The 110,290-nt window shown below is 62.4% G+C and carries 116 protein-coding genes, 1 tRNA gene and 1 pseudogene (1 of these 118 cut by a window edge); 62 read left to right on the top strand and 56 right to left on the bottom strand.

The features are described from left to right. A partial coding sequence (locus YH62_RS11435; RefSeq protein ID WP_046794364.1) for an extensin family protein occupies window positions 1-589 on the top strand: 589 nt, incomplete at its 5' end. Window positions 590-670: 81 nt separating this feature from the next. Here YH62_RS11435 and YH62_RS11440 read toward each other — a convergent pair. Beyond that, window positions 671-2,350, bottom strand: a complete 1,680-nt coding sequence (locus YH62_RS11440) for a formate--tetrahydrofolate ligase (RefSeq protein WP_046794365.1) — start codon at window positions 2,348-2,350, stop codon at window positions 671-673. A gap of 253 nt (window positions 2,351-2,603) precedes the next feature. Between YH62_RS11440 and YH62_RS11445 the strand changes: the two genes are divergently transcribed. From YH62_RS11445 to YH62_RS11460, 4 genes are all read left to right on the top strand, one after another. Further along, window positions 2,604-4,895, top strand: a complete 2,292-nt coding sequence (locus tag YH62_RS11445; RefSeq protein ID WP_046794366.1) for a TonB-dependent hemoglobin/transferrin/lactoferrin family receptor — start codon at window positions 2,604-2,606, stop codon at window positions 4,893-4,895. A gap of 148 nt (window positions 4,896-5,043) precedes the next feature. Further along, the gene (locus YH62_RS11450; protein WP_082118359.1) at window positions 5,044-5,565 is read left to right on the top strand and encodes a TIGR00645 family protein; all 522 of its coding nucleotides are present in this window, start codon (window positions 5,044-5,046) and stop codon (window positions 5,563-5,565) included. A gap of 246 nt (window positions 5,566-5,811) precedes the next feature. Further along, a complete protein-coding gene (locus tag YH62_RS11455; RefSeq protein ID WP_046794367.1) occupies window positions 5,812-6,531 on the top strand; it encodes a LuxR family transcriptional regulator in 720 nt (239 codons plus the stop codon). 40 nt (window positions 6,532-6,571) lie between these two features. Continuing rightward, on the top strand, window positions 6,572-7,039 hold the full coding sequence (locus YH62_RS11460; protein WP_245282086.1) for a PAS domain-containing protein: 468 nt from the start codon (window positions 6,572-6,574) through the stop codon (window positions 7,037-7,039). Between the two features lie 51 nt (window positions 7,040-7,090). On the opposite strand, the gene YH62_RS11465 is transcribed toward YH62_RS11460, so the two are convergent. The 3 genes from YH62_RS11465 to YH62_RS11475 all read right to left on the bottom strand — a co-directional run bounded on the left by YH62_RS11465 (window position 7,091) and on the right by YH62_RS11475 (window position 9,823). Beyond that, window positions 7,091-8,242: a DUF2333 family protein gene (locus YH62_RS11465; RefSeq protein WP_046794369.1), complete on the bottom strand. Its 1,152-nt coding sequence runs from the start codon at window positions 8,240-8,242 to the stop codon at window positions 7,091-7,093. A gap of 27 nt (window positions 8,243-8,269) precedes the next feature. Continuing rightward, window positions 8,270-9,169 carry a hypothetical protein gene (locus YH62_RS11470; protein ID WP_046794370.1) on the bottom strand — a complete coding sequence of 300 codons (900 nt, stop codon included), beginning with the start codon at window positions 9,167-9,169 and terminating at the stop codon, window positions 8,270-8,272. Between the two features lie 72 nt (window positions 9,170-9,241). Then, window positions 9,242-9,823, bottom strand: a complete 582-nt coding sequence (locus tag YH62_RS11475) for a thymidine kinase (protein ID WP_046794371.1) — start codon at window positions 9,821-9,823, stop codon at window positions 9,242-9,244. Between the two features lie 201 nt (window positions 9,824-10,024). On the opposite strand from YH62_RS11475, the gene YH62_RS11480 reads away from it, so the two are divergent. The 7 genes from YH62_RS11480 to YH62_RS11510 all read left to right on the top strand — a co-directional run bounded on the left by YH62_RS11480 (window position 10,025) and on the right by YH62_RS11510 (window position 17,162). Continuing rightward, complete coding sequence (locus tag YH62_RS11480) at window positions 10,025-10,978, top strand: choline ABC transporter substrate-binding protein (RefSeq protein ID WP_046794372.1); 954 nt, start codon at window positions 10,025-10,027, stop codon at window positions 10,976-10,978. Between the two features lie 76 nt (window positions 10,979-11,054). After that, the gene (gene choW / locus YH62_RS11485) at window positions 11,055-11,897 is read left to right on the top strand and encodes a choline ABC transporter permease subunit (RefSeq protein ID WP_046794373.1); all 843 of its coding nucleotides are present in this window, start codon (window positions 11,055-11,057) and stop codon (window positions 11,895-11,897) included. After that, the gene (gene choV, locus YH62_RS11490) at window positions 11,894-12,940 is read left to right on the top strand and encodes a choline ABC transporter ATP-binding protein (protein WP_046794374.1); all 1,047 of its coding nucleotides are present in this window, start codon (window positions 11,894-11,896) and stop codon (window positions 12,938-12,940) included. Before choW ends, choV begins: the two co-directional genes overlap by 4 nt. Window positions 12,941-13,040: 100 nt before the next feature. After that, the gene (locus YH62_RS11495) at window positions 13,041-13,790 is read left to right on the top strand and encodes a pyridoxamine 5'-phosphate oxidase family protein (protein WP_046794375.1); all 750 of its coding nucleotides are present in this window, start codon (window positions 13,041-13,043) and stop codon (window positions 13,788-13,790) included. Between the two features lie 97 nt (window positions 13,791-13,887). Then, a complete protein-coding gene (locus YH62_RS11500; protein ID WP_046794376.1) occupies window positions 13,888-14,208 on the top strand; it encodes a metalloregulator ArsR/SmtB family transcription factor in 321 nt (106 codons plus the stop codon). Window positions 14,209-14,464: 256 nt separating this feature from the next. Continuing rightward, window positions 14,465-15,793, top strand: a complete 1,329-nt coding sequence (locus YH62_RS11505; RefSeq protein WP_046794377.1) for an aspartate aminotransferase family protein — start codon at window positions 14,465-14,467, stop codon at window positions 15,791-15,793. A 262-nt stretch (window positions 15,794-16,055) separates the two neighbouring features. Beyond that, window positions 16,056-17,162, top strand: a complete 1,107-nt coding sequence (locus tag YH62_RS11510; protein ID WP_046794378.1) for an ABC transporter substrate-binding protein — start codon at window positions 16,056-16,058, stop codon at window positions 17,160-17,162. Between the two features lie 62 nt (window positions 17,163-17,224). Here the strand turns inward: YH62_RS11510 and YH62_RS11515 are convergent, their stop codons facing one another. Then, window positions 17,225-17,494, bottom strand: a complete 270-nt coding sequence (locus tag YH62_RS11515; RefSeq protein WP_046794379.1) for a TonB C-terminal domain-containing protein — start codon at window positions 17,492-17,494, stop codon at window positions 17,225-17,227. A 188-nt stretch (window positions 17,495-17,682) separates the two neighbouring features. On the opposite strand from YH62_RS11515, the gene ade reads away from it, so the two are divergent. The 5 genes from ade to YH62_RS11540 all read left to right on the top strand — a co-directional run bounded on the left by ade (window position 17,683) and on the right by YH62_RS11540 (window position 22,383). Then, entirely contained in the window at window positions 17,683-19,377 is a 1,695-nt protein-coding gene (gene ade / locus YH62_RS11520) for an adenine deaminase (RefSeq protein ID WP_046794380.1), read from the top strand. After that, a complete protein-coding gene (locus YH62_RS11525) occupies window positions 19,374-19,658 on the top strand; it encodes a DUF4160 domain-containing protein (protein WP_245282087.1) in 285 nt (94 codons plus the stop codon). The genes ade and YH62_RS11525 overlap by 4 nt, the downstream gene beginning before the upstream one ends. Then, window positions 19,639-19,884: a DUF2442 domain-containing protein gene (locus YH62_RS11530; protein ID WP_046794381.1), complete on the top strand. Its 246-nt coding sequence runs from the start codon at window positions 19,639-19,641 to the stop codon at window positions 19,882-19,884. Before YH62_RS11525 ends, YH62_RS11530 begins: the two co-directional genes overlap by 20 nt. A gap of 118 nt (window positions 19,885-20,002) precedes the next feature. Beyond that, window positions 20,003-21,100 carry a carboxynorspermidine decarboxylase gene (gene nspC / locus YH62_RS11535; RefSeq protein WP_046795048.1) on the top strand — a complete coding sequence of 366 codons (1,098 nt, stop codon included), beginning with the start codon at window positions 20,003-20,005 and terminating at the stop codon, window positions 21,098-21,100. 41 nt (window positions 21,101-21,141) lie between these two features. Further along, complete coding sequence (locus YH62_RS11540; RefSeq protein WP_046794382.1) at window positions 21,142-22,383, top strand: saccharopine dehydrogenase family protein; 1,242 nt, start codon at window positions 21,142-21,144, stop codon at window positions 22,381-22,383. Between the two features lie 56 nt (window positions 22,384-22,439). On the opposite strand, the gene YH62_RS11545 is transcribed toward YH62_RS11540, so the two are convergent. Then, window positions 22,440-23,849 (bottom strand): PLP-dependent aminotransferase family protein, encoded by a 1,410-nt coding sequence (locus YH62_RS11545; protein WP_046794383.1) that lies wholly within the window; start codon window positions 23,847-23,849, stop codon window positions 22,440-22,442. 86 nt (window positions 23,850-23,935) lie between these two features. On the opposite strand from YH62_RS11545, the gene YH62_RS11550 reads away from it, so the two are divergent. Next, complete coding sequence (locus YH62_RS11550; protein ID WP_046794384.1) at window positions 23,936-24,799, top strand: DMT family transporter; 864 nt, start codon at window positions 23,936-23,938, stop codon at window positions 24,797-24,799. Window positions 24,800-24,805: 6 nt separating this feature from the next. Here the strand turns inward: YH62_RS11550 and YH62_RS11555 are convergent, their stop codons facing one another. Together YH62_RS11555 and ampC are read right to left on the bottom strand one after the other, a co-directional pair. Then, window positions 24,806-25,207: a nuclear transport factor 2 family protein gene (locus YH62_RS11555; protein WP_046794385.1), complete on the bottom strand. Its 402-nt coding sequence runs from the start codon at window positions 25,205-25,207 to the stop codon at window positions 24,806-24,808. Window positions 25,208-25,312: 105 nt separating this feature from the next. After that, entirely contained in the window at window positions 25,313-26,503 is a 1,191-nt protein-coding gene (gene ampC, locus YH62_RS11560) for a class C beta-lactamase (protein ID WP_082118328.1), read from the bottom strand. A gap of 213 nt (window positions 26,504-26,716) precedes the next feature. Between ampC and YH62_RS11565 the strand changes: the two genes are divergently transcribed. Together YH62_RS11565 and YH62_RS11570 are read left to right on the top strand one after the other, a co-directional pair. Beyond that, window positions 26,717-27,097 carry a DUF4087 domain-containing protein gene (locus tag YH62_RS11565; RefSeq protein WP_046794386.1) on the top strand — a complete coding sequence of 127 codons (381 nt, stop codon included), beginning with the start codon at window positions 26,717-26,719 and terminating at the stop codon, window positions 27,095-27,097. Window positions 27,098-27,110: 13 nt separating this feature from the next. Then, a complete protein-coding gene (locus YH62_RS11570) occupies window positions 27,111-27,845 on the top strand; it encodes a GNAT family N-acetyltransferase (RefSeq protein ID WP_046794387.1) in 735 nt (244 codons plus the stop codon). Here the strand turns inward: YH62_RS11570 and YH62_RS11575 are convergent. Both YH62_RS11575 and YH62_RS11580 read right to left on the bottom strand, forming a co-directional pair. Further along, on the bottom strand, window positions 27,839-28,681 hold the full coding sequence (locus YH62_RS11575) for an APH(6)-I family aminoglycoside O-phosphotransferase (protein ID WP_046794388.1): 843 nt from the start codon (window positions 28,679-28,681) through the stop codon (window positions 27,839-27,841). The two genes, YH62_RS11570 and YH62_RS11575, sit on opposite strands and share 7 nt — an antisense overlap. Window positions 28,682-28,769: 88 nt before the next feature. Further along, window positions 28,770-30,422 carry an alpha-glucosidase family protein gene (locus YH62_RS11580; RefSeq protein ID WP_046794389.1) on the bottom strand — a complete coding sequence of 551 codons (1,653 nt, stop codon included), beginning with the start codon at window positions 30,420-30,422 and terminating at the stop codon, window positions 28,770-28,772. A 145-nt stretch (window positions 30,423-30,567) separates the two neighbouring features. Between YH62_RS11580 and YH62_RS11585 the strand changes: the two genes are divergently transcribed. Next, window positions 30,568-31,479 carry a sugar kinase gene (locus YH62_RS11585; protein WP_046794390.1) on the top strand — a complete coding sequence of 304 codons (912 nt, stop codon included), beginning with the start codon at window positions 30,568-30,570 and terminating at the stop codon, window positions 31,477-31,479. Window positions 31,480-31,495: 16 nt separating this feature from the next. Here YH62_RS11585 and YH62_RS11590 read toward each other — a convergent pair whose 3' ends face one another. Together YH62_RS11590 and YH62_RS11595 are read right to left on the bottom strand one after the other, a co-directional pair. Next, the gene (locus YH62_RS11590) at window positions 31,496-31,909 is read right to left on the bottom strand and encodes a VOC family protein (protein ID WP_046794391.1); all 414 of its coding nucleotides are present in this window, start codon (window positions 31,907-31,909) and stop codon (window positions 31,496-31,498) included. A gap of 42 nt (window positions 31,910-31,951) precedes the next feature. Beyond that, complete coding sequence (locus YH62_RS11595; RefSeq protein ID WP_046794392.1) at window positions 31,952-32,287, bottom strand: cupin domain-containing protein; 336 nt, start codon at window positions 32,285-32,287, stop codon at window positions 31,952-31,954. A 158-nt stretch (window positions 32,288-32,445) separates the two neighbouring features. Here YH62_RS11595 and YH62_RS11600 point away from each other — a divergent pair, with 158 nt between their 5' ends. Next, window positions 32,446-33,018: a MarR family transcriptional regulator gene (locus YH62_RS11600; protein ID WP_137326824.1), complete on the top strand. Its 573-nt coding sequence runs from the start codon at window positions 32,446-32,448 to the stop codon at window positions 33,016-33,018. Here YH62_RS11600 and YH62_RS11605 read toward each other — a convergent pair. Beyond that, window positions 32,999-33,403, bottom strand: a complete 405-nt coding sequence (locus tag YH62_RS11605) for an OsmC family protein (protein ID WP_046794394.1) — start codon at window positions 33,401-33,403, stop codon at window positions 32,999-33,001. The genes YH62_RS11600 and YH62_RS11605 overlap by 20 nt on opposite strands. 167 nt (window positions 33,404-33,570) lie before the next feature. Here YH62_RS11605 and YH62_RS11610 point away from each other — a divergent pair, with 167 nt between their 5' ends. Together YH62_RS11610 and YH62_RS11615 are read left to right on the top strand one after the other, a co-directional pair. Next, entirely contained in the window at window positions 33,571-34,635 is a 1,065-nt protein-coding gene (locus YH62_RS11610; RefSeq protein ID WP_046794395.1) for a glycosyltransferase family 1 protein, read from the top strand. 452 nt (window positions 34,636-35,087) lie between these two features. Continuing rightward, a complete protein-coding gene (locus YH62_RS11615; RefSeq protein WP_046794396.1) occupies window positions 35,088-35,603 on the top strand; it encodes a carbohydrate binding domain-containing protein in 516 nt (171 codons plus the stop codon). Window positions 35,604-35,646: 43 nt separating this feature from the next. On the opposite strand, the gene der is transcribed toward YH62_RS11615, so the two are convergent. Continuing rightward, window positions 35,647-37,074, bottom strand: coding sequence for a ribosome biogenesis GTPase Der (gene der / locus YH62_RS11620; RefSeq protein ID WP_046794397.1), 1,428 nt, complete (start codon window positions 37,072-37,074; stop codon window positions 35,647-35,649). A 31-nt stretch (window positions 37,075-37,105) separates the two neighbouring features. Beyond that, window positions 37,106-37,777, bottom strand: a complete 672-nt coding sequence (locus YH62_RS11625; protein ID WP_046794398.1) for a tetratricopeptide repeat protein — start codon at window positions 37,775-37,777, stop codon at window positions 37,106-37,108. 219 nt (window positions 37,778-37,996) lie between these two features. On the opposite strand from YH62_RS11625, the gene YH62_RS11630 reads away from it, so the two are divergent. Beyond that, complete coding sequence (locus YH62_RS11630) at window positions 37,997-38,986, top strand: polysaccharide deacetylase (RefSeq protein WP_046795050.1); 990 nt, start codon at window positions 37,997-37,999, stop codon at window positions 38,984-38,986. 632 nt (window positions 38,987-39,618) lie between these two features. Here the strand turns inward: YH62_RS11630 and sbmA are convergent. Further along, complete coding sequence (gene sbmA / locus YH62_RS11635; RefSeq protein WP_046794399.1) at window positions 39,619-40,899, bottom strand: peptide antibiotic transporter SbmA; 1,281 nt, start codon at window positions 40,897-40,899, stop codon at window positions 39,619-39,621. 133 nt (window positions 40,900-41,032) lie between these two features. Then, complete coding sequence (locus YH62_RS11640) at window positions 41,033-42,205, bottom strand: YbfB/YjiJ family MFS transporter (protein WP_046794400.1); 1,173 nt, start codon at window positions 42,203-42,205, stop codon at window positions 41,033-41,035. A 244-nt stretch (window positions 42,206-42,449) separates the two neighbouring features. On the opposite strand from YH62_RS11640, the gene YH62_RS11645 reads away from it, so the two are divergent. Continuing rightward, complete coding sequence (locus YH62_RS11645) at window positions 42,450-42,689, top strand: hypothetical protein (RefSeq protein ID WP_046794401.1); 240 nt, start codon at window positions 42,450-42,452, stop codon at window positions 42,687-42,689. Here YH62_RS11645 and map read toward each other — a convergent pair. From map to YH62_RS11660, 3 genes are all read right to left on the bottom strand, one after another. Further along, a complete protein-coding gene (gene map, locus YH62_RS11650; RefSeq protein ID WP_046794402.1) occupies window positions 42,667-43,422 on the bottom strand; it encodes a type I methionyl aminopeptidase in 756 nt (251 codons plus the stop codon). The genes YH62_RS11645 and map overlap by 23 nt on opposite strands. A gap of 27 nt (window positions 43,423-43,449) precedes the next feature. Further along, window positions 43,450-44,511: an LLM class flavin-dependent oxidoreductase gene (locus YH62_RS11655; protein WP_046794403.1), complete on the bottom strand. Its 1,062-nt coding sequence runs from the start codon at window positions 44,509-44,511 to the stop codon at window positions 43,450-43,452. A 206-nt stretch (window positions 44,512-44,717) separates the two neighbouring features. Then, window positions 44,718-45,188: an SRPBCC family protein gene (locus tag YH62_RS11660; protein ID WP_046794404.1), complete on the bottom strand. Its 471-nt coding sequence runs from the start codon at window positions 45,186-45,188 to the stop codon at window positions 44,718-44,720. Window positions 45,189-45,425: 237 nt separating this feature from the next. Here YH62_RS11660 and YH62_RS11665 point away from each other — a divergent pair, with 237 nt between their 5' ends. Both YH62_RS11665 and sugE read left to right on the top strand, forming a co-directional pair. Beyond that, on the top strand, window positions 45,426-46,175 hold the full coding sequence (locus YH62_RS11665; RefSeq protein WP_046794405.1) for a F0F1 ATP synthase subunit A: 750 nt from the start codon (window positions 45,426-45,428) through the stop codon (window positions 46,173-46,175). A gap of 117 nt (window positions 46,176-46,292) precedes the next feature. Continuing rightward, window positions 46,293-46,613, top strand: coding sequence for a quaternary ammonium compound efflux SMR transporter SugE (gene sugE, locus YH62_RS11670; RefSeq protein WP_046794406.1), 321 nt, complete (start codon window positions 46,293-46,295; stop codon window positions 46,611-46,613). A 28-nt stretch (window positions 46,614-46,641) separates the two neighbouring features. On the opposite strand, the gene YH62_RS11675 is transcribed toward sugE, so the two are convergent. Further along, complete coding sequence (locus YH62_RS11675) at window positions 46,642-47,892, bottom strand: RNA polymerase sigma factor (RefSeq protein WP_046794407.1); 1,251 nt, start codon at window positions 47,890-47,892, stop codon at window positions 46,642-46,644. Beyond that, window positions 47,889-48,263 carry a YciI family protein gene (locus YH62_RS11680; protein ID WP_046794408.1) on the bottom strand — a complete coding sequence of 125 codons (375 nt, stop codon included), beginning with the start codon at window positions 48,261-48,263 and terminating at the stop codon, window positions 47,889-47,891. Before YH62_RS11680 ends, YH62_RS11675 begins: the two co-directional genes overlap by 4 nt. Here YH62_RS11680 and YH62_RS30075 point away from each other — a divergent pair. The 5 genes and pseudogenes from YH62_RS30075 (at window position 48,262) to YH62_RS11700 (ending at window position 51,231) form a co-directional block, all read left to right on the top strand. Further along, window positions 48,262-48,558 carry a hypothetical protein gene (locus YH62_RS30075; RefSeq protein WP_137326821.1) on the top strand — a complete coding sequence of 99 codons (297 nt, stop codon included), beginning with the start codon at window positions 48,262-48,264 and terminating at the stop codon, window positions 48,556-48,558. The genes YH62_RS11680 and YH62_RS30075 overlap by 2 nt on opposite strands. A 266-nt stretch (window positions 48,559-48,824) precedes the next feature. Continuing rightward, a complete protein-coding gene (locus tag YH62_RS11685) occupies window positions 48,825-49,529 on the top strand; it encodes a glutathione S-transferase N-terminal domain-containing protein (protein WP_046794409.1) in 705 nt (234 codons plus the stop codon). Window positions 49,530-49,567: 38 nt separating this feature from the next. Further along, window positions 49,568-50,022, top strand: a pseudogene (locus YH62_RS11690) (GFA family protein). Between the two features lie 99 nt (window positions 50,023-50,121). Continuing rightward, the gene (locus tag YH62_RS11695) at window positions 50,122-50,556 is read left to right on the top strand and encodes a glyoxalase/bleomycin resistance/extradiol dioxygenase family protein (RefSeq protein ID WP_046794410.1); all 435 of its coding nucleotides are present in this window, start codon (window positions 50,122-50,124) and stop codon (window positions 50,554-50,556) included. Window positions 50,557-50,679: 123 nt separating this feature from the next. Further along, window positions 50,680-51,231 carry an SH3 domain-containing protein gene (locus tag YH62_RS11700; protein ID WP_082118329.1) on the top strand — a complete coding sequence of 184 codons (552 nt, stop codon included), beginning with the start codon at window positions 50,680-50,682 and terminating at the stop codon, window positions 51,229-51,231. Between the two features lie 13 nt (window positions 51,232-51,244). Here the strand turns inward: YH62_RS11700 and glpK are convergent, their stop codons facing one another. The 3 genes from glpK to YH62_RS29445 all read right to left on the bottom strand — a co-directional run bounded on the left by glpK (window position 51,245) and on the right by YH62_RS29445 (window position 53,411). Further along, a complete protein-coding gene (glpK, locus tag YH62_RS11705) occupies window positions 51,245-52,738 on the bottom strand; it encodes a glycerol kinase GlpK (protein WP_046794411.1) in 1,494 nt (497 codons plus the stop codon). Between the two features lie 80 nt (window positions 52,739-52,818). After that, on the bottom strand, window positions 52,819-53,205 hold the full coding sequence (locus tag YH62_RS11710) for a type II toxin-antitoxin system HicB family antitoxin (protein ID WP_046794412.1): 387 nt from the start codon (window positions 53,203-53,205) through the stop codon (window positions 52,819-52,821). Between the two features lie 17 nt (window positions 53,206-53,222). Next, window positions 53,223-53,411 (bottom strand): type II toxin-antitoxin system HicA family toxin, encoded by a 189-nt coding sequence (locus YH62_RS29445; protein ID WP_137326889.1) that lies wholly within the window; start codon window positions 53,409-53,411, stop codon window positions 53,223-53,225. A 138-nt stretch (window positions 53,412-53,549) separates the two neighbouring features. Between YH62_RS29445 and YH62_RS11715 the strand changes: the two genes are divergently transcribed. From YH62_RS11715 to xdhB, 3 genes are all read left to right on the top strand, one after another. Next, a complete protein-coding gene (locus YH62_RS11715) occupies window positions 53,550-54,326 on the top strand; it encodes a 3-hydroxybutyrate dehydrogenase (protein WP_046794413.1) in 777 nt (258 codons plus the stop codon). 30 nt (window positions 54,327-54,356) lie between these two features. Beyond that, window positions 54,357-55,868 carry a xanthine dehydrogenase small subunit gene (gene xdhA / locus YH62_RS11720; RefSeq protein WP_046794414.1) on the top strand — a complete coding sequence of 504 codons (1,512 nt, stop codon included), beginning with the start codon at window positions 54,357-54,359 and terminating at the stop codon, window positions 55,866-55,868. Between the two features lie 181 nt (window positions 55,869-56,049). Next, a complete protein-coding gene (gene xdhB, locus YH62_RS11730; RefSeq protein WP_046794416.1) occupies window positions 56,050-58,389 on the top strand; it encodes a xanthine dehydrogenase molybdopterin binding subunit in 2,340 nt (779 codons plus the stop codon). 232 nt (window positions 58,390-58,621) lie between these two features. On the opposite strand, the gene YH62_RS11735 is transcribed toward xdhB, so the two are convergent. After that, window positions 58,622-58,855 carry a hypothetical protein gene (locus tag YH62_RS11735; protein ID WP_137326887.1) on the bottom strand — a complete coding sequence of 78 codons (234 nt, stop codon included), beginning with the start codon at window positions 58,853-58,855 and terminating at the stop codon, window positions 58,622-58,624. 110 nt (window positions 58,856-58,965) lie between these two features. On the opposite strand from YH62_RS11735, the gene YH62_RS11740 reads away from it, so the two are divergent. Beyond that, on the top strand, window positions 58,966-59,895 hold the full coding sequence (locus YH62_RS11740) for a LysR substrate-binding domain-containing protein (RefSeq protein ID WP_046795052.1): 930 nt from the start codon (window positions 58,966-58,968) through the stop codon (window positions 59,893-59,895). On the opposite strand, the gene YH62_RS11745 is transcribed toward YH62_RS11740, so the two are convergent. Then, complete coding sequence (locus YH62_RS11745) at window positions 59,892-60,119, bottom strand: hypothetical protein (RefSeq protein WP_046794418.1); 228 nt, start codon at window positions 60,117-60,119, stop codon at window positions 59,892-59,894. The two genes, YH62_RS11740 and YH62_RS11745, sit on opposite strands and share 4 nt — an antisense overlap. 119 nt (window positions 60,120-60,238) lie before the next feature. Here YH62_RS11745 and YH62_RS11750 point away from each other — a divergent pair, with 119 nt between their 5' ends. Further along, the gene (locus YH62_RS11750; RefSeq protein ID WP_137326886.1) at window positions 60,239-61,135 is read left to right on the top strand and encodes a LysR substrate-binding domain-containing protein; all 897 of its coding nucleotides are present in this window, start codon (window positions 60,239-60,241) and stop codon (window positions 61,133-61,135) included. Between the two features lie 3 nt (window positions 61,136-61,138). Here YH62_RS11750 and YH62_RS11755 read toward each other — a convergent pair whose 3' ends face one another. After that, window positions 61,139-61,480: a hypothetical protein gene (locus YH62_RS11755; RefSeq protein WP_046794420.1), complete on the bottom strand. Its 342-nt coding sequence runs from the start codon at window positions 61,478-61,480 to the stop codon at window positions 61,139-61,141. A 268-nt stretch (window positions 61,481-61,748) separates the two neighbouring features. Between YH62_RS11755 and puuD the strand changes: the two genes are divergently transcribed. The 3 genes from puuD to YH62_RS11770 all read left to right on the top strand — a co-directional run bounded on the left by puuD (window position 61,749) and on the right by YH62_RS11770 (window position 64,874). Further along, on the top strand, window positions 61,749-62,978 hold the full coding sequence (gene puuD / locus YH62_RS11760) for a urate hydroxylase PuuD (RefSeq protein WP_046794421.1): 1,230 nt from the start codon (window positions 61,749-61,751) through the stop codon (window positions 62,976-62,978). Beyond that, window positions 62,975-64,288: a guanine deaminase gene (guaD, locus tag YH62_RS11765; RefSeq protein WP_046794422.1), complete on the top strand. Its 1,314-nt coding sequence runs from the start codon at window positions 62,975-62,977 to the stop codon at window positions 64,286-64,288. Before puuD ends, guaD begins: the two co-directional genes overlap by 4 nt. A gap of 94 nt (window positions 64,289-64,382) precedes the next feature. Continuing rightward, window positions 64,383-64,874 (top strand): anthrone oxygenase family protein, encoded by a 492-nt coding sequence (locus tag YH62_RS11770; RefSeq protein WP_046794423.1) that lies wholly within the window; start codon window positions 64,383-64,385, stop codon window positions 64,872-64,874. A 21-nt stretch (window positions 64,875-64,895) separates the two neighbouring features. Here the strand turns inward: YH62_RS11770 and YH62_RS11775 are convergent, their stop codons facing one another. Next, the gene (locus YH62_RS11775; protein ID WP_245282088.1) at window positions 64,896-65,750 is read right to left on the bottom strand and encodes a LysR family transcriptional regulator; all 855 of its coding nucleotides are present in this window, start codon (window positions 65,748-65,750) and stop codon (window positions 64,896-64,898) included. 74 nt (window positions 65,751-65,824) lie between these two features. Here YH62_RS11775 and YH62_RS11780 point away from each other — a divergent pair, with 74 nt between their 5' ends. The 4 genes from YH62_RS11780 (at window position 65,825) to YH62_RS11795 (ending at window position 68,735) form a co-directional block, all read left to right on the top strand. Continuing rightward, complete coding sequence (locus YH62_RS11780; protein ID WP_046794425.1) at window positions 65,825-66,796, top strand: quinone oxidoreductase; 972 nt, start codon at window positions 65,825-65,827, stop codon at window positions 66,794-66,796. Window positions 66,797-66,948: 152 nt separating this feature from the next. After that, the gene (locus YH62_RS11785; protein WP_046794426.1) at window positions 66,949-68,094 is read left to right on the top strand and encodes an alpha-hydroxy acid oxidase; all 1,146 of its coding nucleotides are present in this window, start codon (window positions 66,949-66,951) and stop codon (window positions 68,092-68,094) included. Between the two features lie 51 nt (window positions 68,095-68,145). Next, a complete protein-coding gene (locus YH62_RS11790) occupies window positions 68,146-68,334 on the top strand; it encodes a type II toxin-antitoxin system HicA family toxin (RefSeq protein WP_046794427.1) in 189 nt (62 codons plus the stop codon). After that, on the top strand, window positions 68,331-68,735 hold the full coding sequence (locus tag YH62_RS11795; protein ID WP_046794428.1) for a type II toxin-antitoxin system HicB family antitoxin: 405 nt from the start codon (window positions 68,331-68,333) through the stop codon (window positions 68,733-68,735). The genes YH62_RS11790 and YH62_RS11795 overlap by 4 nt, the downstream gene beginning before the upstream one ends. Window positions 68,736-68,749: 14 nt before the next feature. Here the strand turns inward: YH62_RS11795 and YH62_RS29095 are convergent, their stop codons facing one another. The 13 genes from YH62_RS29095 to YH62_RS11860 all read right to left on the bottom strand — a co-directional run bounded on the left by YH62_RS29095 (window position 68,750) and on the right by YH62_RS11860 (window position 77,633). Further along, window positions 68,750-69,535, bottom strand: coding sequence for a hypothetical protein (locus YH62_RS29095; protein ID WP_052760393.1), 786 nt, complete (start codon window positions 69,533-69,535; stop codon window positions 68,750-68,752). 89 nt (window positions 69,536-69,624) lie between these two features. Then, entirely contained in the window at window positions 69,625-70,365 is a 741-nt protein-coding gene (locus YH62_RS11805) for a metallophosphoesterase family protein (protein ID WP_046794429.1), read from the bottom strand. After that, window positions 70,365-70,721, bottom strand: a complete 357-nt coding sequence (gene uraH / locus YH62_RS11810; RefSeq protein ID WP_046794430.1) for a hydroxyisourate hydrolase — start codon at window positions 70,719-70,721, stop codon at window positions 70,365-70,367. The genes YH62_RS11805 and uraH overlap by 1 nt, the downstream gene beginning before the upstream one ends. Then, window positions 70,718-71,218 (bottom strand): ureidoglycolate lyase, encoded by a 501-nt coding sequence (locus YH62_RS11815; protein ID WP_046794431.1) that lies wholly within the window; start codon window positions 71,216-71,218, stop codon window positions 70,718-70,720. The genes uraH and YH62_RS11815 overlap by 4 nt, the downstream gene beginning before the upstream one ends. A 1-nt stretch (window position 71,219) precedes the next feature. Beyond that, entirely contained in the window at window positions 71,220-71,582 is a 363-nt protein-coding gene (locus YH62_RS11820) for a DUF86 domain-containing protein (protein WP_046794432.1), read from the bottom strand. After that, window positions 71,579-71,869 carry a nucleotidyltransferase family protein gene (locus YH62_RS11825; RefSeq protein WP_046794433.1) on the bottom strand — a complete coding sequence of 97 codons (291 nt, stop codon included), beginning with the start codon at window positions 71,867-71,869 and terminating at the stop codon, window positions 71,579-71,581. The genes YH62_RS11820 and YH62_RS11825 overlap by 4 nt, the downstream gene beginning before the upstream one ends. 93 nt (window positions 71,870-71,962) lie before the next feature. Next, window positions 71,963-72,460: a 2-oxo-4-hydroxy-4-carboxy-5-ureidoimidazoline decarboxylase gene (gene uraD, locus YH62_RS11830; RefSeq protein ID WP_046794434.1), complete on the bottom strand. Its 498-nt coding sequence runs from the start codon at window positions 72,458-72,460 to the stop codon at window positions 71,963-71,965. Then, complete coding sequence (gene puuE, locus YH62_RS11835; RefSeq protein WP_046794435.1) at window positions 72,457-73,383, bottom strand: allantoinase PuuE; 927 nt, start codon at window positions 73,381-73,383, stop codon at window positions 72,457-72,459. The genes uraD and puuE overlap by 4 nt, the downstream gene beginning before the upstream one ends. Window positions 73,384-73,450: 67 nt before the next feature. After that, window positions 73,451-73,753 carry an AzlD domain-containing protein gene (locus YH62_RS11840; RefSeq protein ID WP_046794436.1) on the bottom strand — a complete coding sequence of 101 codons (303 nt, stop codon included), beginning with the start codon at window positions 73,751-73,753 and terminating at the stop codon, window positions 73,451-73,453. Continuing rightward, a complete protein-coding gene (locus tag YH62_RS11845) occupies window positions 73,750-74,415 on the bottom strand; it encodes an AzlC family ABC transporter permease (protein WP_046794437.1) in 666 nt (221 codons plus the stop codon). Before YH62_RS11845 ends, YH62_RS11840 begins: the two co-directional genes overlap by 4 nt. Before the next feature lie 281 nt (window positions 74,416-74,696). Beyond that, window positions 74,697-75,554 carry an AraC family transcriptional regulator gene (locus YH62_RS11850; RefSeq protein ID WP_046794438.1) on the bottom strand — a complete coding sequence of 286 codons (858 nt, stop codon included), beginning with the start codon at window positions 75,552-75,554 and terminating at the stop codon, window positions 74,697-74,699. A 60-nt stretch (window positions 75,555-75,614) separates the two neighbouring features. Next, the gene (locus tag YH62_RS11855; protein WP_046794439.1) at window positions 75,615-76,322 is read right to left on the bottom strand and encodes a DUF1045 domain-containing protein; all 708 of its coding nucleotides are present in this window, start codon (window positions 76,320-76,322) and stop codon (window positions 75,615-75,617) included. A gap of 120 nt (window positions 76,323-76,442) precedes the next feature. Continuing rightward, window positions 76,443-77,633 carry an FAD-binding oxidoreductase gene (locus YH62_RS11860; RefSeq protein WP_046794440.1) on the bottom strand — a complete coding sequence of 397 codons (1,191 nt, stop codon included), beginning with the start codon at window positions 77,631-77,633 and terminating at the stop codon, window positions 76,443-76,445. Between YH62_RS11860 and mnmD the strand changes: the two genes are divergently transcribed. Continuing rightward, on the top strand, window positions 77,632-78,378 hold the full coding sequence (mnmD, locus tag YH62_RS11865) for a tRNA (5-methylaminomethyl-2-thiouridine)(34)-methyltransferase MnmD (RefSeq protein WP_046794441.1): 747 nt from the start codon (window positions 77,632-77,634) through the stop codon (window positions 78,376-78,378). The genes YH62_RS11860 and mnmD overlap by 2 nt on opposite strands. 49 nt (window positions 78,379-78,427) lie before the next feature. Here the strand turns inward: mnmD and YH62_RS11870 are convergent, their stop codons facing one another. The 3 genes from YH62_RS11870 to YH62_RS11880 form a co-directional block, all read right to left on the bottom strand. Then, a complete protein-coding gene (locus YH62_RS11870) occupies window positions 78,428-78,856 on the bottom strand; it encodes a hypothetical protein (protein WP_046794442.1) in 429 nt (142 codons plus the stop codon). A gap of 200 nt (window positions 78,857-79,056) precedes the next feature. Next, on the bottom strand, window positions 79,057-80,121 hold the full coding sequence (locus YH62_RS11875; protein WP_046794443.1) for a GSU2403 family nucleotidyltransferase fold protein: 1,065 nt from the start codon (window positions 80,119-80,121) through the stop codon (window positions 79,057-79,059). 93 nt (window positions 80,122-80,214) lie between these two features. Further along, window positions 80,215-83,847 carry a response regulator gene (locus YH62_RS11880; protein WP_046794444.1) on the bottom strand — a complete coding sequence of 1,211 codons (3,633 nt, stop codon included), beginning with the start codon at window positions 83,845-83,847 and terminating at the stop codon, window positions 80,215-80,217. A 422-nt stretch (window positions 83,848-84,269) separates the two neighbouring features. Here YH62_RS11880 and YH62_RS11885 point away from each other — a divergent pair, with 422 nt between their 5' ends. Next, window positions 84,270-85,991 carry a DEAD/DEAH box helicase gene (locus YH62_RS11885; protein WP_046794445.1) on the top strand — a complete coding sequence of 574 codons (1,722 nt, stop codon included), beginning with the start codon at window positions 84,270-84,272 and terminating at the stop codon, window positions 85,989-85,991. A 176-nt stretch (window positions 85,992-86,167) separates the two neighbouring features. Here the strand turns inward: YH62_RS11885 and YH62_RS11890 are convergent, their stop codons facing one another. The 5 genes from YH62_RS11890 to YH62_RS11910 all read right to left on the bottom strand — a co-directional run bounded on the left by YH62_RS11890 (window position 86,168) and on the right by YH62_RS11910 (window position 91,602). Further along, a complete protein-coding gene (locus tag YH62_RS11890) occupies window positions 86,168-87,379 on the bottom strand; it encodes a c-type cytochrome (RefSeq protein WP_046794446.1) in 1,212 nt (403 codons plus the stop codon). Next, entirely contained in the window at window positions 87,376-89,142 is a 1,767-nt protein-coding gene (locus YH62_RS11895) for a GMC family oxidoreductase (protein ID WP_046794447.1), read from the bottom strand. Before YH62_RS11895 ends, YH62_RS11890 begins: the two co-directional genes overlap by 4 nt. A gap of 10 nt (window positions 89,143-89,152) precedes the next feature. Continuing rightward, complete coding sequence (locus YH62_RS11900; RefSeq protein WP_046794448.1) at window positions 89,153-89,905, bottom strand: gluconate 2-dehydrogenase subunit 3 family protein; 753 nt, start codon at window positions 89,903-89,905, stop codon at window positions 89,153-89,155. A 198-nt stretch (window positions 89,906-90,103) separates the two neighbouring features. Continuing rightward, complete coding sequence (locus tag YH62_RS11905) at window positions 90,104-90,712, bottom strand: hypothetical protein (protein ID WP_046794449.1); 609 nt, start codon at window positions 90,710-90,712, stop codon at window positions 90,104-90,106. Beyond that, window positions 90,709-91,602, bottom strand: a complete 894-nt coding sequence (locus tag YH62_RS11910) for a DMT family transporter (RefSeq protein WP_046795054.1) — start codon at window positions 91,600-91,602, stop codon at window positions 90,709-90,711. The genes YH62_RS11905 and YH62_RS11910 overlap by 4 nt, the downstream gene beginning before the upstream one ends. Window positions 91,603-91,912: 310 nt before the next feature. Here YH62_RS11910 and YH62_RS11915 point away from each other — a divergent pair, with 310 nt between their 5' ends. From YH62_RS11915 to YH62_RS11930, 4 genes are all read left to right on the top strand, one after another. Further along, window positions 91,913-93,322, top strand: coding sequence for a circularly permuted type 2 ATP-grasp protein (locus tag YH62_RS11915; protein ID WP_046794450.1), 1,410 nt, complete (start codon window positions 91,913-91,915; stop codon window positions 93,320-93,322). Between the two features lie 12 nt (window positions 93,323-93,334). Next, the gene (locus YH62_RS11920; protein WP_046794451.1) at window positions 93,335-94,276 is read left to right on the top strand and encodes an alpha-E domain-containing protein; all 942 of its coding nucleotides are present in this window, start codon (window positions 93,335-93,337) and stop codon (window positions 94,274-94,276) included. A 16-nt stretch (window positions 94,277-94,292) separates the two neighbouring features. Next, window positions 94,293-95,114, top strand: coding sequence for a transglutaminase family protein (locus YH62_RS11925; protein WP_046794452.1), 822 nt, complete (start codon window positions 94,293-94,295; stop codon window positions 95,112-95,114). Between the two features lie 455 nt (window positions 95,115-95,569). Then, window positions 95,570-96,037 carry a hypothetical protein gene (locus YH62_RS11930; RefSeq protein WP_046794453.1) on the top strand — a complete coding sequence of 156 codons (468 nt, stop codon included), beginning with the start codon at window positions 95,570-95,572 and terminating at the stop codon, window positions 96,035-96,037. A 68-nt stretch (window positions 96,038-96,105) separates the two neighbouring features. Here YH62_RS11930 and YH62_RS11935 read toward each other — a convergent pair whose 3' ends face one another. Both YH62_RS11935 and YH62_RS11940 read right to left on the bottom strand, forming a co-directional pair. Further along, the gene (locus YH62_RS11935; RefSeq protein ID WP_046794454.1) at window positions 96,106-96,318 is read right to left on the bottom strand and encodes a hypothetical protein; all 213 of its coding nucleotides are present in this window, start codon (window positions 96,316-96,318) and stop codon (window positions 96,106-96,108) included. A gap of 4 nt (window positions 96,319-96,322) precedes the next feature. Further along, entirely contained in the window at window positions 96,323-97,546 is a 1,224-nt protein-coding gene (locus tag YH62_RS11940; protein WP_046795055.1) for an ROK family transcriptional regulator, read from the bottom strand. A gap of 204 nt (window positions 97,547-97,750) precedes the next feature. Between YH62_RS11940 and xylF the strand changes: the two genes are divergently transcribed. From xylF to YH62_RS30485, 8 genes are all read left to right on the top strand, one after another. Continuing rightward, the gene (xylF, locus tag YH62_RS11945) at window positions 97,751-98,791 is read left to right on the top strand and encodes a D-xylose ABC transporter substrate-binding protein (RefSeq protein WP_046794455.1); all 1,041 of its coding nucleotides are present in this window, start codon (window positions 97,751-97,753) and stop codon (window positions 98,789-98,791) included. Window positions 98,792-98,940: 149 nt separating this feature from the next. Continuing rightward, window positions 98,941-100,254 (top strand): sugar ABC transporter permease, encoded by a 1,314-nt coding sequence (locus YH62_RS11950; RefSeq protein ID WP_046794456.1) that lies wholly within the window; start codon window positions 98,941-98,943, stop codon window positions 100,252-100,254. A gap of 18 nt (window positions 100,255-100,272) precedes the next feature. After that, a complete protein-coding gene (locus YH62_RS11955) occupies window positions 100,273-101,058 on the top strand; it encodes an ATP-binding cassette domain-containing protein (protein ID WP_046794457.1) in 786 nt (261 codons plus the stop codon). Window positions 101,059-101,307: 249 nt separating this feature from the next. After that, a tRNA-Arg gene (locus YH62_RS11960) sits at window positions 101,308-101,384 on the top strand. A 465-nt stretch (window positions 101,385-101,849) separates the two neighbouring features. Then, window positions 101,850-102,170: a hypothetical protein gene (locus tag YH62_RS11970; protein WP_046794459.1), complete on the top strand. Its 321-nt coding sequence runs from the start codon at window positions 101,850-101,852 to the stop codon at window positions 102,168-102,170. A 91-nt stretch (window positions 102,171-102,261) separates the two neighbouring features. After that, the gene (locus tag YH62_RS11975; RefSeq protein ID WP_046794460.1) at window positions 102,262-102,783 is read left to right on the top strand and encodes a hypothetical protein; all 522 of its coding nucleotides are present in this window, start codon (window positions 102,262-102,264) and stop codon (window positions 102,781-102,783) included. Window positions 102,784-103,075: 292 nt separating this feature from the next. Then, complete coding sequence (locus tag YH62_RS11980; RefSeq protein WP_137326859.1) at window positions 103,076-103,579, top strand: ABC transporter ATP-binding protein; 504 nt, start codon at window positions 103,076-103,078, stop codon at window positions 103,577-103,579. Between the two features lie 86 nt (window positions 103,580-103,665). Continuing rightward, window positions 103,666-103,962: a hypothetical protein gene (locus tag YH62_RS30485; protein ID WP_170986364.1), complete on the top strand. Its 297-nt coding sequence runs from the start codon at window positions 103,666-103,668 to the stop codon at window positions 103,960-103,962. Here the strand turns inward: YH62_RS30485 and YH62_RS31115 are convergent. After that, the gene (locus tag YH62_RS31115) at window positions 103,907-104,368 is read right to left on the bottom strand and encodes a DUF3102 domain-containing protein (protein WP_348625755.1); all 462 of its coding nucleotides are present in this window, start codon (window positions 104,366-104,368) and stop codon (window positions 103,907-103,909) included. The genes YH62_RS30485 and YH62_RS31115 overlap by 56 nt on opposite strands. Here YH62_RS31115 and YH62_RS30760 point away from each other — a divergent pair. Beyond that, window positions 104,267-104,917: a hypothetical protein gene (locus tag YH62_RS30760; protein WP_245282105.1), complete on the top strand. Its 651-nt coding sequence runs from the start codon at window positions 104,267-104,269 to the stop codon at window positions 104,915-104,917. The two genes, YH62_RS31115 and YH62_RS30760, sit on opposite strands and share 102 nt — an antisense overlap. Window positions 104,918-104,994: 77 nt before the next feature. On the opposite strand, the gene YH62_RS11995 is transcribed toward YH62_RS30760, so the two are convergent. From YH62_RS11995 to YH62_RS12005, 3 genes are all read right to left on the bottom strand, one after another. Next, complete coding sequence (locus YH62_RS11995) at window positions 104,995-105,828, bottom strand: SDR family oxidoreductase (RefSeq protein ID WP_046794463.1); 834 nt, start codon at window positions 105,826-105,828, stop codon at window positions 104,995-104,997. A 54-nt stretch (window positions 105,829-105,882) separates the two neighbouring features. Continuing rightward, a complete protein-coding gene (fabF, locus tag YH62_RS12000; RefSeq protein WP_046794464.1) occupies window positions 105,883-107,187 on the bottom strand; it encodes a beta-ketoacyl-ACP synthase II in 1,305 nt (434 codons plus the stop codon). Between the two features lie 68 nt (window positions 107,188-107,255). After that, on the bottom strand, window positions 107,256-107,834 hold the full coding sequence (locus tag YH62_RS12005) for a TetR/AcrR family transcriptional regulator (RefSeq protein ID WP_046794465.1): 579 nt from the start codon (window positions 107,832-107,834) through the stop codon (window positions 107,256-107,258). Window positions 107,835-107,919: 85 nt separating this feature from the next. On the opposite strand from YH62_RS12005, the gene YH62_RS12010 reads away from it, so the two are divergent. After that, window positions 107,920-109,038 carry an efflux RND transporter periplasmic adaptor subunit gene (locus tag YH62_RS12010; protein ID WP_046795057.1) on the top strand — a complete coding sequence of 373 codons (1,119 nt, stop codon included), beginning with the start codon at window positions 107,920-107,922 and terminating at the stop codon, window positions 109,036-109,038. Next, window positions 109,038-110,290 carry the start of an efflux RND transporter permease subunit gene (locus YH62_RS12015; RefSeq protein WP_046794466.1) on the top strand. 1,858 nt of this gene lie beyond the right edge of the window, so the window shows 1,253 of its 3,111 coding nt (coding positions 1-1,253); it begins with the start codon at window positions 109,038-109,040; its stop codon lies beyond the right edge, outside the window. The genes YH62_RS12010 and YH62_RS12015 overlap by 1 nt, the downstream gene beginning before the upstream one ends.

Here is a 110,290-nt window from a genome sequence, read left to right on the forward strand (position 1 = left end):
AAGACCGCCCCCTCCTCCGCCGCTCGAAGAGGAGGACCCCGAAAAACTCAAGGCCTGCCTGGCGGAACTCACCGCGCTCGGCGCCAAATTCCGGACTGCTGAGCCCATTGACGACGGCAAGGGCTGCGGTATCAGGCAGCCCATCGAGGTTTCCGAGGCGCTTCCCGGCATCGCGCTGGGCGGCGCGGCGATGCGCTGCAAGACGGCGCTCGCTATGGCCCACTGGCTGAAAGATACCGTCCAGCCGGCCTTGAACATCGCCATGCCGGGTCGCAGGATCGCCGGCATCGTGCCGGGCTCGACCTATGACTGCCGGCTGCGCAACGGGGCCTCCACGGGCAAGATCTCCGAGCACGCACGCGGCAACGCCATCGATGTCGCCGCCTTCAAGCTCGACAATGGCGAGACGCTGGAGATGAAGCCGCGCGCGGAGGATTCCACCATGGAAGGCGCCTTCCAGCGCACCGCCACGGCCGGCGCCTGCCTGCATTTCACCACCGTGCTTTCTCCCGGCAGCGACGCCGCTCACCAGGACCACCTGCATCTCGACGTGCTGGAGCGGAAGAACGGGTATCGTTATTGCCGGTGAGGTTTACTTACCTTCTCCCCGCCGGGGAGAAGGTGGTCCGAAGGACCGGATGAGGGGGGCGGAGCCGGTAAGTGTCCAACCTCAAAACAGCCCTTCCACATACCCATCGCCGTTCAGGAAAATCCGTTCGGCGGAAGGAACGCGCGGCAGGCCGGGCATGGTCATGATCCCGCCGGTGATGCCCCCCACGAAGCCGGCGCCCGCCGAAAGCCGAACCTCGCGCACCGGCACGATATGCCCCTCCGGCGCGCCGCGCAGGTTGGGATCGGTGGAGAAGGAATACTGCGTCTTGGCCATGCAGACCGGCAGATGGCCGTAGCCCTGCTCCTCCCATGTCGCGAGCTGGTCGCGCACCGCCTTGTCGGCCGTTACCTCGCCCGCATGGTAGATTTTCGTGGCGATCGTCTCGATCTTCTCCATCAGCGAAAGACTGTCGGGATAGAGCGGCTGGAATTTCGCCTGCCCGCCCTCGGCAAGCTCCACCACCTTCCAGGCGAGTTCCTCGATACCGGCCGAGCCCTCCGCCCAATGGCGGCAGAGGATCGCCTCCGCGCCATGTCGCGCGACATAGTCCATCACCGCATCCACCTCGGCCTGCGTGTCGGAGGTGAAATGGTTGATCGCGACGACCACCGGAACGCCGAACTTTCGCACGTTCGCGATATGCCGGCCGAGATTGGATGAACCCCGGACAAGCGCCTCGACATTCTCCTGGCCCAAATCCTCCTTCTTCACGCCGCCATTCATCTTCAGCGCGCGGACGGTCGCGACGATCACCGCCGCATCCGGCTTCAGGCCGGCCTTGCGGCACTTGATGTCGAAGAATTTTTCCGCGCCGAGATCGGCGCCGAAGCCCGCCTCCGTTACCACGTATTCGCCGAGCTTCAACGCCGTCTTGGTGGCGATCACCGAATTGCAGCCATGCGCGATATTGGCGAAAGGCCCGCCATGCACGAAGGCGGGGTTGTTCTCCAACGTCTGCACGAGGTTCGGCTGCATGGCGTCCTTGAGCAGCACGGTCATCGCGCCATCCGCCTTGAGGTCGCGCGCGAAGACCGGCGTGCGGTCGCGTCGGTAGCCGATGATGATGTCGCCGAGCCGGCGTTCCAGATCGCGAAGGTCGGAAGCGAGGCAGAGGATCGCCATCACCTCCGAGGCGACGGTGATGTCGAAGCCGCCCTCCCGCGGAAAGCCGTTGGCGACGCCGCCGAGCGAGGCGACCACTTCGCGAAGCGCCCGGTCGTTCATGTCCATCACCCGCCGCCAGGGAATGCGGCGCACGTCGATATCGAGCGCATTGCCCCAGTAGATATGGTTGTCGATCATCGCCGCCAGCAGATTGTGGGCGGCGGTGATCGCATGGAAATCGCCGGTGAAGTGGAGATTGATGTCCTCCATCGGCACCACCTGCGCATAACCGCCGCCGGCCGCCCCGCCCTTCACCCCGAAACAGGGCCCGAGCGAAGGTTCGCGCACGCAGACGATGGCGCGCTTGCCGATGCGGTTGAGGCCATCGCCGAGCCCCACCGTCGTCGTGGTCTTGCCCTCGCCGGCCGGCGTCGGATTGATGGCGGTGACGAGGATCAGCTTGCCGTCCGGCTTATCGGCAAGCGAGGCGATGAACCCGGCGCCGACCTTCGCCTTGTCGTGCCCGTAAGGCGCCAGTTCGCTCGCGGGAATGCCGAGCTTCGCGCCGATCTCCACGATCGGCCGCTTCTGCGCCGCCCGCGCGATCTCGATGTCCGACTTCACCTCCGCCATGCTGCTGCGCCCTCCGCTGATCGCTTCTGAATATCGGAGGAGTTCCGGAGTGTGAATAGCTTCCGCTCGATTGAAGTGTTGCATTTCAACCACATTCATTAACTTGACTAATTTTGTCAGATTCAAACTTGACTAGAATACCCAAGATTAATTAACTCCCGAAGCTGCCTCCGCTTCCGCGGAGAGACAATCGAAACTGTCGTGCCACGCCGCACCTCCGCGAAGCTGGCACAATCCAATTTTTGAGGGACTTATGGGCTGGGGATTATCGTCGCACGCGCGCCTGCTGAACGGAACGGCCATTGCCGTCTTGCTATCCGTCTCAGGTCCGGCCATCGCGCAACAGGCAACCACGAACGAGGCGCCCGCTGCTCAGGGTACCGTTCTCGAAACGATCAATGTCCAGGCGACGAAGCAGGGCCGCGTCGGGGCCGCGCCGCAGACCCAGACGACCGAGCGTCCCAAACTCGAGCAGCGCATGGTCACGGACTTCAAGGATTTCGCCCGGCGCGTCGATGCAGGCGTGAATTTCAACAGCAACACCAACAGCATCAACATGCGCGGCCTGCAGGATAACCGGGTTTTGACCACCATCGACGGAATCCGTCTTCCGTGGCTGACCGACCCGCGGGATAGCGCCAGGGGCGGTGTAAACTCGTTCGATTTCGATAGCCTCTCGGCGGTGGATATCACCAAGGGCGCCGATTCCAGCCGCTTCGGCTCCGGCGCACTCGGCGGGGTCGTCGAACTGCGCACGCTCAATCCGGAAGACCTGATCGAGGACGGCAAGTCCTACGGCGCGCTGGCCAAGACGACCTATGACAGCGCCGATCAGAGCGTCGGCGGCAATGCCGCGGTGGCCGGGCACTTCAATGATAGCTGGCTCCTCGTCCAAGGCGGCTACAAGAAGGGCCATGAGATGGACAATAAGGGCGAGATCGGTGGTTACGGCACGACCCGTACGGAAGCCAACCCCGCCGACTTCGTGCAGAAGAACCTGCTCGTCAAATTTCACCAATACCTCGAAGGCGGCCACCGCTTCGGCCTCACCGGCGAAATCTACGACCGCGATGAAGACATCGACAACATGCGCGGCTCGACGAGCAGCTATCGGGCAGGCTCGCTCAAAAGCGGCGAAGACGTCAACCGCAAGCGCATTTCCGGCTCCTATGACTTCATCTCGCCGGATGGCACCGATTGGGTCGATCAGGCAAGCATCACCGCCTATTGGCAGAAGGAGCGCCTGAACAACACGACCGATGGTTTCCGCATTCCCAGCGCACTTGGCAGAATTATCCCAGGCGACCCCTTCTTCTACGGCCGTCCATTCGGTGTTTACAAGCGCGACAACATGCTGGAGCAGACCTCCTATGGCATCACCGGCAACGCCTCGAAGGAGGTCGAGCTTGGCGGCGTAGCGCACGAATTCCGCTTCGGTGGCGAACTTTACTGGCAGGATACTCATCAATATTCTTGGGGCCAGGATAATTGCCCGGATGCCGACTGGTCGACTATCCCGATGCCTTTCGGCCCGCAGTCTTGCCGCATGCTGCATTCGAACGCATCCGACATGCCGGATGTCGATAGTGTTGCCTTCGGCTTCTATGTGGAAGACGACATCAAGTTCATGGATGATCGCCTGACGATCACCCCCGGCGTCCGCTTCGACTGGTACAGGCACGATCCGAAATCCACGGCCGCCTACGAGGACAGCCCGAACTTCGATACCGCTTACCTGCAGTCGACGGACGATTTCGGCGTCTCGCCGAAACTCCGCGCCTCGTGGAAGGCAACCCCTGAGCTGGAGCTTTACGCCCAGTACGCACGGGGCTTCCGCGCGCCGACAGTGCTGGAACTCTATCAGAATTACGGCGCACCAGGCTCCTACGCACGGGTCGGCAATCCGGAGCTTGAGACTGAAACCAGCAACGGATTTGAGATCGGCGCGCGCTATGCGGCGACCGACTATGCCGTATCCGCGACCGTCTTCAACAATTACTACCGTAACTTCATCGACACGGTGATGCTCGCCCCTCCTGGCGGCGAATATCCGATCGGCGGCGTGACCAGCTATGACAACCTCGATCGGGTGCAGATCTACGGCATCGAGCTCAGCGGCGAGTGGCGTTTCCAGGAGAATTGGCGCACCTGGGGTTCGCTCGCCTGGACCCATGGCAAGAACACCGATACGGACGAATACCTGAATTCCGTGGCTCCGCTGCGCGCCATCGTTGGGCTCGGCTATTTCACCGAGACCTGGGGAACCGACGTCTCGCTGACCATGGCGGGCGCCCGAAACAAGGTGAGCGGCACCGGCTTCAAGGCCCCCGGCTACGGCATCGTAGACGCCACCATCTGGTGGGCCCCCGAGCGGATCGGCGATATCGACGTCTCCGGCCTCAAGGTACAGGCCGGCGTCTTCAACATCTTCGACAAGAAGTATTGGGACGCTGTCAGCGTGCCGGACAGCACCTCGCTTGCAAGCCGCGATTTCTACAGCGAAGCCGGACGTTCCTTCCGCGTATCCATCACCAAGAAGTTCTAAGCAGCTTCTTCATGCAAAGCCGAACGCTGCATCTCCTCCGATGCGGCGTTTTGCGTTGCCGGCCATGTCTTGCCCCCGTCACGATCGCCGATTAAGAGGCTGCGGCCCCGAAAACGAGGGCTTGCATGACATCAACAAGGGAAAATCGATGAAATCGCTGGAACTGCTGGTCGAGAAGATCATTCTTTCAAGCCGCTGGATTCTTGTCGCCTTCTATCTCGGCCTCGTGGCGGCGCTGGCTGTCTATGCGCTGTCCTTCGCACTGAAATTCGTGAAGGTGGCGCAGAACGTGTTCTCGGCCGACGAGGCCGATATGATCCTCGCCATGCTCGGCCTCATCGATGCCGCACTCGTCGCAAGCCTCATCGTGATGGTGATGATCTCGGGATACGAGAACTTCGTCAGCCGCTTCGACGAGACGGAAGCCGACGTTTCCTTCCTCGGCAAGCTCGATGCCGGCAGCCTGAAGATCAAGGTCGCCTCCTCGATCGTGGCGATCTCTTCGATCCACCTGCTGCAGATCTTCCTCAATGCCAACCAGTACAGCGATGCGAAGCTGATGTGGTACACCATCATACACCTCGCCTTCGTGGTTTCCGCCGTCATGCTCGGCTGGCTGGAACAAATCATGGCGAAGGCCAAGGGCAGCAAGGACGCCGACAAAATCTAGCTCTTCCGATATTCTTTAAAGCTGTAAAGCCCTGCCATGCCGGGCTTTTTTTCTGACTGCTTCGCCAGAAGATGGATCAAACGGAAAATGACCAGGACGATCCCGAAGCTGTTGGCGGCAAAATCAAAGGTGATTATTTATCACAATTTCGTGGAGCCTGCAGTTCTAAGGTAAATTCCGCTGGCTATCGGGGACAAATAATATATTTGTTAAGGATAACATAAATGCATATCAGTTTTAGGCTAGATGATATCCCTCGAACGGCAGACGATCCTCAGCAGCGAGATTTCCGCTGCCGACTCCCGGGTCGGCATACTTGCTGCTTGGAAGCGGATAGCTTTTGAATTCTCGTTCGATCACGTAACGGTATTCAAGGCGCCGCGCCGTGATGAGATGCTGTTGTCTCCGCTGCTCATCGAGACGAACCTCCCGGAAGATTATCTGAAGGAATTCGACCGTCAGCGCTTGCTGCGCAGGTCGCCGGCCGTCCGCAGGCTCACAGAATCCGGCGTCCCCTTCTGCTGGTCGATCGACGAGAAGAATGACGATCTCGCCATTCCGGAGCCGATAGTCGAACTGCAGCACCGCTTCGGCATGCCCACGCATCTCGCAATGGGGCTGACCTCGGTGGACGGCGAGCGTTTCGCGCTGCATTTCGCCGGGTCTCGCCGGCTTCCGAGGCAGGTGGAAATCAACGAGCTCACCATGCTCTCCCTGCAGGCCTTCGATGTTTTCGATCGGATTCGCCGCAGCAGCCGCGCGAATGTTTCGGGCCTGTTGAGCAGCCGCGAACTCGAAGTCGTCCGCTGGACCGCGCAAGGGAAGACTTCCGTTGAGATCGGCCGTATCCTGTCGCTCTCCGATCATACGGTGAATGCCTATATGACCAATGCGATCAAGAAGATGGATTGCGTGAATCGCACGCAATTGGTAGCAAAGGCGATCAGGTTGAAACTGATCGTATAAGGATCGGGGAAGTATACCCCGGCCGATGGGGAGATATCGATTGCCATTATGGCTTGAGTTCACCCGGGGAACAAAGAACAGACAGAATGAAGCTGTCGGTTTGAGCGATGCGGAGGTTGTGGAACTTGCCACGGCGTTCCGGCCGTTCGGCTTCTGGCGCTTCGATATCGATAGCGGCCACCTCTTCGGCACCGAGGACATCAGTCACATCTTCGGTCTCGATCCGCATGACGGCCCGATGAATCTCGTGGCCGTCGGCGCGCGCATCCATCCCGACGACATGCCGCTCCTGATGGAAACCTTCGAGCGGGCAAGCGCCGGCCGGCTGACCTACCACAATATCTACCGGGTCAGGAACAATGCAGACGGTTACAAATACGTCCGCACGGTCGGCAAGTACCGGGAAAGGCCCGGCACCGCCGGAGAGGTCGTCGGCATCACCTACGAATTCTTCGAGCGGCGGCCGGGCGTCAGCTTCTTCCTGGATGACGCGCCGATGGATGATTGAGCGAGCGCCGGGGCCGGATGCAGCACGCACCCGGCTCCCGGCTCCGTCAACCTATCGATCCAGCACGGAGCGCACTTCCACCAGGTTTGACCGGGCGCGCAGGATGTAGAAGCCCATGGTCGCAAGATGCGTCGGCATGATCCAGCCGTCCTCCCGGCCGTTCGAGATGATCGCCGGCTGGATGCGCAGCGCCGCCTGGAACTGCGCCAGCGTCTCGGTCCAGAGCGGGCCAAGATTGCGCTCGCGAATGACCTGGCTGAAATCGGCGCCTGCCGCCGAAAGCACCGCGTAATACCCGTAGAGCTGGCCGTAAGCGAACCAGAAGCGGTCGTCGGCGCGGGTATCGAACCAACCGCCATTGTAATGCTCGGAGCGCTCCCGCAGGATGGCCGAGGTTCCGCCGAGATCGTTGGCGATCCGGTCGATGAACTGGATGAGGTTGTCGGCGCGGCTGTCGAAGGTGGCGTTGCAGGTGGCGAGATCGCGGTTGAACTTGCGAAGCTGCTCTATGGCGCTGCGGTAGTAGCTCGGCGTCGGCGTCTTCGGCCCGAACGGATCAAGCCCGAAATACCAGGAATATTCGTCGAACTGCAGGTTGCCGCGCGCATCCTGCAGGTCCTTGTTGACCCCCGACGTACCCCGCACGCGGCCGAGCGTATCGACAAGCTCCACGGCGGTGCGGCGCACCACCTGGTTTACGCCGCGCTGGAAGGAGGCCTTGTTGTCGAGGAAGGGCGTATTATCCCAGTCGATGCCGAAGAAGCCCAGCCGGTAGAGTACCATCGAGGATATCCAGGCATTCTGGTTGACGTTGACGTCGGTTAGGTCCGCCACCACGTCGACGATCCCGGAGGATTGGCACTGCTTGGCCGCGGGCGTTGCGGCGGCCGGTGCGTCCGGGCTTGCCGGAGCCGGTGTCGTCAGCTCCAGCCCGGCGGGCACCGTTCGTTCCGAAAAGCGGTAGTTCTCGACGAAGTTCGGGTTGAAGCCCGTCCAGATCTGGGTCTGGACGAAGAAATAGCCGTAAAGGCCGACGAGCAGCACGAGCGCCGCCAGGATCGGCCCCTTCACCATCCAGTGCCGCCGGGCATACCACCCGCGCGCCGCCAGGAAAGGCCAGCCGAGCCATGCGAACAGCAGCCCGAACCCTCGTCCGATCGCCTCGAAAACCCGTCCGAAAAACTGCTTTATCGAATCCAGCATGGATTGCCCCTGGTTGGTCCTGCACCTTCAGGTAATGGGCCGCGACGCCCTTGTCGAGGTAAGCTTGTCGAGGCAGGCGTCGAAACGGCTGTGAAAAGCCTGATCGATCAGGTTTCGTCGGCGCTCGATCTCGCCGATCGAAAGCATGCCTTTTTCCGAAAGCGCCACGAGCGGCACGATATGCGGCCACGAGCCGGCGGCCCCTGTCGAAGATGGCAAGGTCTGATTCGCGGCCGGCCGCAGAGCGTCCCGAAGCACCAGGGCGCGCTCCGTTTCGATCGTAAGCTTGTTGATGAGCACATTGGCCGCGCCCATGCTTTCATTCACGGCGTCGAGAAAGCTCTGGAACAGCCCGGCGAACCGGGCGAAGACGGCGGCTGCCTGCGGCCTTGAGCCGGCATCCTCATCCGCCTGCAGCAGGGCTTCCAGCGCTTCGCCGCGGCGGTCGATGAAGCGGGTCAAGTCCGCTTCGGAAGCGTTCCGGCGTTCGATGAGGAATTGTCGATGCTCCTCAACCAGCCCGAAGAGCATGTCCAGCTCGGCAAGACATGTCTCGATCCCGTGCTCCAGCGAAAGCTGCCGCCAGCGCCTCTCCCGCGCGCGGTGCGCGGCGTTCGGGGAAAGGATTGCGAGATACCGTTCGTAGCGGTTCGGCGTATCGCGGTTTTCGTAAGCGGCAAGGCTCCGGTCCAGAATATGGGAAAGCCGGGCGGTCAGCCGGGCAAGCCGCGCTTCGGCCTCCCGTTCATGCTTCAGGATTTCGGCAATGCGCCCCTCCTCGGCGGCAAGCATCGCCTCGTCCGCCACGCGGAACTTGTCGGCGGCCTTGGCAAACGCCGACGCGGATTGGCCCACAGCCTCGCGCACTCCGGCGAGAAGCTCGCCGATAGCCTCGATCTCGCTGTCGCCCGCCGATTGCCCTGCCATGCCCCTCGTCCTCTCGGCCAATAGATAAAGCCGTTTCGGGAATTTGCCACGGCGATTTTTCCGCCGAGCCGCTCAGTCGCAGCGCATCTTCTCTTCCCAATGGCGCCGGCAGAGCGAGACATATTTCTCGTTGCCGCCCACCTCCACCTGGGCGCCTTCGCGCACCACCTCGCCCGCTTCGTCGACCCGCACCACCATGGTGGCCTTGCGCCCGCAAAAGCAAATGGTGCGCACCTCGCGCAGCTCGTCGGCGATCGCCAACAGTTCCAGCGAGCCCGGAAAGAGTTTCCCCTGGAAATCCGTCCGCAGCCCGTAGGCCATCACCGGTATGCCGATCCGGTCGGTGATTCGCGCAAGCTGCCATACCTGTTCGGGAGAAAGGAACTGCGCCTCGTCCACGAAAACGCAGGCGATCGGCTCCTCATTGTGCATGCCGGCGATGATCTCGAACAGGTTGTCGGCCGCCTTGAAGGGAGTGGCGTCGGAGGAAAGCCCGATCCGCGAGGCGACACGGCCGGCGCCTGCCCGGTCGTCAACAGCCGCGATGAAGATCGCGGTGCGCATCCCGCGCTCCTGGTAATTGTAGGATGCCTGCAGGAGCATGGTGGACTTGCCTGCATTCATCGTCGCGTAATGGAAATAGAGCTTGGCCATGTCCGTCTTCTGAAACGCGCTGGGCAGGGAGAAAAGAAGCTTGTGGCGATAACCACAGATTTCCGCTCGACCTCATCCCCCAATAGGCCGATCATCGAAAATGTCGCAAATCGCAGTGATCGCACGCCGCGAATGCGCGCGCTTGCCTGATTTCAGCATATATTGATAATGGCCAGGGAACATAAAAAAGGGAGCCGCATCATGCGCATGACGAAAACGTTGAAGATCACGCTCGCAGCCGCCGTCTCCGCCCTGGTCCTGGGCGGCGCCGCGTCTGCAGCGGAACCGGAAGCTTGCGGCTCCGTCCGGTTCTCGGATGTCGGCTGGACCGATATCACGGCGACGACGGCCACGGCGACGGCGCTTCTGAAGGCTCTCGGCTACGAGACCGACGTGAAGGTTCTTTCCGTGCCGGTCACCTACAGCTCCCTGAAAAACAAGGATATCGACGTCTTCCTCGGCAACTGGATGCCGACGCAGGAAGCGGATGTGCGCCCCTATCTCAACGACAAGTCTGTCGAGTCCTACGGCCCCAATCTGGTCGGCGCGAAATATACGCTCGCCACCAATGCCAAGGGTGCCGAACTCGGCATCAAGGACTTCAAGGATATCGCCGCCCATAAGGAAGAGCTCGGCGGCAAGATCTACGGCATCGAGCCGGGCAATGACGGCAACCGGCTGATTCTCGACATGGTGGAAAAGGGCACTTTCAATCTCGGCGATTTCGAAGTGGTGGAATCCTCCGAGCAGGGCATGCTGGCTCAGGTGGCGCGCGCCGACAAGAGCGGCGAGCCGGTGGTCTTCCTCGGCTGGGAGCCCCATCCGATGAACGCCAATTTCAAGCTCACCTATCTTTCCGGCGGCGATGAGGTCTTCGGACCGAATTTCGGCGGCGCCGAGGTCTATACCAATGTCCGCGCCGGCTACACCGAAGAGTGTCCGAATGTCGGCACGTTCATCAAGAACCTGAAGTTCTCGCTCCCCATGGAAAACGAAATCATGGGCGGCATATTGAACGACGGCAAGGAGCCGGAAGCGGCCGCCACCGAATGGCTGAAGGCCAACGGCTCGGCCGTCGAGCCCTGGCTTGCCGGCGTCACCACCCGCGATGGCCAGGACGGCCTTGCCGCCGTCAAGTCCAAACTCGGCCTCTGACGGCCGATCGAATGCCGGGGCGGCCACCGCCCCGGACCCTCGCCCTATCTTCCTTTCTTGAGCGGACGTGTCTTCAGTGAATTGGCTGACCGAATACCGCATTCCCATCGGGCCCTGGGCCAAGTCCTTCGTGGATTGGCTGACGGCGAACGGCGACTGGTTCTTCGACTGGCTGTCGTCGGTCCTGTCCGCCGTCATCAATGGCCTGCTCTTCATCCTGCAGTTTCCGCATCCGCTGATCGTCGTGGTGCTGATGACAGGCCTCTCCTGGCTGCTGCGCCGCTCCGTGGGCGCAGCGCTCTTCACCTTCTTCGGCCTGCTCGTCATCATCAACCAGGGTTACTGGAAGGAGACGACGGAGACACTGGCGCTGGTGCTCGCCTCGACCGCCGTCTGCATGGCGGTCGGCGTGCCCCTCGGCATCGCGGCCGCTCGCCGCGAATGGATCTACGGGATCATGAGGCCGATCCTCGATCTCATGCAGACGATCCCGACCTTCGTCTACCTGATCCCCGCCCTCATCCTCTTCGGCCTCGGCATGGTGCCGGGCCTGATCGCCCCCGCGATCTTCGCCATCGCCGCGCCGATCCGCCTCACCCGCCTCGGCATCGTCTCCACACCGGAGGCACTTACTGAGGCGGCGGTTGCCTTCGGCGCCACGCCCGGCCAGGTGCTGCGGAAGGTGGAACTGCCCTTTGCCATGCCGCAGATCATGGCGGGTCTCACGCAGACCATCATGCTCTCCTTGTCTATGGTGGTCATCGCCGCGCTCGTCGGCGCCAACGGTCTCGGCGTGCCCGTGGTACGCGCGCTCAACACCGTCAACATCGCCCGCGGCTTCGAGGCGGGGCTGTGCATCGTCATCCTGGCGATCATCCTCGACCGGATGTTCCGCACATCGAAGGGAGAAGGCGCATGAGCGACGCGGTGACCTTCGGCAATGTCGATATCGTCTTCGGCAACAATCCGGAACAGGCGCTCCCGCTGGTGGACCAGGGCAAGACCCGCGACGAGATCAGCGCCGCCACCGGCATCGTGCTCGGCGTCGCAAATGCCTCGCTCTCCATCCGGGAAGGCGAAATCCTGGTGCTGATGGGCCTTTCCGGTTCCGGCAAATCGACCCTGCTGCGCGCCGTCAACGGGCTCGCCCCGGTCGTTCGCGGCAGCGTCAGCGTTTCAACGCCCTCCGGCCCGGTCGATCCCTACAAGGCAAGCGCCAAGGCGCTGCGCCACCTGCGCATGCATACCGTATCCATGGTGTTCCAGCAGTTCGGGCTCCTGCCCTGGCGCACGGTCGCGGAAAACGTCGGCTTCGGCCTTGAACTGGCGGGCGTCTCCGACGCGGAACGAAAGACGCGTGTCGGCGAACAGCTCGAACTGGTCAACCTAACGCAATGGTCCGGCCGCAAGGTGGGCGAGCTTTCAGGCGGCATGCAGCAGCGCGTCGGCCTTGCCCGCGCCTTCGCCACCGGCGCGCCCATCCTGCTCATGGACGAGCCTTTCTCCGCGCTCGATCCCCTCATTCGCACCCGCCTTCAGGATGAACTCCTTGAATTCCAGCGGCGTCTGAAGAAGACCATCCTCTTCGTCAGTCACGATCTCGACGAAGCCTTCCGGATCGGCAACCGCATCGCCATCATGGAGAGCGGGCGCATCATCCAGTGCGGCACGCCGCAGGAAATCGTCCGGGCGCCCGCCGACCAGTATGTCGCCGATTTCGTGCAACACATGAACCCGATCAGCATGCTGACCGCCGGAGACGTCATGCGCGCCGGCGTCACCAGTGCCTCCGGCGCCGCCGGCGTCACGGCAACCGCGCGGCGCGACACACCGCTCGTCGATATCCTGGATGCGCTTTCGCGCCAGCCGGGCGCCGTCGGCGTGGTCGATAACGGTTCGGTCGTGGGCACCATTTCCGCCGAGGAGATCATCGCGGGCCTCACGCGCCACCGACGGCGCTGAGATCGAAGGAGGTTCGGCTTCCCCCCTGCCCCGGCCGGTGCTATCCACGCCGCTTGAGAGGCGCCGAGCGATCGGCCCTGTTACATTCAGGGAGCGACTGATGGCAGACAAACCGCAGGTCCTGCGCGAAACCGACGACGAGGCTCGCCGTCTGGCGCGCCTGCTGGTGCGCGGCGCGCGCTTCATGGCGCTTGGCGTCATCGATCCCGAAACCGGCTTTCCCTCCGTCAGCCGCGCGCTCACGGCCACGGATTTCGACGGCGTGCCGGTGATCCTGGTTTCCGCGCTTTCCGGCCATACCAAGGGGCTCGCCGCCGATCCGCGCTGCTCGCTGCTGGCCGGGGAGCCCGGCAAGGGCGATCCGCTGGCGCACCCGAGAATCACCCTCCAATGCCGTGCCGACACCGTCGAGCGCGACACGGAGGATCATGCCCGCATCCGCCACCGCTTCCTGGGCCGGCACCCGAAAGCCTCCCTCTATGTGGATTTTCCGGATTTCCGCTTCTTCCGCCTGCTCCCGCAAACCGCTTCCTTGAACGGCGGCTTCGGGCGCGCCTACGTTCTGGCAGGCTCCGATCTGCTGATCGAGGAGCCGGGAAACGGCCGGGAATGGCTGGAATTGCAGGACCGCTTGAAGGAGATGGCGGAAGCCGCCGCCCTGTGTGCCGAACAATGGGGAGCTGAAAAGGGAAGGCCCTGGCGCTTCGCGGGTGTCGACCGGTCCGGCGTCGATCTCGTCGGCGGCGATCTGCACTTCAGGCACGAGTTCGCAACCCCCGCCGCTTCACCAGGAATTGTCTTTGATTGTATTTCAAATGTCGCTAAAGTAATACCATTACCCGAAAATTAGGGATGTACAACCCAAGCCGCCTCCTGTTAACTTTTTGCCCGTTCAGGCTGGGGCGATTTTTGAAGCGGGTGCCCGCTTCTAGGGGAAGAACAAACATATGGACACCATGACACTATCCGAGCATTCGACGGCCGCTGCTGGCCTGTTGTCTGCTATGGCGAATCCGAAAAGGCTGATGATTCTCTGCTGCCTGGTACAGGGCGAGGTTGCAGTCGGCGCTCTGGCAACCCGGGTCGGCCTGAGCCAGTCCGCGCTGTCGCAGCACCTTTCCAAGCTGCGCGCGCAGAAGCTGGTGAAGACCCGGCGTGACGCCCAGACGATCTATTACTCCAGCTCATCGGAACCGGTGTTGAAGATACTTCGGACGCTCGAAGAGATTTATTGCGCGCCTGAGCAGAAGAAATCCGAGGCGGCCTGACCGCCGCTTGGTAAGGCAAGCGCCCATCCTGTAGAACGGCCTCCGGCACGCGTTGCCGGAGGCCGTTGTCTTTTGTCTCCCCGTTCGGTCTTATCCCACGGGTTTGCCCGCGGCGCATGCCGCTTTTTCTCCCGGAAACTTCGCAATTTGTCCGGTTGACGGCCCGAAAGCCGCTGATAATTTGACCGTATAGTCAAAACCGCGCGCAGCGGCTGATGGGGGAAATGCCCTCCCCGGAAGGGCTACGGAGAACAGCATGTCCAACCGCCTCAACACCACGCCCAATGATCTCAGGGCGTTCTGGATGCCGTTTACGGCAAACCGCCAGTTCAAGAAGGAACCGCGCCTCTTCGTGAGCGCCAAGGACATGCACTATACCACCCATGACGGCCGCCAGGTACTCGATGCGACGGCGGGCCTCTGGTGCGTGAATGCCGGGCACTGCCGCCCGAAGATCACCGAGGCGATCCGCGAACAGGCGGGCGAACTCGACTATGCGCCCGCCTTCCAGCTCGGCCATCCGAAGGCCTTCGAGCTTGCCAATCGCCTGGTCGATATCGCGCCGGAAGGCCTTAACCACGTGCTCTACACCAATTCCGGCTCGGAATCGGTGGATACGGCGCTCAAGGTGGCGCTTGCCTATCACCGCGCCAAGGGCAACGGTTCCCGCTTCCGTCTGATCGGCCGCGAGCGCGGCTATCACGGCGTCAATTTCGGCGGCATTTCCGTCGGCGGCATCGTCGCCAACCGCAAGATGTTCGGCACGCTGCTGACCGGCGTCGATCACCTGCCGCACACGCATCTTCCCGGCAAGAACGCCTTCACCCGCGGCGAGCCGGAACATGGCGCCGATCTCGCCTCCGAACTGGAGCGGATCGTCACGCTCCACGACGCTTCGACCGTCGCCGCCGTCATCGTCGAGCCCGTCGCCGGCTCCACCGGCGTGCTGATCCCGCCAAAGGGCTATCTCCAGAAACTGCGCGATATCTGCACCAAGCACGGCATCCTGCTGATCTTCGACGAGGTCATCACCGGCTTCGGCCGTCTGGGCGAACCCTTCGCCGCGCAGTATTTCGGCGTGACGCCCGATATCATGACCACCGCCAAGGGCCTCACCAACGGTGTGATCCCCATGGGCGCGGTCCTCGTCACCTCCGAAATCCACGACGCCTTCATGAACGGCCCGGAACATCTCATCGAGTTCTTCCACGGCTATACCTATTCGGGCAATCCGATCGCTTCTGCGGCCGGGCTCGCGACGCTCGAGACCTACAAGGAAGAAGGGCTGTTCGAGCGCGCCAAGGAGATCGCCCCCTATTGGGAAGAAGGCCTGCATTCGCTGAAGGACGTGCCGAACGTCATCGACGTTCGCAACATCGGCCTGATCGGCGCGATCGAGCTGGACCCGATCGCCGGCGAGCCGACCAAGCGCGCCTTCTCCGCTTTCCTGAAGGCCTATGAGGACGGATTGCTGATCCGCACGACGGGCGACACCATCGCCATGTCGCCGCCGCTGATCGTCGAGAAGCACCACATCGACGAAATCTTCGGGAAACTGCGCGAAATTCTTACGAACGGCATTTGAATCGCGTTTTCGAGGCCCGTTCTTTGCAAAATTTAGCAAAAACGGGTCCCGTTCTGCGAACTTCTTGCGGAATCGCAGCTAAGTTCCTAAGAATGTTTCGTTCCGCTCGAAGTCAAACTTGACCGGACGGATATGTGTCATGGAAAGCGCAAGCCGTTTTCCGAGCAGGGCATGTACAAAAACAAGAACTTAGGGCGCATCGCCTGAACTTTTTTCAGAGCGGCGCGCCCGGCGGGTCAAGGACCCATCCAAGGAGGACGAAATGAATCTCAAGACGCTTCTGGCGGCCACCACCCTCGCTTCTCTTGCATTCGCGCCGCTCGCTCATGCGGAAATCGTCATCGGCCTCGTCGCGCCGCTGACCGGACCGGTCGCCGCCTATGGCGACCAGGTCAAGAACGGCGCCGAAACCGCGGTTGCGGAAATCAACAAGAACGGCGGCATTCTGGGCGAGCAGGTCGTGCTCAAGATCGCCGATGACGCCGGCGAGCCCAAGCAGGGCGTTTCGGCCGCCAACCAGCTCGTCGGCGAAGGCATTCGCTTCGTCGTCGGTCCGGTTACCTCGGGCGTCGCCATGCCGGCTTCCGATGTCTTCGCTGAAAACGGCGTGCTGATGGTGACGCCGACGGCGACCACGCCCGCGCTCACCACCCGCGGCCTCGCCAATGTGCTGCGCACCTGCGGCCGCGATGACCAGCAGGCAGAAGTCGCCGCCAAATACGTGCTGGAAAATCTCAAGGACAAGCGCGTCGCGATCATCAACGACAAGGGCGCCTACGGCAAAGGCCTGGCCGATGCCTTCAAGGCCGTCCTGAATGCCGGCGGCGTGACCGAGGTCATCAACGATTCCGTGACCGTGGGCGACAAGGATTACAGCGCACTCACCACCCGCCTGAAATCCGAAAACATCGAAGTCGTCTACTTCGGCGGCTATCACCCCGAAGGTGGCCTGCTCGCCCGCCAGCTCTCCGATCTCGGCGTGAAGGCGACGATCATCGGCGGCGAAGGCCTCTCCAATACCGAGTTCTGGAATATCGGCACCAGCGCGGCCGCCGGAACCATCTTCACCAATGCCTCGGACGCCACCAAGAACCCGGCTTCCAAGGGTGCTGTCGATGCGCTCACCGCCCGCAACATTCCGGCGGAAGCTTTCACGCTCAACGCCTATGCGGCCGTTGAAGTGCTCAAGGCCGGCATCGAGAAGGCCGGCAAGGCGGATGACTCGGAAGCCGTCGCAACGGCTCTGAAGTCGGGCGAACCGATCAAGACGTCGATCGGCGATCTCACCTACGGCGAGACCGGCGATCTTTCCTCACCCGCCTTCTCGCTCTTCAAGTGGGAAGACGGCAAGATCGTCTCCCTCGAATAGTCAAAGCATCGACGGGCGCCCTCGGGCGCCCGTTCTGCCTTCCGGATGCGATCACGTAACGTTCATTGCCAATACGGCGCGGGCGGCAGTTCGACCTTTGCAGGCACTCGGTAACTCCCGTTCTTCTTCGGCTCGGGAACCTGCCGCCGGAATTGTTTTATCGCGGCTCTTTTTACGAGGTCGTCGGCCGTCTTGTCGCCCGTCGATCTCACCACGACGACCCGGCTCAATTTTCCCTGAGCGTCCGTATGGAGCGCCACCATAGCGTCCTTTTTTGTATTGCAGCCGGCCAAGACAAACACCGCCAAGGCAAATGCGGCCAGATTTTTCATAAAGTTTCCCCCTGCGCCCAATTTCGAAAAGCCATAGCGAAGAGCCGCAGCGCGGAGAAGATGCGCCGATGCAACTTCTGATTTTTCTTCGGCCTGCCGCTGCCAAGTCGGAAATCAGCGATCGCTGATCTTCAACTCAGGTCTTTTCCTTCCTAGACTGGGGAGAATCGAAAAACAGGAAAGACGCCATGAACACCCGACTTGAAACCCTCATCGACCAGGGCACCGGCCGCGAACCGGCGGATATCGTCCTGAAGGGTGGCAAGTTCTTCGATCTCGTCACCGGCGAACTGGTCGCCTCCGACATTGCCATCTCCGGCGACCGCATCGTCGGCACCTGCGGCAGCTATTCCGGCAAGACCGAAATCGACATTTCCGGCAGGATCGTCGTGCCTGGCTTCATCGACACGCATCTGCATATCGAAAGCTCGCTGGTCACCCCGCATGAATTCGACCGCTGCGTGCTCCCCTATGGCGTGACGACTGCGATCTGCGATCCGCATGAGATTGCCAATGTCATCGGTACCGAGGGCATCGAATTTTTCCTCGATTCCGCGCTCGAAACTATCATGGACATCCGCGTTCAGCTTTCCTCCTGCGTGCCGGCCACGCATCTGGAGACGGCGGGCGCCGATCTGCCCATCGAAAAGCTCCTGCCCTACCGCGATCATCCGAAGGTCATCGGCCTTGCCGAGTTCATGAATTTCCCCGGCGTCATCCATAAGGACCCGGTCTGCCTCGCCAAGCTCGAAGCCTTCTACGGCGACCATATCGACGGTCACGCCCCACTCCTCTCCGGCAAGGACCTCAACGGCTATCTCGCCGCCGGCATCCGCACCGAGCACGAATGCACGACGGCTGAAGAGGCGCTCGAAAAGATCCGCAAGGGCATGCACATCCTCGTCCGCGAGGGCTCCGTCTCCAAGGACCTTCACGCGCTGATGCCAATCATCACGGAGCGGCTGTCGCCCTTCATCGCGCTCTGCACCGACGACCGCAATCCGCTCGACATCGCCGAGCAGGGTCACCTCGATTACATGATCCGCACGGCGATCGCGGACGGCGTCGAACCGCTCGCGGTCTATCGCGCCGCCTCGATTTCGGCTGCCCGCGCCTTCGGTCTGCGCGACCGCGGCCTCGTCGCGCCGGGCTGGCGTGCCGATCTTGTCGTCATCGACAGCCTTGAAAACTGCAAGGCGGAGATCGTCTTCTCCGCCGGCCGCAAGGTGACGGACGAACTCTTCGCGACGCGTGGGGCCGTCAGCCCCGTCGGCCTCGACAGCGTCAAGGCGCGGCCGGTCCAGGCCATGCATTTCGGCGTGCCGGCGACCGAGGGCGAAACGCCGGTGATCGGCGTGATGCCCGGAAAGATCATCACCGAGCATCGCCGCTACCGGCTACCCTCCTCCGGCAACCAGACCGTGGTCGATCTTTCCCGTGACATCATCAAGGTCGCCGTCATCGAGCGCCACGGAAAGAACGGCAATCACGCCAATGGTTTCGTGCAGGGCTTCGGGCTGAAGAAGGGCGCGATCGCCTCCACCGTCGGACATGACAGCCACAATATCTGCGTCGTCGGCGTCAACGAGGACGACATGGCGCTCGCCGCCAATCGGCTTTCCGAAATCCATGGCGGCTTCGTGGTGGTGGAGGACGGCAGGGTGACCGGCGAGATCGCCCTACCCGTCGCCGGCCTCATGAGCCTCGAACCCTACGAGACCGTGCGCGACACGCTGCATCACTTGAGAAAAGCCGCCTATGCCCTTGGAACGACTCTGGAAGAGCCCTTCCTGCAGGTCGCCTTCCTGCCGCTCCCCGTTATCCCGCACCTGAAGATTTCAGACCGGGGCATGGTGGATGTGGATCGGTTCGAGCTGATTTGAGTTTCACCGCAAGCCTGGAGGGGGGCAAGATTCGAAATGCCTGTGTCTTCCGCTCGGGGAATCTAAATTTCTTTTTCTATTCCAACGAAGGCGATCCCCGAGAGCCTATTCACATCCATGTTCGCGGCAGCGGAGCCAATGCAAAAATCTGGTTGGAGCCGACCATCGGAGTGGCCGATAGCCAAGGCTTCAATAGCAAGGAGCTCTCTGCTATCATCCGGTTAGTGATCGACAATCGCGTACTTATTCGGCAGGCATGGCATGAACATTTCGGCGACTGACGTGAAATTCGACGAAGATACGATGTGGGTGTCGCTCACCGACGGCCGCACCCTCGGGGTGCCTCTCGCTTGGTTCCCCCGCCTGCTTCTCGCCAAGCCCAGCGACCGCGAAAAATTCGAACTCAGCCCCGGCGGCATTCACTGGGATGAGCTTGATGAAGACATTTCCATAGCCGGCCTTCTGAAAGGCCGCGGCGACAGGACCGTAAAGCGGCCCGCAGCATAAACCGCTCAGCGTTCTCATCCGACATTCTTGCCCTCTCGGGTCTTGAAGATGACGGCCGGGTGGGGCAATACCCCCGCATCCTATCGAAACCCGCACCTAAGACGTGAAGGCCGACGAGATGCTGCAAACGCCCTATTACCTGATCGATAAGACGAAGCTCCTCCGCAACATGGAGAAGATCGCCTATGTCCGCGAGAAATCGGGCGCCAAGGCGCTGCTGGCCCTGAAATGTTTCGCCACCTGGTCGGTCTTCGATTTCATGCGAGACTTCATGGACGGCACCACCTCGTCCTCGCTGAATGAAGTGCGCCTCGGCCATGAGCGCTTCGGCAAGGAGACGCATGCCTATAGCGTCGCCTATGCGGATTACGAGATCGACGAGGTCATCAGCCACGCCGACAAGATCATCTTCAATTCGATCGCCCAGCTCGAGCGCTTTGCGGTCAAGGCCTCCGGCATCGTTCGCGGACTGCGCCTCAACCCGCAGGTGAGCTCATCGAGCTTCGACCTTGCCGATCCCGCCCGGCCCTTCTCCCGGCTCGGCGAATGGGATGTCGCCAAGGTCGAGAAGGTCATGGACAAGATCAGCGGCTTCATGATCCACAACAACTGCGAGAACAGCGATTTCGCCCTGTTCGACCGCATGCTCGGCCAGATCGAGGAGAAGTTCGGGCCGCTTCTCAAGAAAGCCGAATGGGTGAGCCTCGGCGGCGGTATCCATTTCACCGGCGAAGGCTATCCGATCGATGCCTTCTGCGACCGGCTGAAAGCCTTTTCGGAAAAATACGGCGTGCAGGTCTATCTCGAGCCCGGCGAGGCCTCGATCACCAAGTCGACCACGCTGGAAGTCACCGTGCTCGACAAGCTCTATAACGGCAAGGACCTTGTCGTGGTGGATTCGTCCATCGAAGCGCACATGCTGGATCTTCTGATCTATCGTGAGAACGCAAAGGTCTCCCCCAACCAGGGACCACATCGTTACATGGTCTGCGGCAAGTCCTGTCTTGCCGGGGACATCTTCGGGGAGTTCGACTTCCCCGAAGAACTGAAGGTCGGCGACCGCATCTCGATCCAGGATGCCGCCGGTTACACGATGGTCAAGAAAAACTGGTTTAACGGCGTGAAAATGCCGGCAATCGCCATCCGGGAACTGGATGGCAGCCTCAGAACGGTCCGTGAATTCGATTACGCGGACTACGAACAAAGCCTCTCGTGAAGAGGCTTCTGACGATTGGACATAAGGAGTTGGTCCCCATCATGAAGAAGAACGTGCTCATCATCGGCGCCGGCGGCGTCGCCCAGGTGGTTGCGCATAAATGCGCCCAGAACAACGATGTCCTCGGCGACATCCATATCGCCTCGCGCACCAGGACGAAATGCGATGCCATCGTCGCCTCCGTGCACGAGAAGAAGGCGATGAAACAACCGGGCGTGCTGGAAGCCCATGCGCTCGACGCGCTCAACATCGAGGCCACCAAAGCGCTCATCAAGTCGACCAGGTCCGAGATCGTCATCAATGTCGGCACCGCCTTCTTGAACATGTCGGTCTTGCGCGCCTGCATGGACACCGGCGTCGCCTATATCGACACGGCGATCCACGAAGAACCGAACAAGATCTGCGAGACCCCGCCGTGGTACGGTAACTACGAGTGGAAGCGCGCCGCCGAATGCGAGGAAAAGAGCATCACCGCCATCCTCGGCGCCGGCTTCGATCCGGGCGTCGTCAACGCCTATGCGCGTCTGGCCAAGGACGACTATCTCGACAAGGTGACCGACGTCGATATCGTCGATATCAACGCCGGCAGCCACGGCAAGTATTTCGCCACCAACTTCGATCCGGAAATCAACTTCCGCGAGTTCACCGGTGTCGTCTATTCCTGGCAGAAGGGCCAGTGGCAGGTGAACAAGATGTTCGAGATCGGCAAGGATTACGATCTGCCGGTCGTCGGCACCCGCCGCGCCTATCTCTGCGGCCACGACGAAGTGCATTCGCTCGCCAAGAACATGGATGGCGCCGACGTGCGCTTCTGGATGGGCTTCGGCGATCACTACATCAACGTCTTCACAGTCTTGAAGAACATCGGCCTCCTCTCCGAGCAGCCGGTCAGGCTGGCGGATGGCTCGGAAGTCGTGCCGCTCAAGGTCGTCAAGGCCTGCCTGCCCGATCCCGCATCGCTCGCGCCCGAATACGAGGGCAAGACCTGCATCGGTGATTTCGTGAAGGGCATCAAGGACGGCAAGGAGCGCGAAGTCTTCATCTATAACGTCGCGGACCACAAGGAAGCCTATAACGAAGTGGGCTCCCAGGGCATCTCCTACACCGCCGGCGTTCCGCCGGTTGCCGCCGCCATGCTGGTCGCGACCGGTGAGTGGGACGTGAAGAAGATGGCGAATGTCGAGGAACTGCCCCCCAAGCCCTTCCTCAACATCCTCAACCGCATCGGCCTGCAGACCTATATCCGCGACGAACAGGGCGAGCGGGAGCTGAACTTCTCGTAGGCCCTTACTGCCTGGAACAAGCGAAGCCCGCGAGCATCCTCGCGGGCTTTTTCGTTTCAGCCCCTTCCCCGCGGAAGCGCCAGGCGCAGCACCTCGAAGATGCGCGGATCGAGCGTCTGCGAAACGTTGAAGCGCATGAAGTTTCCGGCCGATTGCGACAGGCTGAAAGCGTTTCCGGGCGCCAGCACGATGTTCCTTTCCAGTGCGGCACGCGCCACATCCGCCGCGTCGGCATCGTCCGGCAGCCGGCACCAGAGGAACATGCCTGCCTGAGGCTCCAGCCAGGGAACTATCCCCAGGCTCCTCAATCTTGCCGAAACCTCGAACATCGCCTGGGAAAGGCGGCTCCGAAGAGCCTCCACGTGTTTGCGATAGCTGCCGTCGCTCAAGACGTTCAGCACCAGCTCCGCATTCAGCCTTCCCCCGCCGAAGGTCGTCGCGATCTTGAGGTCTGTCAGGCCTTCGATCCATTCCGGCCTGGCTGCCACGAACCCGCATCGCGCCGAAGCGGAAAGGGTCTTGGAAAAGCTGCCGATATGGATGACGCGCTCCAAGCCGTCGAAGGCCGCCAGCCGCGGCGCGGCCGTGTGCTCGAAATCGGCGAAGATGTCGTCCTCGATGATGGTGAGGCCGAACTGGTCGGCAAGCTTGAGAACCCGGTGCGCCGTCACCGGGGAAAGCACCGCCCCCGTCGGGTTGTGAATGGCGGAATTCGTGATGTAGAGGCGGGGCCGGTGTTCGCTCACCGTCCGGCTGAAAGCCTCGATATTCGGCCCCGAGGGCGTGTAGGGAACGCCGACGATCTTGGCCCGGTGGGCCCTGAGCAGGGCATGGAAATTGAAATAGCACGGGTCGTCCACCAGCACCGTATCGCCGGGTTCGAGGAAGAACCGGCAGAGAAGGTCGATCGCCTGGGTTCCGGATTCGGTCAGCATGATCTGATCCGGAGACGCCTCTATCCCCCGCTCCGCCATGCGCCGGGCAATGAGCTGGCGAAGCGGCGGCAATCCGAGCGGCGTGCCGTAATCGGCCAGCACCGGACTTTTCGCGCGCGAAAGGGTTCTGAGCCCCCGGCGAATGCTCTCCTCCGGAAACCACGAGGACGGCAGCCACCCGCAGCCCGGTTTGAGACCGCCGTCACCCGCCTCCAGCGACTGCCGGGATACCCAGAAAGGATCGACGGCGCGGTCGAGCTTCGGCCCCGCCTCGGCAAGCGAAAACGGCGCCGCCTGGTTGGCCACGTAGAAGCCGGAGCCGGGCCTGGAAACGATCGCCCCTTCGGCCACCAGGCGCTCATAGGCCTCCACCACGGTCGAGGTCGAGACCTTCAGCGTGACGGCCAGCTGCCGAAGCGACGGCAGCTTGGCGCCGGGCGTCAGATTGCGCCCCGAAATCCGCTGCCCGATCGTCGCCATGACCATTGCGACCCGCGTGCCTTCGCTCATCTGTATTGCCACCTTCACCATAACAGTTCGCCGAAACCGTATCAGACTGTGGCTGGCGAAACCATCCGTCCCTGCCGATAAGGACGGCTGTAATGATGGAGTGCCCTATGGACCGTGCAGCAGCCGGATGGATCAATGGTTTTATCGGCGTGGTGATCTTCAGCGGATCGCTTCCCGCCACCCGCGTGGCGGTCATGCAGTTCGATCCGGTGTTCCTCACGGTCGCGCGGGCGGCGATCGCCGGGCTCCTGGCCCTTGCGCTGGTCCTGATCTTCAGGGAGAAACGCCCCGCCCCGCGCGATATCGCCTCACTGGTGGTGGTGGCATTGGGCGTCGTGGTCGGCTTTCCGCTGTTGACCGCACTGGCGCTGCAGCACGTGACCACCGCCCATTCCATCGTCTTCGTCGGCCTGTTACCCCTGGCCACGGCCATTTTCGGCGTCATTCGCGGCGGTGAGCGGCCTAAGCCGGCTTTCTGGCTGTTTTCCATATTGGGAAGCACACTGGTCGTCGGTTTCGCACTCGCGCAGGGCGTCACCGCCGCGCCGCTCGGCGATGCGCTGATGCTGGCGGCGATCATCGTCTGCGGCCTCGGCTATGCCGAAGGCGCGAAGCTCTCGCGCACACTCGGCGGCTGGCAGGTCATTTCCTGGGCTCTCGTGCTCTCTCTGCCGCTGATGGTCCTCATAACCATCTTCACCATGCCCGCGACCTTTGCCGGCATCCAGGCTCCCGCCCTGCTGGGCCTTGCCTATGTCTCGCTCTTCAGCATGCTGATCGGCTTCGTGTTCTGGTATCGCGGGCTGGCCCAGGGCGGCATCGCCACCGTCGGCCAATTGCAGCTATTGCAGCCGTTCTTCGGGCTGGCGCTCGCGGCAACCTTGCTGAACGAGACCGTCACTCCGCTGATGTTCGCCGTCACCGTGGCGGTCATTCTCTGCGTGGCGGGTGCCCGCAAATACGGGAGATAGTCCAGATCAGGATTTATCCGCCATGTCGGCGTGGCGGTGAACGAGCTGCCACTGGCCATCGGCGCGGCGGAAGATCTCGGTCACGCGCAGCCGCATCGGCACCGGTTCGGGCTGTCCCTTCAGCCGCGCCGTGGCGTTCTGATAGCCCACCCAGTAGCCGATCTTGCCGTCATGGCCCATGTGGATGATCTCCAGGTCGCTTTCGCTGCCCGTGCTGAAGCTTGCCGCATCCTCGACATAGCGCGCCAGCACCTGCTCGGCGCCCTCGACCACGGCGCCGCGCGGATGGAAGAAGCTCGCCTGGAAATCCCTGGCGGCGATCTCTTCCAGCGGCCCGGCATCGCCGTTGACATAGGCGCGCGCCGCTTCCTTGCGTTTCTGAATGAAGACGTGGAAATCGTCGGTCATCGTGGCCCTCCCGTTCGCCGATCCTCACCGCTTCGACGGGAACGCCGCCTGGCGGCGCTCCCGTGCCCCGTGGAACGGATAGGTAGGGCGATCGTTCCGCCGCCGCTACTCCGTCTGCCCGGCAAGCTGCTCCAGTATGGCGTGCGCGGCCTTGATGCGCGCCGGTATCGGAAGGTTCCGGTTCGCCAGCATGACGATGCCGATCTTCTCTTCCGGCACGAAGGCGACGTAAGCGCCGAAGCCGCCCGTCGAACCGGTCTTGTTGTAGAGTGTTGCGGGCACCGGCTGCTGCGGGGGCGTCAATGCCTTTGCCGCATGGGCGTCCATGGCCATGGTCTGGGCATTGCCGGCAAGCAGGCGCTCCAATGTCACCGGGTAGGGATATTGCTCCCAGCCGAGCCCCTGCACCATCTCACCGACCCGGAAATAGCCGACATGCGTTCCTTCCACGGCTTGGGCGACGGCACCGTCGAGCTTGCCCGGCTCGATATTCGCCTCCACGAAGCGTACCATGTCGGAGGTCGAGGATTTCACGCCGTAGGCCTCCGCCGCGAACATGCCGGGATTGACCCGCACCGGCTTGCCGGCCTTGTTGTGACCCCAGGCATAATCCTTCATCGCCGCGCTCGGCACCGTGATATAGCTGTGGCTGAGCCCAAGCTTGGGGAAGAGTTCCCCTTCCATCGCCTCCCGGAAATCCCGCCCCATGGCAATCCCGGTAATATGCCCGAAAAATCCGATGCTCGGGTTGGAATAGCGGCGCTGCTCGCCCGGCGCAGCGGCCGGCTTCCACCGCTTGAAATAGGCGCGCATCTGCTTGTCGGTCCCCACCTCGTCGGGAAACTGCAGCGGCAGCCCGCCGGCCGTATAGGTGGCGAGGTGAAGCAGCGTCGCCTTGTCGATCGCGCTTCCTTCGAGCTCCGGAATGTATTTGCCCGCATGATCCTCCAGCGACAGCTTTCCGGTCACCTGCGCATAGGCGCCGAGCGTCGCGGTAAAGGTCTTGCTGACAGAGCCGAGTTCGAAGAGCGTATCTTCCGTGACCGGCATGTTCCCTTCCTTCGAAGCGAGGCCGTAATTCCTGAAATAGCGCCTGCCATCGATGGTGACGGCGACCGCCATGCCGGGAACGCCGTGCTCCTTCATCGCCGGCTCGATGGCCTTGTCCACGATGGCGGCAATCCGGTCCGCCTCGCTCGCTGCAAGAGCATGACCGGAACTGCCGAACGCCGCGACGGTGAAGGACAGCAGGGCCGCCGTCACAGCCCCAGATTCGACTTTTATCTCTCTTTTCATCCTGTCTTCTTCCTTGTCTGTTCGCGGTGTCGCCGAGGTGAGAGCCCCGCCCCATGCGCCTTCGTCTACGTTGCCATTTCCACGCTCACAAACGACGATATCTCGAAGGAGCCATTAGAAAAATTTGGAACACCATATCCCAACCTCCTCTTTGACTTGGAACAGTTTCTGGCGTTGGATAATGGCCGATCACACGGCGCGGAGCACCAATTCATGGCGAAGTCGTTCCATTCCCTCCTGTTGGCAATGGTCTTGGGGCTGCCGGCCGGCAGCCTGCATGCCGCCGAAAACCGATGCGGCTGGTACCAGATGCCGACGCCCGGCAATCTCTGGCTGACCGACAAGGACGCCACCTGGACCATCACCTCGCAGGCCGAAGCTGCCGGCCCGGATGCGGTCGGTGCGGAAAAGACGCCGGATTTCGACAGCAAGCAATTCGTCGAAACCAACGTGCCCGGCACCGGCTATGGCTACGGCTGCGCCTGCCTGGTCGTGGATACGAATGCCAAACAGGAGCGGATCACCAGGGTCTATTCGGGAAAGATAAAACCGCTTTCGGCCTGCAGGAACGACAAGACCTTGCCCAAGCCGTAGTGACCCCAGGGCCATGCTTGGAATCGACTGGCTGAAAACCGATTATCGCACGCTTTTCCGATTGACGGGTGACGGGCGCATCGAGCGCGAGAACGATCCGGACAATTCGCCCGGTCCTCGGCTCTGGCTCTCCGGATGCGAGGAAGGAAATGTCTTCGGCCTGCACGCCGATCTGCCCGACGATATCGTCACCGAACTGGAAAGCCTGGCGGCCGACGAGCCCCCATTTCTCCATCCGGCAAACCCGAAGCATCTCGAACGCTATCTGTCCCTATTGGGGAGCCACACTCCGGTCGCCCACAATTTCGGCCTCATCTACGAACTGCCGAATGGACTGTCCTACGCGACGGGCGCTCGGCTGATCGGCAGCGATTCCGAGGAGGGCCGCGAACTTGCTCGATCCCTGTCTCAGACCGGGATGCCCGAGAGCCTGCGTGAGCTTGGCTTCCACGGCGTGGATGATTTCTGGCAACCCTGGTGCGTCGCCATCGCCGGCGGTGAAATCGCATCCATCGCGTTCGCCGCCCGGCTGTCGGATGTCGGGGCGGAACTCGGTCTGGTAACGGCCAAGGCCTTCAGGGGGCAAGGCCACGCCGCGGCGGCGACCGCCGGCTGGTCACGCCTGCCTTCGCTTCGATCCCGCACTCTTTTCTACAGCACGGACCGCGGCAACATCTCCTCGCAGCGCGTCGCCGCCCGCCTCGGACTTCGGCTTCGTGGCGCAAGCCTGCGGATAACCGCTCAGTAATCGGCGCTTCGCACCTGCCGGATGACGGCTGCGATCGCCAGGTCGCGGCGCTCCTCGTCAGTGCCGCCGCCGTCGCCCGCGTTCCAGGCCGCCGAGAGGCAGCCATAGGCATAGGCCTGATCGAGCAGGCGGCGCGGGTCCAGAGACAATGCGCGCGAAAAGGCATCCGCCATTTGCGCCACCCTTTGAGGGTCGAGGCAAAGGTCATCCCGGCTCGCCGGATCATAGAACATGTTCGCGACGCCGAAGCCGACCTCCCCCACGAGCCCGACGGGATCGATCACCACCCAGCCGCGCTCGGAGAGCAGGATGTTCTCGTGGTGCAGGTCGCCGTGCAGCCCCGTGATGTCGCGCGCATCGGAAAAGAGCCGGTCGGCGATCGCGGCCGCCTGCACATAGTCGGTCTTCAGACCCGCCGCCTGATCCTGCCGCGCCCGCTCGAACAGTGCCTCGAAGCGATCCCTGACGGGAAGCAAGGCGGACGGCAGGGGCTCACCCGACGGCGCGTGGAGCTCGACAGCAAGCTCAGCCGCTATCTCCGTCGCCTGGTTGTCCCCTTCGTCCGCGACCACATGGGAAAGCATGCGCTCGCCGGCATATTCGAGAAGCATGCTGTTCTTCTCCCGGCCGAGCAGCCGAGCGGCTCCCTTGCCGTTGCGCCACGCGAGGTAATCGGCGCCGCGCAGCTCGTCGGCAATGTCCTCGATGGGTTTCAGATCCTTGATGATCGCCGGCGAGCCGTCCGCCAGTCGGACTTTCCAGATGCGGCTCGAAAAAGTGTCGGCGATCAGGGAGGGATCGGTGATGTTCCAATGGGACGGGAAAACAGGCGTCATGATCTGCTCGGAATACGCTTTATCTTGGATGGCAACCGCTCACAGCTAGTGAGCGCCTGGGCGCTCCGCAATGGCGGCTCGTCGCTCCTCACACCCTTGCGCAGAACACGTCGAGCGCATCGAGCTTCACCACGCCCTTTTCGAGCACCGACGGGAAATCCGGCATCGACACCGGCAGGCAATCCGCCACCCGTTCCGGCAGGCGGAATTCCTGCGGCTCGCGGGTCAGATTGAAGACGAAGAGCAGCTTCTCGCCGCCCTTTTCGCGTACGAAGGCGAGCAGGTCCTGGCCATGGGTGTCGAGGAAGGTCATGTCGCCGTCGATCAGCGGCGGATGCCCCTTCCGGAAAGCGAGCGCCCGTCGATAATGGTGGAGAACGGATTCGTCTCTCTCCTCCTGGGTGTCCACGGCGCGGGCCGCATGGTCCTGCGGCACCGGAAGCCAGGTCTTCGAGCCCGCCGTGAAGCCGGCATGCGGCTCGCCGCTTTCCCAGGGCATCGGCGTGCGGCATCCGTCGCGCCCCTTGAAGGCCGGCCAGAAGCGGATGCCGTAGGGGTCGCGCAGGTCCTCGAAGGCGAGTTCCGCCTCGGCCAGCCCCAGTTCTTCGCCCTGGTAGAGGCAGATCGAGCCGCGCAGCACCGTCAGCAGCGTGATGGAGAGCTTGGCGACGCGGTCGCGCTCCTCCGCCGACTTGGCAAAGCGGGTCACGTGGCGCACCACGTCATGGTTGGAAAAGGCCCAGCACACCCAGCCATTGGTGACGATATCGTGCACCGTCGACATCACCCGCCGGATATAGGCCGCCGAAAAGGCCGGGCCCAAGAGGTCGAAGGTGTAACACATGTGCAGCTTGTCGTTGCCGCTGGTATAGATGGCGGGCGTCGTCAGCGAACGCGGTCCGTCGCCCCCCTCGCCCCCCGTCGCGCGCCCGCCATAGCTGTCGAGCAGCGCCCGCAGCCGCTTCAGGAACTCGATGTTCTCCGGCTGACTCTTGTCGTAGAGGTGGTTCTGCATCGAATAGGGATTGGTGTCGGATTCCAGCCCCGCCGTCGCCGCGTCGTAGACCATCGGCGGATTGTTCCTAAGCTGCTTGTCGTGGAAATAGTAGTTCACGGTGTCGAGCCGGAACCCGTCCACCCCCCGGTCCAGCCAGAACCTCACCGTGTCCAGCAGCGCGTCCTGTACCTCCGGATTGTGGAAGTTGAGATCGGGCTGCGAGATCAGGAAATTGTGCATGTAATATTGCCGGCGCACGCCGTCCCATTCCCAGCCCGGCCCGCCGAAGATCGAAAGCCAGTTGTTCGGCACCGTCCCATCCGGCTTCGGATCGGCCCAGACATACCAGTCCGCCTTCGGATTGGTGCGGCTCGAGCGGCTTTCGATGAACCAGGGATGGCGGTCGGAAGTGTGGGAGATCACCTGGTCGATGATGACCTTGAGACCGTGCCGGTGGGCCTCCTCCATCATCTCGTCGAAATCGGCGAGCGTCCCGAACATCGGATCGACATTGCAATAGTCGGAAACATCGTAGCCCATGTCGGCCATGGGCGAGGTGAAGAAGGGCGAAAGCCAGATCGCGTCGACGCCGAGCGAGGCGATATGGGGAAGCCTGGCGGTAATGCCCTTGATGTCGCCAATCCCGTCGCCGGTCGTATCCTGGAAGGAACGTGGATAGACCTGATAGATGACCGCGCCGCGCCACCAATCCGCATCGACCTGCCTGCCTGCTTCCGTCGCCATTCTCGATGTCTCCTTTCCTGCTCCGCCTGTTCCAACCTAGAGTTCTGGGCGCGAAAGACAATTCAAAAGCAACTCGCCCTTCCTCCCTTGCCTTGGCACAAAGTTCGGCCTATTGCGGCTGGAAGGCGTGAGTGGAGGAACGGAATTGGGCGGGCGTTTTCTATCGATCGGCGAATGCATGGTGGAGCTGTCTCAGGCGGGCGAAGGCCTGCTGCGCAAGGGCTTTGCCGGCGATACCTTCAACACCGCGTGGTATGCCCGCGCCTGCCTGCCCGCCGAATGGTCGGTCGATTATTTCACCGTGCTCGGCGATGATCCCCTCTCCTCCGAAATGCTCACCTTCATGAAGGCGGGCGGCATCGGCACGGAAGCGATCCGCAGGATCGAGGGCAGGACGCCGGGCCTCTATCTCATCACGCTCAGGAACGGCGAGCGCACCTTCAGCTACTGGCGCGATACGGCGGCGGCGAAGAAACTCGCCGATGATGCTGATCATCTGCGCCGCTCGCTGGAGGCGGCTGATATTCTCTATTTCTCGGGCATCACGCTCGGCATCCTGGCGCCGGAAGCGGTCGAAACCCTGCTGGCGGAGCTGCGCCGCGCCCGCGCCGCGGGAAAACGTGTCGTCTTCGATCCGAACATCCGCCCGCGCCTCTGGCCGGGCAAGGATTACATGCTGAGGACGATCGAGGCCGGCGCCCGCGCCGCCAATCTCGTCCTGCCGAGCTTCGATGACGAGACCGCCCATTTCGGCGATGCCACGATTGCCGAAACGATCGCCCGCTATCACGCGCTGGGCGTCGAGAACGTGGTGGTGAAGAACGGCGCCGAGGGCGCGACGCTGAGCTTCGGCGGCGGCACGAGCCATGTGCCGGCGGTCGGCGTCCAGAATGTCGTGGATACCACCAGCGCCGGCGACAGCTTCAACGGCGGCTTCCTGTCGCGGCTGGTGCGCGGCGCTTCCCCGGAAGACGCCGCGGCTTACGGAGCGGCGGTGGCGGCCGTCGTCGTCGGCCACCACGGCGCGCTCATCAACCCGGCATTGCTGCCAAGCTGATCCATGCCGCCTGCGGCTACTCGCTGGCCCCGGCTGCGCTCATATCCATCCACGCCGCCTCGAAGACATGGCCATCCGGGTCCTCGAAACTGCGCAGATACATGAAGCCCATGTCCTGCGGCTCGCGGATATCGCCCTTGCCTCCGGCAGCCGCCGCGGCTTCGATGATGGCATCCACCTCCTCGCGGCTGTCGCGCGACAGTGCGATCAGCATGCCCACCGTCTCGCGTGAGTTTGCAAGCGGCTTGGTCGTAAAGGTCTTGAAATAATCGACCGCCAGCAGCTGGAACGTGATCGTCTCGGACCACACCATCGATGCGGAATTCTCGTCGCTGAACTCCTCGTTCTTTCGGCAACCGATCGCCTCGTAGAAGCGGGTGGAAGCGGCGATGTCCTTCACCGGCAGGTTCAGAAAGATCATTTTCGGCATTTCGATTCTCCTCTCAATAACTTGCGCTAGTTAGTTTTCGTATCACACGAGTTCCTGCACGATCCTGTCGCAGGGGTGGATGCAGACGAGTTCGAGCCGGTCCGCCCCGACGTTCTCGAAGCGATGGGGGATATTGGCCGCCGCGACGACGATATCGCCCGGATAGCCCCGCATCCTGTCATCGCCGATGGTGAACTCGGCTTCGCCTTTCCTGACGACCCAGGTCTCCGAATAGGGATGCACATGTAGCGCCGCCCCCCGGCCGGGTTCCGCATCCACCAGGAAAAACGACACCTGAGCGCCGAAATCATGTCCTTCGAAACGAACCGTGCGGCTCTGGCCGGGCTGCGGTTCCTTGTGTCGTAGCACCTTGAACATCGGCTTGCCTCCCTCTCTCGAACGGTGATTTATCTTCACGAGAAGATATATGCCATCGAACTATCTTCACGTCAGATATTTATCTTCCTATCAAGATATATTGGCCCCGAATGAATCAGCGTGTATGTTTCACCCCAATGAATATCTGTGAGGCAGGCATGATGGAGCGAAAAGAGGATCGGGCGGGGCTGGACCATGTCGACCGTCGGCGCCGGCAATGGGCGCGGGAACTGCCCGATCTCGACACCGAGCCGATGGCAATCCTGGGACGCGCGTTCCGGCTGGGAAACATGGTGCGGCCAAGCATCGAGGCGACATTCGCCGGTTTCGACCTCGACCGGGGAGAATTCGATGTGATCGCGACGCTCCGCCGCTCCGGCCCGCCCTATCGGCTGACCCCGACGGAGATATATTCCTCGCTGATGATCTCGTCCGGCGGCCTCACCCACAGGCTCGACCGGCTGGAAAAGGCCGGCCTGATCCGACGCGAGAAATCGCCGCGCGACGGCCGTAGCCTGCTGGTGGCGCTGACGGAAGCCGGCGCGGCCCGCGCCGAGGAGGCTTTCCGCGCGGACATGGCGAGCGAGGCCGGGTTCCTTCGGTCCCTGGACGCCATGGAGCGAGAGCAGCTCGCGAGCCTGCTGCGAAAGCTCATCCTGGGCATAGAGAGCGATATGGCCGAAAAAGAAAAAGCAGAAGAAGACGGGCGGCCTACCCGGTCCGGAACGTAACCGGAAATCCCCTCATCACGGAATTCGCTACAGTGCAGACGCTCCGGGCCTGTTCGATCAGCGCTGCCGTATCGATGCCATCCGCAGCCTTGCAGTTCACCGCGAGATCGGCGCCCACCGCCACCAGCGGGAAGCCGTCGAGCTGCAGCGTCACCTCCACCGCGATCTCCTCGATCGCGATCCCCATTTCATGTCCGGCATATCTCAGATCGTTGCAGAAGCAGCCGCCGATAGCGAGCGCCAGCAATTGCGCTCCGTTGAAGCCGAGGCCCTGGCCGCCGGCCTTCCCCTCCGGCCTGTCGACGACCAGCGTGTGGCTTCCCGCCCAGCCCAGGGCCGCCTCGGTGCCGGCGACATTGCGAAGCTCGACCGTGGACGAGATCATCGCCACCTCCTCTCCTCATGGCGCTCGATGATCCCACCATTCGGCAAGGCGCGCAATCCGAGGGCATCGAGCGCTGACATCACGTTGTAACAATCTTCTCCGATAGAGGCGCCAGAACCGCCGGAACCGAGTGAGTCGTGGCCGGCAAATCACGGGCTGGCCGTTCCATGACGAAGATCACCATCGTGACGGATGCTTGGTATCCCCAGGTGAACGGCGTGGTGCGCTCGATCGAGAGCACCAATCGCGAGCTCGCCCGCATGGGCGTCGATGTCGCCATGGTGACGCCGCAGAAATTCGCGAGCATCCCCTGCCCGACCTATCCCGAAATCCGGCTTTCACTCGCGACCTTCCGTCAGGTGGCGAACGCGATCGAGGAATCCCGGCCCACCGCCGTGCATATCGCGACGGAAGGCCCGCTCGGCCTGCTCGCCCGCCGCTGGTGCCTGAAGAACCAGGTGCCCTTCTCCACCAGCTACCACACCCGCTTCCCCGAATACGTGGCAGCGCGCTTCCCGATCCCGCTCCGCTTCCTGCACGCCTTCGTCCGCTGGTTCCACAATGCCGGCAACGGCTGCATGGTGGCGACCGCGAGCCTTGAGCGCGAGCTTTCGAAATTGGGATTGAAGAACCTGCTGCGCTGGAGCCGCGGCATAGATCAGGCGCAGTTCCGCCCGATGGAGCGCGAGGAGCGGCCCTTCGGCCTGCCGCGTCCCGTCTTCATGACGGTCGGCCGCGTCGCGGTCGAGAAGAACCTGCCGGCATTTCTCGGTCTCGACCTCCCCGGCTCGAAAGTGGTGGTCGGCGACGGTCCTGCCCGCGCCGAGCTTCAAAACCGCTATCCGAACGTGCTCTTCACCGGCATGAAGACCGGCGAGGATCTCGCCCGCGCCTACGCCCAGGCCGACGTCTTCGTCTTCCCGTCGAAGACCGATACATTCGGCAACACCATCCTGGAAGCATTGGCGAGCGGCGTGCCCGTGGCAGCCTACCCCGTCACCGGGCCGATCGATATCATCGAGGACGATTCCGGCGCCGGCGCGCTCCACGACGACTTGGGCAAGGCCTGCCTCGCCGCGCTCGACTGTTCGCCGGAGGATGCCCGCAGGCTCGCCCACAAGTTCTCCTGGGAAGCAGCGTCACGGCAATTCCTCGCCAATATCATGATTGCGCGTGATCGCCGTCCCGCCCTGACGCCGCCGGCTCCGGGCGCGCGTCCCTCCGCGGCGTGAAGCCCCGGCCTGATCAAGGCTGAACGGGAAGAACCACCGAATAGATCAGTCGCTGCGGCTCAACCGCTCCGGCTGTCGCGCCAGGCGAAAAATGCAATGCCGCCAGCGGCAAGACAGACGGATGCCAGAAGACCGACAGTGATCATGAATATTCCTCCCAAGGATCAAGTCGTGGGACGCCCTCCTGCGACCCGCGAACTATTGTCGCACTCGATCATGAACGAGGGAGGAATGCAAGCCTTGGTGGCGAACAACTCACCTTCCGCAACAAGCAATCATCGATTGCAAAATATTTGTTGAACATCCTAGAGCTTTGGACGAGGATACGGGCGCGGAGGCTCCAAACCCGCTGCCTGCGCTTCACGGCGAGGGCGCTGCGAACCGAATGGGCAACTTTACCTCCGGCAACAATCAGGCGTCGATGCATCCAAGTTTAATCGAGCGATCTGGAGATGAATATCGTGGCTCAGGATTTGATTGGAAACGGTAATTTCGAAGATGGCAATTTTGGCTGGAATTTCACCAGCGGAGGATCGAGCGTCGTCGGTGAAGAGGAAGTTATAATCAGGAACAAGTACTGCAAGATATACCAGACTGAAGCCATATATCAGCCCGTCCCGCTCTCATCCGGTAAAACCTATACCCTCAGCTTCAACACGCGCAGCTCGCTTGGCGGAACGCTATCGGTGATGAAGCAGAACACCAATGATACCTATTGGAGCATCAAAATCTATCCGGCGCCGGGCACGGAATGGCAGAGCGAAACGCATCCGTTCAGGGTAGAGACCAACTGGGAAGGGCCGCTCGTCATTCATTTCAGGGCCGCGCCGGGCAGCCCTGACCGCTTCCTTGAAATCGACAACGTCTCTCTTTTGGAAGGCACCAATCCTCGTAGTATCGCGGCTGCTCCTCCCGCCACCACTACAACGACGACAATCACAACAACTGTTACGATCACGACGACTTAAATCGTCCGTCCCCTATCCCACTCGCCTTTGAGGGAGGAGGCAGCTACCGCCGCTTCTTCCGTCCCTCGAAGGGGTTCTCGCTTGCCTTGAAATGGATGCGGATCGGCACGCCCGGCATCTGGAAATCGGCGCGAAGGCCGTTCGTCAGGTAGCGCACATAGGATTCCGGCAGCGCCTCGGGGCGCGTGCAGGAGATCATGAAGGCCGGCGGCCGCGCCTTTACCTGGGTCATGTATTTCAGCCTCAGGCGGCGGCCGGAAACCGCCGGCGGCGGATGCTGCACCTGCACGCCCTCCAGCCAGCGGTTGAGCTTGGCGGTGGAGATGCGCTTGTTCCACACCCGGTCGGTCTCGATGATGTTCTGCATCAGCTTGTCGAGCCCGTAGCCGGTCTGGCCGGAGATCGGCACGGCGCGGATGCCGCGCGCCTGCGGCAACAGCCGCTCGGTCTTTTCGCGCAGGTCGGCGAGCACCGCCTGCGGGTCTTCCACCAGGTCCCACTTGTTGAAGGCGAGCACGGCGGCGCGGCCCTCGCGCAAGACCAGGTCGACGATCTGCAGATCCTGCTTCTCGAAGGGAATGGTCGCGTCGAAAATGATCACCACGGTTTCCGCAAAGCGGATGGCGCGCAGCGCATCGGCGACCGAAAGCTTTTCGAGCTTCTCGACCACGCGCGCCTTGCGGCGCATGCCGGCCGTGTCGAACATCTTGATCGTGCGGCCGCGCCAGTCCCATTCCACCGAAATGCTGTCGCGCGTGATCCCCGCCTCCGGCCCGGTCAGCAGCCGGTCCTCGCCGAGGAAGCGGTTGATGAGGGTCGATTTGCCGGCATTCGGACGCCCGACGATGGCGACGCGCAACGGCTTCGTCTCATCATAGGCGGGTTCGGCTTCTTCCTCTTCCTCGCCGCTGATGTCGGAGGCCGGAACGTCCACGTTCGTCTCGGCCTCTTCCTCGGGCTCGGGAAACGCCTTCTCCTCGCCGATCGCTGCGACGATCGCGTCGCGCAGGTCGATCATGCCTTCGCCATGCTCCGCCGAAATCGGCACCGGCTCGCCGAGGCCCAGCGTGAAAGCGTCGTAGAAGCCGGCGTCCGAGCCCCGCGCCTCGGACTTGTTGGCGACCAGCACCACCGGCTTGCCGCTGCGGCGCAAGAGTTCGCCGAATGTCTTGTCGAGCGGCGTCAGCCCCATCTTGGCGTCGACCACGAAAAGGGTGAGGTCGGCCTCGTCGATCGCGGCTTCCGTTTGAGCGCGCATGCGCCCTTCGAGCGTATCCGGCCCCGCCTCTTCGAGACCGGCCGTATCGACGATGCGGAAGCGCAGGTCGATGAGCTTGGCGTCGCCCGGCCGGCGGTCGCGGGTCACGCCCGGCGTGTCGTCCACCAGCGCCAGCTTCTTTCCGACCAGCCGGTTGAAGAGCGTGGACTTGCCGACATTCGGGCGTCCGACGATGGCGACGGTGAAGCTCATCCTGTTTTCCTTAAAGCCCTATCTGAAAGAGTTAGGGCGCCTTGCCGGAAGCGGCGATATTGTCGAGCATGATCTGCGCACGGCTCGCCACGTTGCGCGGTGCGGTAGCGTCGCTGCCGATCGCCTCGAACCACTGCTTGGCGCGGGCGAAATCGCCGGCCTTGAAGGCGGCAAGCCCGAGCGCCTCGCGGGCGGAGTTGCGCAGCGCGTTGGTCTCCCCGGTCAGCACCTCCACTTCGGCAGAAACCTGGTCATAGGTGCCGGTGTCGATCAGCAGCCAGCCGGCGCGCAGGCGAGCCAGATCGCGGATCGCGGCCGGCGCGCCGTTGTCCTTGCCGATTTCGGAGAAACTGGTGACGGCCGCCGCCGCATCGCCCTTGTCGGCCTGCACGGAAGCCGCGCGCAGCTTCGCTAGCACCGGATAGGAGCCCGTGCCGTCCTTGGCGATAGCATCGAGGGCGGAAAGCGCCTCGTCGTTCTTGCCTTCCGAGGCAAGCCTGAGAGCGGCGATGAATCGGTCGCCGGATTGCGAGGAATTGTGCGTTTCCCAGTATTCGTAGCCGCGCATGCCCGCGGTTCCGAGGACGATGAGCGCCGCGACGCCGATCACGATCGTCCCGTAGCGCTTCCAGGCGTTCCTCACCTGGTCGGAACGAAGTTCCTCGTTCACCTCGCGGATAAAGCTGTCGTTGTCGTGCGCCATTCCTGTCTCCGGCCCGTCGGCCTATAGAACCCACCCGTCACTGGGAAAAGCGCCTTCTAGCCTATTTTCCCGCACATGTAAGTCCCCCCTCTCCATCCGCTTCTGACATTTTGTTCAACGGCGGGTAGCAGAAAATACTGCTCCTGCGCAGCTTCTTCAAAGCTTCGCCGCATTCCAGCCCCATGAAACGCACCTTTGGAACAATCGATTCTGGTGATTATGCGTTCTTTCCTCGCCGTTCTTCCGCTCGCCCTTTCCCTTGCCGCAACGTCAGCGGCGGAAGCCTCCGAAAAGCCGAAGCAGCTCGTGATGATCTCCTTCGACGGCGCGGGCGACAATGCGCTGTGGCAGCGCAGCCGCGATTTCGCCAGGCGCGCGAACGCGCATTTCACCTATTTCCTCTCCTGCTCGCTGGTGATCGAGCGGGCGCGGGCGAAGAACTATCAGGGGCCGCACCAGAAGCCCGGCCGTTCCAATATCGGCTTCGCCAGGGATGCCGAGGAGGCACGCTTGCGGCTCGGCCATGTCTGGCAGGCGCATCTGGAAGGCCATGACATCGCCAGCCACACCTGCGGCCATTTCGATGGCAAGGACTGGAGCGCCGCCGACTGGGCGCAGGAATTTTCCAGTTTCTCGAACACGCTTGCCAGCGCCTGGACGGATGTCGGCGCCGCCGGCGAGGAGCCGGAAGGCTGGCGGGATTTCATCCGAAACGGCGTTACCGGCTTTCGCGCGCCTTATCTTTCCGTAAGCCCGGCGCTCGCCGAGGCGGAGACGAAGGCGGGCTTCCGCTACGATGCGAGCCTCGTCACCAAGGGTCCGCTCATGCCGAGCGAGAAGAACGGCGTCATGCGCTTCGGCCTGCCCCTGATCCCGGAAGGCCCCTCCCAGCGGCCGATCATCGCGATGGATTACAACCTCTTCATCCGTCACTCCGGCGGCATCAACGACCCGAGCCGCTCGGCCGAATTCGAGGAGCGCGCCTATTCCGCCTTCCGCGCCGCCTTCGACAAGCAATACAAGGGCGAGCGCATTCCACTTCAGATCGGCCTCCATTTCGTGGAAATGAACGGCGGCGCCTATTGGCGCGCCATGGAACGGCTGGCGACGGAAGTCTGCGGCATGGAGGATGTTTCCTGCGTCACCTATTCGCAGGCGATTGACGCCATCCGCGAGCGGAAGAGTACGGGAGAGACGTCGGGGCTATAGATCACCGTTGTCACCCCTCCCGGCCTGCCGGCCACCCTCCCCACAAGGGGGAGGGAAACACGCGGAACCGGTTTCCTACCTTCCGCCCATTTCACGACTGGCCTTTGCAGAACTGCGGTGCTGTGGGGTGATGTCAGCGCGGCATATCTCCCTTCCCCTTGTGGGGAGGGAGGCCGGGAGGCCGGGAGGCCGGGAGGCCGGGAGGCCGGGAGGGGACTTAACGGGGAAGAACTTCACCGCTCCAAAAAATATTCTCTCCCGAATTCAAACACTTGAGCCTCCTCACCTTCCCCGTTCGTCCCCGCACTCTCCGTTTCGCCTAACCTGATCGGGTCATCGGATGGGAACCGGGTTCGCGAACCGGCATCCTTCTGGGTTCAAGGGCTCGGTTTCCGGTGATGGTCGTGAAAGGCAGCGCCTTGGGGGCTCGGAAATCCTCAACCAGCGCCGCTGACCGCGATCGGGGCAGGCAAACCATTGACCTCCTCCCTACTCCCTGACTGCCTGCCCTTCCCACAAGCCTCGGCCCGAAAATCGGAATCGATTTTCGGAACGCACGATGCGTATTCAAAAGAAAAACCGCGCCGGACTGACAACCCGGCGCGGCCAAAAGTGCTGTCTTGAATATCCGCTCAGTAGGGCCGGTCGGCCGCAAGCTCTCCGTCCGTCTCCTCGCGCTCCAGGTAGCGCTGGTCGATCTCCGGCAGCGGCTTGTCGTCGATAGCCGCCTCGAAGGCCACGAGACGCTTGTGGATGGAGAGCAGCTCGATGATCGTGGTCCAGGAATTGACGAGATACTGGAACGAGTTGCTGACCTGGCCGAAGGCGGTCGCGATCTGCTGATAGATACCATAGGTGATCTTGCCCGCGACGATCGTCGGAACCAGCATGAACAACAGGAAGAGCGCATCGGCCTGGATGTAGAAATAGCGGGCGACGTTGAAATAGAGATAGTGGAAATACATCCGGAAATAATTCTTCCGCACGTTGGAGAACAGCTCGGTGACGAGCGGCGGCTGGGCCCGGTCTTCATGGTCCTCGCCGAAAACCAGTTCCTTTCGATAGGCCGCCTCGACGCGCTGGTTGCGGAAGTTGAGGCCCGGAAGCTTGATGCCGGCAAAGGCGAGCAGCAGCGTGCCGAAGGTGGACCAGCCGAGAGCAAGCCAGAAGAGCGCATGCGCGACTTCGCCGATCACCGGCAGCTCGGAAACATAGCTAGATAGAGAGAAAAGGATCGGCAGGAACACCACCAGCGTCATCACCGAGTTGATGAGCATGATGCCCAGGCCTTCAAGAATGGTGGCGAAGCGCATCGTATCTTCCTGGATACGCTGCGAGGCGCCTTCGATATGGCGGACCTTCTCCCACATCGACATGTAGTAATTGTTCATCGCCGTGCGCCAGCGGAACACGTAGTGGCTGACGAAGAAATCCGTGATGATCGAGACGAACATGCTGAGGAACGCGATCTGCGCAAAGATCAGCATGAGATCGTAGAAATTCCAGACCGTTATGCCGGGTTGCTTGGTAAGCGCATTCTGCAGCAGGTCACCGAAAGGACGCCGCCAATTGTTGATCGCGACCGAAATCTGCACGCCGAAATAGGTGGAAAAGATGATCAGCGCCGAGCCCCAGATGGACCAGATCTTCCAGGGATGGTTGCCCGCGCGGATATGCCAGAAGCCACAGAAAAGCAGCACGCAGATGAGGAAGTAGATGTAGAAGCCGAGATTGTCGGGAACCAGGAAGAAGCTCAGGTCGATCGGCGGTTCCTGCCCCTCCGCCAGCGGCGCGAAGCCGAGCGAGGGAACGATGTCCCATCCTGCCCAATACCAGAACAGAATGCAGGCGACCGTCCAAACGCAAAGAGAAGTGAAGTAGGCCTTGGGCTGCGGGAAGAAGGAGTGGAACACGGAGCTTTTGCTTTCCTGAGTTCGAGGCGGAAATTGTGTCGAAACACTTTATGCGCCCGAAACTACGGCAGTTCCAAGATAGCGGCAATGGCCGCAAGCCTTTGTTACATGATTGTAATTGGAAGCCTGGGGCTCAGGCGCGCCGCGCGACCGGCATGGCCAGAACCGCCGAAACGGCGAGTGCCGCGGCGGCCAGCACCGTCGGCAGGGTGAAGCTGCCGCTCGCCTCGGCCGCCCAGCCCGCCACCAGGGGCCCGAGGATCTGCCCCGTGCCGAAACCGGCGGTGACGAGCGCGATCGCCCGGCGCGGGCTCTCCGGCGCGAGCTTCCGCGCGATCTGCAATCCATAGGCGGTGATCACCATGAAAGTGACGCCCAGCAGCAGCCCGCCGGTTAGCGCGCCCGCGACTGGCGGAAGGATCACCGAGCAGAAGACGCCGACCGCCTGAACGCAGATCGCCGCGACATAGGCGCTTGCAAGCCCGAAGCGTTCGGCCGCCGGGCGCCACAGCACGAGCGATACGGCGGCCGCGATGCCCGTCACGAACCAGGCGAGGAATTCCACGATCGGCCCGGCCGATCCCATGCGCACGATGGTGACGAGAAAGGTCGCGGTGATGACGTAGCCGAAGCCGACCAGGCTGTAGGATGCGGTGAGCAGCACGAAGGGCGTTCGCCATTGGAGCGGCGGCTCGACACCGGAGGCCGCGCCGTCCACCGGCCTCGGCAGAAAGCGATAGACGAACGGAAAGGCGATGAGCACGATCACCGCTCCGGCGATCCAGCTCGCCTGCCAGCCATGCGCACCGTCACCGGCGATCGTGTTGACGACGAGAACGAGCGCCGAGGAAAGCGCCATGCCAAGCCCTACCCCGCCGAAATGCAGCGCCCCCACGGCGTCGCGGCCGGCTGCATGGGGCATCACGATCGACGAGGTGAAAAGCATGGCAAACGCGCTCGCCACGCCCGCAAGAAAACGGATGACGATGAAGGCGAGGACGGAGCCCGTCGCCGCCATCGCCGCAAGCAGGATAGCCGTCGCCATGACGCTTAAGAGCGCCACCGCCCTCTCCCGCCCGGCCGCCCAGCCGTGCGCTGCCAGGATCGCGCCGGCGAGATAGCCCGCGAAATTACCGGCCGCGATCAGCCCCGCATCGGCGGCCGAAAGCGGCAGACCGGCCATCATCCCCGGCAGGATCGGCGTGTAGAAGAAGCGCCCGAAACCCATGGCCGCCGCCATGGCGATGGAGCCTGCAAGGCCGATCAGCAGCGGGCGGGCTGATTGGGCGATATTCGTCTGGAGCATGCACGCGTTATCGCAGTCCCGCGCCTTGTCTACAATTCAGGAATTGTCATTGCTGCGATGAAAAGCACTGATGAGTGAGCGGTTCGTGAACATCCGGGCGAATACCCGCGGCAAACGCCGCGCATCGCCTTGGCGGTAAGGATTCGCAACGATTTGATGCACTGCAACCAGGAAATTGTCTTGCTGCCGTCACGAATGGGGCTCACGATATCCTCATCGCTATGAGGGCGAGGAGGCGAAAGCCATGAACCGTGACCTGACCCTTTCTGAAGTGCTGGTCGATCCGCTGATCGGGCAATTGCGGAAAGCCGATCACGTGGGCAATGCGGCCTTCGCGCAGTTGATGGAAAGCGCCGCGCGGGTGCAGACACGCAACCGCATCCAGCACCTCCATGCCGAACGCGCGGAAGCCTTCTACCGCCAGCTCGCAGCCGTCTCCGAAGAGCAGGCGGCAAGCCGCGTCAGTTCGCAAGCGTCAGGATGAGCGGGCCGTTGCGCGTCGCGACGATCGTATGCTCGTATTGCACGGTCGGCGCCCGCGGATCGCTGTAGAGCGTCCAGGGATCGCCATTGCCGCCGTCCTCGGCCCATTCCGCTCCAAGCGACAGGAACGGCTCCACGGTGAACACCAGCCCCTCCTCCATCACGCGCGTCTCATCGGGATCGTGCCAGGTCGCGACCTCTTTCGGCTCCTCGTGAAGCGAGCGGCCGATGCCGTGGCTCGAAAGATTGGTAATCAGCGTGTAGCGGTTTTTCTTGGCAAAGGCGCCGATCGAATTGCCGATGCCGGCAAGTGGCTTGCCGGCCTTCACCTGCTGCAGGCCGGTCCAGAGCGCGCGGCGCCCGTCGCGGCAAAGCTTCTCGATTTCCTTCTTGACCGGCGGCACCGCATAGGAAGCGCCCGTATCTGAGAAGAAGCCGTCCTTCACCGCCGAGACGTCGATATTGACGAGGTCGCCGGGCTTGATGACGCGATCCCCCGCAATGCCGTGCGCCACTTCCTCGTTGACGCTGATACAGGTGGCGGCGGGAAACTTATAGCAGGTCTCCGGCGCGGATTGGGCTCCGGCATCCTCCAGCGCCTTGCGGCCGATAGCGTCCAGCTCGCGCGTGGTGATGCCGGGCTCCAGCGCCTTCGCCATCAGTTCCATCGTCCGCGCGCAGATGCGACCGATCTCCTTGAGTTTCGCGAGTTCGTCTTCGCTGGAAATAACCATGTATGCGACCTGTCTTTCTTTCCTCGTTCAGGCAGCCGGTTTCGCGCCATCGCTCGATCCCGTCAATTCCTTTCTGACGAGAGGCGCCACCCTGGTGCCGTAAAGCTCGATGCCGCGCATGATCTCTCCATGCGGCATCGGCCCGATCGCCATCTGCAAAAGGAAGCGGTCGTTGCCGAATACCTTGTGGGCCGCAACGATCTTTTCCGCGACCCGTTCCGGATCGCCGACGAAGAGATTGCCGGTCGGCCCGCGCGCCTGGTCGTAATGCGCGCGGCTCGTCGGTCCCCAGCCACGCTCGCGGCCGATGCGGTTCATCACCTCCGCCTGCGGCCCGTAGAACCGGTCGGCTGCCTCCTGCGTGGTATCGGCGATGAAGCCGTGCACATTGATGCTCGTCGCAAGCTTCGAAATATCCTGCCCGGCGCGGCGCGCCGCCTCGCGGTAGAGCTGGAAGAGGGATGCGAAGCGCGGATATTCTCCGCCGATGATGGCCAGCGCCACCGGCAGGCCGAGCGCGCCCGCCCTTGCCACCGATTGCGGCGTGCCGCCCACCGCCACCCAGACCGGGAGCCGCTCCTGCAACGGACGGGGATAAACGCCTCGGCCATGGATCGGCGGGCGCATCTCACCCTCCCAAGTCACATGCTCGCCGTCGCGGATCGCCAGAAGCAGGTCGAGCTTTTCGGCGAAGAGCTGGTCGTAATCGCCGAGATCGTAGCCGAAGAGCGGGAAGGATTCGATGAAGGAACCCCGGCCCGCCATGATCTCCGCCCGCCCGCCGGAAAGCAGGTCCACGGTCGAAAACTGCTGGAAGACACGCACCGGATCGTCGGAGCTCAGCACCGAGACCGCGCTGGTGAGCCGGATGTTCTTCGTCCTGACGGCAGCGGCCGCCAGCACTGTCGAGGGTGAGGAGACCGCATAGTCCGGCCGGTGGTGTTCTCCGAGCCCGAAGACGTCGAGGCCGACTTGATCGGCAAGCTCGATTTCCTCCAGGAGGTTCTTCAGCCGCCGCGCCGCCTCCGGCCCCTTGCCGTCCTGCGGGTTGGGATCGACATCAGCAAAAGTGTAAAGGCCGAGTTCCATGAAAGCGCATCCTTTGGTTTCTACTTCTTGAGATAGAGGCGGAACCCCTGTTCATCAAATGCGAAACTTTCGAACGAATTGTTCGACGGGATGGATCGCTCGCAGACCCCACGCTCCGGAAAAGCAAGGCCCCGTCGCCGCTGGTGACGGGGCCTTGAATCGGATTGGCAGGCTTTCCTCACAAACCCTTGCGATGACTCGATGTTTCAGAATGTCTTTGCAACTTCCTCCAGCTGGTCGGCGACGATGCCCCAGCCCTCGTGGAAACCCATTTCCTCGTGCGCCTTCTTGTCTTCTTCGGTCCAGTGCACGGCCGTCGCGGTATATTTCGTGCGGCCGTTGCCGAGATCCTCGAATTCGATGATGCCGGTCATGAACGGCTTTTCAGAAGGCACCCAGGCGCTGGTGAACGCATCGGTGAAGACGAGCTTCCTGTTCGGCACGATTTCCAGATAGATGCCGTGATTGGGAGCCTTCTCGCCATTCGGCCCTTCCATCAGGATATAGTTCGATCCGCCGGGGCGCAGGTCGAGCCTGGCTTCCGTCACTTTCCAGGGCTTGGGGCAGAACCATTCGCCCATGCGCTCCGGCGTCGTCCAGGCCTTGTAGAGCTTATCGGCGGGCGCGGTCCGTTTGCGGACGAGCTGCAGCGGATGGGGGGGGGGCTTGGGGGTCATTGTCCTCTCCTCGTTTTCTCAAAAACATCTCTCAGATGCTGAACCTAGGACGTGTGGCAATATCCCGATCCGACAGTGGCTCGAATTTTTTCCGATTCACTCCGATCCTCCGGGAAGCTCACGCACCCATCGACCTTGACTTGGACTCCTGATGCTTTAAGGCCTTTTCCCGCGGGGACGACCCGCGTCTTCGATGACCATTTCCGGGACGGCCCGGCCCATGACAGGAGGGCCGGAATGGCGGGTCCCGTTGAGCAATTCGAAATCAAGCCGATCGTCACCTTCGGAGAGATCGGCGGCCAGGCAATCGCCTTCACCAATTCCGCGGCTTATATGGCGCTGACCGTATGCCTTGCGAGCGCCTTCCTGCTGATCGGAACCGCACGCCGTCAGCTCGTGCCGGGACGCTTCCAGTCGGCGGTCGAGACGCTCTTCGAATTCACCGCGAAGACCTTGCGCGACAATGCCGGCGAGCAGGGAATGCGGTTCTTCCCGCTGGTGTTCTCGCTCTTCATGTTCGTGCTGGTCGCGAACCTGGTCGGGCTTTTCCCCTACGCCTTCACCGTCACGAGCCATCTCATCGTCACCTTCGCGCTCGCCATGCTCGTCTTCCTGACGGTGACGATCTACGGCGTCGTGCGGCACGGTTTCGGCTTCTTCCGCCTCTTCATGCCCTCGGGCGTCCCGTGGGTGCTCGCGCCCATCATCGTTCCGATCGAGATTCTCTCCTACATCTCGCGGCCGTTCAGCCACTCGATCCGACTTTTCGCGGTCATGCTGGCGGGCCACATCACGCTGAAGGTCTTCGCCGGCTTCGTCGCCAGCCTGTCCGGTCTCGGTGCGCTCGGCCTCTTCGGAGCGGCACTCCCGCTTCTCATGACGGTGGCGATAACCGCGCTGGAGGCGTTGATGGCGGTCGTCCAGGCCTATATCTTCACCATGCTGACCTGCATGTACCTCAACGACGCCATCCATCCCGGACACTGACGCGAGCTTGATCCCGGAACATGACGTGCTTATATTTAGGCGGAAAGAGGACGGCCTCTTTTCCGAAATCCCTGATGACCAGGACGGCCTGGCGCTCCAAACAAAGGAGGCCTGGCTATGGCTTGGCTTTATCTCTTCATTGCGGGTCTGCTTGAAATAGGCTGGGCCTATTCCATGAAACGTTCGGAAGGTTTCACCCTTCTGACCCCCACCGTCATCACCATCATTGCGATGATCGCGAGCTTTGCCCTTCTGTCGGTCTCGATGAAGACCCTGCCGCTCGGCACCGCCTATACCGTCTGGACCGGCATCGGCGCGGTCGGCGCCTTCGTGGTCGGCATCACCGTGCTTGGCGAAGCCGCCACGCCCATGCGCCTTCTGGCCGGCGGGCTCATCGTCTCCGGCATCCTGTTGATGAAACTCTCGAGCACGAGCTGACGAGCGAAGGGGCTTCGGCCCCTTCCATTCACGCTGGCGCGACGGCGGCGCCGAGCTTGTCGATCTGCTGGCGGATATGGGCGCATTCGGCGGGCGAATTGGCGAGCGCGATCGCCCGGTCGAAGGCCTCGCGAGCCTGCCGGTTGCGGCCGAGCTGCATCAGCAGCCCTCCCTTGACGCCGTGGAAATAGAAGTAGCCGTCGAGCTTTTCGGCGAGCGGCTCTATGAGCTCCAGTGCCGTTTCCGGTCCCTTGAGCTTGGAAACGGCAACGGCCCGATTGAGCGCGACGACCGGCGAAGGCTGGATGCGTTCCAGCACTCCGTAAAGCAGGGTGATCTCCTCCCAGTCCGTATCCTCCGCCCTTGCGGCGCGGGCATGAAGAGCGGAGATGGCCGCCTGCAACTGGTATGGTCCCGGCTGGCGGTGGCGGATCGCCTTGTCCAGCAGCGCCAGCGCCTCGTCGATGAGTTTCCGGCTCCACAGGTTCCGATCCTGATCTTCGAGAAGCACGATCTGGCCCTGTTTGTCGAAGCGCGCCGGAGCCCGCGAATGCTGCAGCAGCATGAGCGCCAGAAGCCCCATGATCTCCGGCTCGCCCGGAAAGATGCGCAAGAGCAGCCGCGCCAGCCTGATCGCCTCCTCGCAGAAGGCGGCGCTGTCCGGATTGGTGATGCCCGTGGAATACCCCTCGTTGAAGACGAGATAGATCATCGCGCCGACAGTCGAGAGCCTTGTCGCCCGCTCCGCCGCATCCGGCGTTTCGAAGGGCACGCCTGCCTTGGCGACGCGGCCCTTGGCGCGGGTGATGCGCTGTTCCATCGCCGCCTCGCTGACGAGGAAGGCGCGGGCGATCTGCGGCACCGTGAGACCCGAGACAATCCTGAGCGCCAGCGCGATCTGCTGGGTGTTCGGCAGGTCCGGATGGCAGCAGATGAACATCAGCCGCAAGATGTCGTCCCGGTAGTTGGAATTGTCGAGCCTGTCGGCCATGTCGACTTCCGCGTCCGAGAGATCGGAAAGCACCTCCTCCTCCGGCAGCGGATCGTTCCTGGACCGCTTTCTCACCGCATCGATGCCGCTATTGCGCCCGACGAAGATCAGCCAGGCGGCGGGATCGCGCGGCGGTCCCTTTTCCGGCCAGGTCCGGATTGCCCGCAGACAAGCCTCCTGAAAGGCCTCCTCTGCGGTGTCGAGGTCACGGAAGTAGCGCAAGAGCGCGCCGAGCGCCTGCGGCCGTGCGGCGGTGAGTGCGAGGTCGATCCAGGCGATGTCCGTCATGTCTTAACTGCTCCGGGATGGAAGACGTAGAAGGGCCGGATCTCGTAGGAAGTCGAGCCCGGATTGACCTTTGAGAGTTCCTTGGAAAAGGCGACGGCTTCGTCGAGGTTTTCGACATCGACCGTATAGAAGCCAAGCAGCACTTCCTTGGTTTCGGCGAAGGGGCCGTCGAGCACCAGCGGCTCGTCCTTGCCCTTGCGCACGGTGGTCGCGGCCGTCGTCGGCATCAGCCGGCCGGTCGGGCCGAGTTTTCCGGCCTTCGCGAGCGGCTCCTGCACGGCATAGAGTTTTCCCATGACCGCCTCTTCCTCCTCCTTGGACCATGCAAAGACGGTTTCCTCGTTGGCGTAGCAAAGGATGGCGTAAAGCATGCTTTCTCTCCTTCTCCTGTGGAAGACGAAGGAGTATCGCGCCCGCCGACAATGCGCATCAAAAAATCTTGGCGTGGCAATGATTGTCACTATGTGCCACGCTTTCGCGATGAAGGAGCGAACACCCATGGTTTCGGAACGTATCCATGCAAATGGCGACGATAGGCATGTGAAGGATTCGGAATGGCTGAAACACCAGCTTGAACCGGCTCTGCGTGCCGACGAAAGCGAATTTATTGAAGTCTCGGCCGAGGACGTCATCCGTCGCAATAAAAGTCAGCGACCACCGGCCTGAATGCCCCTCACCCCGCCTCCACTTCGCTCGGCGATCCTCTCCCCGCAAAACGGGGAAAGGGGGGAGCAGAAACGGCGCGGCATATCCCTTCTCCCCGTCAGAACGGGGAGAAGGTGGCGGCAGCCGGATGAGGGGGCAATCTTCATCCACGAACGCATGGATTTGCCCGTGCGTCTGGCGGAGGATTTGCTACATATCGCACGCCGGAATGCGGATGATTCCTGATCCGCCGCATCGGCGCAAGCTTTCGACAAGGAGCCTCCCCTATGGCCGATCTCTCCGCCTTCCTGATCACCGCCCGCTGGCCCGCGAAGAACCCGGATATCCTGCAGCTCTATTCGCTGCCGACGCCGAACGGCGTGAAGGTCTCCATCATGCTGGAGGAAATCGAGATCCCTTACGAGCCGCACGCCGTTAATATCGGCGCCGACGAGACCTGGACGCCGGAATTCCTCTCCCTCAATCCGAACGGCAAGATCCCAGCGATCATCGATCCCGATGGCCCCGGCGGCAAGCCGCTCGGCCTCTTCGAATCCGGCGCGATCCTGATCTATCTTGCGGAAAAGACCGGCAAGCTGCTGCCCGCCGATCCGGCGAAGCGCTACGAGGCGATCCAGTGGGTGATGTTCCAGATGGGCGGCATCGGCCCGATGTTCGGTCAGCTCGGCTTCTTCCACAAGTTCGCCGGCAGGGACATCGAGGACAAGCGGCCGCGCGACCGCTATGCGAAGGAATCGGCACGTTTGATCCGCGTGCTCGAAACCCGGCTGGAAGGCCGCGACTGGATCATGGGCGACGAATACACCATTGCCGATATCTCCATGCTCGGCTGGGTGCGCAATCTGATCGGCTTCTACGGCGCCGGCGAGCTCATTCAATACGATGAGCTGAAGCGCGTGCCGGAATGGCTGGAGCGCGGCCTTGCCCGCCCGGCGGTCCAGCGCGGCCTGGAAATACCCGTCCGCCCCTGATTGCCCGCAGCGACTCGGCCCCGAATGGAGGATTTCAAATGCCGAAACCCACTCTCCCGATGGAAGGCGGATGCCGCTGCGGACAGATCCGGCTGAGGATCAGCGCTCCGCCGATCCTCACGATGGCCTGCCACTGTACCGGCTGTCAGAAGATGAGCGCCAGCGCCTTCTCATGCTCCGCGGCCATTCCCTCCGATGGTTTCGAAGTCATCCAGGGCGAACCCGTCATCGGCGGGCTGCATGGCGACGATATCCATCACTACCATGCCCCCATTGCAAGAGCTGGCTCTTTACCAGACCGCAAGGCATGGACTGGTTCGTGAACCTCAGGCCCACCACGCTGGACGACGCGGGCTGGTTCTCACCCTTCATCGAGACCTATACCTCGGAGAAGCTCTCCTGGGCGACGACGCCCGCGGTCCATGCCTACGAGAAATTCCCGCCCTTCGAGGACTATGAGGCTCTGGTCAAGGAATTCGCCGGCCGCTCTTAAAAAAATCTCTCGTCATTGTCGGCATTCCCTTCCCTCCTACGTCCTTGGAAAAGTCCGGCCCCTTTCGGGCAAGACTTAGCCAATCAAGGAGGGAATTCCATGGAAACGACCGCCCCCAAAAACGAAACCGTTGAGCCCAAGCCCGTCAAGGGCGGGCTCGTAGCCTATCTGCAGGTGGACGGCGCCCTGAAGGCCGCCGAGTTCTACAAGCAAGCCTTCGGAGCCGAGATGGCGGGCTACCATCCGCCGGATGAGCAGGGCCGGACTATGCATGTCCACGTTTATATCAATGGCAGTTCGCTGATGCTGAGCGACGCCTATCCCGATCACGGCTATCCGCACGAGAAGCCGCAGGCCTTCACGGTGCTCCTGCCGTTGACGAGCGGCGATATCGACGCCTGGTGGAAGCGCGCCGTCGATGCCGGAATGGAAGTCACTCTCGACCTGCAGGTGATGTTCTGGGGCGATCGCTACGGCCAGCTTCGCGATCCGTTCGGCGTGGCCTGGGCCATGAATGCGCCGGTGAACGGCTGAACCTGACGGAACATCACACGCTCGTGACGGAAGCTTGTCGGGGTTGCCGGAGGAAATTAACCCTTCGGTAACCCCGCCGGACTTTGGATGGCGTCCTCATCCTTTCGACGACATCGGTTCCGAATGAAATTCAAGACGACCTTCACGACGGCGCTTGCGGCGCTCGCCTTTCTCTTTCCTGTTGCCAACGGCCTGCCGCTGCAGGCCAAGCCGGCTTTCGATGAAGGCTGGAGAAAAGGCCGGGAAACCGGTTTTCCCGTTCCACGCTTCGTTTCCCTCAAGGCTCAGACGGCCCGGATGCGCATCGGCCCCTCGACGGATTATGCCACCTCCTGGGTCTATTCGGTGCGTGGCCTGCCGCTGGAGATCACCGAGGAATACGGAAACTGGCGGCGCGTGCGCGATCAGGACGGGGTCACCGGCTGGATGTATGCGCCGCTTCTCTCCGGCCGGCGGACGGCCGTGGTCGGCCCCTGGTTCGACGAACCGGTGGCGCTTCGAAGGGCGCCCTCAGCCAAGGCTAGGATCGTGGCGCGGCTGAGTGCAAGGGTCCTTCTCGACATCGACCATTGCGACGGCAACTGGTGCCGCGTCTCGCTGGAAACACGGCACATCAGCGGCTTCCTGGAACAGGACAATCTCTGGGGTGTCTACCCGCGGGAAGTGATCGAATAGATTTCGGGAGCCTTCACGCGTCGCTCAGCGTGCGCCGTACCGCATCCTTCCAGCCGCGGATTTTCGTCGAACGGGTCTTCTCGTCCATCTGCGGCTCGAAACGGCGCTCGCGCGCCCAGCTTTTGGCGAAGGCCTTCCGGTCCGGCCAGACGCCGGCGCGCGAACCGGCAAGCCAGGCGGCGCCGAGCGCCGTGGTCTCCAATATCGTCGGCCGGTCGACAGGCGCATCGAGCAGATCGGAAAGCCGCTGCATCGTCCAGTCGGAGGCGACCATGCCGCCATCGACACGGAGAACCGTGCTGCTCTCCCCGTTCTTCCAGTCCTTGTGCATGGCATCAAGCAAGTCGCGCGTCTGGTAGCAGACCGCCTCCAATGCGGCGCGCGCGAGTTCCGCCGGTCCCGTGGCGCGGGTAAGCCCATAGATCGCGCCCCGCGCCTCCGCGTCCCAATGGGGAGCGCCGAGCCCGGTGAAGGCGGGCACCAGATAGACTTCCTGCTGAGGATCGGCTTTCTGCGCCAACTCCCCGGTATGACTCGCCTTTTCGATGATCTTCAACCCGTCACGCAGCCATTGCACGGCAGCCCCGGCAATGAAGATCGAACCTTCCAGCGCATAGGTCGTCTCGCCATTGAGGCGGTAGGCAATGGTCGTCAAAAGCCGGTTTTTCGAGCGGCACATGTCCTTGCCGGTGTTGAGGACCGCAAAGCAGCCCGTGCCATAGGTGGATTTCAGCATGCCCGGCTCGAAGCAAGCCTGGCCGATGGTGGCCGCCTGCTGGTCGCCCGCCACACCGAGGATCGGCACCGCCGCGCCGAACAGCTTCTCGTCCGTCACCCCGAAGTCGTCGGCGCAATCCTTCACCTCCGGCAGCATGGCGGCGGGGATGCGCAATACTTCCAGAAGGTCCTCGTCCCAGCGGTTCTCGGCGATGTTGTAGATCAGCGTGCGCGAGGCATTCGTCGCATCGGTGACGAAGCTTTTGCCGCCGGTGAGCCGCCAGATAAGGAAGCTATCAACCGTGCCGAAGCAGAGCTCGCCCTTGGCCGCCCTCGCCCGCGCGCCCTTGACGTTCGCCAGCATCCAGGAAAGCTTGGTGCCGGAAAAATAGGGGTCGAGCAAAAGGCCGGTCTTGCGGGTGAAGAGCTTTTCTAGACCCTGCCGCTTCAATTTCTCGCAATAGCTTGCCGTGCGCCGGTCCTGCCAGACGATGGCGTTGTGAATGGGTTTTCCCGTATCCCGCTCCCAGACGACCACGGTCTCGCGCTGGTTGGTGATGCCGATCGCGGCGAGATCGGAGGCCTTGATGCCGGCCTTCTTGAGCGCCTGGCTGACGGTGGTGACGACGCTTTCCCAGATCTCTTCCGGATTGTGCTCCACCCAGCCGGATTTCGGAAATATCTGGGTGAATTCCTTCTGGCCGGAACCGGCGACCTTCATGTCCTTGTCGAAGACAATCGCCCGCGTCGAGGTCGTCCCCTGATCGATCGCCAGAACATAACCCGCCATGCATATCCCTCCCCTACGCCGTTCGTCTTCCTCGGGTCACGGTTTGAGCAGGAGGCATGGGAGGCTGTCAACGGGAAAGCTCAGCCACCCATCTGGGCAATCCTTCGCGTCATCCAGGCAACGTAGGACGTGCGCGTCATGGAACGGCGCCGGGCCTCCTGATCGATGAAGGCAAGCACATCCTCGTCCAGCATCATGTTGGCCCTTACCGCGCGGCCCCGCAGCCTGATGAGCGGTACGCTGATCAGCGTGCAGCCTTCCGGAACCTCGACATTTTCAGGAGCCGAAGGTTCGGTGATCTGCAACCCGTCTTTTTCGGCTTCGATGGCATAATCCCGAAGCGCCTCTTCGGCATTCAGCATTACTTCGTCGAGATTTTCCCCCATGGCCACGATACCGTCGATATCGGGAAAGGTGACGCCGTACGCGCCGGCTTCCCCGTCAACCAAAGCAGGATATCGGTCCATTTCAATTCCTTCCTCGTTCAATCGGTCCAGCCCGCTTTTCGGGCGATCGAGCGTGCGACCAACGGCGATACTTGCGTGTGTCGCGGCAATGTCACGATGCCTTCGATCTCGGGATGCCTGTAGATGTCGTGACCCGCACCGTGCCTGTCCAAATACCAGCCATCTTTCTCAAGGCGTCGCCTGATCTTGGCTGTGCTTGTTTCCATGCCCCGCCCCATTGCGTGCAAATATATGCACAATCCTTAACTGATGCAACAAGGAGCCGATTGCCAGCCTCGGCGATTTGCGCATAACCTGCGCTGGATTGCGGCGCACAAGAACGCAACGGCCGGGGAGATTCGCCAATGTCCAGAACTGTCGTCGTCACGGGCTCCACCAGCGGGATAGGGCTCGGCATCGCGCGCGCCTTCGCGGCCGAAGGTGCGAATGTCGTCATCAACGGCTTCGGTCCCACAGATGCGATCGAGGCGACCCGCAGGGAGCTCGAGGCGTCGGCCGGCGGCAAGGTGCTCTACCATGCAGCCGACATGGCAAAGCCGGACGAGATCACTGACCTCATCGCAACGGCCGCACGCACCTTCGGCACCGTGGACGTGCTGATCAACAATGCCGGCATCCAGCACATCGCCAAGATCGAGGAATTCCCGGTCGAGAAATGGGACCTGCTGATCGCCGTCCTGCTGTCCTCCGCCTTCCACACGATGCGCAACGCCATCCCGTTGATGAAAGAGGCTGGAAAGGGCCGCATCATCAACGTCGCATCCGCCCATGCGCTCATCGCCTCGCCCTATAAATCCGCCTATGTGGCGGCCAAGCATGGTATACTCGGGCTTACCAAAACGGCGGCCTTGGAACTTGCCGAATTCGGGATTACCGTGAATGCGATTTGTCCGGGCTACGTGCTGACGCCGCTGGTCGAGAAGCAGATTCCCGACACCGCCCGCGAGCGCGGCATTTCGGAAGAACAGGTGAAATCCGAGGTCATGCTGCGGCTGCAGGCGACGAAGGAATTCGTCTCGATCGACGAGGTGGCGCAGACGGCGATCTTCCTCGCCAGCGATGCGGCCCGCAGCATTACAGGCACCCATATCTCGATCGACGGCGGCTGGACCGCCCAATAAGAAGCCGGCAACGGCGGACGAAGGAGAGAAATGACGACTGCCATCCGCTTCATCCTGAACGGAACCGCCATACGCTTCATTCTCAACGGAGAAGAGATCACGCTCGGAGATTTCGGCCCGACGGAAACGCTTCTCGATTACCTGCGATTGAGGCGGCGGCTGACGGGAACGAAAGAGGGATGCGCCGAGGGCGATTGCGGTGCCTGCACCGTGCTCGTCGGCCGGCTGATCGATGGCCGGCTCGTTTATGAAAGCGTCAACGCCTGCATCCGCTTCCTCGGCTCGCTGCACGGCACCCATGTGGTGACTGTCGAGCATCTGGCCGCAAAGGACGGCACGCTTCACCCCGTCCAGCAGGCGATGGTGGACTGTCACGGCTCGCAATGCGGCTTCTGCACGCCGGGTTTCGTGATGTCGCTCTACGGGCTCTGGCTTTCCAACGAAGCGCCGTCGCGCGCCGAAATCGAAACCGCACTCCAGGGAAATCTCTGTCGCTGCACCGGCTACGAGCCGATCGTCAAGGCGGCGGAGCAGGTCTCCCAAAGCCGCCCGAGCAGCCTCTTCGACCCGCTGGAGCGCGACCGCATCGAGATCGCCGCAAAGCTCTGGTCGATCCAGTCGGAGAATGGCACGATCGTGGTGGAAAAGGCCAATGAGAGCGGGACTGCGCGTTCCATCGTGCCGAGTTCGATCGCCGAGTTCGCGGATATCCTTGCCGCCGAACCGAAAGCGACGATCGTGGCGGGGGCCACCGATGTCGGGCTCTGGGGGACGAAGCAGATGCGCCTGCTCAATCCGGTGATATTCATCAATCACCTGCCCGAGCTGCAATCGATCGCCTCGGACGAGAAAGGCATTACGATCGGCGCGGGCGTCACCTACACCCAGGCCTTCGACATTCTCTTGGCCGAAATCCCGGCCTTCGGGCGGCTGATCGACCGGATCGGCGGGAGCCAGGTGCGCAACATGGGTACGATCGGCGGCAATATCGCCAATGGCTCGCCGATCGGCGACACGCCGCCGCCGCTGATCGCGCTGGGAGCTCACCTGACGCTGCGCTCCCATTCCGGCCGCCGCACCATGCCGCTGGAGGATTATTTCCTCGCCTATGGCCGGCAGGACCGCCTGCCCGGCGAGTTCGTGGAAAAGATCTTCGTGCCGCGCCCTGCGGAGGGGGCTCAATTCGCCGTCTACAAGATCTCCAAGCGGCGCGACGAGGATATTTCCGCCCTCTGCGGCGCGTTCAACCTGACGCTCGACAGCGGCGGCAAGGTGGAGGCGATCCGCATCGCCTTCGGCGGCATGGCCGCGACCCCCAAGCGCGCCGCGCATGTGGAAGAGGCGCTCACCGGCCAGCCCTGGAGCTGGAGCACGATCTCCGCCGTGCGCGACGCCTTCGACCAGGATTACACGCCGCTCACCGACTGGCGGGCGAGCGCCGAATATCGCAGCCTTGCGGCCAAGAACCTGCTTACCCGTTTCTTCCTGGAGACGGCCGGGGCACCGACCGAGCTGCGGCGGTTCGAGCCGGAGGAGGCGTGATGATGGGTATATCAAAAAAGTCCCCCTCTGGCCTGCCGGCCATCTCCCCCACAAGGGGGGAGAAAACCCGTTGCACGACCTTCCTGCAAAAGCTGCGGGTGGGCATGGCGGTTAAACCCCTCCCCCTTGTGGGGAGGGGTTGGGGAGGGGTTTTGACCCGCAACGTCGGAGATTCCCTCTGATGGACAAGACCACCTTCGAAACGAAAAACACCATCAACGGCCCCATGCATGCGGCGCTGAAACATGATTCAGCGCATAAGCATGTGACCGGAAGTGCCGAATATATCGACGATATTCCAGAACCCGCAGGCACGCTGCATGGCGGGCTCGGCCTTTCCGACCGGGCGCATGCGGAAATCCTGTCGATTGATCTCGACGCGGTGAGAACCGCGCCCGGCGTCGTCGCCGTCATCACCGCCGACGACATTCCAGGCTTCAACGATGTCGCCTCGACCGGCCAGCATGACGAGCCTCTGCTTGCCACCCGCGAGGTGCAGTTCCATGGTCAGCCGGTATTCGCGGTAATCGCCGAGACCCGCGATCAGGCGCGCCGTGCCGCCCGGCTGGCGAAGATCGAGTATCGCGACCTACCGCACTGGGCCGATATCGACGGCGCGCTCGAAAACGATGGACCGCTGGTGGTGCAGCCGATGACGCTGAGGCGCGGCGAGCCGCAGACCGAGATCGAAAAGGCGCCTCTGCGGCTCCAGGGCCATATGTATATCGGCGGCCAGGAGCACTTCTATCTCGAAGGCCATGTGGCGCTCGCCATCCCCGGCGAGGACGAGGATATTGCCGTCTGGTCCTCCACCCAGCATCCGAGCGAGGTGCAGCACATGGTGGCGCATGTGCTTGGCATCGCCAACCATGCCGTCACGGTCAGGACCCGCCGCATGGGTGGCGGCTTCGGCGGCAAGGAGACCCAGGGCAACCAGTTCGCCTGCCTTGCGGCGATCGCCGCCAAGAAGCTCGGCCGCGCGGTGAAATTCCGCCCCGACCGCGACGAGGACATGGGCGTGACCGGCAAACGGCACGATTTTCGGGTCGATTACGACGTGGGCTTCGACGAGGACGGCCGCATCCATGCGGTCGACGCAACTTACGCGGCGCGCTGCGGCTTTTCCGCCGATCTTTCAGGGCCGGTGACCGACCGCGCCCTCTTCCACGCAGATTCCAGCTATTTCTATCCGCATGTGCATCTGACCTCGAAGCCGTTGAAGACGCATACGGTTTCCAACACCGCCTTCCGCGGCTTCGGTGGACCGCAGGGCATGGTCGGGGCCGAGCGGATCATCGAGGAGATCGCCTATGCCACGGGCAAGGACCCGCTCGAAATCCGCAGGCTGAACTTCTACGGCGAGCCCGGCTCGGGCCGCACCACGACGCCCTATCACCAGGAGGTGGAGGACAATATCGTCGCGCGGATCGTCGATGAGCTGGAGGCTTCCAGCGATTATCAGGCGCGGCGTCAGGCGATCCTCGAGTTCAACGAGCAGAGCCCGGTGATCCGCAAGGGCATCGCGCTGACCCCGGTGAAGTTCGGCATCTCCTTCACCATGACCGCCTACAACCAGGCGGGCGCGCTGGTGCATGTCTATCAGGACGGCTCGATCCACCTGAACCACGGCGGCACCGAAATGGGCCAAGGGCTTTACGTGAAGGTGGCGCAGGTGGTGGCCGATACCTTCAATGTCGATATCGAGCGGGTGAAGATCACCGCCACGACCACCGGCAAGGTGCCGAACACGTCTGCCACCGCAGCCTCCTCCGGCTCGGATTTGAACGGCATGGCGGGCTATGACGCGGCCCGGCAGATCAAGGAACGGCTGATCGATTTCACCATGCGCCAGTGGAACGTGGAGCGGCAAGAGGTCGAGTTCCTGCCCAACCGCGTGCGCATTGGCGCCGAGGTCGTACCCTTCGATACGCTGGTGCGCGCCGCCTATTACGACCGCGTGCAGCTTTCGGCCGCCGGCTTCTACAAGACCCCCAAAATCCACTGGGACCGCAAGGAAGGACGCGGTCATCCCTTCTATTATTTCGCCTATGGCGCGGCGGTTTCGGAGGTTTCGATCGACACGCTGACCGGCGAATACCAGGTGGAGCGAACCGATATCCTCCACGATGTCGGCAAGTCGCTGAACCCGGCGATCGATATCGGCCAGGTGGAAGGCGGCTTCGTGCAGGGCATGGGCTGGCTGACCACCGAGGAGCTCTGGTGGGACGACAAGGGCAGGCTTCGCACGCACGCGCCCTCCACCTACAAGATACCGCTCGCCTCCGACCGGCCGAAGATCTTCAACGTGAAGCTGGCGGAATGGGCGGAAAACGCCGAGCCGACGATCGGCCGCTCGAAGGCCGTCGGCGAACCGCCCTTCATGCTGGCGATCTCGGTGCTGGAAGCGCTTTCGATGGCGGTGGCGAGCGTGGCGGACTATCGCGAATGCCCACGCCTCGACACCCCGGCCACGCCCGAGCGGGTGCTGATGGCGGTCGAGCGGCTGAAGGGAATGGGGTGACGTTTACTGCGCACATGTTGGCATTTGGAGAAAATGCCCCCTCTGGCCTGCCGGCCATCTCCCCCACAAGGGGGGAGAGACCCAGGAGCTATGCCCTGCCCTCAAAGAAATGACAGGATATTGCCGCCATCGCGTTGGGAAGCGGAAAACGGTGCGGCATGTTTTCTCCCCCCTTGTGGGGGAGATGGCCGGCAGGCCAGAGGGGGAAGCCTTCGACCGACAAGACCCGCTGTCAAAGCGGCACGTCCCGAGCAATCGAGCCGCGCTTCTTCTCCCAGAATGCCGCCTCTCGGCTCTCGGGCATGGCTTCTGACAGTCCGAGATCCTCGCGCAGATCGTCCGGCAGCGTCGGCACCCTCAGCCTTTCGGGACTGAGGAGACGGTGGAAGAACCGGCGAAAATGTCGCCAGACCAGCCCCAAGCGTGGGGATTTCAAGGGCATAGAGTGAGCGTTTGCGGACAGCATGGTTGCTCCACATCGACGGAAGAGATTGAGTTGGACGTGGCTATGGATGCGCCCGATTGCCGCGAAATTCCAATTCAAATACAATCGGCCGCGATCAAGAGAGCTTATCGATGAAATTATCGCGCCGGTTTCCGCTGAATGCGCTTCGGGTTTTCGAAACGGTCGCCCGGCTGGAGAACTTTACGCGTGCCGCCGAAGAGCTCGGCATGACCCAGACGGCGGTGAGCTATCAGATCAAGCTTCTGGAAGATTTTCTCGGCGACACGGTCTTCCTCCGCAAGCCGCGAGCGCTGCAACTGACCGAAACGGGCAAGCACCTGTTGCCGAAAGTGAGTGAGGCGTTCGACCTGCTCGGAGAGGCCGTGCAAACCACCCGCCACAGCGTGGAGGAAACGCTGGAAATCCACTCGCCGCCCACATTCGCGGCCCAATGGCTCTCGCCGCATCTCCACATTTTCAAGGCCCTGCACCCGCAAATCGAGGTCCGCCTGCTGCGCCAGCTGGATAATAACGACCACCATAGCTCGGCCGATATCACGATCTGTATCAGCGCCGGGCCATCCGACGGGTTGATCAGCCATCCTCTCTTTCGGCTCAACTATGCGCCCATGCTGTCTCCGCAACTGGCGGAAAGCGTGGGTGGCATACGGCAGCCTTCCGATTTTTTGAAACTGCCCTGGATTACCGACACCCGTGACTGGTGGCACGAATGGTTTGAGACTACTCAAATCGACTCCAAGCAGATCAGGCACACGAGCCTGAACGCTCTTGGCGCGCTCGACCTGGAGGCAAGGGCCGCCATGTCCGGTCATGGCGTGGCAATGCTGAGCCCGTTCCTATTCCGGGAAGATCTGGCATCCGGCCGTCTCCTTCAGCCTTTCGACCTCTGCGTCGGCGATGGCAAGACCTATTGGCTCGTCTATCAGCCGGCGCGCCGCAACGCGCCGAAGATCAAGGCCTTTCACGCCTGGATTCAGCAGGCCCTTGCGCGGGATCTGGAAATGCAAGGCAAGACTGTCGAGACCCCGCCCGCGGCTTAGAGATTCCGCCTCGTATGGATAAAGTCCGCGGCGCGGAAGTGATCACTCTTGGCCGGTCCGCGCGGATCGCGCCCGTCCATGAACCCGAGATCGCGCTTCCAGGAATCGGGCATTTCCTCGAGATCAAGGCGATTGGCGGCGGCGGGACGCCTATTGCCGAAGAGCGCCATCAGGTCGAGCCTCGGCCAAAGCCGTTGCAGGGGCAGAAAACCAATCGAAAACATCGTAGCCTCCAGGCGGGGCATAACCCCGTTTCAATTTGATCCTTGTAGGCTTAAGGTGCTCCCGAAAACGACGGATATCCAATCGAATAACCGTCTGCATGCATAAAGAGGATTCATGCATGAAGATGTCGAAACAGTTCCCGCTGAATGCGCTTCGCGTGTTCGAATCCGCGGCCCGCTACAGGAGCTTCACCAAGGCGGGCGACGAGCTCGGCCTCACCCAGACGGCCGTGAGCTATCAGATCAAGCTTCTGGAGGAGAATGTCGGCGAGCCGCTCTTCCTGCGTCGGCCAAGGCAGGTGAGCCTCACGGAAGCGGGCGAGCGGCTGGCGCCGAGGGTGACGGAAGCCTTCGAGATGCTGCGCGACGCGCTCGGCAATCTGCGGGAGGCATCCGAAGGGACGCTCCTCATCCATTCGACCGCGACCTTCGCCTCCCGCTGGCTGGCCCGCCATATCGGCTCGTTCCAGCTTGAAAACCCGACGATCGCGGTAAGGCTGGAGACATCCGAAACGCTCATCGATTTTTCAAAGACGGAAGCGGATGTGGCGATCCGCACCGGCAAGGGAGAATGGCCGGGCCTCAAGGCGCATTTCCTGATGAAGAGCCATTTCACCCCGATGCTGAGTCCGGAGCTTGCGGCGAGCATAGGCGGCATCAACACCCCCGCCGACCTCTTGAAACTGCGGATCATCGATCCCGGCGATCCCTGGTGGCCGATGTGGTTTTCCGCAGCCGGCATGCCCGATGTCGATCTCGGCGGGCGTCCGAGCAGCCGCATGGGCGCGCAGGCGATCGAAGCGGCAGCGGCAATCGCGGGCCACGGCGTGGCGATTCTCAAACCGGAATTCTACGCCGATGACGTGGCGCTCGGGCGGCTGATCCAGCCGTTCGATATCCTCAGCGACGAGGGAAGCCATTATTGGCTCGTCTATCCCGAAAGCCGCCGAAACTCCCCGAAGATCCGCGCCTTTCGCGAATTCATCCGGAAAACCTTGCCGACCTTCGGAGATTGAAACTCAAAATCCCATGTCCGGCGCATAGAAACAGCGCAGCGTATCCTCCGTGGGGTAGAGGCAGAGGTGGTAGTCCTCGTCCTTGGAACGGCGGGCTTCGCTCTGCGGAAGGCTGAAGTTGTGATGTCGCGTCACGAGCCGGTGGTCGCCCGGTCCGAGCGATATTTCATAGCCGCCTTTGGTAACCTTGACGTTCTTCGTCGGTATCATCTGGCAATCGCCAGTATGATTGTTGCCATTACAGCAGAAACCATCGTATTTCCAACCGGACTTAGCGTCGTGGGCTTGGGAGGAACCCACACATGACGCATACGCAATCATCGTAATCATCGTAATATTGCGCATTAACTCATTCTCCGTTGATGAATACACCACCGGTGAACCTGCAATACTCGCCGGGCACCGGCTGCTTGCATTGCCATCATAGCCTGAGTCGGCTTAGCCGACTAATTCCGAATGCCGCGATGCACAAGGAAGCATATTCAGCCAAGATAACTTGATCGAAGCTCTCCGGGTTCCATGGCCGCGGGAACAAACTTGCCGCGCACGGTTGTCCCTTCCCTCACAACGGATTTTTTCGCAAAGTGGCCGGGGGAAGAAAAAGGGGACCTGAATGTATGAATATGCCGTGGCCTGGGAATGGCTGTCCTTTGCGGCGCGCTGGATGCACGTCATCACCGCGATCGCCTGGATCGGCTCGTCCTTCTATTTCATCGCTCTGGACCTCGGGCTGGTGAAGCGGCCGCATCTGCCGCCGGGCGCCTATGGCGAGGAATGGCAGGTCCACGGCGGCGGTTTCTACCACATCCAGAAATACCTGGTGGCGCCGGCCCAGATGCCCGAGCATCTCACCTGGTTCAAATGGGAAAGCTACATGACCTGGCTTTCCGGCTTCCTGATGCTGGCCATCGTCTATTACGGCGGCGCCGACCTCTTCCTGATCGACAGGACGGTGATGGACCTGACCCAATGGCAGGCGATCGCCATCTCCATCGGCTCCCTGGCGATCGGCTGGGTCTTCTACGACCAGCTTTGCAAATCCCCGATCGGGAGAAATACCTGGGGCCTGATGGCCGTTCTCTATGTGGCGCTAGTCGCCATGGCCTGGGGCTATACGCAGGTGTTTTCCGGCCGCGCCGCCTTCCTGCACCTCGGCGCCTTCACCGCCACGATCATGTCGGCCAACGTCTTCTTCATCATCATCCCGAACCAGAAGGTGGTGGTTGCGGACCTGATCGCCGGCCGCACGCCGGACCCGAAATATGGCGTCATCGCCAAGCAGCGCTCGCTCCACAACAACTACCTGACGCTGCCCGTCATCTTCTTCATGCTGTCGAACCATTATCCGCTGGCCTTCGCGACCCATTTCAACTGGGTGATCGCCGCCCTCGTCTTCCTGATGGGCGTGACGATCCGGCACTGGTTCAACACCACCCATGCGCGGAAAGGCAGGCCCACCTGGACCTGGCTCGCGACGCTGCTGATCTTCATCGTCATCATGTGGCTTTCGACCGTTCCGAAGGTGCTGACCGGCGAAGCCGAAACCTCCTCCCTGACCCCGCTCCAGCAGCAATTCGCCTCCAATGCGCATTTCGGCGCGGCGAAGGACGTGGTGCTTTCCCGTTGTTCCATGTGCCATTCGGCCGAGCCGGTCTATGAAGGCATCACCTTCACCCCGAAATCCGTGAAGCTGGAAACCGACCAGGAGATTGCCGCGCACGCCCGGGAAATCTATATCCAGGCGGGTCTGAGCCATGCGATGCCTCCCGGCAACGTCACCGGCATTTCGCCGGAGGAACGCAGGCTCCTCACTGCCTGGTATGAAAGCGCGATATCCGAATGACCCAACTTCTCCTCCGCGGCCGCCTGCTCTCCTTCAAGCGCGCTCCCCTCTCCCTCACCGATAGCGAGAGCTATCTCTACGAGAGCGACGGCGCGCTGCTGATCGAGGACGGCAGAATCATCGCCGCGGGAGATTACGCGAGCGTCAAGGAGAAGGCCCCGGAGGAGATCGAGGAGATCGACCACCGGCCGCACCTGATACTGCCTGGCCTCATCGACATGCACCTGCATTTTCCACAGATGCAGGTGATCGCCTCCTATGCCGGCAGCCTGCTCGAATGGCTGAACACCTACACCTTCCATGAAGAGTGCCGCTTCGTGGAAAGCGCGCATGCCGCCCGCATTGCCAGCCATTTCTATGACGAGCTCATCCGGCACGGCACGACCACTGCGGCCGCCTATTGCACCGTCCACAAGAGCTCGGCCGACGCCTTCTTCGCAGAGGCGCTGAGGCGCGGCATGTGCATGGTGGGCGGCAAGGTGATGATGGACCGCAATGCGCCGCAGGGCCTGCTCGATACGCCGGAAATGGGCTATGACGAAACCCGCGCGGTGATCGCCGAATGGCACGGCAAGGGCCGCAACCACGTCGCCATCACGCCGCGTTTCGCCATCACCTCCACGCCGGCGCAGATGAAGGCCGCCCAGGCGCTGGCGGAGGAATTTCCGGACCTCTTCATCCAGACCCATCTGTCCGAGAACCACGAGGAGATCCGCTATACCTGCGAGCTTTATCCGCAGGCGCGGGACTATACGGACATCTACGCCCATTACGGCCTGTTGGGGCCGAAGACGCTGCTCGGCCACGCGATCCATCTCTCCGACCGTGAGGCGGATGCGCTTTCGGAGGCAGGCAGCGTTGCCGTCCACTGCCCCACCTCCAACCTCTTCCTCGGCTCCGGCCTCTTCCCGATGAAGGCGCTGATGCGGCGCGAGAAACCGGTCAGAGTGGCGGTCGCAACCGATATCGGCGGCGGATCGAGCTATTCGATGCTGAAGACAATGGACGAAGCCTACAAGATACAGCAGCTCCTGGGCGAACGGCTGAACCCGCTCGAAAGCTTCTATCTGATGACCCGCGGCAATGCCGAGGCGCTCGGCATGGCGGACGATATCGGCACGCTGGATGCGGGCAGCGCCGCCGACCTCGTCGTGTTGAACGCCGCCTCCACGCCGGCCATGCGGCTTCGCATGGAAACCATCACCACGCTGCCGGAAGAGCTCTTCCTGCTGCAGACCATGGGCGACGACCGCGCGGTGGTGGAAACCTATGTGGCGGGCAAGGCGATGAAACGTAACGCCCATGATTGAGCTGAAACCCATCCGCACCGAAGCAGATCCCGCCTGATGGAACCCGCGCCCCTTCGGTGAGTTGCAGTCTCATCGGTTCAAGGGAGGAACCATCATGGTTGTCTTTCTGGAAGTGCTGGCAGCGCTTTTGGCTGCGATCGCGATGAGCTTTGCCCTCGCGCACGCGGCGGAACTGCCGGGCAAGCTGCGGCTCGACAAGGAGCATTATCTCGCCGTTCAGACGATCTATTATCCGGGCTTCACGATCGGCGGCGCCCTTGAGGCGGCGAGTATCGTCGCCACCCTGCTCCTGCTTTTCACGATCCCGACCGGAACCACGAAATTCTGGCTCGTCGGCGGAGCCTTTCTGGCGCTCGCTGCGATGCAGGCGATCTTTTGGCTGATGACCCAGCCGGTCAACAAGTTCTGGCTGAAGGATACGAAGCTTTCCACTGCCGCGGGGCGTTTCTTCGACACCGGCGCCTCGCTAGCCGATGCCGGGGCGGACTGGACGATCCAGCGCGACCGCTGGGAGAAATCCCATGTTCTGCGCGCCGTGGCGGCCACGCTCGGTCTGATACTGCTCCTCATCGCTATTGCGCTTTGACGAGCCTTCAAGGAGGTTCGCCTATCCCTTGATGACGTCTATCACCGCGCGGATGATCGGCACGTCGCGGATGTCCGAGTGGACGACCAGCCAGATATCGCGCGTCACCGGCTCCTCCTCATCGGTCGCCCGGACGAGGCCGGCCTCGTCACCGACGATGAAATCCGGCAGGATCGCAATGCCGCCGCCCGCCCTTGCGGCGGCGAGCTGGAATTCCAAGGTGGAGGCCTTGATGCCAATGCGGCGGCCGGCGGCCACCTCTATCAGCCTTTGATATTGCGGGGAGTTCTCCATGTCGCCGCCATAGGAGATGAAGCTCCACGCCTCCTTCGTCGTCTCGGCGAGATAGGACGGCGCGGCATAGAAATTGAAGGTGACGCCGCCGAGGCGGGTGATCGTCAACTCCCCCTGCTCCGGCCGGGCGAGCCTGACCGCGATATCCGCCTCGCGGCGGTTGAGCGAGGCATATTGTTTTTCACCTGCCAGGACGATGTCGATATCGGGATGAAGGCGGCGTAGCCTTACGATCGGCTCCGCGAGCAGGAAGGTCGATAGCGCCGGCGGCGCGCTGATGCGCACCGTGCCCGCGAGCCGTTCCCCGCTCAGCCTTGCCTGCTCGATCGCCAGCGCCTCGTCACCCATGCGCCGGGCCATGGCGGCGATCCGCTCGCCTTCCGCGGTCAACTGGATTCTGCGGCCTCTTCGGTCGATCAGCTTCATCCGCAACTGATCTTCGAGAAGCGATACACGCCTCCCGACTGTCGCGTGCTCAACCCCGAGGCTGCGAGCGGCCCCGAGAAGGGTGCCGCTCGTCGCGAGCGCGAGGAAATAGCGTAAGTTATCCCAATCGAGCTTTGTTAGATTTTTCACATCCATTGGCGAACTATAGGGAATTTCCAAACAACATGCCATCGCGCATCATCCGCCATCGATCAGTTATGGAGACGACGATGACGGATATCGCGGTATCACTTCTTTCACCGGGCGGCGTGGACAAGTTCCAGGTTTCCGAACAGCCCGAATTGCAGCCGGGCGAAAACGAAATCCTCGTGCGGCACGAGGCGATCGGCATAAATTTTCTCGATATCTACCACCGCAACGGCACCTATGCGCTGCCCTCCTATCCCGCCATTCTGGGTGCAGAGGCAGCCGGCGTGGTTGAGGCGGTCGGCGCCGCCGTCGAGACCGTGAAGCCCGGCGACCGCATCGTCTATGGCGGCACTCCGGGAGGCGCCTATGCCTCGAAGCGGCTGCTGCCGGCGGCAAGGGCAATTCCCCTTCCCGCAGATCTCTCCTCGAAGATTGCGGCCGCTTCGCTCCTGAAAACCATGACCGCCTACATGCTGCTCCACAAAACCTATCCGGTGGAGGCCGGAACGGTGATCCTGATCCATGCGGCCGCCGGCGGCCTGGGCACCATTCTCACCCGTTGGGCAAAGCATCTCGGCGCGACCGTCATCGGCACCGTCAGCTCGCCCGAAAAGGCCGAGTTCGCCCGCTCGCACGGCGCCGATCACCTCATCGTCGGGCGCAATGCCGACATCGTTTCCGAGGTCAGGGCGCTGACAAATGGCAAGGGGGTGCATGTCGCCTATGACGGGATCGGCGGAGACATGCTCGTGAAGACGATCCACTGTGTGCGGCCCTTCGGCATGGCGGCTTCGATCGGCCAGGCGGCCGGGCCTATCCCGCCTCTTTCCGTGGACGAGCTTCGGCCCGGAAAATCGCTCTCGCGGCCAAGCGTTATGGCCTATGTGGCAGAGACTTCCAATTACCGGGAAGCGGCGGAAGCCGCCATCGCGGCCATGAAGCAAGGCATCGTCGCGACGATTGCCGGCGAATATCCGTTGCGGGAGGCCGCTAAAGCTCAGGCGGCCCTGGAAAGCGGTAAAGTGGCGGGAAGTCTGCTGCTGATTCCCTGACAATGGCTTGACCGACGGGCGTCAGCAAGCACCTGCCGCCCGCCTTCCTTGGACCGGGGGCCTTCGCAAATACCCGCGTAATTTTCGGTGACCGTAACGAAAATTTCGTGTTAGTTGAAGGTATACACTGCCCATCCTGGAAATCCCGCCTCATGTCCAAGCCGCTTACCATCGCCGACCTCAAGACCCTTGCCCAGCGCCGCGTACCCAAGATGTTCTTCGACTATGCCGATAGCGGCGCCTGGACCGAAGGCACCTATCGCGCCAACGAGGAGGATTTTTCGAAGATCAAGCTGCGCCAGCGCGTGCTCGTCGACATGACGGACCGCTCGCTCGCCAGCACGATGATCGGCGAACCGGTCTCCATGCCGGTGGCGCTGGCGCCGACCGGCATGTGCGGCATGCAGCATGCCGACGGCGAGATGCTGGCCGCCAAGGCGGCCGAAGAGTTCGGCGTGCCCTTCACGCTCTCGACCATGAGCATCTGCTCGATCGAGGATGTCGCCTCCGTCACCTCCAGGCCTTTCTGGTTCCAGCTCTACGTGATGAAGGATCGCGCCTTCGTGGAGGGGTTGATCGAGCGCGCCAAGGCGGCGAAATGCTCGGCGCTCGTCGTCACCGCCGACCTGCAGATCCTCGGCCAGCGCCACAAGGACCTGCGCAACGGCCTCTCGGCCCCGCCGAAATGGACGCTCAATCACGCCATCCAGCTCGCCACCCGGCCGAAATGGTGCCTCACCATGCTGCAGACGAAGCGGCGCGGCTTCGGCAATATCGTGGGCCACGCCAAGAATGTCTCCGACCTTTCCTCGCTCGGCGCCTGGACGGCCGAGCAATTCGATCCCCGGCTTTCCTGGAAGGATATCGAGTGGATCAAGAAGCTCTGGGGCGGCAAGCTCATCATCAAGGGAATTCTCGATGAGGAAGACGCCCGCGCGGCAGCCGATACCGGGGCTGACGCGATTATCGTCTCGAACCATGGCGGGCGGCAGCTCGACGGCGCCCTCTCCTCCATCAGCATGCTGCCGAGGATCGTCGACGCCGTTGGCGACCGGACGGAGGTACATTTCGACGGCGGCATCCGCTCCGGGCAGGACGTGCTGAAGGCCGTGGCGCTCGGCGCGCGCGGCACCTATATCGGCCGCCCCTTCCTCTATGGCCTCGGCGCGATGGGCAAGCTCGGCGTCACCACGACGCTCGAAATTCTCCGCAAGGAGATGGACATCACCATGGCGCTTTGCGGCAAGCGGGATATCCAGGCCGTGGATCGGGGAATCATTGCGGATATGCGGTTTTGAGCGCTCGTTCACGCACCTTGACAGTGTGTATAAGTACGCACAATATCTGACATGAAAAGCACGGAGGTTATCGCGGCCTTGCGGAAGGATGGCTGGTTCGAGGTGAACCGGAAAGGTAGCCACGCCCAGTTCAAGCACCCGACGAAACCGGGCCGTGTAACCGTGCCGCATCCGAAACGCGATATGCCGATCGGCACGCTGCGCAGCATAGAGAAACAATCCGGGCTGAAGCTGTCATGACAAATTTTATCGGCTTGATTCACAAGGATGCGGACAGCGATTTCGGCGTCTCGTTCCCTGACTTTCCGGGTGTCGTGACGGCTGGTTCGAGTCTTGACGAAGCCCGGCGCATGGCCGAGGAAGCGCTCGCCTTCCACGTCGAAGGCATGATCGAGGACGGCGAAGCGATCCCCGAAGCTTCGAGCCTCGAAGGCGTGATGGCCGACGCCCTCAATCGAGAAGCGGTGGCAATCCTGGTTACGCTCAAGACGCCCACGTCGAAGGCCGTGCGCATCAACGTTACGCTGCCCGAAGACATCCTGGAGCGGATCGATGCCTACGCATCGGAGCGCGGCCTATCCCGCTCCGGCTTTCTCGCGCGCGCGGCTCGCCACGAAATCGAGCGCGATTCGGCGGCATGAATTGAGCTATACGCTCAGCACCAGCCGGCCTTGCTGCCGGGCCTGCGGGCTAGTCCCTCGCGCACGAGGATATCCGCCAGCGACATGCCGTTGCGGGTGACCTGCCTCAGCTTGTGGCCGTCGACCTCCTCGTTATTGCCCTGCCAGGTGACGAGTTCGAAGGGGCCGGCATCGAGGAAGGCGCGGACCCTGAGTTCCGCATCGCTTGCCTTGATGCGCTCGGCCTCGCAGCGCGGCTTCTTGATGTCGGGCACTTCGATGCCGACAAGGCGGATCTTCTGGCCATGGAAGACGAAACGGTCGGCGGAGACGACGCAGTCGTCCTGCTTGGCCGTGCCGCAGAGGTAGAATTTCGCCTGATAGGCGCCCGAAAGACCGTCGCCCGGCCTCATCACCGCCTCCTTGGGCGTCGTGTCCCTCGGTTCGACGGCATCCGGCTTGGCGATCGGCTGCGGCGGCACGAGCGCTGCGACCTGCCTGACGGGCGCGGAAGGGATGGGCGCCGGCGGAACGGGCGCAGCCTCGGCCGTGGAACGGCTGGCGGAGACCGGACGAGCGGGAACGGGCTTCGGCGGCACGGGATGGTTCGGCGTTTTCCGCACGGCCGTTTCCTGGGGCTTGCCGCTGCCGAAGCCGTTGAAGAACCGTCGGACTTCCCGAGAATTGTCATAGGCCGCGATGCCGCCCGCCACGACGACGAGCGCCGCCAACCAGGGCAGCAGCGACGAGCGCGACTTTCCCGATGCGGAACGCCTGCTACCGCTTTTCCTGCGTGTGCCCTTCGAGCCGGACCTGGCCATTGTCGATCTCCTGTCGAATCGGCCAGAGTATCGCCGCCGAAAACTTTCCGAAAAGTTTCGATCGGACCTCGTTCAGTGGAAACGTGGCCTTATCCGACCCGCCCGATCGCAAGCGCCATCGCCCAGTCCGCACGGCCGTTGGCGGCCGCAAGGCGAGACATCGCCATATGGTCGTAGCTCACGTTGCGGAACTGCGGCACCCAGCCGGATGAGGTCTTCTCCAGAACCGCATAGGAGGCCATGCCGTGCCCCACCTCCACCTTGTGGTAATAAGGCGTATCGTCGTCATAGGCAGGGCAGCCGACGCTGCCGGGATTGACGATCAGCCGGCCATCCGAAAGCTGTACCGCGCGCGGAACATGGCTGTGGCCGCAGAGAATGAGCGGTTGCTCGACACCTTCCGCCAATGCATCGATCTCCTCGAGAGACTTGAGGAAGACATGCCCTTCGGGAGAGACCTCTTCCAGCCAGTAGACATCGTCGCCCTTGGGCGTCGCGTGGCAGAGGAGGACTTCATCCCGAAAGACCGCGCTGAAAGGCAGTTTGCGCAGCCAATCCAGATGACGAGGCGCGAGCTGCGCATGGGCGTGAGCATCCGAAAGCGCAAGTTCCCCGGCAGGCGTCTCGATGAGATAGCGGTCATGATTGCCGCGCACGGTAAGGAGATCGAGCGGCATGAGGAGATCGGCCGTCCGCGCCGCTTCCAGCGGACCGCTCAAGCAATCGCCGAGATTGACGATATCGCCGATGCCGAGGCTTTGGATATCGGCAAGCACCGCCCGAAGGGCCGCGCAGTTTCCGTGAATGTCGGCAATCGCTGCAAAGCGCATCAGCTTCCCCGATAGGTCGAATAGCCGTAGGGCGAAAGAAGCAGCGGCACGTGGTAATGCGCCGTGGTGTCGGCGATGCCGAAGCGGATCGGGATGACGTCGAGGAAGGCAGGCTGCGGAAGCTCGGCGCCGCCGGCCCTCAGATAATCGCCCGCATGGAAGACGAGTTCGTATTCGCCGGCGATGAAAGTCTCGCCAACGAGGATAGGACCGCCGTCGACGCGGCCGTCGGAATTGGTGGTGACCGTCGCTACCTTCTCGCGGATCTCGCCACTCAACCGGTAGAGATCGATCTTCAGGCCCTCGGCGGGCCTGCCCTTCGCGGTGTCCAGGACATGGGTGGTGAGGCCGGTCATGGCTTGGGCTCCGCGATGAGATAGGGTGACGGGAAGAAGTATTCCTCGTAATTGGCGGCCGGATCGTCCCGGTCCACCACGAGGAAATCGCTGACGGCGCCAAGCGCCATCAACGGATGGTGCCAAACGTTCGGGAAGTAATTCACACCCTGATGCGGCCCGAGGAGGAAAACCTGCGGCTTGCCCGGCCTGCCCTCTTCATCGTCCGAAACGGCAACGAGGAATAGTCGGCCCGAAAGCGGCGTGAAGCTCTGGCTGGCATAGGGATGCCGCTCCATCATCCCGATCTCGTAGGGAAACAGCCTCGGCTGGCTGCGGAAGATGTTGAAGATCAGCCGGACGGGCTCGCCGATGACGACGGGTTCGGCCAGCGCATGATAGCGCTCGGTGGTTCCGTTATTGATGAGCCGCATCTTGGCGGGATCGGTTTCGATGACATCGCCGAAAGGCGCAAAGGCCTCCTTGGAGAGAGGCTTGATTTCAAGATATTCAGTCACGTCATTCGCCTTGGGCGCGCCAGTGGCGCAGAGAATCGAGTTGGGAAACCAAATCGGGGATAGCGGTCTTCACCGTATCCCAGACGATCGGGAGTTCCACGTTATAGTAATCATGGGCCACGAAATTGCGCATTCCCCTCATCTTTGCCCAGGGGATTTCGGGATGTTCAACAGGAAACTCCGGATGCAGCGTCATGATTCTGGAAGCTGCCTCGCCAATGAGCACCAGAGTCATCGAAACTGCCATCTGCGTGCGCAAATCGGCAAGAAATGCCTCGCGGTCCATGCCCTCCAGGAATTTCCCCGCTTGGATCGCAGCAGATCGCATCTGATCCAGATATTCGTGCAATCGATCCGCATTCATATCGCGGTCGCTTCCGACAGTATCCGGTCCCGAATGGATGGCTTCAACCCGCCGGATGTCACGACGTCCACCCTCACCTTCAGCAGCGTTTCAAGGCTGTCCTGAAGCCCGCCGAGATCGAACAGCGTCGCTCCCGGCAGCGCATCCACGAGAATGTCGATATCGCTGTCCGGCCCGTCCTCACCGCGGGCGACCGAGCCGAAGACGCGCGGGTTCGCCGCTTTGAAGCGCTTGGTCGCTTCGCGGATCGCCTCCCTGTTCTTCTCCAGCACTTCCGACGGTCTCATGACGGCATCACTCCTGATGCCGTCAATATAAGCCAGCGGCGGGGCAGAGGAAAGAACCCATGCCTTGGCGCTATTGAGCCTGGAAAGTCTCGGTCAGGTCTCCGGAAGCAGCGACTGCAGGCGCAGGAGCGCGATCCTTTCCACCTGGGCGGCGGCGGTCTCGAACTCTTCCTCGGCGCTGCTGTGGATGCGGCGTTCGAAGGCGGCCAGAATATCGTCCTTCGTGAGCCCCTTCACGGCGATGATGAAGGGAAAGCCGAATTTCTCCGTATAGGCTTTGTTGAGTTCAGTGAAGCGGGCATGTTCTTCCGCGCTCAGGCGATCGAGGCCGGCGCCGGCCTGCTCCTTGCGGCTGTCCTCGGTAAGCTCGCCGGCGATCGCGAGCCTGCCCGCAAGATCCGGATGGGCTCTCAATACGCCGAGCCGTTCCTCGCGGCTCGCCATGCGGAAGATCGAGATCAGCGCGGCGTGCACGCTTTTCGCCCGCAGCGGCACGAGCATGAGCCCCGCATCATAGGCCCGCTCGGCGATGAAGGGAGAATGCTCGAAAACGCCCCCGAACTTCTCGATGAAATCGCCGCGCGCGCTCAAATCCGCTCCTCCGGCTTGTGATGCTCGTGCCAGTGGCGGGCGATCTCGATGCGCCGGGGGATCCAGACCTTGTCGTGGGAAAGCACGTATTCCATGAAGCGGCGGAGCGCCGCGGCTCGGCCCGGCCGGCCGACGAGACGGCAGTGGAGGCCGATAGACATCATCTTCGGACTGCCTTCCCTACCCTCCCTGTAGAGCACGTCGAAGGCATCCTTCAGATAGGTGAAGAACTGCTCGCCGGTGTTGAAGCCCTGCGCCGTGGCGAAACGCATGTCGTTGGTTTCCAGCGTATAGGGAATGATGAGGAAAGGTTTCCCATCAACTCCCGGCACCCAATAGGGCAGATCGTCCGCATAGGAGTCCGAGGAGTAGAGGAAGCCCCCTTCCTCCTGGACAAGCCGCAGAGTATTGGCCGAAGGCTTGCCCTGGTAGATGCCGTAGGGCCGTTCGCCCGTAAGCTCGGTGTGCAGCCGCACGGCGTCCAAGATATGCCGGCGTTCCAAATCCTCCGGAAAATCCTTGTATTCCAGCCAGCGATAGCCGTGGCTGGCGATCTCCCAGCCCGCTTCCTTCATGGCGGCGACCGCTTCCGGATTGCGCGCCATGGCAAGCGTCACACCATAGACCGTCGCCTGTACCTTGAGTTCGGTGAACAGGCGCCAGAGCCGCCAGAAGCCGGCGCGGGAACCGTATTCGTAGATCGACTCCATGTTGAGATTGCGCTGGCCCGCCCAGGGTGCCGCCCCGACGATCTCTGAAAGGAGGCATTCCGAGGCGGGGTCGCCATCCAGAATGCAGCTCTCGCCCCCCTCCTCGTAGTTGATGACGAACTGCACGGCGATATGCGCCTCGCCGGGCCATTTCGGATCGGGGATGGAGCGGCCATAGCCGACGAGATCGCGCGGGTAATCTTTTGACAGCATCAAACCACCTCGAAAGTTCCGCATGACGGTAGCGCACCGTCTCGCCGAATGTCGAGAGCAAAGACCATTAGACGCCGACAGCGCGAAGAATGGCGACCGAGGCGACGCCGAGCGCCACCGAAACGAGCATCGGCAGGCGGAATGCCGCAAAAGCAGTCACCGCGCAGGCAAGCGTTTCGGCAATTCCGGTGGCGAAGGCCGTGGGCGCCACCACCGCCATCAATACGGCGGGCGGGATCGATTCGATCGCCTTGCGGCGGCTGCCTTCGAGCGACACATGGCGGATGAGGAAAAGGCCGCTCACGCGGGTGAGCATGGTGGCGACAGCCATGGCGAGGATCGCGAGAAGCGTGGCGAAATCGAGCGTCATGGCGTCACCTCCGCCCGGCGGCTGCCGCTCACGAGCGCCGTCAGCAGGCCGGCCAGCGCACCGGCGGCGATATACCAGACGCCGGGCACGAAATGCTGCGTGACGACGGCGGCGGCACCGCTCGCGAGCAGGACCGCGCCCGTCTCCGGTCCTTTCCAGAAACCGATGACCAGCACGATGAAGACGGCCGGAAAGGCGAAGTCGAGGCCGAGCACCACCGGATCGCCGAGGAAGGCGCCGAGCGTTGCCCCGGCAAGGGCGGAAAGCACCCAGGCAAGATAGAAGGGAGCGACGAGACCCGCAAACCACGCAGGCGTGAGACGAGCCACCCCGGCGCGGAACTCCGCCATGGCCCATATCTCGTCGGCGAGGAACAGCATGGCGAGATAGCGGGAACGCGGGCCGAAGGCTTCCATTTTCGTCGCCAGCGAAGCGCTCATCAGCACGTGGCGGATGTTGACCAGGAGTGCGGCAAAACCCACTCCCGTCCAGGAGGCCGGATGGGTCCAGATATCCATGGCCACGAATTGCGAACCGCCGGCAAACACCAGCGCGCTCATGAGGCCGGTTTCCAGCGGCGAAAGCGCCTTGGTGGCAGCGAGCGCGCCGAAGACGAGCCCGATCGGGATGACGGCGGCGATCAGCGGCGCAATCGCCCGCATGCCACCGAGGAATTCTTGTCTTATATGTCTACTCACGTCAAAGCCTTGATTTCCAGAATGCACCAGCCCCCTCACCCGACGGGAGAGGCAAGTAGAAGGCTCGCAACCTATCCGCTTCCTCCAAGCGGGAGAAGGTGGCGCCGACACCCTCCCCTTGAGGGGGAGGTGAAACGTTCCTCGCAAACTCCCCCAAACCGGTAGGCTGATCTCCAATCGAGCAAGGGTGATAGATCGCATCGGAGGGTGCGTCTTGAACGAAAGTGACGTGGGAGTGACCCCGGCTATCCGGCGCGATACTGGCCGGGCGTCAGCCCCGTGCGCGCCTTGAAGTGGCGGGTGAAATGCGGCTGGTCGGCGAAGCCGCATTCGAGCGCGACTTCGGCCGGAGGCGCTCCGCCGCCCAGCATTCGCCGCGCCTTGCGGATGCGGATATCGGTGAGGAAGGCATGCGGGGTGATGTGGAATTCCTTGCGGAAGGCGCGGATGAGATGCGCGCGGCTGAGTCCCGCGACGGCGGCAAGCTCCTCCAACCCGATGTCGGACGCATAGTTCTCCATCAGGTAATCGCGTGCCCGGCGGATGGCCGAACGCTCCGAAGTATCGACCGGAACGATGATGGAGCTGCCGTGCCGCTGGAACATGGCCGCCAGCACCATATACATGCCCTGGCCGGTCTCGAGCGCTCCCGCCCCCTCTTCCAGCATCCGGTGGGCTTTCAGGAAGGCATCGGCAAGCGGCTGGTCGTGCAGGATCTGCCTGCCGAAGGCGGGCGTGCCATGGAAGGAGCGGCCGGTGACCTCCTCCAGGATTTCCCGGAAGAGCGCCATATCGGGATAGATCATCCGATAGCGGTAACCGCCGCCGGCGGGTGCCCCGTCATGGATCTCGCCCGGATTGATGAGATAGAGATCGCCGGGTCCGGAATTCTCGCGGGCGCCGCGGATGGTGGCAATCTGGCTGCCGCTCTCGATCGCTCCGATGCTGAGCGTATCATGCGCGTGCGGGGCGAATTCATGCGTCAGGAAGGTCGCTGTCAGGCATTCCATGCCGTGGAAACGGCGGTCACGCCAGAAGCGGGTCTTTTCCGCTCGCGCAAGCGGCATGAAATCGGCGGCCTGTTCCTGAGAGACGTTCTGCATGAAGGCAGCATAGCACGACGGCGCTGCCGCCTCTTGAACAAAAGTGACGGACAAGCCGGATCAAGCGATCCGGCGCGCCGCCACCCGCCCCATGGGGTGCAGGGAATGCACGAGGAAGGGCGCGCCCGGCTCCTCCTCCACGAAGAGCGCCAGATTGGCGATCTCCACCGGCCTCGTCAGCAACGGATCGAAATGCCCCCGCAGGGCCCGCTCGAAGCGCGGTATGTCGGCGCCGGAAAGAGGCCCGGTCAAGGCCATGTGGAAACGGAACTCATCCATGACATGCGGATCGCCCCAGCGATGCAGGTTGGTGAACTGCGAAGCGGAGAGGCTGTCCGGATCGCAGCATTCCATCTCTACCTCGGTCAGTGGCGCGCGGAACACGTCGAATTCCTGGACAATGGCCGCCGCCAGGAAATGCATGGCGGTACTTGGCATGACGGGGGCGAGCCCGAAGAAATTGCCGAGCCGCGCAACCTCCAGCTTCGGCAGTTCGAACGGACGATGGCTGCCGGCAAAGCGCATGAGGTGGCGAAGCAACGCCGGCTCCGTGACGCCGGGCGCCAGACGGAACGGCGCCTTCAGCATGGCGTGGAAGCCATAGCGGCGAGGCAGCGCGGTATTGAAGGCCACGTCGTGTAGGCCGATGTCGCGGATCGGCGGCGGCTCGACGGCCTCGCCCGAAAAGGCGTTACGGCCAAGCCACTCGGCCGCGGCGACCGCGAGCGGATCGTGAACCGGAGGCGTGAAATGAATGGCATAGCGCATGCGTCAACTTCCCGTGCTTCCTTCCGCAACTCTGTATTTCACGCATTGCTCATCAATCCTGCGAAGGGAGGTACGTGATTTGCGTGACAGATTGACGACGGAAAGTTGCGATTTGCGCGCCTAGCGGGAAGCGGCAGCGAGATGATTTTCCAGGGAAAATGACAGGGGAAGTCCCGTATCGCGGCCCTTAACGGCGGAAAGCGCGGCATCCGCAAGCCGGTGCGCCAGCCCGAAGCTCACCTTGAAGCCGCCGGTGAGCGCGATCACTTGGCGGTGATCGGGATGCGGCCCGACCATGGGGTCGCGGCCGATCGCCTTCGGGCGCAGTCCCGCCCAGCGCTCGACCACCGGCGCATCCTTAAGTGCCGGCGATAGCGCCCGCGCGCGGTCGAGAAGCTCGTCGAGCCTGGCATCCGTGCCGGTTTCGCTTTCGAACGCATCCTCGCTGGTGCTTCCGACCGCGACGAGGCCCCCTTCATGCGGGACGATATAGAGCCCGCCGAGAAAGACGACCGGCAGGGAGGGATCGATGTCGGCTTTCAGGAGCGCCGCCTGCCCCTTGACCGGATGGCCGATGCGGCGCGGCAGCGATGGCCCGAGCGCTTCGATGAGCGGAAACGACCGATGTCCCGCTGCCACCATGCAGGAGCCGAAGGCGAGGCTTTCGCCACCATGGAAAAGCACCCTGTTCGAAGCGGCATCGATCCGCTCCACCGCGAGCCCCTCCACCACGCGGGCATGGCTTGCCGTCTTGAGGAAGCCAGCAAGCGCCGAAATCAGCGCGCGCGGAGACACGCGGGCAGCAAGCGTGTCGTGAACGAGCCCGGCCTCCGCAAAGGCCGGATCGACCCAAGACGGATCGGAAGGACGGTCGAGCACATGCCAGAAGAAGCGGCGATCATCCCGCTGCCAATGGGCCTCGGCATCCGCCGAATGGCCGAGCGCGATCTCCCGCAAATGCGGCTTCGGCAGCGGGATCAGCCGCCCGGAGCGGCGATAGCCGCAGGCAATGCCGGTCGCGGCCTCGATCTTCGCGATCTCGTCCTCAAGCGAAAGCAGCGCATCGAACTGGAATTGCTTCTTCTCGTTCCACTTGTCCGGCATGTGCGGCATCAGCGCGCCGAGTAGCCCGCCGCTCGCCCCCTGCCCCAGCCGGCCCGCCTCCACGATAAGCGTATCGATGCCGAGCCGTTCGGCCATAACAGCCGCCCAGAGGCCCATGATGCCGCCGCCGATAATGACGAGATCGGCCGATCGCGGCAGGGATCGAGATTGACCGGCAAGACCGGCAGGATTATCCGCATGTCCCATGAGAGACCGTGATCCCGATATTGCGACGAATGAGGCCGAAAACCCTGGCTCGCCAAAGCTCGACTGGCATGAGGGCGATATGCCCTATTCGCCGGAATTTGGCGATCACTTTTATTGCCGCACCGACGGACGGCTGGAATGCGGCCATGTCTTCCTCGCCGGAAACGGCCTGCCGGAACGGTGGGCACAAGACCGGTCACCGGGTGGAGACTTCCTGATCGGCGAACTCGGTTTCGGCACCGGGCTCAACTTCTGCGAGACCTGGCGGCAATGGAAGCAGTTCCGCGATCCCGGCGTCCGCCTGCATTTCATGTCCTTCGAGCTCTACCCGATGGGTCGGCAGGATATCGGCCGCGCGCTCTCGCACTGGCCGGAGATCGATGCGGAAAGGGCGGTGCTGGTTGCCGCCTGGCCGGAAACGCCTTCCGGCATAGTCGAGATCGAGGCGGACGGGCAGACCAGGCTCTCGGTCGTCTGCGGGCCGGCGCTCGAAGGCGTTTCGGCCGCACTCTCCGGTTTCGACGCCTGGTATCTCGACGGCTTCGCGCCCTCACGCAATCCGGACATGTGGTCGCCCGAGCTGATGCGGACCATCCATGACAAGACGAGGCCCGGCGGCACGTTCGGCACCTATGCGGCGGCCGGCTTCGTGCGCCGCAACCTGCAGGCGGCGGGTTTCATCGTGGAGCGCCGTCCGGGCTTTGCCGGCAAGCGCGAAATGCTGTGCGGGAAGAAATCGGGGTAACCGTCGTCAAGACCGCCGACGCGCGGAAGCCTTGACGACGGCTTGAGGTTCAGCTCGACCGAACGATATCCCGGTCAAGCCGGTGGATTTCGCGCTGAATCTGCTGATAGTTCCGATCCGGGATCACTCCGTCATGCCGGTCGGCCACCGCAACCGCCTGGGCGCGGATATTCGCCTCCTCATGCCTGACCGGCCTGGACGCTACGGTACTCAGCCTATCGATCCTGCGGTCATCGGCACGCAGCTCCGACAATATATGCGTGAGCCTCGGTCTTTCGGCCATGCCCTGGTGGATGCCCGAGGTCGCCATGGCAGACGGATGCGGCATCGGCGGATTGAGCGCATCCGCATGCGGGTCTGCGCCCACATAGTAGTCGTTGGAATCATTATCGGTCCCGACACCGGCGGCATAAGCGCCGCCAATGACGGACGATAGCATGAGAACGGAAAGAGTGGCTGTCTTGATGAAACGGCGCATGGCGCGTCTCCTCCAAATACGGAAGCAGGCTTCCGGCAAGCTGTCTCATGCTGTCGCGTCGCGGCGATCGCCGCCGGCAGCATTCAGCTCACGGGAAAATCTACGGCCGGCCGCCGGGCCTGTCATGTTAAAGTAAAATAATGTTCCAGCGGCCGATTTTGCCCCACTAAGGCCGGATTTCGGGAGGTGCGGAACGGGAACTACAAATCAAATCCCAGCGCGCGGAATTTCGGCTCAACAGCCGGCCAATCCGTTTGCGGCATGAATGTCAGCCCGTGCCGGATGGCGTCCCGCCACCCCTCTCCCCTGTCTATCGCCTCTTCGATCGCAGCGGCCAGGCTATTGCCCATGTTGGCGAGCGGAAGCGCTTCGAAGAGGATTGCGGCTTGCGCCAGATCCTTCTGCCGTTTTGCGAGGCCTTGGGCATCGTTCGGCCGCCGACCCGCAACGATGAGCTTGTGAACGGCATATCGCGCGGGATCGGGCACGATCACCGGAACACCGCTCTTGTGCAGCAGAATCGACCGGACGGGCTCATAGATCAGGAAATCGAGAAAACGAAGCGGATCGGCTGCGGCACCTCCCAGAGCAGGCATTTCCGCCGGTTTGTCCGCATATTCATCGCTTCCCCGGTTCGTCGTCAAAAATTCAATTCTGTAGCCGCTCGAATTGCGGAAAGCCGTCGAGCGCGGCGAACCGGACAGATGGGGGACGGCTTTGAACGTGGAATCGATAGATTGAAGGATTTCGCCTATGGGCGGGAGACTATCCCCGACCTCGGAAGAAATGGCGTAATCCTGCGCGATATCCGCATCGCCCGTCAAAACCGAGGCCATCGGCAGGCGAACGCCCAGATAGGCCGCGTATGTCTGGAAAGCGACCGTTCCAACGAGGCAGGCTCGCAGTCGAAAAAGACCGGCATTCCCCAAAGCCTCGACCAGATCACCGGTAAATGAATCCGGAGCGACCAAGCCCGCATCGCGCGTCAGCGTCGAGACGATTTTCCGGCGCGCGCGGGCATCATCTTTTACGGCCTTGAAGTCTTCGACGCGGCGCGAGATTTCGGGGTCGTCCGCAGGTCCGACATAGCGCCGGGATTGCCTGCCATTTTCGCCGGGTGTATCGAAGTACCAGTAGCGGCGGTCTTTGACCGTGACAGGTACGAACCGGCCGTTGGTCGGGAAATCGACCAGGAATGAAGCATCGAGCAGACGTTGACCAAGCTCTGCCGTCATGGTCCTGTAGACGAGGTCGATCTGCTTCATCGGCACCACCTGCCCAGTTATACTAATTTTGCGAAAATAGTATAACGTCGGTCTCACATTGGCAATGGGACCCGCGAAAGCGCCCCACGCCTGTTACAGCAGAGCTGACTTCGCGACGTCGCCGATCCAGTTGCGGATCTTCGTCTCCAGCGCCTCTGGGCTGATGGGCTTGGAAAGATAATCGTCCATGCCGGCCTGGAAGCAGAGCTCCCGATCGCTTTCCAGCGCATGCGCCGTCACGCCGATGATCGGCACATGGGCGCCGGCCTGCCTCTCCAGCTCGCGGATTCTTTGGGTCGCCTGATGACCGTTCATCACCGGCATCGAGACATCCATGATGATGACGGCAGGATCGTGCCTCTGCCATGCGTCCACGGCCTCGGCGCCGTTCTTGACGATCATGAAATTCCAGCCGGTCGCCTGCAGTATTTGCGTGAAGACGATCTGGTTGACGTCGTTGTCCTCTGCGACCAGCACGTCCAGCGCCGACACCGCCTTCACGGGCGGGGTCGAATGCGCGCCGCCTGGCTGTGGCCCGGTCGCCGCAGGCAGCGCGGGCGGAGCCTGCACCGGGGCACGACGTGTCGCGCGCACCGAACGCACCACATCGATGATCGTGCTGCGCAGAAGGTTGGCGCGCGCCGGCTTCATGAGATGGGCCTGGATGTTGAGCGCGGCGAAGGCGCTGTCGTCACCCGCCATGTCCATGGAGGTGAGAAAGACGATGCCGACGCCATCGAACCGGCTGTCGCGACGAACATGGCCCGCTGCCTCCATGCCGTTCATTTCCGGCATGTGATAGTCGAGCACGATGGCATCGATCACGAAGCCGAGCTTCGCCGCCTCGTTGAGGATAGCGAGCCCTTCGGCGCCTCCCTCGGCGGCGAAGGTATCGAAGCCCCACATGCCGAGCTGCTCGGTGAGGATGCGGCGATTGACCGGATTGTCGTCGATGACGAGGATGCGCGCGCCGCTGGTATTGATCGGCAGGAGCGCCGGGCTGCTACGTTCGCTGACCACCTCGAACGGCAGATGCACGGTGAAGACCGAGCCGCGCCCGACCTCGCTTTCCACCTCTATCCTGCCGCCGAAGAGTTCGACCAGGCCGGCGGTGATCGCAAGGCCGAGGCCGGTGCCTTCGTGGCGGCGGGTCGAGGAGGAATCGACCTGGGAGAATTTATCGAAGACCGATTGCAGCTTGTCATCCGGGATGCCGAGGCCGGTATCCTCGATGCGGATCGCCAGCATCACTCCGCCCGGCCCATGCTGCTCGGAGTGGAGATCGATGAAGACATGGCCCTTTTCGGTGAACTTCACCGCATTGCCGACCAGATTGGTGACGATCTGCCGGAAGCGGCCGGCATCGCCCATCACGGTATCGCGGACCGAAGCGTCGCCGCGCACGATGAGCTCGATATCCTTTTCCGCGGCGGAAGAGGAGAGCAGCGTCGCCACGTCCTCGATCGCCTCGACGGGATCGAAGGGCGCCTTCCTGAGCTTCATCTGCCCGGCATCGATCTTGGAGAAATCCAGGATGTCGTTGATGATGGTGAGCAGCGCATTGCCGGACTTGACGATGATGTCGACGAAGGTCTTCTGCCGCGTATCGAGGTTCGATTTGGAGAGAAGCTCCGCCATGCCGAGCACGCCGTTCATCGGCGTACGGATCTCGTGGCTCATATTGGCAAGGAATTCCGATTTCGCGCGGTCGGCCGCCTCGGCCCGGTGAAGCAGGCGCGTAAGGTCGGCCTCGCGGTCCTTCATCTCGGTGACGTCGGTGAAGACCGCCAGCCAATGATCGCTGCCGGTGAGATTAGCCTCCACCTGAAGCCAGCGCTTGCCTTCGACATGCAGGGCGGCCGAGACCGGCTTGCCGAGCGCGACGCTCTCTTCCCAGGCCCTCAGCGTCGTCATGGCCTCGTCGGAGGTGCCGAGATCCCCGCGCCTGGCGGCCAGGCGGAAAATCTCCCGCCATGAAGCGCCGGGCACCGTCATCTCCGCCGGTATCTGCAGCATGCGCGACAGCGCATCGTTGGAGAAGATGATCTCACCGTCATGCAGGATCAGGAGACCCTGCGACATGGCGCTTGTGGCATCGCGCATCAGCGCGCCGTGGCGTTCGAGAGCCGCGCGGGCCTCCTGGACCTCCTCGTCGCGCTTGCGCGCGGCGGTGATGTCCATGTAGCTCAGAAGCATCTTTCCGCCGGTAAGCCGCGTGCCGGAAACGAGGATCACGCGGCCCTTGCGGCTGGTCACCTCGATCGGCGGCTTTTCCTCGCGATCCGTCAGCGCCGCGATGCGCCGCTCGTAGATCTCCTCGAAGGAAAGCGCCGAATCGGCATAGATGCCGTGGTCGAAGTTGACCTTCAGGAAATCGCGGTAGGAGCGCCCCGTCAGCTCGAACTGCTCGCCGGCATCCCAGAAGCCGTAGAAAGCCGGATTGGCGTATTCGAATGTGAAGTCCTCATCGAGGATGGCGACGCCGACCGGCATGGCCTGCAGCATCGTCTGCAGATCCTGGCGCAGCTTGTCGGCCTTTTCCATGGCCTCCTTGATGGGCGTGATATCGGTGATCGAACCGACGATATGCGGTTCGCCGTCCGCCGCGACGATCCTCTTCTGGCGCGTGATGACGGGCACGACGCGGCCGTCCGGAAACGACTTTTCTTCCGTCTTCTCGCTCAGCTCTCCATCGGCCAGAAGCCGGTCGTTTTCCTCCAGTGCACGCTCCGCGCGCCCGGGAAACATTTCCCGCTCGGTCTTGCCGAGGATATCCTCGCGCCTGACCTCGTACATCTTCTCGTAGGCGCCGTTGGCGAAGGCGAGCCGCTGACGGCTGTCGCGCATGAAGACGGCGACCGGCAGGTCCTCCAGCATCGCGCGCAGAAGCTCCGCCTCGCCGAGCGCGCGGCGCAGCGCCATTTCCTGGTCCTTGAATTCCGTCACGTCGTGGCGGATGGCGATCAGCGCGCCGCTATCGTGCCGCTTGTTGATGCTGCGCATCCAGCGGCCGTCGGACAGTTGCTTGACCTTTTCCGCATAAGGCAGGTCGAACCGCTTCAGCCGTTCCGCCACCCAGACGTCGCGATCAGGGTTGTCCCGCACGAAACGGACGGGAGATTCGCGCCGCTTCCTGTCATAGGCAAACCCCAGGATTTCGGCAAGGTTGATCCCCGGCTGCAATTCAACATGGGACGTGAAGTGGTTGATGAGCTCGGCATTGCTGTAGACCAGCGCATTGTCGGCGTCATAGATGCCGATACCCATCTCGAGCATGTCGAGGGCATCGTGAAGCAGGGCGCTGTCCAGCACGCCGATGCCGCCGTTCGCGGCAGCGATCGCGGTCGATGGACCGGCAGCCTCGGCCGCGTTCCTCTCGATTGCGTGGAAGGTCCCGAAGAGGAATGTCCGGTCGTCCTCCGAAAGGAAGCGCTCGATATGGATTTCATGGAGCAGGACGCCCGAATGGTCGAAGCGTCGGGCCACCTCCTCGGTGCCGAAGACGATCGAGCGGCATTCCTTTTCCTTGCGCTCCGGGTCCTCCTCCTTGCCCGCAAGATCACGGCTCTGCGTGCCGGCAAACTCCTCCACGGCGCGGCCGAACAGGCGTGCGTAAGCTTCGTTGACCGCAACGTAATTGAGCGCGCTATCCTTGATGAAGGCGGGTTCCGGCAGGTCGTTGATCCGCTCGCAGGCCGTCTTCAGCAGTTCGCTTTCCGTCTCCAACGGTTCCCCCACTTCATCGCGCCGCCTCCACGCTCACACGATTCGGTTTGTCCTCCAACCGAGGGATAACATCACGATTAGGGTTAACAACGCGTTGCCGCCAGCCGGCGATTTTGAAAGGGGCCGCATCTTCGCAGTTGCGAAACATTCACTTGACTTTTCTGCGAAAAACCACCACATGGGTGCCAAGCTTTCACCTTCCGGCCGCCGCGTGAGCTGCCCCGCGTCACCCCAAGATCGCGAAGAAGGAACAAGGCGCATATTGAAGAAGCCCTCTCGGAGTTGAGGGGCACAGCGCTGGAAAGTTTGTTTCCAACTCACAAGTTCCCACTTCACGCGGGGTTCTTGACGCCAGAAGCAGCCGACATGGCATGGTGCCGTGCCGGCGCATATGCTTTTGGCGCCCCCGAAAGGTATTCGACTTGACGAATTTTGAATCTCTTGGCGTGTCCAAGCAGATCGTCGCCACGCTCACTGGGCTTGGCATCGAAACGCCGACGCCGATCCAGGCGCAGGCAATCCCCCTCCTCCTCGAAGGCCGTGACCTGATCGGTCTGGCCCAGACCGGCACCGGCAAGACCGCCGCGTTCGGCCTGCCGCTGATCGAGCGTCTTCTCGCGGAAAACATCCGCCCGGACAACCGCACCACGCGGTCGCTGATCCTGGCGCCGACGCGCGAGCTGGTGAACCAGATCGCCGCCAACCTGAAGAACTTCATCAAGGGCAAGCCCCTCAAGATCAACCTGGTCGTCGGCGGCGTGTCGATCAACAAGCAGCAGCAGCAGCTCGAAAAGGGCACCGACATTCTCGTCGCGACCCCCGGCCGCCTGCTCGACCTCATCGCCCGTCGCGCCATCTCGCTGACGACGGTGCGCTTCCTCGTGCTCGATGAAGCCGACCAGATGCTCGACCTCGGCTTCGTGCACGATCTGCGCAAGATCGCCAAGATGGTGCCGAAGCGCCGCCAGACCATGCTGTTTTCGGCCACCATGCCGAAGGCTATCGCAGATCTCGCAGCCGACTTCCTCACCGATCCGGTGAAGGTGGAAGTCACTCCTCCGGGCAAGGCTGCCGACAAGGTCGAGCAGTATGTCCACTTCGTCGGCGGCAAGGGCGACAAGACCGAGCTCCTGAAGACCTCGCTGACCGCCAATCCGGACGGCCGCGCCATCGTCTTCATGCGCACCAAGCACACGGCCGAGAAGCTGATGAAGCATCTCGACCACATCGGTTACTCGGTCGCCTCGATCCACGGCAACAAGAGCCAGGGCCAGCGCGAGCGGGCGCTCAAGGGCTTCCGTGACGGCGAGATCAAGACCCTGATCGCCACCGACGTCGCCGCCCGCGGCATCGACATCCCGGCCGTCAGCCACGTCTACAACTACGACCTGCCGGAAGTGCCGGACGCCTATGTTCACCGCATCGGCCGCACGGCCCGCGCCGGCCGCGACGGCATCGCCATCGCATTCTGCGCGCCGGACGAAACGGCCCTCCTGCGCGATATCGAAAAGCTCATGGGCATCGAGATCGCCACGGCCTCGGGTGAACGCCCGGAAGGCATGAGCCGCCCCGTTCGCGGTAACAACAACCGCGGCGCCAACAATCGTGGCGGCAATGGCAACGGCCAGGGTCGCGGACGCGGCAATGGGGGCGAACGTTCAGGCGGCGAAGGTCGCCCCGAGCGTCGCGAACGCCCGGCCCGCAAGCCGTTCTTCGCAACCGATGGCGCCGAGGGTGGCGCCCGTTCGGAAGAGCGGCGCGAGCGTCCCAACGGCGAACGCCGCCATGGCGACCGTCCGAACCGCGACAACCGCCGCAACGAGGACTTCCGCGGCCAGCGCCGCGGCGAGGAAGCCCCGCGCTCCGAAGCCGACAACGATCTGGCTACGACCTCCGATTTCCGTCCGGCCAAGAAGCAGTTCGGCCCCCAGGGTGGACGCGGCAAGGGCAACGGCCAGGGTCAAGGTCAGGGCAAGCGCGAGCACGCTGCCCATGGTGCTCACGAAGCCGGCAACCAGCGCAAGGCGCACGAGGGCGGTCACGGCCGCCCCGCCCAGAAGCAGGGTGAAAATCGCGGTCCGGTGAGGTTCGGCAACGACAACCGCGGTGGCGGCCAGCAGGGCCGCAAGCGCCGTCCGGCTTGATAGACCGGGCTACCCATCCAATTGAAAAGCCGCCCGCAGCCTGATCGCTGCGGGCGGCTTTTTTCTTTGGCAAGGGGCCGCCCCCCTCCTTCGCCGTTGCCTCCTGTAGATCCTCGGCACAAGGCCGAGGATGACGGGAGAATTCGCAACGGCTTTCAGCGATCCGAGCCGATATCCTATCGCTGCTTGGCGATTTGCGAGGCTTCCACGGCGGGCGCCGCATTTCCCCAACTGTTGCGGACATAGGTCAGCACGTCCGCCACCTGCTGGTCGGAGAGCCGCCAGCCGAGCGACGGCATGGAGGGGGACGTCCGCGCCTCCGCTGTATGCACCGCCTGGCTGCCGTTCAGCACCAGTCTTGCCAGCGTTTCGGCGCTCGGCTGCTGGACGATCGCGCTTCCGGCGAGTGCCGGGAAGAGCTGGCGCGCGCCCTTGCCGTCACCGCCATGACAGGCCGAGCAGGTGTCGTGATAGATGGCGGCGCCCGCCGTCATGTGCGGATCGCTCGCCGCGATCGGCTGCGGTTTTTCCGTGGGGCCGCCCTCGGTGCTCTTGAGGTATGTGGTGATCGCCCGCAGGTCGCCCTCCGTCATCTGCGAGGTCGAGGCCGTGATGGCTTCCGCCATGGGACCGGATGCGATCGTATGCGAATTCGCCCCGGTCTTTAAGTATTGCACGAGCTCGTCGTCGCTCCAGCTTCCGATTCCGATATGCGGATTGCCGGTGATGTTCGGCGCATACCATCCCTGAAGCGAGCCGCCCTGCAAGACCTGATCATTCTTGTCGGCGCCGAGGAAGGTCTTCGGCGAATGGCAGGTGCCGCAATGGCCGGGCCCCTCCACGATATAGGCGCCGCGGTTCCATTCGGGAGACTGGTTCGGGTCCGGCTTGAACTCGCCGCCTGAGAAATTGATCATGTTCCAGCCGAGCATCGAAAGCCGGATGTTGAACGGGAACGGCAACTGGTTGGCCTCGACCGGATTGAAGACCGGGTCCACGGTTCTGAGATAATACCAGAGGTTGGAAATGTCCCGGTCGCTCATCTTGGTATAGGCCGGATAGGGCATGGCCGGATAAAGCCGTTTCCCCTCATGGCCGACGCCGGTCTTCATCGCCCGATGGAAATCCTCTTCCGACCAGTTGCCGATGCCGGTCGCCTTGTCGGGCGTGATGTTCGGCGGGATCAATTGGCCGAAGGGCGTTTCGAGCGGCAGGCCGCCGGAGAGCGGCTTTGCCCCCGGCGCGGTGTGGCAGGCGGAGCAATCGCCGAGGATTGCCTGATAGCGGCCGCGGATGATCTTGTCCGCCAGGTCCGGAGCCTGCGAGAAAGCCAGCCCCGCCGAAAGGGCGGAAGCGACGAGCGTGAGGGAAAAGACGATCTTCTTCATGCCGACACCAGAGGCTGACCCGGATTGCGGAGATATTGCTGACGGATGGCATCCGCCGCGTGGAATGCGAGCGCGCCCACCATGCCGGTCGGGTTCTTTCCGGCATTGTGCACAAAGGCGGAGGCGCCGACGACGAAGACGTTCGGCACGTCCCAGCTCTGCAGGTACTTGTTGACGGCGCTGGTTCTCGGATCGGTCCCCATGATTGCCCCGCCGGTATTGTGGGTGCTCTGGTAGGGAACCGAATCCCAGCCCTTCTTCCGGCGGTTGATGACGTATTGCCGTCCGCCGAAGTTCTTCGCGATCTCCTCCATCCGGTCCGAGATCCAGTTGGACATGCGGATGTCGTTGTCCGGAAAATCGAAGGTGATGCGCATCAACGGCCGCCCGAACCGGTCCGTATAGGTGGGATCGAGATCGAGATAATTGCCGCGGCTCGGATAGCTCGACCCCTGGGAGGAGAAGCCGAGCGTGCTCTTGTAGGCCGAAACGGTCGCCTTCTTCCATTCCGAGCCCCAGCGCGGCGTGCCGGGCGGCGTTGGGCGGGTCTGGATCGGACGGCCGTTCGACGGGATGCAGTTGATGCCCGCGCCGCCCACAAAGTCGAGCGGGCCGTGATCGAAGGCATCGCCGTTGAAATCGTCCAGCGACTGACCGAGCGCACCGGCTGCGACGAACGGATTGAAGTTCTTGTCATCGAAGAATATCTGCGCGCCGGAATTGGTCTGATAGCAGTAGTTCCGCCCGACCGTCCCCTCCTCCGTGTTGGGGTCGTAGATCCGTCCGATGCCCGACAGCATCATCAGGCGGACGTTGTGCAGGCCATAGGCGCATAGCAGCACCATATCGGCGGGCTGGAAGAATTCCTCCCCCGAAGTGTCGATATAGGTGACGCCGCGGGCATTCTTCTTCGCGACATCGAGATCGACATGCAGCACTTCCGAGTCGGTGCGGACCTCGAAATTCTTCTTCCTCATCAGCACCGGCAGGATGGTGGTCTGCGCGCTCGATTTCGAATAGTTGGCGCAGCCGAAGCGTTCGCAGAAGCCGCACATGGTACACTGGCCCATGGCGATGCCGAGCGGGTTGATATAATCCTGCGAAAGGTTGGCCGAGGGCGTGGGGAACGGGTGGAACCCCATGGATTTCGTGACTTCGGCAAACAGCGTCGGCGCATAGGTCATCTGCATGGGCGGCAGCGGATAATCGCGCGAGCGCGGGTCCTCGAAGGGATTGCCGCCCTCCTGGATCTGCCCGTTGATATTGCCCGCCTTGCCGGAAATGCCGGCCAGATATTCGAACCGGTCGAAGGCGCCCTCGATCTCGGGACCGGTAATGCCCCAGTTCTGCAATCGCAAATCCGCGCCCCGGCCGGCTCCGTAACGCTCGTTGAGATGATCGACGATGCGGAAATCGCTATCCCAGAAGCGCCAGGTATGGCCGTTCCAGTGGACGCCGGCGCCGCCTACCCCGTTGCCGGGCAGGAAGGAACCGAAGTCGCGCATCGGCAGCGCCGTCTGCGAGGTGTCGTTGCGCATCGTGAAGGTTTCGACGATCGGCTGCAGGAAGAGATCGCGGCGGATGGCGTAACGCAGCTCGTCCTGCGCATAGCCGATGTTGAAATCCGTGGCGGTATCGCGCCAGGGGCCGCGTTCGATTGCGACGACGTCGAGCCCCTCCTCCGTCAGTTCATGGGCAAGAATGGAACCGGTCCATCCGAGGCCGACGATGACGACGTCCTTGCGGGGAAGAATGGTGGTCATGATGTTCTCGCTACCTGCTCATCCATTCCATCGAGCCTGCGATCGAAACCGGAGGCAGCGGATAGGGTTGGTTGTGTTTGGAGACGTGGTCGCGGTAGTCGTACCGCGCGCCGGGGAAGCCCAGCATCTTCCACGAGACCATGTCCTTGTTGCCGCCATAGATCGGATCGGCGAAGAAGCCCTCCGTCGTGTTGGTCAGCATGAGGTTGAAGAAGGTCTTGGAGTCCACGCCGTTCGGGAGCGTGATCTTGGCCTCCTCGATATCCTTGAGCGTGGCGTCCTGCTCTTCCGGGGGAAGCTCCAAGAACCGCTTGCCGCCCTTGTTCTCGCGGCTCCAGGCGTCGATCGCCGCAAGCCCGGCGCGATAGCGCTGCGCCGGCGTCGCCTCGTACTGATAGCCCTGGGTGGGTAGGCCGGGAAGGAAGGGCCCCTTGGTGTAGAGCCTGGTCGAATTGCCGTAATAGCCCGCAAGCTGACGATCTATGTAGACGACGCAGCCAGCCTCCCTGCCGCCGATCGAAAGCTCGTCCGCTGGGATCAGCCGGTCGACGATCGCCTCCATGGTGGCCGCCTCGTCCGGCGTGAAGAACAGCCAGCCGCCGGGCGTCACCGGCACCGGCGGATCAGCCGCGCGCGCCTCCCAGGGCAAGGCGCCGGAAATGCTGCGCGAAAGCGCCGGACCCGCGCTGCCGGCAAGAATGGTGAATGCGACGGAAGAGAGAAATTGGCGCCGCGTCGGGCGCCTAAGACAGTGTCTTTCCATAGGAAGACTCCCCCAAGGAAAATGCGGAGACGCGCCGGAGATGACGCGCACCGGTTCATCGAACCGAACGGTTCAATTTTCACCTAGGGCAGGAGTGGGAGTCGGCAAGGCTAAATTTGATAAATCGGAATCACACTCTCATTTCGCGGCAACGAACAAAGAACGACCCACGCAACCCAGCGGCGATAGACCTCGGCTCTACAGCCGTTCCGCCCAGGCATGTCCGGGATGAAGCGCATCGAGGCAGGCTTTCAGCCAGACCCGTTCCGGCGCAGTCAGCCTCCCGTGCGCGTTGTCGAAATCGACCTCGTCCTTCGCACGCCGATACTTCGCCTTGAACAGCAGGATCGCGGCGGGCTTCAGATAGGGAATGCCATCCGCCGTTCTCGCCACCATCTCGGCGCGAGGCGCGGATATGCGCGCGTCCCTCTTGTAGACCCACATCTCGGGCGTCCCAGGCTCGATCATCATGTCGGCCCGCCAGCGGCGTGCGGCGACATCCTCGCACCATATCTGGAATATATCCGCCGGCGGCTGTTCGTCCGACGGCAGATAAGTGACGACACCGTCTCCGACCGCATGGAAGCGCATGCCGCCGCTGAGACATTGCCGGAAGATGTCGACATCTTCGCGCAGGACGGCGAATTCCAGGTCCTCGTGATCGCGGGTCTGGCGGCCTTGCCAGAGGTCGAGGGCCCATCCTCCGACGATGCACCAGGGCTTTGCGGTCGCGCCCAACCGCTCGGCCAGTTCGGACGGATGCCAGGCGGACCATGCGCCATGATCCAGCTGCGAAGACGGCGTCATGAACCCGTTTCCGCCCTTGCCTTCCTGTTCACCATATAGACGCCGGCGACCACGATCGCGGTGCCGACGATCATCGGCAGCGTCAGCGGTTCGCCGAACAGGATGGCGGCTTCGATCGCCACCACCGGCGGCATCAGATAGATGAGCGAGGCCGCACGCGAGACCTGCCCCCGGCGGATGAGATAGAGCAGCAGGCCGACCGCGCCCATGGAGATGCCGAAGACCGACCAGCCCATGGCGGCGATCGCCTGGTGGGTCCAGTCGAAGCGCAGGTTTTCCAGCGCGAGCGCCAGCGGCACAGTGACGATCAGTGCGCCGACGAATTGCAGCGTCGCGATCGTCAGGAGATCGCCTTCCTGCAGGTGGCGCTTCTGGTAGAGCGTGCCATAGGTGACCGAGGTCATGGAAACGAGATTGATGAGCACAGGGAAGGCAAGTCCCGCCAGCCCGCGGTCGAAGACATCGAGAAGCTGCGGAGAAATGGCGATCATGATGCCTGCGAAACCCAGCACGAGACCGATCTTCTGGACCGGCTTCAGTCTTTCACCGATGAGAAACGGCGCGGCCATTGCGGTCAGCAAGGGCTGGAGCCCGGCGATGATGCCGGAAAGCCCGGCCGGAACGCCCTGCCCGATCGCATACCAGACGCCCGACAGATAGAGCCCGTGCAGAAAGATGCCGGAGACGACCGCATGGCCGATCTGGCCGCGCGTCTTCGGCCATTTCGCCTTCACGACGAGACAGACCGCCAGGAACGCGATGGCCGCCAGCGTATGGCGCACGACGAGAAAGGTCAGCGGATCGGCATGAGCCGCCGCATATTTCGCGACGATCCAGCCCGTGGACCACAGAAAAACGAAGAGGGCCGGAGCCAGGCGGTCGATCATGATGGGATTCCGGCGCTGGCCGTTTGTCAGGAGAGTCGCTTGATTAGCCGCGAGCAGCATTCCGCGTCAAAGCAGAAAAACTGATCGATAGGATGAACAGCGTTTGAACAGCGCGCGCGGGCAGTTGATGATTTCTGAGGCATGGCCGGGACCGGCATCCTTCAAGGGAGATACCCGACGGACAGGAAACCGTGAGCAGAAAGTATTTGCGGCAACGCTTTTGAAGTTTTCGGAAACTTTCCCGGCAATTGCGCACGGTTCTTGCATTGCTCCTCGCATTGTACTTTCATGGCGTAAAAAGGGGAACGCGCCTTTGGCATTCGATGAAATGTTGACTGCGGAAAACCTTCCGCGAGAGCCGTACAAGACCTATCACGAATGGTATGCCGGCCAGGATGCGGCACACCTGATCCGCAAAGCCCAGGATGCGGAGAACATCTTCAGAAAGACGGGCATCACCTTCGCGGTCTACGGACACGAGGAAAGCGCCGAAAAGCTCATCCCCTTCGACATCATTCCCCGCATCATTTCCGGCCGCGAGTGGCGAAAGCTGGCGCAAGGCATCGAGCAGCGGGTGCTTGCGCTCAACGCCTTCTTGGACGACATCTACCACAAGCAGGAGATCATCAAGGCGGGCCGCATCCCGCGCGAACTGATCGAGAAGAACTCCGCCTTCCTGCCGGAGATGATCGGCTTCAAGCCGCCGGGCGGCGTCTATACCCATATCGTCGGCACCGACATCGTTCGCACAGGAGAAGACCAGTTCTTCGTGCTGGAGGACAATGCCCGCACGCCTTCCGGAGTCAGCTATATGCTGGAAAACCGGGAAACCATGATGCAGATGTTCCCGGAACTCTTCACCCAGAACAAGGTGCAGCGCGTGGAGGATTACCCGCGGCTGCTCCGCCAATCGCTGGCATCGCTGGCGCCACCCGGCTGCAAGGGGCGCCCGCGCGTGGCGGTGCTGACGCCGGGCATCTACAATTCCGCCTATTACGAACATTCCTTCCTCGCCGACCAGATGGGCGTCGAGCTGGTCGAGGGCGGCGACCTGCGCGTCATCGACGGGCGGGTGAAGATGCGCACCACGCAAGGCTATGAGGCGATCGACGTGCTCTACCGCCGCGTGGACGACGATTTCCTCGATCCCCTCACCTTCCGGGCAGACTCGGCACTCGGCATTCCCGGCATCATGGATGTCTACCGCGCCGGCAACATCACCATCGCCAATGCGCCGGGCACCGGTATTTCCGACGACAAGGCGATCTATTCCTACATGCCCGAGATCGTCGAGTTCTATACCGGGCGAAAGGCGCTTCTGGAGAACGTGCCCACCTGGCGCTGCTCCGAGCCCGACAGCCTCAAATACGTGCTGGAGCATATCGGCGAACTGGTCATCAAGGAGGTGCACGGCTCGGGCGGCTACGGCATGCTGGTCGGCCCGACGGCGACGAAGCAGGAACGCGCCGATTTCGCCGAAAAGCTCGCTGCCAAGCCGGGCAACTACATCGCCCAGCCGACGCTCGCCCTTTCGACCGTGCCGATCTTCGTCGACAAGGGCATCGCTCCCCGCCATGTGGACCTGCGCCCCTATGTCCTCGTCTCCGACAAGGTGAAGATCATTCCCGGCGGGCTGACCCGCGTAGCGCTGAAGCAGGGCTCGCTGGTGGTCAATTCCAGCCAGGGCGGCGGCACCAAGGACACCTGGGTTCTGGAAGATTGAGGGCGTAAGCATATGCTGGGAAGAACCGCAAACGGCCTCTACTGGATGTTCCGCTACATCGAGCGGGCCGAGAATATCGCCCGCCTCGTGGATGCGGGCCTGCGCGTCTCGCTGACCCGCACCGGCACCGGCGACGAGGATTGGGACGGCGTGCTCCACAGCGCCGGCGTGCGCGATGCCTATAGCGAGGTCCACGATACCGTCACCGCCGCCAATGCGACCGATTACCTGCTGCGGGACCAGGCCAACCCTTCGAGCGTCATGTCCTGCATCGAGGCCGGCCGCAACAATGCCCGCATGGTGCGCACCGCGCTGACGCGCGAGACCTGGGAAGCCACCAACGAGTGCTGGATCGACCTCAAGGCGCGGCTTGCCCGCAAGGTCAAGGCGGCCGACCTGCCCGAACTGATCGACGTCATCAAGCACCGCTGCGGCCTCATTCGCGGCGCCTTCCACGGCTCGATGCTGAGGAACGAGATCTATAACTTCTCGCGCATCGGCACCTTTATCGAGCGGGCCGACAATACGAGCCGCATCATCGACGTGAAATACTATGTTCTGCTGCCCTCAGTCGGGCAGGTCGGCTCGGTGCTCGACAATATGCAATGGGAATCGATCCTGCGCTCCGTCTCGGCCCATCGTTCCTACGGCTGGGTCTATGACGGGGAATATCACGCCGCCAACATAGCCGACTTCCTCATTCTCAAGGTGCAGATGCCGCGCTCGCTGGCCTATTGCTACGAGAAGATCGTCGGAAACCTGGCAAATCTCGCCGACGACTATGGCGAGCGGCTGACGGCGCACGAGACCGCCGATGCGATCCGCACGACCCTGAAAGCCGGGTCGATCGGCGAGATCATGGACACCGGCCTGCACGATTTCCTGCAAAGCTTCGTCAGCCGCAACAACCAGCTCAGCGCCGAAATCTCCGAAGGCTACCGCTTCTACCAATAGGTCAGGATCAGCGTCCATGCGGCTGAAAATCTTGCATACGACGGAATATCTCTACGACGCGCCGGTGCCCTATTCGCTGCAGCGCCTGAGGCTGACGCCCGTTACCGGTCCGGGCCAGAAAATCATCGACTGGTCGGTCGCCGTCGATGGCGCGAAGATCGAAACAGGCTATGCCGACCAATACGGCAATCGGGTCGAACTCGTTTCGGCCGAAGGCACCGAACACATGATCCGCATCGTCGCCGGCGGCGAGGTGGAGACCGAGGACCGTGCGGGCGTCTACGGCTACCATCAGGGCTTCTGCCCGCTATGGCTCTTCCTGCGGGAGACGCCGCGGACAAGGCCGGGCAAGCTCATTCGCAAACTGGCGGGAAGTCTGAAGGGCAACAGCGAGCTCGCCAGGATGCACGCGCTCATGGAGGCGATCCACGAAACCGTCGCCTACACGCCGGGCACGACCGACACGGAAACCACCGCCGAGCAGGCGCTGGAGGCGAGAACCGGCGTCTGCCAGGACCACGCGCATATCTTCATCGCCGCCGCCCGGCTCCTCGATATTCCGGCCCGCTATGTCTCCGGCTATCTCCTGATGGACGGCAAGACCGAGCAGGTCGCCACCCACGCCTGGGCGGAGGCGCATGTACCGGGCCTCGGCTGGGTGGGCTTCGATGCCGCGAACAAGATCTGCCCGGACGACCGCTACGTGCGGATCGCCTCGGGCCTCTGCTATCGGGATTGCGCGCCCGTTTCCGGCCTTCGCATCGGCACGGCCGGCGAAAACCTCAGGGTTTCGCTGACGGTTTCTCGGAAGCAGGGACAGAGCCAGACACAGAGTTAGTCGACGGGCCTGCCACGACATAACTCTCCCGTAGAGGAAGTCCCGAAGCTTCCCGGATGACCTCCCATTCCGACGGATCGATCGCCGGTGCGAATGGGTCCTAGTAATAGAGCACAGAAGTCTTCGCAGCATCCAAAGGCCCTTGATGGGCTTGTCGTTATTGTCAGACATTAGCGCTCTCCAGGTGGTCTGAAATGTAGTTCACTCTAGGTTGCGTGAATTGGCAAGCTCTCTACCTTCTCCCCACCGGCGAGAAGTGCCGAGCGAATGCGAGGCGATGAGGGGGTGCGCACACGGCAAGCTCCAACATTCTCTATTTGGCTCTGCCCCCTCATCTGCCCTTCGGGCATCTTCTCCCCAAGGGGAGAAGATAGGAGTTCGCCTCACCACCACTCCCGAGCCCGCAAGCCCCGCGCCATCTCCGCATGCTCTTCTCGCCGGAAGGAGGATGATCCATGCTGTTCGGGCAATCGGTCTTCCAGTCGGTGCTGACGCGACTGAAGGAAGAGCGGGCGGAAAATGAGAACGAGGAGAATGAACCGAGCTTCCGGATAAAGGGGCTCGGCACCGGCTTCGTTGCCGAAACGGTCGAGGGACAATCGGCGGCCGCGGGCAAAATCGATGCCTATCTCGCCTTCCTTCCCGAACGGCAAGCGGCAGCCGATCCGCTGCCGGAACCGGTAGCCGAAGAGCCCACACCTCCTCCGGCGCATCTCCTGCGCCTGAGCCCGGAGGAGATCGCCGCCGACCTTGCGCTCGGGCCGGACGAAACCACCGCCACGCTTGCCGAAAAGCGCCGGCTGTTTGCGAGGGCAAACCACCCCGACGGCGTGCCGGAAGAACTTCGCGACAATGCGAACATTCGCATGAAGATCGCGAACCAGCTGATCGACAAGGCGATCAGGGAGCTTTCCCTGCGGTAGTAGAAAGAAATGCCGTCACCCCTGTTCCCCGGGTTTAACCCGAGGAACAGGGGTGACGGGGCACCCATTTACTCCCGCCCTTCATCCACGGGCTTCTCCGCCGGCGGAGGCCGTTTCTCGATGAAGAGCTTGTAGGTGGCATAGGCGCCCAGCGCCCCGACGATGACGCCCCAGAAGGGTTCGCCGCCGATGAATTCGATGATCGCCCAGACCCAGCAGACCGCCGGAATCAGGATCCGCCGCCAGAGCGGTTTGTAGAAAGGATGGTCCGGATCGATCATGGCGTCATTCCCCTGCGGCCTGAATATGCGGTTTCGTAGCGATGATATCCTGGTCCGCGATCGAAAAAGCAAGGTTGAGATGGCCTTCGAATACCAGCGAAGGCTCATCCGGCACGACGGTCAGGCCCGGCATGCCGCCAAGCCGCACCACCTGGGTCTGGGAAAGCCCCTCCTCTATGCCGGCCTGCAACAGGTCCTGGTGCCGGGTGCCAGGCCCCGTGATGAAGACGGGCATATGCCCGTGCAGGCTCAAGAGCCGCGAAATCCCGTTGCCGAGCGCAATCCCGGCCTGACGAAAGGCGAGCTGGGCCATCCGTCCGCCCTGGCGCGCGCGCGCCGCGATCTTGTCGATCTCGCCAAGCGGCACGAACTTCGCCGGAATGGTATCGACCGGCACTTCGAAGGCGGTGCGCAGCACCGCGTAGAACCCCGCATAGGCCTCGATGCAGCCGCGCGCACCGCAGCGGCAGAGCGCGCCGTTCGGTACATGCAGCATGTGCCCGAAATTGGGAGCCGATATCTCGTTGCCGCCCGCCGCAGTCGTCCGCGCGATGCCGAGACCGATACTGTGGCCGAGCGAAAGCGCAGCGAGCGTGGATGCGCCGCCTTCGCGGCGCGCCTCGCGCTCCAGAAGCGCGCCGGCCACCAGCAGCGTCTCGTTGTTGAGGATCACCTTGGCATTCCAGCCCGACCCGATCGCCGTCGCGAAATCCACCGCCTGGCTCCCGAAGACCGGCGACCAGACGAGCACCGGCTCGCTTCGATGCGGAAGTCCCTTGCTGCTGATGGAGACGATGAGAACGCTGCGCCGATCAATTCGCGAGCGCGCGGCCGCCCGCTCCAGCGCCGCCGAGATCGAGGCGATGAAGGCCTCCGTACCGCCCTCCCCGCGCGGCTCGGTGAAGCGGTCGAGCAGCGTTCCCGCATAATCCACCAGCGAATACTGGATGGAGTCGGACGAGATGATGACGGTGACGAGATAGCCGCAATCACGCCGCTGGCTGAAGAGCACGCGCGGCCGTCCGCGCCCGCCGGCGGACTGCTGCTCGATCTTCTCGATGATTCGCCCCCGCTCGAGTTCGGCGGTGATGGCCGAAACGGTGGCGGAGGCGAGACGGGTGGCGTCGGCGATCTCGGTATGCGCGAGCCGCCCATGGCGCCGCAGGGCCGAAAGCACGAGCGCGCTGTTCTGCTGCCGGACCAGTTCCGTGCTCGATTTTGCCAGCATTCCTTCGCGCGGGGTGGCCCGCTCCTTATCCTCGCTCCCCTGTCGATACGGCAGCGCCTCCTCCACGACAAGCACCGATTGACAGCTTTCAAAATCTCTGACATCTAATTTCTCGACTGTCGAGAAAAAATCTTGGACAGCAATCTGGGCGGGGGGAGAGCTCGGAGGCTTCAAGGCCCATCCGCCGTCATTCGGGAGGACATTATGAACGCTTTCGTAAAGCTGATGGCCGGCGCGGCCGTCTTCGTTTCCATGCAGACCGCAGTCATGGCCCAGGAACTCGTCGTTGGCGTTTCCTGGTCGAACTTCCAGGAAGAACGCTGGAAGACGGATGAGGCCGCCATCAAGACGGCGCTGGAAGCCGCCGGCGCGAAGTATATTTCCGCTGACGCCCAATCCTCGGCCGCCAAGCAGCTCACCGATGTCGAATCGCTGATCGCCCAGGGCGCCAACGCGCTGATCGTGCTGGCACAGGATTCCGACGCAATCGGCCCGGCGATCGAGAAGGCGACGGCGGAAGGCATTCCGGTCGTCGGCTATGACCGCCTGATCGAGAACCCGGAAGCCTTCTACATCACCTTCGACAACAAGGAAGTCGGCCGCATGCAGGCCCGCGAGGTCTTCAAGGTGAAGCCGGAAGGCAACTACGTCTTCATCAAGGGCTCGTCGGCCGATCCGAACGCGGACTTCCTCTTCGCCGGCCAGATGGAAGTGCTGAAAGAGGCCGTCGACGGCGGCAAGATCAAGAATGTCGGCGAGGCCTATACGGACGGTTGGAAGCCGGAAAACGCCCAAAAGAACATGGAGCAGTTCCTGACCGCCAACGACAACAAGGTCGATGCGGTGGTGGCTTCCAACGACGGCACGGCCGGTGGCGCGATCGCCGCGCTCGATGCGCAGGGGCTTGCCGGTTCCGTGCCGGTTTCCGGCCAGGATGCCGACAAGGCGGCGCTGAACCGCGTGGCGCTCGGCACGCAGACGGTTTCCGTCTGGAAGGATAGCCGCGAGCTCGGCAAACACGCCGCCGAAATCGCGCTGGCGCTTGCCGGTGGCAAGACCATGGACGAAATCCCGAACGTGCAGACCTTCTCCGGCGGCGCCAAGGGCGTCGCCATGAAGTCGGTCTTCCTGACGCCGATGCCGATCACCCAGGACAACCTGAACGTCGTCATCGAGGCTGGCTGGATCAGCAAGGCCGAGGCCTGCCAGGGCGTGAAGGCCGGCTCCGTCGCCGCCTGCAACTGAGGGTCTCGATCCTGAACATTCCGACGCCGCAGCTTGTGCCGCGGCGTCGGTTTTCGTCACTAGATGACGCGGCCGCGCTTTCGGAAAGCGGCTGAACGTCACGAGGCGCCGCCGCAAAGGCGCGCAGGACAAGGTGGGAACGGCAAGACATGGCCGATACGGTGCATACCACGACATCCAGCGGACCGAAGCAGACGGGGGGCAACCTCGTCGCACGCTTCTTCCGCGCAACCGAAATCGATACCCGCCTGCTCGGCATGGTCGGCGCATTGCTGATCATCTGGATCGGTTTTCACTTTCTCACGGGCGGACTGTTCCTGACGCCGCGCAACCTCTGGAACCTCTCGGTCCAGACGGCTTCCGTGGCGGTCATGGCGACCGGCATGGTGCTGGTCATCGTCACCCGCAACATCGATCTTTCGGTCGGCTCCATCCTCGGCTTCACCGGCATGATCATGGGCGTGCTGCAGGCCAGGCTCCTGCCGGAACTGCTGGGCTTCAACCATCCGGCCATCTGGATCGCGGCACTTGCCGGCGGACTGATCGTCGGCGCGCTCATCGGCATGCTGCACGGCCTCATCATCGCCTTCCTCGGCGTGCCCTCCTTCATCGTCACGCTCGGCGGCCTGCTCGTCTGGCGTGGCGCCACCTGGTTCGTGACGAGCGGCCAGACGGTGGCCCCGATGGACGCCAATTTCCGCCTGATGGGCGGTGGCGCGGAAGGCTCGATCGGCGCCACCTGGAGCTGGATCGTTGGCGTTCTCGCCTGCCTTGCCATCGTCGCGGCGATCATCAACGCGCGCCACCAGCGCAAGCGTTTCGCCTTTCCGCGAAGGCCGGTCTGGGCGGAATATGTGCTGGGTGCGCTCGGCTGCGCGATCGTGCTCGGCGCCGTCTGGATCGCCAATGAATATTACTGGCCGGTCAACATCGCCCGCCGCTATGCGCAGGCCAACAATATCGCATGGCCGGAAGGCGGGCTCTTCATCTCCCACGGCATCGCGATACCGGTATTGATCGCGGTCGCCGTCGGTATCGTCATGACCTTCATCGCGACAAGGCTGCGCTTCGGCCGCTATGTGTTTGCGATCGGCGGCAACCCGGAAGCGGCAGAACTCGCCGGCATCAAGACCCGCTGGGTGACGGTGAAGATCTTCATGCTGATGGGCACGCTCTGCGCCATCGCCGCGGCGATCTCGACGGCCCGTCTCAACGCCGCCACCAATGCGCAGGGCGAGCTCGACGAGCTTTATACCATCGCCGCCGCCGTCATCGGCGGCACCTCACTCGCCGGCGGCATGGGCACGATCGCCGGCGCCATGCTCGGCGCGCTCGTCATGCAATCCCTGCAATCCGGCATGGTGCTGCTCGGCATCGATACGCCGTTCCAGCGCATCGTCGTCGGCATGGTCCTGGTGATCGCCGTCTGGCTGGACACAGTCTACCGCGCCAGAGCCAAGTAACAGTAAGGAGCACTCATCGTGACGGAACAGGCAACTCCGCTTGTGGAAATGAAGAACATTTCCATCTCCTTCGGCGGGATTCATGCGGTCGAGAACGCTAGCGTCGACCTCTTCCCCGGAGAGGTGGTCGCCCTTCTCGGCCATAACGGCGCCGGCAAGTCGACACTGATCAAGGTGCTTTCCGGCGCCTACCGGCGCGACGAAGGCGATATCCTGATCAACGGCGAGCCCGCCGATATCCGCAACCCGCGCGACGCCAAGAAATTCGGCATCGAGACGATCTACCAGACGCTTGCCGTCGCCGACAATGTCGATGCCGCCGCCAATCTCTATCTCGGCCGCGAGCTGCAGACGAAATGGGGCACGCTGGACGATGTCGCCATGGAGGCGAACGCGCGAGAGGTGATGGGAAGGCTGAACCCCAACTTCAAGCGCTTCAAGGAGCCGGTGAAGGCGCTTTCCGGCGGCCAGCGGCAATCGGTAGCGATCGCCCGCGCCATCCTCTTCGACGCGCGCATCCTCATCATGGACGAGCCGACCGCAGCGCTTGGGCCCCACGAGACCGCCCAGGTCGGCGACCTCATCAAGCAATTGAAGCGGGAAGGCATCGGCATCTTCCTGATCAGCCACGATATCCACGACGTCTTCGACCTCGCCGACCGCGTCTTCGTGATGAAGAATGGTCAGGTGGTGGGCCATGCGCGCACGCAGGACGTGACCAAGGACGAGGTGCTCGGCATGATCATCATGGGCAAGGTGCCGCCCGGCGCCACTCCCGGCCCCGGCGCCATGAAGGTGGCGTGAGGAAGAGGCCGGATCGCAACCGCAGCTCCCCGGAGTGCAGCCGAGCTCCCTCCGGGGCTTGCCGTCAGTCCCCAACGGGAAACGGGCACGGGCTTCATGCTCCCCTTCCCTACCCTCGTGCCGGGGAACACTTGTGCGCAGCCGCTGTCTTCGGTTCCGCCATTCTTCTGAAATTGGCGATTGCGGCGCGGAGCGTCCTGGGTTAAGAACCAGCCATCGGAAGGGCCGAGTCACGGCCCTCGACGGTTAGCACCCGTAGCTCAGCTGGATAGAGTGTTGGATTCCGATTCCAAAGGTCACAGGTTCGAATCCTGTCGGGTGCGCCAAATTTCTCAGGGGTTTCAGCGTTTTTGCCCCCCTGAAATTTTTCCACAGGAAGCATATAGGAAGCAAACCGCCCTTTAGGGGCGATGACATGTGGTACAACATGAGGGGGCGGAGTGAGCGCAAGTCCAGAACGAAACGGGGATGACCCCCTCTGGTGGATTGGCTTCGGGCTATTTATTCTGGGGTGGGTGACCATCGCTGTGCAAATTTATTGGTATCTGCGGGGTGGCCTCTGGACGAGCGTGTCAATCATATCTGCCCTGAAGCAGTTGCCCATAGAGAAAGTAGCCGAGTGGGCCTCCAACCCTTTAGACTGGCTCGGGCTATATCAACTTCTTGAATTTTTACCGCTCTCCGGTTCGGGTATCATTCTCGGCCTTTTTATAACATTCGCCACCCACAGGAGTTAGCTTGACACCCGCCTGCGTCGTGTCACCTTGCGCGCGGAATGCGTGGGGGAAGTCATGCGAATCTTAATTTTGATCTCCGCGGCCACACTGGTCGCGTCGGCTGCTTCGTCGCAGGAAAATCGAGGACTGGCGCTGGGTGAGTTGACCGCATGTGTCGTCGGGCACGCAGAGAGGCTCGCGCCGTTACGGGAGCCGATGAGCGATACTGTTGAGGCAGTGTTGGCGAACTGCTTCGATGAGGAGCAAGTTCTTATCGAAGAGTGGGAACGGCGCTCCAGCGAGGTTTCGCGAACTATGATCGATTTCACCATGAAGGAGATGCGCCGGAGAGCACTAATCACCATCTCGAATGAGCGCCTGAAAGCTGGCCGCTAAGCCGCCTGCCTAAAGCTTCCGTCGGAAATTCGGACGAGGTAGAGGGGCGCAGATATGACGGTTTTCGTGCCGGTGTTCTGGGGGAAGTAACTTGCAGCCTGACGACTTTAAACTCGCGCTCGATGACGTAAGGGCGCGTCACACGGCCTTGGTCAATCTGATCCTATTCACCGATCAAAAGGCGATGGGAGTTTTCCGTCTATACGTGACGCTAGGCATAGCCGCTGGCGCCGCAGCCGCGGCGAGCTTCTTTCGTGACGACGCTTTGCTTGTGTTCGCCCGATGGTCGATGGCTATGACCGCTTTGTGGTTGGCGGTGGCGGCCTTCTTTTGCTTCCGCGCTATGTCGCGAGGCTCGATCAACCTGCCTGGACGAGGTCCTGAATTCTGGCAGTGGGCGATGCTTCCTCAGGTCGAAACGAAATCCGCTATGGATGCTTACTTGGAAGAACTGGGCGGGCGCCAAGCATTGAACCGACGTCTCAACGAGAATACGGCCCTCTATCTAGATATTGCTGTGACGATGGGCATCGCGACACCGTTAATCATCGCGCTACCCGTCGGCATTGAGTTCGTTTGGACGAACTATCTCAGGTATATTTTAGCTTGCTAGGGTCTTCGCTCTTGCGGCTGTCCCAATCGCGCGGGGGCGGCGGTGCCTTTTCGCCGCTGTTGGTGCTCTCGTCTCTTTTGGGTTCTTTGTTATCGTCACTCATGCCCAGCTCCTTAGTTGCTCGAGCATGGTCGGTCTCTCCATGTCAATGAGTCAATCGCTTTGATGATTTATCCCCGCATCTCAAAGTTGTCGCGCCTTGACCACTTTGTGCACGCTGTCATCTTGAAGCCAAAACGAACGTTCTCGACCGATTGCTCGGATCAAACCTTGGTCATTCATGGGTTCCAACATGCAAACACTCGCTGCCCTTCTTACCCCTACCATCGCTGTCGCAGCCGCCGTTATCGGCTATTTGCAATGGCGGACTGCCCATCAAAGGGTAATGCTCGACCTCTTTGATCGGCGAATGACCGTGTACGAGAAACTTCGCCGGTCCATGAGCCTTATCAATACCTCTGGGAAGGTTTCTGACGAATCTAATCGCTTACTCCTTGAGGCGGAGGGTGAAGCTGCCTTTGTATTTGGCCAGGATATCCAAGAATATCTGCGGGAACTCTGGGTGATCTGTGTGCAGGCTGGAACTTTGGCGCCTGACAACGGATACCAGGGCGACGAGCAGTCCGCTCGGAGATTGAAACTGTTGCGAACTGTCAGCGATTTCTACAATAAAGGCCCAGATCGCTTTGCCCCCTACATGCGAATGGACCAAAAGCGCCTCCAGACGCCAATCGAATATCTCCTCGAACGCAATAAAATTCGCAAAAGCTACGGCGATCACCCGCAACAACGGTGATCATCGCTACTGCTCAGGTGCCGTTACAGCCTTTACCAGCATATGACGCCCGAGTAATCTTGCGGTGTCGCTGCGGGAGAAATTCTATGGATGGATTGCTGAAGACGCTGATTGCTGGCGCTTGCATTGTCGTTGTTGCGGCAGGAGGGCATTATTTGTGGTCCGAACATCAGGCGTCATCAGCACTTGCGCGAGAGCAGGCAGCCGCTGCTCGATCCGCATCGGCTGAGGCCGAGCGATATGCCGCACGGTTATCATGCGCTCGCTATATGACGCCAGAATTGGGTGAGGCCAAGCGTAAGCGCGAGCAATGCCGGCAAGGTGGGTTTATTTCCTATGCCGAACAACTTGATGCCGAAGCTGGAAAGACGTTTCGGCCGTAGCGGCACGCATGAACCGCTGTGCCTGGCTGTAGGTAAATCCACTCTTGTTCTCGATCCATTGCCGAAAATGACCGTGAGGAAGTTCCCGCTTCACCTGCAGCAGGCGCCGGCCGTATTCCGCCATCATGTCGACAGGAACGCGCTGGTAAGGCCGTGGTGGGCGAGGATGAGCCGGCTCGGAGACTATGACAGCCTGCGGGCTGTTTAGCCGGTTATGAGCATCCCAAGCGGCACGCTGCTTCTCCAACGTTAGGCTCTTGAACTGCCGGATGGTCATGCCGAGCCCGAAGGCGACGAAAGCGATGTGGCGGTTCCCGCGATTCGCCATATGCTTGATCCGCATCATCTGCCAGTCATTGACCGGTCGCATTGTGCCGACCCCTTCGACCTCTATCTCGGAAATCATTCAGAAGCTCCTGGAAAAAAGGGCCGAACTTCGAAAGCCGGCCGCATGGTGGTTTGGGTGGAAGCCGGTCAATCCGCTCGAACTTTTCAGGCAGCCTGCCGCTTAGACAGGGATCGCTCCAGAGCGCGGCGTTGCTGCCGGCTCATCGTTGCCAAATCGGCAAAAGGATCGATGACAGAGCCGACCCTGTCCGGCCACGTTCGAAGAGTCCTGACCGATGCGCCACGTTCGGAAACAATGGTGAGATCGCATTGGCCACCGATGACGTACTGGCCGCCGTGGGTCTCGCCCTTCAAAGGCCGACTGCGCTTGCGCCTCATCAAGAGACGTCTCAAAGTGCGGGTCGTGCCCTGGCTGGTTTTCCGCTTGCTCGCTCGCCCGGTAAAGCTGTTTTCCGAGCTTGGATATGATCTGATCCAGATGTTCCTGTTCTTCAAGAAGGGCGTCTATGTTTCGAACATTTCGAAGCAAGAGCAGTTCTTTGGGCCCGCACCTACACCCCGAGATGCGATCACGCGATGGGCGAGAAGCAATCAGCTCATTTCGTGAAGCATAAGGGGCCGGCGTTTCGCCGGCTCCTCCATCCATTGCAGATCCAACCCGGCCGGGCGAACCGCCGTCAGACCCTAAGACCCCATTATTCTTCTCATCGTGGTCCTTTGCATCGATCGTGGCGTCAGACGGTTTGAAAAGGCGGCCATCTTGTTCAACAGGCCTGCAACCACCATGGCCTTTCCTGCCGAGAGTGCCCGAATACCGCTCGCGGCGACCGGACGTGGTTTCATGGTGAGGAGACGCAATAAGCCCGAGGCGGTTGCGCCAGCCGCCGCATCGAACCCGGTCGTAGTGTGCCCGGGGCAAAGGGTGGTCACGACCACACCACGCGGGCGGAGCTCGTCATGCAGGGCCTCGCCAAGGGCGAGCACATAAGCCTTGGTCGCCGCATAAGCCGCGTAGCTGGGGACAGCCTGGAACGCCAGGAGACTGGCAATGAGAAGGATATGTCCAGATCGCCGCGCAGCCATGTCGCGGCCGAAGAGATAGGTCAGCTCGGTGACCGCCGTGATGTCCAGCTGGATCATATCCACGGTGCGCTCGATCGGGGTTTCCAGGAAATCGCCATGCAGACCGTATCCCGCGTTGTTCAGCAGGATATCGATCGCTACCGATCTCGCGTCGAGATCGCTTTTCAGGCGACCGGCCGCGCCGGGCGAGGCAAGATCGATCGCCTCGACCAGCACATCCACCCCATATTTGCGGCGAAGATCGGAGGCGAGCTTTTCCATCGGCTCCCGCCGGCGGGCCGCCAAAACGAGATTGACCTTCTGCGCCGCCAGCAGATCCGCAAATTCAAGGCCGAGGCCGCTCGATGCTCCTGTGATCAGCGCCCATTTTCCTGCGAAGCTGTTCACGGCTGCGTCGGGAGCGCCCGCTGTCGAGCCGGTTGTTTTCTTCGACATCATTCTCTCATCTATTTGTTGGGTTGGGAAAAGCAGGAAGAGGCAAGGCTTTGGTCATGGGCGCCTCTCCCGGTGCTCGCGCCGGCGAGCCTGTCCATCCCAGCGCCGGAACAGCGCGCTGGCGTTGACGCCTCCGAAGCCGAAGCCGTTGGAGATCGCATAGTCCATCTCCGTCGGCCGGGCCTGATTCGCGACGAAATCGATCCCGTCACCGGCCGGGTCGGGCTCGCTCAGATTGAGGGTTGGCGGCGCCACCTGGTCCCTGAGCGCCAGGATCGCGAAAATGGCGCCAAGTCCGCCGGCGGCACCGAGCAGGTGCCCGGTCGCCGACTTCGTACCGCTGACGGCTATGGAGGAGTCCGTGCCGAAAACTCGCTTGATCGCTTCAATCTCCCCTCGGTCGCCGACCGGCGTCGAGGTCGCGTGGGCATTGAGATGGCGAACCTCACGCGGCGAAATGCCGGCCTGGCGAATTGCGATCTCCATGGCTTGGCGCGCTCCGTCGCCGTCCTCGGGACCGGAGGTGAGATGATAAGCATCCGCTGTCGTTCCATAGCCGACGAGCTCGGCGAGCGGTTTCGCGCCGCGCGCAAGCGCATGGCTCAACGACTCGATGACCAGTATGCCGGCGCCTTCGCCCATGACGAAGCCATCCCGCGACGTATCGAAGGGTCGCGAGGCTTGAGCCGGCGTCTCATTGAAACCGGTGGAAAGGGAACGGGCGGCGGCAAAGCCGCCGAGACTGACGATGTTCATGCATGCTTCGGTTCCGCCGCACACGGCGATATCGGCTTCATCGGCGCGGATGAGACGAGCCGCGTCGCCGATCGCCTGGATGCCAGCCGCGCAGGCGGTCACCGGTGCACCGAGAGGGCCCTTGAAACCGTGGCGGATCGAGATGTGGCCTGCCGCGAGGTTTACGAGGAAGGACGGCACGGTGAACGGCGAAAGACGTCGGACGCCGCGCTGGTCAACCGTTCGCACCGCCTCGGTAATGGCAGGGAACCCTCCGATACCCGAAGCGATGATCGTTGCGGTGCGGCTACGATCCTTTTCCGAGGCCGGCTTCCATCCTGCCTGGGTTAGCGCCTCTTCGGCAGCTGCCAGAGCGAAGAGAATGAAGCGGTCCACCTTGCGCTGATCCTTCGGAGCCAGGACGGTATCCGGATCGAAGCCGGCCTCCGGGTCTTCCTCACGGGAGGGAACCATCCCGCCGACCTTCGCCGGCAGATCTCCCACCACGTCGTCGGGAAGCCTGCGGATGCCCGATCGACCGGCGAGCAGGCGCGACCAGGACGTCTCGACACCTGCGGCAAGGGGCGTGACCGCGCCCATGCCCGTAACAACAATCCGTCGCATTTTTTCTCCTATTCGGGCGCGCACCTGCGCTGCCCGCTCCGACGCTCGATCTTCGGTGGTGCCAGCCTTCAATCCGCGATGGATTGGCGGACTTGCTGGGCTCCCGCATCCAGAAAGGCCTGGGCGAGATCGGGATCGTTGACGACGCGCGACAGGATCAGCGCGCCGACCATGGTCGAGAGGACGGCCATGGCCTTGCCAGTGGTTTCCTCATCATCCGCCCCGTCGATCATGCGGCCGAGGGTTTCCAGGTATGCCTTGATCCCGGTTTCGAACGACGCTTTCACATCGCTGCTCTGTCTGGCGGCGTCCGAACCGAGCGCCGCAACCGGGCAGCCGTCCATCTTTTCTTCGCGATGATCCATGCTGAGGTAAAACGCGATCACGGCGCCAAGCGGATCATCGGGACTTGCCGCGATCGCTTCCGACCAGCGTCCGGAGACGCTCTCCAATGCTCGACTGGACGCCTGAGCCGCCAAATCCTCCTTTGACGCAAACTGCTTGTAGAAGGCGCCCTGGGTCAGTCCGGCACCCTTCATCAGGTCCTTGAGCCCAATGCCGTCAAAGCCGTGCTCGCGAAAAAGGCGGCTTGCCACAGTGATTACGGTTTGGCGGTTTTCTTCAGCCTGAACGCGACTTACCCGCATAATCGACCTCCGTTTTTAGATTGCATCCATAATCTATATCAGTTATAGCGTTCGAACGCAATCTATTTTTCCAAGAGGCATGGGCATGAAAAAGAAACCCCTCATAGTGCTGGGGAGCAGCCTGATCGCGATATCCGGGATAGCCGCGTTCGCCACGCTTTCCATTCGCACACACGAGGCCTCGGCCGTAAGCGACCCGAGGCAGGAGCCGCCGATCGTCAGGCTGGTGGCGGCGGCACGGGCGACCGAAACCGAGCGCCGCTTTACGGGCATCATCGGGGCGAGAGTGCAGAGCAATCTCGGTTTCCGTGTCGCCGGCAAGATCGTGGAACGGCTTGTGAATGTCGGCGAGCAGGTCAAAGCCGGTCAGCCGCTGATGCGGATCGACGAGACGGACCTTCGCCTTGCGCTCACGGCAAAGCGCAACGCTGTCGCTGCGGCGCGCGCCGCTCTGGTGCAGGCGAGTGCGGACGAAAAACGCTATGCTGCTCTGGTAAAGAACGGACTGGCTGCAACCCCGCAGCGTTACGAACAGGCGAAGGCCGCGCTGGATACCGCAACGGCGCAACTTGCCGCCGCGGAGGCAGAAGCAAGGGTCACGGAGAACGAGGCGACCTATTCCGTTCTGCTGGCGGATGCGGATGGAACGGTAATCGAAACGCTCGGCGAGCCAGGGCAGGTTATCTCCGCTGGTCAGCCCGTGGTTCGGCTTGCCCAGGCCGGTCCCCGAGAAGCCGTGATAGCGCTTCCCGAAACGATCCGGCCGGCGATCGGCTCGGTCGCCGAGGCCAGCGTATATGGAAGTGACGACCGCCGTTATAGCGCGCATCTCCGGCAGTTGTCGGACTCCGCCGATCCTCAGACCCGCACCTATGAAGCCCGCTATGTGCTCGACGGCGATGCCGCCGCGGCTCCGCTCGGAGCGACGGTCACGATCAGAGTTTCCAATAGCGGCGGCCAATCGCATGCGGTGGTGCCCGTCGGTGCTGTCCTGGATGACGGCATCCGAACTGGCGTCTGGGTCTTCGACGGGCAATCTTCGACCGTCCGCTTCAGACAAGTGCGAATAGAACAGATTGGTGAGGAAGTCGCGGTGGTCTCCAGCTTGAAGGCCGGCGAGCCGGTCGTCGCTCTTGGAGCCCATTTGCTGCAGGACGGTGCGAGCGTCAGAACCGAAGCGGAACAAGCAGAGGCGGCAAACTGATGAGCTTCAATCTTTCCGCGCTTGCGGTTCGCGAGCGAGCCGTCACCCTGTTCTTCATCGTCCTTCTGGCTGCCGCCGGCGTCTATGCGTTCGCCAAGCTCGGGCGCGCAGAGGACCCCTCCTTCACTATCAAGACCCTGACGGTCACGTCGGTGTGGCCAGGCGCGACGGCGCGCGAAATGCAGGATCTTGTCGCCGAGCCGCTCGAGAAGCGCCTTCAGGAGCTCACTTGGTATGATCGTGTCGAGACGACGACACGGCCGGGATACGCGTTTTTGACCGTCACGCTGAAGGACAGTACGCCGCCCACGGCTGTCGAAGAGGAATTCTACCAGGCCCGCAAGAAGCTTGGAGACGAGGCCCGGAACCTGCCGCAAGGCGTCCTCGGCCCGTTTGTCAACGACGAGTATTCCGATGTCAGCTTCGCTCTCTATGCGCTGAAGGCCAAGGGCATGCCGATGCGCGAGCTCGTGCGGCAGGCCGAGGTGATCCGCCAGGACCTTCTGCATGTGTCAGGCGTCAAGAAGATCAACATCCTCGGAGAGCGGCCTGAACAGATCTTCGTCGAATTCTCCTATGCCAAGCTGGCCACCCTTGGCATCTCGGCACAGGACGTCGCGGCCGCCTTGCAGCGGCAAAATACCGTCACGCCGGCAGGCTCGATCGACACGCGTGGCCCGCAGGTCTTCATCCGCTTCGATGGCGCCTATGACAGTATCCAGGCTATCGCCGATACCCCGATCGTCGCAGCCGGGCGCACGATGAAGCTCTCGGATTTTGCCGAAGTGCGGCGCGGTTACCAAGATCCGGCCACCTACCTCATCCGCCATGATGACGAACCCGCCATCATGCTTGGCGTGGTGATGCAACAGGGCTGGAACGGTCTGGAACTCGGCAAGGCGCTGGAAGACAGATCGGCTGCGATCGCTGAGACGCTGCCGCTGGGCATGACGCTCGCCAAGGTCAGCGATCAGGCCGTCAATATCGATGAGGCGGTCGGCGAATTCATGCTCAAGTTCGCCATGGCGCTTGGCGTCGTGCTGTTCGTGAGCCTGATCGCCCTAGGCTGGCGCGTCGGCATCGTTGTGGCGCTTGCCGTGCCGCTGACGCTCGCCGTCGTCTTCCTCATCATGCTGGAGACCGGCCGGTTCTTCGATCGTATCACGCTCGGCGCGTTGATCCTTGCGCTGGGCCTTCTCGTGGACGACGCCATCATCGCCATCGAGGTGATGGTGGTGAAGATGGAGGAAGG

The organism is Rhizobium sp. LC145 (genome assembly GCF_001005825.1).
In the GTDB taxonomy this organism is placed as follows: Bacteria; Pseudomonadota; Alphaproteobacteria; order Rhizobiales; family Rhizobiaceae; genus Neorhizobium.

What these genes read in the sequence shown, in the direction of transcription:
- puuD (WP_046794421.1), top strand. Translation starts at nt 61,749, where the DNA reads ATGTATGAATATGCCGTGGCCTGGGAATGGCTGTCCTTTGCGGCGCGC.
- YH62_RS11625 (WP_046794398.1), bottom strand. Translation starts at nt 37,777, where the DNA reads ATGGCGCACGACAACGACAGCTTTATCCGCGAGGTGAACGAGGAACTT.
- YH62_RS11440 (WP_046794365.1), bottom strand. Translation starts at nt 2,350, where the DNA reads ATGGCGGAGGTGAAGTCGGACATCGAGATCGCGCGGGCGGCGCAGAAG.
- YH62_RS11675 (WP_046794407.1), bottom strand. Translation starts at nt 47,892, where the DNA reads ATGACGGACATCGCCTGGATCGACCTCGCACTCACCGCCGCACGGCCG.
- YH62_RS30075 (WP_137326821.1), top strand. Translation starts at nt 48,262, where the DNA reads ATGCTTTCTCTCCTTCTCCTGTGGAAGACGAAGGAGTATCGCGCCCGC.
- YH62_RS11860 (WP_046794440.1), bottom strand. Translation starts at nt 77,633, where the DNA reads ATGGGACATGCGGATAATCCTGCCGGTCTTGCCGGTCAATCTCGATCC.
- YH62_RS11905 (WP_046794449.1), bottom strand. Translation starts at nt 90,712, where the DNA reads ATGACGCCGTCTTCGCAGCTGGATCATGGCGCATGGTCCGCCTGGCAT.
- fabF (WP_046794464.1), bottom strand. Translation starts at nt 107,187, where the DNA reads ATGCGACGGATTGTTGTTACGGGCATGGGCGCGGTCACGCCCCTTGCC.
- YH62_RS11825 (WP_046794433.1), bottom strand. Translation starts at nt 71,869, where the DNA reads ATGAGACCGTCGGAAGTGCTGGAGAAGAACAGGGAGGCGATCCGCGAA.
- YH62_RS11565 (WP_046794386.1), top strand. Translation starts at nt 26,717, where the DNA reads ATGGCGAAGTCGTTCCATTCCCTCCTGTTGGCAATGGTCTTGGGGCTG.
- ade (WP_046794380.1), top strand. Translation starts at nt 17,683, where the DNA reads ATGAACACCCGACTTGAAACCCTCATCGACCAGGGCACCGGCCGCGAA.
- YH62_RS11605 (WP_046794394.1), bottom strand. Translation starts at nt 33,403, where the DNA reads ATGATCTCGTCCACGGTCGAGCTTCGCAATGTCGCCGGCACCGAGGCG.
- YH62_RS11510 (WP_046794378.1), top strand. Translation starts at nt 16,056, where the DNA reads ATGAATCTCAAGACGCTTCTGGCGGCCACCACCCTCGCTTCTCTTGCA.
- YH62_RS11695 (WP_046794410.1), top strand. Translation starts at nt 50,122, where the DNA reads ATGGAAACGACCGCCCCCAAAAACGAAACCGTTGAGCCCAAGCCCGTC.
- YH62_RS11870 (WP_046794442.1), bottom strand. Translation starts at nt 78,856, where the DNA reads ATGCGCCGTTTCATCAAGACAGCCACTCTTTCCGTTCTCATGCTATCG.
- YH62_RS11470 (WP_046794370.1), bottom strand. Translation starts at nt 9,169, where the DNA reads ATGGCAGGGCAATCGGCGGGCGACAGCGAGATCGAGGCTATCGGCGAG.
- YH62_RS11505 (WP_046794377.1), top strand. Translation starts at nt 14,465, where the DNA reads ATGTCCAACCGCCTCAACACCACGCCCAATGATCTCAGGGCGTTCTGG.
- YH62_RS11845 (WP_046794437.1), bottom strand. Translation starts at nt 74,415, where the DNA reads ATGCGGGCGATTGCGCCGCTGATCGCCGCCGTCATCCCGATCGGGCTC.
- xdhA (WP_046794414.1), top strand. Translation starts at nt 54,357, where the DNA reads ATGACGACTGCCATCCGCTTCATCCTGAACGGAACCGCCATACGCTTC.
- xdhB (WP_046794416.1), top strand. Translation starts at nt 56,050, where the DNA reads ATGGACAAGACCACCTTCGAAACGAAAAACACCATCAACGGCCCCATG.
- YH62_RS11890 (WP_046794446.1), bottom strand. Translation starts at nt 87,379, where the DNA reads ATGAAGAAGATCGTCTTTTCCCTCACGCTCGTCGCTTCCGCCCTTTCG.
- YH62_RS11745 (WP_046794418.1), bottom strand. Translation starts at nt 60,119, where the DNA reads ATGTTTTCGATTGGTTTTCTGCCCCTGCAACGGCTTTGGCCGAGGCTC.
- YH62_RS11925 (WP_046794452.1), top strand. Translation starts at nt 94,293, where the DNA reads ATGCGGCTGAAAATCTTGCATACGACGGAATATCTCTACGACGCGCCG.
- YH62_RS12005 (WP_046794465.1), bottom strand. Translation starts at nt 107,834, where the DNA reads ATGCGGGTAAGTCGCGTTCAGGCTGAAGAAAACCGCCAAACCGTAATC.
- YH62_RS11540 (WP_046794382.1), top strand. Translation starts at nt 21,142, where the DNA reads ATGAAGAAGAACGTGCTCATCATCGGCGCCGGCGGCGTCGCCCAGGTG.
- YH62_RS11600 (WP_137326824.1), top strand. Translation starts at nt 32,446, where the DNA reads ATGATGGAGCGAAAAGAGGATCGGGCGGGGCTGGACCATGTCGACCGT.
- YH62_RS11970 (WP_046794459.1), top strand. Translation starts at nt 101,850, where the DNA reads ATGCGAATCTTAATTTTGATCTCCGCGGCCACACTGGTCGCGTCGGCT.
- YH62_RS11855 (WP_046794439.1), bottom strand. Translation starts at nt 76,322, where the DNA reads ATGCGCTATGCCATTCATTTCACGCCTCCGGTTCACGATCCGCTCGCG.
- YH62_RS11455 (WP_046794367.1), top strand. Translation starts at nt 5,812, where the DNA reads ATGATATCCCTCGAACGGCAGACGATCCTCAGCAGCGAGATTTCCGCT.
- YH62_RS11610 (WP_046794395.1), top strand. Translation starts at nt 33,571, where the DNA reads ATGACGAAGATCACCATCGTGACGGATGCTTGGTATCCCCAGGTGAAC.
- der (WP_046794397.1), bottom strand. Translation starts at nt 37,074, where the DNA reads ATGAGCTTCACCGTCGCCATCGTCGGACGCCCGAATGTCGGCAAGTCC.
- YH62_RS11980 (WP_137326859.1), top strand. Translation starts at nt 103,076, where the DNA reads ATGCAAACACTCGCTGCCCTTCTTACCCCTACCATCGCTGTCGCAGCC.
- puuE (WP_046794435.1), bottom strand. Translation starts at nt 73,383, where the DNA reads ATGCTGTCAAAAGATTACCCGCGCGATCTCGTCGGCTATGGCCGCTCC.
- YH62_RS11680 (WP_046794408.1), bottom strand. Translation starts at nt 48,263, where the DNA reads ATGCTTTACGCCATCCTTTGCTACGCCAACGAGGAAACCGTCTTTGCA.
- guaD (WP_046794422.1), top strand. Translation starts at nt 62,975, where the DNA reads ATGACCCAACTTCTCCTCCGCGGCCGCCTGCTCTCCTTCAAGCGCGCT.
- YH62_RS12010 (WP_046795057.1), top strand. Translation starts at nt 107,920, where the DNA reads ATGAAAAAGAAACCCCTCATAGTGCTGGGGAGCAGCCTGATCGCGATA.
- YH62_RS30485 (WP_170986364.1), top strand. Translation starts at nt 103,666, where the DNA reads ATGGATGGATTGCTGAAGACGCTGATTGCTGGCGCTTGCATTGTCGTT.
- YH62_RS11570 (WP_046794387.1), top strand. Translation starts at nt 27,111, where the DNA reads ATGCTTGGAATCGACTGGCTGAAAACCGATTATCGCACGCTTTTCCGA.
- YH62_RS11545 (WP_046794383.1), bottom strand. Translation starts at nt 23,849, where the DNA reads ATGGTGAAGGTGGCAATACAGATGAGCGAAGGCACGCGGGTCGCAATG.
- YH62_RS11935 (WP_046794454.1), bottom strand. Translation starts at nt 96,318, where the DNA reads ATGATCGATCCGGACCATCCTTTCTACAAACCGCTCTGGCGGCGGATC.
- YH62_RS11850 (WP_046794438.1), bottom strand. Translation starts at nt 75,554, where the DNA reads ATGCAGAACGTCTCTCAGGAACAGGCCGCCGATTTCATGCCGCTTGCG.
- map (WP_046794402.1), bottom strand. Translation starts at nt 43,422, where the DNA reads ATGGTTATTTCCAGCGAAGACGAACTCGCGAAACTCAAGGAGATCGGT.
- YH62_RS11700 (WP_082118329.1), top strand. Translation starts at nt 50,680, where the DNA reads ATGAAATTCAAGACGACCTTCACGACGGCGCTTGCGGCGCTCGCCTTT.
- YH62_RS11820 (WP_046794432.1), bottom strand. Translation starts at nt 71,582, where the DNA reads ATGAATGCGGATCGATTGCACGAATATCTGGATCAGATGCGATCTGCT.
- YH62_RS11615 (WP_046794396.1), top strand. Translation starts at nt 35,088, where the DNA reads ATGAATATCGTGGCTCAGGATTTGATTGGAAACGGTAATTTCGAAGAT.
- YH62_RS11590 (WP_046794391.1), bottom strand. Translation starts at nt 31,909, where the DNA reads ATGCCGAAAATGATCTTTCTGAACCTGCCGGTGAAGGACATCGCCGCT.
- YH62_RS11500 (WP_046794376.1), top strand. Translation starts at nt 13,888, where the DNA reads ATGGACACCATGACACTATCCGAGCATTCGACGGCCGCTGCTGGCCTG.
- YH62_RS11920 (WP_046794451.1), top strand. Translation starts at nt 93,335, where the DNA reads ATGCTGGGAAGAACCGCAAACGGCCTCTACTGGATGTTCCGCTACATC.
- YH62_RS11530 (WP_046794381.1), top strand. Translation starts at nt 19,639, where the DNA reads ATGAACATTTCGGCGACTGACGTGAAATTCGACGAAGATACGATGTGG.
- YH62_RS11780 (WP_046794425.1), top strand. Translation starts at nt 65,825, where the DNA reads ATGACGGATATCGCGGTATCACTTCTTTCACCGGGCGGCGTGGACAAG.
- YH62_RS11750 (WP_137326886.1), top strand. Translation starts at nt 60,239, where the DNA reads ATGAAGATGTCGAAACAGTTCCCGCTGAATGCGCTTCGCGTGTTCGAA.
- YH62_RS11450 (WP_082118359.1), top strand. Translation starts at nt 5,044, where the DNA reads ATGAAATCGCTGGAACTGCTGGTCGAGAAGATCATTCTTTCAAGCCGC.
- YH62_RS11740 (WP_046795052.1), top strand. Translation starts at nt 58,966, where the DNA reads ATGAAATTATCGCGCCGGTTTCCGCTGAATGCGCTTCGGGTTTTCGAA.
- YH62_RS11630 (WP_046795050.1), top strand. Translation starts at nt 37,997, where the DNA reads ATGCGTTCTTTCCTCGCCGTTCTTCCGCTCGCCCTTTCCCTTGCCGCA.
- YH62_RS11640 (WP_046794400.1), bottom strand. Translation starts at nt 42,205, where the DNA reads ATGCTCCAGACGAATATCGCCCAATCAGCCCGCCCGCTGCTGATCGGC.
- sugE (WP_046794406.1), top strand. Translation starts at nt 46,293, where the DNA reads ATGGCTTGGCTTTATCTCTTCATTGCGGGTCTGCTTGAAATAGGCTGG.
- YH62_RS11445 (WP_046794366.1), top strand. Translation starts at nt 2,604, where the DNA reads ATGGGCTGGGGATTATCGTCGCACGCGCGCCTGCTGAACGGAACGGCC.
- YH62_RS11465 (WP_046794369.1), bottom strand. Translation starts at nt 8,242, where the DNA reads ATGCTGGATTCGATAAAGCAGTTTTTCGGACGGGTTTTCGAGGCGATC.
- YH62_RS11595 (WP_046794392.1), bottom strand. Translation starts at nt 32,287, where the DNA reads ATGTTCAAGGTGCTACGACACAAGGAACCGCAGCCCGGCCAGAGCCGC.
- YH62_RS11950 (WP_046794456.1), top strand. Translation starts at nt 98,941, where the DNA reads ATGGCCGATACGGTGCATACCACGACATCCAGCGGACCGAAGCAGACG.
- uraH (WP_046794430.1), bottom strand. Translation starts at nt 70,721, where the DNA reads ATGACCGGCCTCACCACCCATGTCCTGGACACCGCGAAGGGCAGGCCC.
- YH62_RS11715 (WP_046794413.1), top strand. Translation starts at nt 53,550, where the DNA reads ATGTCCAGAACTGTCGTCGTCACGGGCTCCACCAGCGGGATAGGGCTC.
- YH62_RS11940 (WP_046795055.1), bottom strand. Translation starts at nt 97,546, where the DNA reads ATGCTGGCAAAATCGAGCACGGAACTGGTCCGGCAGCAGAACAGCGCG.
- YH62_RS11555 (WP_046794385.1), bottom strand. Translation starts at nt 25,207, where the DNA reads ATGACCGACGATTTCCACGTCTTCATTCAGAAACGCAAGGAAGCGGCG.
- YH62_RS11655 (WP_046794403.1), bottom strand. Translation starts at nt 44,511, where the DNA reads ATGGAACTCGGCCTTTACACTTTTGCTGATGTCGATCCCAACCCGCAG.
- YH62_RS11475 (WP_046794371.1), bottom strand. Translation starts at nt 9,823, where the DNA reads ATGGCCAAGCTCTATTTCCATTACGCGACGATGAATGCAGGCAAGTCC.
- YH62_RS29095 (WP_052760393.1), bottom strand. Translation starts at nt 69,535, where the DNA reads ATGGCCAGGTCCGGCTCGAAGGGCACACGCAGGAAAAGCGGTAGCAGG.
- YH62_RS11710 (WP_046794412.1), bottom strand. Translation starts at nt 53,205, where the DNA reads ATGGACCGATATCCTGCTTTGGTTGACGGGGAAGCCGGCGCGTACGGC.
- YH62_RS11660 (WP_046794404.1), bottom strand. Translation starts at nt 45,188, where the DNA reads ATGACCCCCAAGCCCCCCCCCCATCCGCTGCAGCTCGTCCGCAAACGG.
- xylF (WP_046794455.1), top strand. Translation starts at nt 97,751, where the DNA reads ATGAACGCTTTCGTAAAGCTGATGGCCGGCGCGGCCGTCTTCGTTTCC.
- ampC (WP_082118328.1), bottom strand. Translation starts at nt 26,503, where the DNA reads ATGAAAAGAGAGATAAAAGTCGAATCTGGGGCTGTGACGGCGGCCCTG.
- YH62_RS11735 (WP_137326887.1), bottom strand. Translation starts at nt 58,855, where the DNA reads ATGCTGTCCGCAAACGCTCACTCTATGCCCTTGAAATCCCCACGCTTG.
- YH62_RS11770 (WP_046794423.1), top strand. Translation starts at nt 64,383, where the DNA reads ATGGTTGTCTTTCTGGAAGTGCTGGCAGCGCTTTTGGCTGCGATCGCG.
- YH62_RS11900 (WP_046794448.1), bottom strand. Translation starts at nt 89,905, where the DNA reads ATGGAAAGACACTGTCTTAGGCGCCCGACGCGGCGCCAATTTCTCTCT.
- YH62_RS31115 (WP_348625755.1), bottom strand. Translation starts at nt 104,368, where the DNA reads ATGATTTCCGAGATAGAGGTCGAAGGGGTCGGCACAATGCGACCGGTC.
- glpK (WP_046794411.1), bottom strand. Translation starts at nt 52,738, where the DNA reads ATGGCGGGTTATGTTCTGGCGATCGATCAGGGGACGACCTCGACGCGG.
- YH62_RS11550 (WP_046794384.1), top strand. Translation starts at nt 23,936, where the DNA reads ATGGACCGTGCAGCAGCCGGATGGATCAATGGTTTTATCGGCGTGGTG.
- nspC (WP_046795048.1), top strand. Translation starts at nt 20,003, where the DNA reads ATGCTGCAAACGCCCTATTACCTGATCGATAAGACGAAGCTCCTCCGC.
- YH62_RS11840 (WP_046794436.1), bottom strand. Translation starts at nt 73,753, where the DNA reads ATGACGCTCGATTTCGCCACGCTTCTCGCGATCCTCGCCATGGCTGTC.
- YH62_RS11515 (WP_046794379.1), bottom strand. Translation starts at nt 17,494, where the DNA reads ATGAAAAATCTGGCCGCATTTGCCTTGGCGGTGTTTGTCTTGGCCGGC.
- YH62_RS11775 (WP_245282088.1), bottom strand. Translation starts at nt 65,750, where the DNA reads ATGGATGTGAAAAATCTAACAAAGCTCGATTGGGATAACTTACGCTAT.
- choV (WP_046794374.1), top strand. Translation starts at nt 11,894, where the DNA reads ATGAGCGACGCGGTGACCTTCGGCAATGTCGATATCGTCTTCGGCAAC.
- YH62_RS11575 (WP_046794388.1), bottom strand. Translation starts at nt 28,681, where the DNA reads ATGACGCCTGTTTTCCCGTCCCATTGGAACATCACCGATCCCTCCCTG.
- YH62_RS11685 (WP_046794409.1), top strand. Translation starts at nt 48,825, where the DNA reads ATGGCCGATCTCTCCGCCTTCCTGATCACCGCCCGCTGGCCCGCGAAG.
- YH62_RS11930 (WP_046794453.1), top strand. Translation starts at nt 95,570, where the DNA reads ATGCTGTTCGGGCAATCGGTCTTCCAGTCGGTGCTGACGCGACTGAAG.
- YH62_RS11795 (WP_046794428.1), top strand. Translation starts at nt 68,331, where the DNA reads ATGACAAATTTTATCGGCTTGATTCACAAGGATGCGGACAGCGATTTC.
- YH62_RS11665 (WP_046794405.1), top strand. Translation starts at nt 45,426, where the DNA reads ATGGCGGGTCCCGTTGAGCAATTCGAAATCAAGCCGATCGTCACCTTC.
- YH62_RS11895 (WP_046794447.1), bottom strand. Translation starts at nt 89,142, where the DNA reads ATGACCACCATTCTTCCCCGCAAGGACGTCGTCATCGTCGGCCTCGGA.
- YH62_RS11495 (WP_046794375.1), top strand. Translation starts at nt 13,041, where the DNA reads ATGGCAGACAAACCGCAGGTCCTGCGCGAAACCGACGACGAGGCTCGC.
- YH62_RS29445 (WP_137326889.1), bottom strand. Translation starts at nt 53,411, where the DNA reads ATGGAAACAAGCACAGCCAAGATCAGGCGACGCCTTGAGAAAGATGGC.
- YH62_RS11580 (WP_046794389.1), bottom strand. Translation starts at nt 30,422, where the DNA reads ATGGCGACGGAAGCAGGCAGGCAGGTCGATGCGGATTGGTGGCGCGGC.
- YH62_RS11785 (WP_046794426.1), top strand. Translation starts at nt 66,949, where the DNA reads ATGTCCAAGCCGCTTACCATCGCCGACCTCAAGACCCTTGCCCAGCGC.
- YH62_RS11805 (WP_046794429.1), bottom strand. Translation starts at nt 70,365, where the DNA reads ATGCGCTTTGCAGCGATTGCCGACATTCACGGAAACTGCGCGGCCCTT.
- YH62_RS11995 (WP_046794463.1), bottom strand. Translation starts at nt 105,828, where the DNA reads ATGTCGAAGAAAACAACCGGCTCGACAGCGGGCGCTCCCGACGCAGCC.
- YH62_RS11645 (WP_046794401.1), top strand. Translation starts at nt 42,450, where the DNA reads ATGAACCGTGACCTGACCCTTTCTGAAGTGCTGGTCGATCCGCTGATC.
- YH62_RS11875 (WP_046794443.1), bottom strand. Translation starts at nt 80,121, where the DNA reads ATGAAGCAGATCGACCTCGTCTACAGGACCATGACGGCAGAGCTTGGT.
- YH62_RS11480 (WP_046794372.1), top strand. Translation starts at nt 10,025, where the DNA reads ATGCGCATGACGAAAACGTTGAAGATCACGCTCGCAGCCGCCGTCTCC.
- YH62_RS11755 (WP_046794420.1), bottom strand. Translation starts at nt 61,480, where the DNA reads ATGCGCAATATTACGATGATTACGATGATTGCGTATGCGTCATGTGTG.
- mnmD (WP_046794441.1), top strand. Translation starts at nt 77,632, where the DNA reads ATGAGAGACCGTGATCCCGATATTGCGACGAATGAGGCCGAAAACCCT.
- YH62_RS11790 (WP_046794427.1), top strand. Translation starts at nt 68,146, where the DNA reads ATGAAAAGCACGGAGGTTATCGCGGCCTTGCGGAAGGATGGCTGGTTC.